The organism is Variovorax sp. GW821-FHT10C12 (assembly GCF_059415405.1).
The window spans coordinates 56,044-164,902 of sequence record NZ_JBWKNE010000007.1 but is presented as its reverse complement, the minus strand read 5'-3'; the positions used below and the strand labels follow the sequence as shown (position 1 = coordinate 164,902).

Genomic DNA, 108,859 nt, shown 5'->3' with positions numbered 1-108,859 from the left:
GACACCGGCGATGAAACCGACGACCGGCTTCTTCATGTTGTCCTTGCACCAGCGGGCTGCGTCGGCTTCGTCCGGGCCGCCGATTTCACCGATCATGATGACGGCGTCGGTTTCGGGATCGTCGTTGAAGGCTTGCATCACGTCGATGTGCTTCAGGCCGTTGATCGGGTCGCCGCCGATGCCGACTGCCGACGATTGGCCCAGGCCGATTTCCGTCAGTTGAGCCACGGCTTCGTACGTCAGCGTGCCCGAACGCGAGACCACGCCGATGCGGCCCTTGCGGTGGATGTGGCCGGGCATGATGCCGATCTTGATTTCGTCGGGCGTGATCAGGCCAGGGCAGTTCGGGCCCAGCAGCAGGGTCTTCTTGCCGCCGGCCGCTTCCTTGGCCTTCATCTTGTTGCGCACTTCGAGCATGTCCCGAACCGGGATGCCTTCGGTGATGCAGATCGCCATGTCCAGGTCGGCCTCAACGGCTTCCCAGATGGCGGCCGCGGCGCCTGCCGGCGGCACGTAGATCACCGACACGGTGGCGCCGGTCTGCGTGGCGGCTTCCTTCACCGAACCGAAGATCGGGATGTTGAAGATCGACTCGCCGGCCTTCTTCGGGTTCACGCCGGCCACGAAGGCGTTCTTGCCGTTCGCGTATTCCTGGCACTTCTCGGTGTGGAACTGACCGGTCTTGCCGGTGATGCCTTGCGTGATGACTTTGGTGTCTTTGTTGATGTAGATCGACATGACTTGTTCCTTAGGCCTTCTTGACTGCTGCCACGACCTTCTGGGCCGCGTCCGCCATGGTGTCGGCGCTGATGATCGGCAGGCCCGACTCGGCCAGCAGCTTCTTGCCTTCGACTTCGTTGGTGCCCTTCATGCGCACGACCAGCGGCACTTGCAGGTTCACGGCCTTGCAGGCTGCGATCACGCCGGTGGCGATGGTGTCGCACTTCATGATGCCGCCGAAGATGTTCACGAGGATGGCTTCCACGTTCTTGTTCTTCAGCATGATCTTGAAGGCTTCCGTGACCTTCTCGGGGGTGGCACCGCCGCCCACGTCCAGGAAGTTGGCCGGCTCGCCGCCGAACAGCTTGATGGTGTCCATGGTGGCCATGGCCAGGCCGGCACCGTTCACCAGGCAGCCGATGTTGCCGTCCAGGGAGATGTAGGCGAGGTCGAACTTCGAGGCTTCGACTTCGGCCGCATCTTCTTCGTCCAGGTCGCGCAGGGCCACGATTTCGGGGTGGCGGAACAGCGCGTTGCTGTCGAAGTTGAACTTGGCGTCCAGCGCCATGACGTTGCCCTTGCTGTCACGGTTGAGCGGGTTGATCTCGACCAGCGAGGCGTCCGTCTCCATGTAGCAGGTGTAGAGCTTCTTCAGGATGTCGACCGTCTGTGCGGTCGAATCGGCCGGCATGCCGATGCCGTCGGCGATTTCCTTGGCTTGCGCGTCGGTCAGGCCGTCCTTGGGGTCGGCGTAGACCGTGATGATCTTCTCGGGGGTGGAATGGGCCACTTCCTCGATGTCCATGCCGCCTTCGCTCGAAGCGATGAACGCGATCTTCTGCGTCGCGCGGTCGGTCACGGCCGAAATGTAGTATTCCTTGTTGATGTCGGCGCCGTCTTCGATGTAGAGGCGACGCACCTTCTGGCCTTCAGGGCCGGTCTGGTGGGTCTTGAGCTGCATGCCGAGGATCTCGCCAGCCAGCTTCTTGACGTCTTCGATCGACTTGGCGACCTTGACGCCGCCGCCCTTGCCGCGGCCACCCGCGTGAATCTGGGCCTTGACGACCCAGACCGGGCCTCCAAGCTTCTGGGCGGCCTCGACCGCCTCCTGAACCGTATAGGCCGGAATGCCGCGCGGCACCGGCACGCCGAACTTGGCAAGGATTTCCTTGCCTTGGTACTCGTGAATCTTCATGAGGGATGTCTCTCGGAAGGAGGAGGTTGAGAACGGGAGATCGGGAGTGAGACTGTTGTTTCTGCTCTGTTGTTCGCGGGCGACGGCAGCCTGACGGCTGGGGGCGGCGAACAACCGCGGACTGTATCATGGTGCGCCGCACCAATACTTGATGCGCGGTTGCGGTCAATACGTACTTTCTTCTAGCCACCCTACGCATACTCCGATATGGCCAAGGTTTTCATCGACGGCGAAGCCGGCACCACCGGCCTGCAAATTCGCGAGCGGCTGCAAACGATGCCGCAAATCGAGCTCGTGAGCATCGCGCCCGAGCTGCGCAAGGACGTGGCCGCCAAGCGCGAGCTGATGGCCGGCGTCGACCTCGTGGTGCTGTGCCTGCACGACGACGCGGCGCGCGAATCGGTCGCGCTGATCGACCAGCTCCCGGGTAAAAAGCCCAAGATCATCGACGCCTCGACCGCCCACCGCATCGCGCCGGGCTGGGTCTTCGGCTTCCCCGAACTCGTCGAAGGCCACTGGCAGGCCGTGGCCCAGGCCGACCGCGTCGGCAACCCCGGCTGCTACGCCACCGGCGCGATCGCCATGGTGCGCCCGCTGGTCGATGCGGGCCTGCTGCCGGCCGATTTCCCGGTGTCGCTGCCTTCGGTGAGCGGCTATTCGGGCGGCGGCCGGACCATGATCGAGGACTACGAGGCCGGCAAGGCGCCGCTGTTCGAGACCTACGCGCTGGGCCTGAAGCACAAGCACATCCCCGAAATCATGACCTACACCGGCCTCACCCGCCGCCCGGTCTTCATTCCGTCGGTGGGCAACTTCAAGCAGGGCATGCTGGTGCAGCTGCCGCTGCACCTCGACCTGCTGCCCGGCAAGCCGAAGGCCGGCGACCTGCAGGACGCCCTGACCGCCCACTACGCCAGGAGCAACACGCCCGAGCAGTTCGTGAAGGTGCTGCCGCCGACCGACGACGGCAAGCTCGACGCGCTGGCGCTCAACGACACCAACCAGCTGGAGATCCGCGTGTTCCCGAACGAGGACCACCGCCACGCCGTGGTGATCGCACGCCTGGACAACCTGGGCAAGGGCGCCAGCGGCGCCGCGGTGCAGAACCTCAAGCTGATGCTGGCGCTCTGAGCCACTTCCAGCGCTGACAGACAAGAAAGGCCGGCCCGCAAGGACCGGCCTTTTTGCTTTCAGTCGACCCGCATCGTGCCCGTATCGCGGTAGCGCACGTGCCACGAAAACGCCTCTTCGAGCCGGTGCGGCGTGTGGCCGCCGCAGGTCGCCACGGCGCGCGCGTGGTAGTCCTGCAGCATCGCGCGGTACGGCTCGGCCGCGCAGTTCGCGATGATCGCCGCCGCCCGTTCACGCGGCGCCAGCCCGCGCAGGTCGGCCAGCCCCACCTCGGTGACCAGGATGTCGACGTCCTGCGGCGCATGGTCCACGTGCGACACCATTGGCACGATGCTCGACACCGCGCCCTGCTTGGCGACCGACTTGGTCGCGAAGATCGACAGGTAGGCGTTGCGCGCGAAGTCGCCCGAGCCGCCGATGCCGTTCATCATGTGCGTGCCCAGCACGTGGGTCGAGTTGACGTTGCCGTAGATGTCGGCCTCCAGCGCCGTGTTCAGCGCGATGATGCCCAGCCGCCGGATGATCTCCGGGTGGTTGCTCACCTCCTGCGGTCGCAGCACCAGCCGGTCCTTGTAGCGCGCCAGGTCGCCGAACACCTGCCGCGCCTTCGCGGGCGACAGCGTGATCGACGAACCCGAGGCGAAGTCCAGCTTGCCGGCGTCGAACAGGTCGAAGGTCGAGTCCTGCAGCACCTCCGAGTACATCGTGAGGTGCTCGAACGGCCCCGCGCCCAGCCCCGACATCACTGCGTTGGCGACCGTGCCGATGCCCGCCTGCAGCGGCAGCAGCCGCTCGGTGAGCCGGCCCTGCGCCACCTCGCGCTCGAAGAAGGCCACCAGGTGCGCCGCGATGGCCGCGGTTTCGGCGTCCGCCGGCAATACCGTGGAGGTGCTGTCGGCCTTGTCGGTGATGACGATGCCCAGGATCTTCTCGGGCGGGATCTCGATGGCGCTGGTGCCGATGCGGTCGTGCGGCGCCACCAGCGGCATCGGCTCGCGCTGCGGGCGGTGCTTGGGAATGAAGATGTCGTGCAGCCCTTCGAGCGCGGTCGACTGCGAGGTGTTGATCTCGACGATCACCTTGTCGGCCAGGATCGCGAAGCTCGCGCTGTTGCCGATCGAGGTGCTCGGCACCAGCGCGCCGGTCTCGGTGATGGCCACGGCCTCGATGATCGCGATGTCGATCGGCGGAATCTGCCGCGTGCGCAGCATCTCGACCGTTTCCGACAGGTGGTGGTCGATGAACATCACCTCGCCGCGGTTGATCGCCTGGCGCAGCACGGTGTCGACCTGGAACGGCATGCGCCGGCTGATGGCGCCAGCCTCGGTGAGCTGGCGGTCCACGTCACCGCCGAGCGAGGCGCCCGTCATCAGCGTGATCTTCATCGGCTCGCGGCGCGCGCGGGCCGCGAGCGCCAGCGGCACGGCCTTGGCGTCGCCGGCGCGCGTGAACCCGCTCATGCCGACCACCATGCCGTCGCGAATCCATTCGGCAGCGGCCTCGGCGGTGGTGATCCTGCTGCGCAGGGCGGGCAGGCGGATGCGGTCTTCGTGCGGCATGGGGGACAAAACGTCTTTCTTTCGTCAGGCAGGGAAAAGAAAAGCCGGCACCGCGCGCGCGGCGGGTGTCAGCGCAGGAAGTAGTCGACCGGCACCAGCGGCGCCGGCGCCGGGGCGCCCACCGACTGGCACAGGTCGATCTCGAGCGTGCGGCACAGGGCCTCGAGCGGCAGGTCGTTCGACTCGGTGCCGAAGGGCTCCTCGATCTCGTCGCCGAGCGCGTCCAGGCCGAAGAAGGTGTAGGCCACGATCAGCACCACCACCGGCGTCATGAATCCGACCGAGTCCACCAGCCCGAAGGGCAGCAGGTAGCAGTAGAGGTACGCCGTGCGGTGCAGCAGCAGCGTGTACGAAAAGGGAATGGGCGTGCTGAGGATGCGCTCGCACGACGCAGCCGCCGCGCTCAGCGCCGACAGCGTGCCGTCGACGCCCGCCGCCAGCGCCGGGTCGATGCGCCGCGCGCGCAGCGCTTCGCGCAGGTCGGCACCCATGTGCATCAGCAGCGCATGCGGCCGGTTGGCGACCTGGGTCAGGCCCTGCCATTCCGCTTCGCGCAGGAAGGGTTTGGTGTCAGTTGCCGGGTCGGTGCCGCGCAGCTGGTGGCGCAGCGCATGGGCGAAGGCTGCGGCGCGCAGGGTCATGCGCACGCGCAGGTCGTCCAGGCGGCGGACGGTGTCGGCGCCGGCGTTCACCGGCGCGTCGCCGTCGATGAGGCTCTGGCACTGGCGCGCCAGGTTGCGCGAACGCAGGATCACCTCGCCCCAGAGCTTGCGCGCCTCCCAGAAGCGGTCGTAGGCCGCGGTGTTGCGAAAGCCCAGGAAGATCGCCAGCGGCAAACCGAGCAGCGCGAAGGGCACGGTGCCCAGCGGAATCTTGATGGAGCCGAAGCGCCCGTGCAGCACCGTGACGACGATGGCCACGATCACGTTGAGCGTGAGCGCCGCGGCGATGCGCGGCAGGACGGAGCCCCGCCAGGACAGAAACAGCTTGAGCCCGGACGGGCGTTTCCGGACGATCATGAAAGCGGGGGGCAGGGGAGACAGGCAGGCATGGAGGCCGCGCACACCGCAAGGCCCGCGCGGGCGCTGATTGTCGCCGAGGCGTCAGCGCAAGGGCGGCCGGGCGCCCCAAGACCAACGAAGACAGTCGGGCTCAGCGCACGAGCCACAGCCCTATGCCCAGGAGGACCGCCTGCGCGGCCAGCGCGATGTAGAAGAGCTTGCGCGAGGGCGTCGCCATCTCCTGCAGCACCTCGTGGATGCGGCGCGTGAGCAGGGCGCGCAGGGCAGGGTCTTCGCCCGTCGCCGGCGTCGTCGCACCGTGCGCGGCACGCTCCTGCTGCCACTCGGCCAGCATGTCGCTCAGGGGCAGGCGGCCCAGCACGAAGCCGACCACCGCGCGCACGGCCCGGCCTTCGCCGAGCACCGGCGCGAGTTGCTGGCACAGGGCGTCGGGCGAGAGCCAGTCGGCCACGCGCTGCAGGCCGCCGTGGGTGCGCGGCATGGCTTCGATGCGGCCCGCGATGGCGTCGCCCAGCCGCTGCGACACGGCCTCGCCGCGCGCCGCGACCAGGTGCTGCATCGCGCGGGCGCGGCCCCGCTGCACGCCGAGCAGGAAGTACACGCCAACGAACAGCGACAGCAGCACGGCCACCAGCAACGGTGGCGACATGATCAGCGCCAGGATGGCGCCCGCGCCACCGGCGCGCGCCGCCGGGTTGCCCGAGCCCTGCAGCTGGCTCAGGTAGTAGAAGAACACGCCGCCGCCGAGGAACAGGCCGATCAGCGCGCCCTTGATGGCCGAGCCGGCGAAGGCGAAGCCGGCCTTGGCGCCGGTGCGAACGAGAGACTGCGGTTGGGCGGGTGGTGACGACATGAACGGTTCCTCCGGTTTTTTTGGAAAGCCGCCTCCTGGGAGGCCGGTCGCTGGCGATCATGCCACCGCCTTCCCGCACCATAATCGCGCCACACAACAACGAGGAGGATCGCCATGGGAACCGTCAGATTTCAGAAACCGACCGCTGCATTCGTCGCCGCCTCCTGGGCCGCGCTGATCATCGGCGCCATCGTGTACCTGCTCGGGCTGTGGAATGCCGCGATGCAGCTCAACGAGAAGGGCTACTACTTCACCATCCTCATGTACGGCCTGTTCTCCGCCGTGTCGCTGCAAAAGACAGTGCGCGACCGGCTCGAGGGCATCTCGGTCACCGGCATCTACTTCGGCCTGTGCTGGGTCTCGCTGCTGCTGTCGGTGGGCCTGCTGGCCGTGGGCCTGTTCAACGCCTCGCTGGCCGCGAGCGAGAAGGGCTTCTACGCCATGGCCTTCCTGCTGAGCCTGTTCGGCGCGGTGGCGGTGCAGAAGAACGTGCGCGACATCGCCGCGTACAAGGCCGAGAACCCGCTGGCCGACGACGTCACGGCCACCGAGTAAGCCAGCCCAGGCTCAGCCCGCCTCGAGCAGGCGGCGCAGGGCCTGCAGGTCGCGCGCGATCCAGTCGGCATCGCGCGCAAAGGCCGCATCGTCCATGTGCGGCTGGCGCAGCAGCGTGAACTGCAGCTCGCACACACCCGGCGCCACGCCGATCACGCGAAACGGCAGGTAGACCTCGGGCACGCCTTCGGGCGCCACCCAGTGGTCGAGCACACCCAGGTCGTTGGGCGGCGCAAAGCGCATGCGGGCCTCGCCGCTTTCGGGCGTGCGCACGATCCAGTGGTCGCCGTGCGGCACCAGCGCACTTTTCGCAAGGCCGCTGGCCCAGTCGGGCAACCGCTTCGGGTCGGACGCGAGTGCGTAGGCGTCGCGCCATTCGCAGTGCACGCGCTGCGTGATGACGCGGGACAGGGCCGCGTCGCCTTCATTCGCCGTTGGGGTCGTCGCTGGGGTCATCGAAGTCGCTCCTGAGCACCTTGGACACGACGGCGCCCGAGAAACCGCGCGCCATCAGGAATCGCATCTGTTTCGCGCGCTCCTTCGCATCGGCGGGCGGCGCGTCGAAGCGGCGGCGCCACAGGGCCGTGGCGCGCTCGACTTCGGTCTCCTGCAAGCCGGCCACCGCCTGCGCGATGGCTTCGGGCGCGATGCCCTTGGCCTGCAGTTCCTGCTTCACGCGCAGCGCGCCCGAACGGGCGGCACGCTGGTGCAGCACCGAGGCGACGACGCGCGGCTCGCTGATGAAGTCCTTGGCGGCCAGCTCGTCGAGCGCCTTGGCCAGCGTGCCGGGCTCTTCCTCGTGCTTGGCCAGCTTGCGCTCCAGCTCCGCGCGCGAATGCTCGCGCTGGCTCAGGAGCCGCAGGGCGCGGCCTTTGAGGGAGGGGGCACTGAAGGCCATTCGGGGGTGGTGGGTCGCTCACGCGGCCCACGCACTGCGCGAAGGCCGCTTATCTCGAACTTACTCCGCTGCCTTGTCGGCCTTCGATGCCTTGGCGGGCTTCTCGGCCTTCTCGGGTTCGGAGCCTGCATCGGCCGCGAGCAGCGGAATGCCCAGCGACTCGCGCACCTTGTTCTCGATCTCGCGCGACAGGTCGGGGTTCTCGCGCAGGAACTCGCGGGCGTTGTCGCGGCCCTGGCCGATCTTCTCGCCGTTGTAGGCGTACCAGGCGCCCGACTTGTCGATGATCTTGGCGTTCACGCCCATGTCGATGATCTCGCCCTCGCGGCTGATGCCTTCGCCGAACAGGATGTCGAACTCGGCCGTCTTGAACGGCGGGCTCACCTTGTTCTTCACCACCTTCACCTTGGTTTCGTTGCCGATGGCTTCGTCGCCCTTCTTGATGGTGCCGATGCGGCGGATGTCCAGGCGCACCGAGGCGTAGAACTTCAGCGCGTTGCCGCCGGTGGTGGTTTCGGGCGAGCCGAACATCACGCCGATCTTCATGCGGATCTGGTTGATGAAGATGACCATGCAGTTGGTCTTCTTGATCGTAGCCGTGAGCTTGCGCAGCGCCTGGCTCATCAGGCGGGCCTGCAGGCCGGGCAGCGAGTCGCCCATTTCGCCTTCGATTTCGGCCTTGGGCGTGAGCGCGGCGACCGAGTCGACCACGATCAGGTCGACGGCACCCGAGCGCACCAGCGAATCGACGATTTCGAGCGCCTGCTCGCCGGTGTCCGGCTGGCTGATCAGCAGGTCGGACAGGTTCACGCCGAGCTTCTGGGCGTACTGCACGTCGAGCGCGTGCTCGGCGTCGACGAAGGCGCAGGTGCCGGCCTGCTTCTGCATGGAGGCGATCACCTGCAGCGTGAGCGTGGTCTTGCCCGAGGATTCCGGGCCGTAGATTTCAACGACGCGGCCGCGCGGCAGGCCGCCGACGCCCAGGGCGATGTCCAGGCCCAGCGAGCCGGTGGACACCACCTGGATGTCTTCCAGCGCCTCGCCTTCGCCCAGGCGCATGATCGTGCCCTTGCCGAACTGCTTTTCGATCTGGGCCAGCGCGGCCTGCAGGGCCTTGGCCTTTTCACTGTTGGCGACCGAGATGCTTGCGCCCTTGACGACTGCGTCCATGTGGAAATCTCCTTGAATATCAACGGTTTGTGTCGGGGTTCATCCATCTGCTTTTAACCACAGGCTGGATGCTTGAACAGTAGTGTAGGGGCTCATGGCGTTTCGCAAACCCACTTTAAAGTCAGTTTGCCTTACCATCTGAGGCCATGGCCGACCCCGCCTTTCCCACCGATCCCGACGCCTGGCGCCAGACCCACCTGGGCCGCCTGCTGGGCCATGCGATGCGCCGCTTCGACGAGCGCGTGCTGGCGCTGATGGCGCACGACATCGACGTGCCGCTGGCGCTGTCGAACCTCGCGGCGCGCGCGCAGGTGAGCGCGGCGCACATCCACATCACACGGCACCTGGCGCGCGAGGGCTCGCGCCTGACCGAGCTGGCCGAGCGCGCCGGCATGACCAAGCAGGCCATGGGCACGCTGGTCGACCAGTGCGAGGCCTGGGGGCTGGTCACGCGCGGGCCCGACCCGCTCGATGCGCGCGCGCGGCGCGTGCTGTTCACCGCCGACGGGCTGGCCTGGCTGGACGCCTTCCGCCGCGCCGTGACGCAGACCGAGCGCGAGTTCCGCGCCAGCGTGGGCGACGAGATCGCCACCGTGGTAACCATCGGACTCGAAGCCTATACAGCGGGCTAGACTCGCGTTGAGACAAATGTGAACAGCGCCGGCATGGCGCCTGAATCCGCCGGAGGTGGCTCATGCGAATACTGATTGCCGAAGACGACCAGGTGCTGGCCGATGCCCTGCTGCGCAGCCTGCGCACCTCGGGCGCGGCGGTCGATCACGTGGCCAACGGCTCGCAGGCCGACACCGCGCTCATGACCCACAGCGAGTTCGACCTGCTGATCCTCGACCTCGGGCTGCCCAGCCTGCACGGCATTGAGATCCTCAAGCGCCTGCGCGCACGCGGCTCGCAGCTGCCGGTGCTGGTGCTCACGGCGGCCGACAGCGTGGAAGAGCGCGTCAAGGGCCTGGACCACGGCGCCGACGACTACATGGCCAAGCCCTTCAGCCTGCAGGAGCTCGAGGCGCGCGTGCGCGCCCTCACGCGGCGCGGCATGGGTGCCACCAGCAACGCGATCCGCCACGGCCCGCTGGTCTACGACCAGGCCGGCCGCGTGGCGACCATCGACGGCAAGATGATCGAGCTGTCGGCGCGCGAACTGGGCCTGCTCGAGGTGCTGCTGCAGCGCGCCGGCCGGCTGGTCAGCAAGGACCAGCTGGTGGACCGGCTGTGCGAATGGGGCGAAGAGGTGAGCATCAACGCCATCGAGGTCTACATCCACCGCCTGCGCAAGAAGATCGAAAAAGGACCGGTGCGCATCGCGACGGTGCGCGGGCTGGGCTACTGCCTCGAGAAGATTCCCGGTTGAGCCTGCCCCGCCCGCGCAGAACGCCGTCAGGGCTGCTTGCGCAGGCCGACCAGCAGCGTGGCGCCGGTGTTCGAACGGATCAGGAACATGAGGCTGCGCAAGTAGCCGTTGCTCTCGTACACGCCCGCCGGCACCAGCCCGATGGCCGCCGGCCCGGCATAGGAACCGGTGGCGGCCAGGGTGAGCTTGCAGTCGTCCTTGCTGGCCGTCGCGGCATTCACCGCCTTCAGCGTGAGGTCGTACATGTTCTTGGCCGTGCCGGGCTGCGCCAGGGCGACGGTGCCCGAGAGCGTGCACTGGCCGATCTGCACGCCGCTCGTGCTGCCGGTGAACGCGCCCTTGTCGTCGACCTGGACCGTCACGCCGAGGCTGCTGTCGTTGTTGGACCAGCTGCCCACCACGCTCGCCTGCGACACCGCCAGCGCGTTCTCGACGGTGTAGGTCAGGGGACCGAAATCGGCCGGGGCGCGCGTGCCGTAGGCATAGGTGCCGTTCATCGTCTTCTTCGGCGCGAAGGTGCCCGAGCCGGTGACCTGCGAGGCGTCGATGAAATAGAACTCGGTGTCGGGGTTGAACGACCAGTCGAGCCCCGTGACCTTCAGCGAGCCCCACAGCGTGCCGACAGTGAAGCTGCGCGCGATCGAGCCGTTGGCGCCGACGAAGGCGAGCCCGCGCACGCCCGCGGCATAGATGCCTTCGCTGTCGTTGCCCACCGCGGCGGTGGAGCCGGGCTGCGGCGCGCTCAGCGAGGGCAGCGGCTCGGAGCCCGGCACGGCGGCGCGGTTCTCGGCGGGTGCGGGCGCGGGGGCCGGGGAGGGCGCGGGTGCGGGCGCAGGAACCGGTGCGATCGGCAGCATCGGCATGCCACCGCCGCCTCCACCACCTCCACCGCCGCATGCGGTGACACCCACGCTGGCGGCCAACACGGTCGCGGCCATCCAGAGCGGCTTGGGGCAGCCGCCCACTGTCTTTTGCTTCATGATTTCTTCCCTGATGTTTTTGAATTGCAGAAACTGCACCTCAAGGCTACAACCAGTCACACCTTGTCAATGAAACGTCACACCTGCGAATCGCAGTACTAGTTCACGCTCGCCCGCGTTCTTTCGCCTTGCCAGGAACTCCCTTGAAGCTCTTCCAGCGCGCCCAGCGCTCCCTGTTCGGCGAGATCCTCGACTGGATGCTCACGCCGCTGCTGCTGCTCGTGCCGGTGAGCATCGGCGTGACGTGGCTGGTGGCGCAGGGCATCGCCAACGCGCCCTTCGACCGCGCGCTGGAGCACAACGTGAAGGTGCTGGCCGAGCTGGTCACGGTGAAGGAAGGGCAGACGCACTTCGTGCTGTCGCAATCGGCGCGCGAGATCCTGCGCGCCGACGACGCCGGCCACATCTACTACCAGCTGCTCGACGGCCACGGCACGCTGCTGCACGGCGAGCGCGACCTGCCGCAGCCCAACGTGGACGACCCGCCCGGCACCAACGTGGTCCTGCTGCACAACAGCACGGTGCACGGCCAGCCGGTGCGCGTGGCCTCGCTGTGGATTCCCAGCGGCAGCGAAGAGGTGCCGCCGTCGCTGCTGCAGCTGGCCGAGACGCGCGAGAAGCAGGCGGTGCTCGCCACCGAGATCATCAAGGGCGTGCTGCTGCCGCAGTTCGCGATCCTGCCGCTGGCGGTGCTGCTGATCTGGCTGGCGCTGGTGCGCGGCATCAAGCCGCTGTCGGTGGTCGAGGCGCGCATTCGCGAGCGCCGCCCGGGCGACCTGAGCCCGCTCGACGAGTCCTCGGTGCCGCTCGAGGTGGTGCCGCTGGTGTCGTCGGTGAACGAGCTGCTCGACAAGCTCAACGACTCCATCTTCACGCAGAAGCGCTTCCTGGCCGACGCCGCCCACCAGCTGAAGACCCCGCTCGCGGGCCTGCGCATGCAGGCCGACCTGGCGCAGCGCGAGGGCGCCAACGCCGACGAGCTCAAGCAGTCGCTCAAGCAGATCGGCCGCGCCAGCGTGCGCGCCACCCACACCGTGAACCAGTTGCTGTCGCTGGCGCGCGCCGAGGGCACCAGCGCCATGACGCACTGCCAGCCCTGCGACCTCGCGCGGCTGACCATCGAGGTGGTGCGCGAGGCCGTGCCGCGCGCGATCGAAAAGCGCATCGACCTGGGCTACGACGGCGTCCAGGCTGGCGCGCCCGGCGTGATGGTCGACGGCAACCCGACGCTGCTCAAGGAGCTGGTGCGCAACCTGGTCGACAACGCGCTCAACTACACGCCCTCGACGCCCGAGCGCCCCGGCGTGATCACCGCGCGCGTGCTGGCCGACCCCTTCGGCCACGTGCAGCTGGTGCAGGTGGAGGACAACGGCCCCGGCATCGCCGAGGCCGACCGCGAGCTGGTGTTCGAGCCCTTCTACCGCGTGCTCGGCAACGAGGCCGACGGCTCCGGGCTGGGCCTGCCGATCGTGCGCGAGATCGCCAACCAGCACCGCGCACGGGTCAAGCTCGAAGACGCGCACCCCGGCAAGCACCCGCCGGGCGCGCTCTTCACCGTGCGCTTCGAGGAGGCCCCGTCGGAATGAATCCGCTCGACACGCTGCGCCAACGCTTCCTGGAAATCCGCCTCGACACCGACGTGTCGGACATGTTCGACTTCGGCGCCGATCTGCTGGAACAGGATTCAGCCGAGGCGCTCGCCTTCCACTACACGCTGCTGCACGACACCGGCATGGACAGCGAACTCTACGACTGGCTGTGCCGCAAGTTCGGCGAGCGCGGCGACGAAGCCGAAGACCACCTGCTCGCGCAGTTCGACCGCGAGCCCGATCCGGCCATGCAGGCCACGGTGCTGCAGATGCTCGGCGGCTTCAAGTACCGCAAGGGCCGCCGGCTGAAAGAGACCGCGGCCCTCGCGCGTGCCGCGCTCACGTCACCGCACGACGACCTGCGCTGCAAGGGCCTGTGGGTGACCGGCTGGCTCGGCGGCACGACGGACATCGCCAAGGTGGTGCCGCTGCTCGCGCACGATGCCGTCGCCGCGAACCGCCGATGGGCCGCGAGTGCGCTGATGCAGATCGTGTTCAACCGCCGCAGCGCCGCACCCAAGGCGCTCGAGCCCTTGCGCCAGGCGCTCGACACCGAGACCGATCCGGCCGTGCTGGGCGGCATCCTGGTCGCGGTGCAGGAAATCGCGGGCAAGAAGTTCGGCCTGAGTTCCAGCTCACACGAGCCACCGTCCGAAGAAAAACTGCAGACCGCGCTGGCCAAGGCGCGGCGCATGTTCGCGCGCGCTGCAGCCGCCTGATCCGCTCAGGGCGCGGGCGTGCCCGAAGGCTTGGCTTCCTTGCGGATCTGCAACCACTCGGGATGGATCTGCCGCGCCATGCGCTGCGGCTCGCGCTCGTCGAGCGCCGCGGGCGCAAGCCCGAAGCCGGCCAGATCGCCGCGCGTCCATAGCCAGTAGCCCGCGTTGGCGGCGAGCAGGGCGATGAGGACCAGGCGCAACTTCATGCCCTCGCTCAGAAAGACATGCCGCGCGGACGCACGCTCACTTCGTCGCTCGAGATCAGTTGCAACCCGGCGTCGGTGCGCACCTGCAGCTCGCCGCCCCAGGCCACGCCTTCGCACAGGCCGGCGGTGCCGTCGCTGAGCGTCACCTCGCGCCCGCGCAGCACGTCGCGCGCCGCGAAGCGCTCGGCAAAAGGTGCGAAGCCGTTCGCCTCGAAGGCGAGCACGCTGCGCACCAGCGGCTCGGCCAGCGACAGCAGCACCTCGGGCGCGGACGCGTCGGGCTGCCACTGGCGCAGCCAGGCCGGCGGCGTGCGCATGCCGTCGCCCTCGCGCGGGCCGATGTTGATGCCGATGCCGACCACGAGGTAGCGCGCGGCATCGGGCCGGGCCGTCTGCGGCATCGCGGTTTCGATGAGGATGCCGACCAGCTTGCGGTCGCTCACCCAGATGTCGTTGGGCCACTTGAGGCCGACCTGGTGCGCGCCCGTCGGGTCGAGGCTTTCGGCCACGCTCACGCCCACGGCCAGCGACAGGCCCGACCAGTCGGCCGGCGCCAGCGGCATGCCGAGCGAAAAGGTGAGCGAGGCGGGCGCCTCGGGTTGTTGCGCGCTCTGCCACGGGCGGCCGAGGCGACCGCGCCCCGCCGTCTGGCGCTCGGCCACGAGCAGCACGGGGTCGGTGCGGCCGGCGCGCGCGCGGCGCATCAGCTCGGTGTTGGTGGAATCGATTTCGGCCACGGCCTCGACCGCGAAGCCGGGCAGCAGCGGCGCAACCGTCGCGGCGATCCGGTCTTCGAACCAGGCGCTGGCCGGCGTCGTGCCCATCGTCAGTCTCCGGCGGCGGCCGGGGCGTCGCCCTTGGACTTCTTCTTGCCGTCGGCCTTTTTCTTGTCGGCCTTCTTGTCCGCTTTTTTCTTCTCGGCTTTCTTTTCAGCCTTCTTCGCTTCCTTGGCCTCGGCCTTCTTCTTCTCGGCCTTTTTCTTGGCCTTCTTCTTTTTCTTCTTGTCTTTTTCCTCGTCCTCGTCCTTGGGCGTCAGCAGCGTGCCGCGGCACATCTCGGAGCCGCACCAGCACGGGAACTCGGACAACAGCTTCTCGGTGTACGGCTCGTCGATGATCAGGCCGTAGTCGTAGTTCAGTTCCTCGCCGGCGGCGATGTTTCTCAGGGCCTTGATATAAACGCGCCCATCGACTTCGTCGGCCTCGCAGTTCGGCTCGCACGAGTGATTGATCCAGCGCGCGTCGTTGCCCTTCACATTGCCGTCGATCACGCGGCCGTCGTCGATGTGGAAGTAGAAGGTGTGGTTCGGCTGGGTCGGGTCGTGCGGATGGCGGCGCAGCGCCTCTTTCCAGCTGATGACCTCGCCCTTGTATTCGATCAGCGTTTCACCTTCGGCCAGGTCCTGCAGGGCGAACACGCCGTTGCCGTGGACGTCCGAGCGGCGCATCTGGATGCGCCGGCCACCGGAGCGCGTGGCGGCGGACCGCGCCTCGGGCTCGGTCACGGGGGCGGCTTCCTTGTCGCGGCCGGCGGAAGGTGGGGATTTGGAAGGCATCGCCGAAGTCTGTTAGGTTGAATATGCACACATGCGTGTGCGCGCGTGCGCACGCGGAAGCCGCAGAGTATAGAGAGCCCTCAGATGACAAAGACTTTGGTAATCGCAGAAAAGCCGTCGGTGGCCCAGGACATCGTCCGGGCCCTCACGCCGGTGGCCGGCAAGTTCGACAAACATGACGAGCATTTCGAGAACGACACCTATGTCGTGACCAGCGCCGTGGGCCACCTGGTCGAGATCCAGGCCCCGGAGGAATTCGACGTCAAGCGCGGCAAGTGGAGCTTCGCCAACCTGCCGGTGATTCCGCCGCACTTCGACCTCAAGCCGGTCGACAAGACCAAGACGCGCCTGAACGCCGTGGTCAAGCAGGCCAAGCGCAAGGACGTGACGCAGCTCATCAACGCCTGTGACGCGGGCCGCGAGGGCGAACTGATCTTCCGCCTCATCGAGCAGTACGCCGGCGGCAAGAGCCCGCTGGGCAAGCCGGTGAAGCGCCTGTGGCTGCAGTCGATGACGCCGCAGGCGATCCGCGACGGCTTCGATGCGCTGCGCACCGAAAAGCAGATGCAGGGCCTGGCCGACGCCGCGCGCTCGCGCTCCGAGGCCGACTGGCTCGTGGGCATCAACGGCACGCGCGCCATGACCGCATTCAATTCGCGCGACGGCGGCTTCTTCCTCACGACCGTGGGTCGCGTGCAGACGCCCACGCTGTCGGTGGTGGTGGAGCGCGAGGAGCAGATCCGCAAGTTCGTCTCGCGCGAGTACTGGGAAATCCACGGCAGCTTCGCGGCCGAGGCCGGTCAGTACCCCGGCAAGTGGTTCAACCCCGACTGGAAGAAAGCCAACGCGCCGCTGTTGGCCAACGGCGAGCCCGATGCCGAGCAGCGCGCCGACCGCGTGTGGTCCGAGCAGGAAGCCCGCGCCATCGCCGACGCCTCGCGCGGCAAGCCCGCCACCGTCACCGAAGAGAGCAAGCCCACCACGCAGGCCTCGCCGGCGCTGTTCGACCTGACCTCGCTGCAGCGCGAGGCCAACGGCCGCTTCGGCTTCAGCGCCAAGACCACGCTCGCGCTCGCGCAGAGCCTGTACGAACGCCACAAGGCGCTGACCTACCCGCGTACCGATTCGCGCGCGCTGCCCGAAGACTATCTGCCCGTCGTCAAGCAGACCATGGAGATGCTGGCCCACAGCGGCATGAAGCACCTGGCGCCGTTCGCGCAGCAGGCGGTCGACGGCAACTACGTCAAGCCCAACAAGCGCATCTTCGACAACGCCAAGGTGTCGGATCACTTCGCCATCATCCCGACGCTGCAGGCCCCGAGCGGCCTGAGCGAGGCCGAGCAGAAGCTGTACGACTTCGTGGTGCGCCGCTTCCTGTCGGTGTTCTTCCCGAGCGCCGAGCACCAGGTGACCACCCGCATCAGCACGGTGGAGCAGGGCGGCAAGAAGTACCCCTTCCGCACCGACGGCAAGGTGCTGGTGAAGCCGGGCTGGCTCGCCATCTACGGCAAGGAAGCCCAGGACGACGAGAAGGAAGACGACAAGGACGGCAAGCGCCTCGTGCCGGTGAAGCCGGGCGAGATCGTCAACACCGAGTCGGCCGACCTCAAGGGCCTGAAGACGCGCCCGCCCGCGCGCTACTCGGAAGCCACGCTGCTGGGCGCCATGGAAGGCGCCGGCAAGACCATCGACGACGACGAGCTGCGCGAGGCCATGCAGGAAAAGGGCCTGGGCACGCCAGCCACGCGCGCGGCCACCATCGAAGGGCTGATCGCCGAGAAGTACATGCTGCGCGAAGGCCGCGAGCTCATCCCGACCGCCAAGGCCTTCCAGCTCATGACGCTGCTGCGCGGCCTGGGCGTGGAAGAACTCTCGAAGGCCGAGCTCACGGGCGAGTGGGAGTACAAGCTCGCGCAGATGGAGAAGGGCGCGCTGAGCCGCGACGCCTTCATGCGCGAGATCGCCGAGATGACGGAGCACATCGTCAAGAAGGCCAAGGAGTACGACCGCGACACCGTGCCGGGCGACTACGCCACGCTCGCCACGCCCTGCCCGAACTGCGGTGGCGTGGTGAAGGAAAACTACCGCCGCTACGGCTGCACCGGCAAGAGCGGCACGGGCGAAGATGCCTGCGGCTTCTCGTTCGGCAAGTCGCCGGCCGGGCGCACCTTCGAGGTGGTCGAGGCCGAGGCGTTGGTGCGCGACAAGCACATCGGCCCGCTCGACGGCTTCCGCTCCAAGGCGGGCTGGCCCTTCACCGCCGAGATCATCCTCAAGTACGACGAGGAAGAAGCGAAGAACTGGAAGCTCGAATTCGACTTCGGCGACGACAAGAACGCCGAGAGCGGCGAGATCGTCGACTTCAGCCAGCAGGACACCGTGGGCCCGTGCCCGGTGTGCGGCGCGCCGGTGTTCGATCACGGCAGCAATTACGTCTGCGAGAAGTCGGTGCCGACGAACGACCAGCCGACCCCGAGCTGCACCTTCAAGACCGGCAAGATCATCCTGCAGCAACCGGTGGAGCGCGACCAGATGGAAAAGCTGCTCGCCACCGGCAAGACCGACCTGCTCGACAAGTTCGTGTCGATGCGCACGCGCCGCGCCTTCAAGGCCTTCCTCACGTGGAACGCCGAAGAAGGCAAGGTGACCTTCGAATTCGCGCCGCGCGAAGGCGGCAGCAAGTTCCCGCCGCGCAAGACCTTCGGCAAGCCGGCCGCGAAGACCGCGGCGGCCAAGAAGGTCGCGGCGAAGAAGACGCCCGCCGCCAAGAAGGCTCCGGCCGAGAAGAAGGCGGCCAAGCCGCGCAAGCCGGGCGCGGGCCTCAAGCCCAGCGACTCGCTGGCCGCGGTGATCGGCGCCGAACCGGTGGCGCGCACCGAGGTCATCAAGAAGCTGTGGGACTACATCAAGGCCAACGGCCTGCAGGACGCGACCAACAAGCGCGCGATCAACGCCGACGCCAAGCTCAAACCCGTGTTCGGCAAGGACCAGGTGACGATGTTCGAACTCGCGGGCATCGTGGGCAAGCACCTCTCGGCGCCCGACGCGGCCTGACGACGCATGCAGCGCAGACACCTCGCCGCCCTGTGCGCCGCCGCGCTGCTGGGCGGTGCGGGCCTGGCCCAGGCCGCCGCGTGGCCTGACAAGCCCGTCAAGCTGGTCGTGCCTTTCCCACCCGGACAGGCCACCGACATCTTTGCCCGCGCGCTCGCCGAACAGCTCGGCAAGCGGCTGGGCCAGCCCGTGATCGTCGACAACAAGGCGGGCGCGGGCAGCAACATCGGCACCGAGTTCGTGGTGCGCGCGCCGCCCGACGGCTACACGCTCGTGGTGGCGGGCAGCGCGATGGCGGTGAACCAGACGCTCTACGCCAAGCCGGGCTTCGACCCGCGCCGCGACCTGGTCGGCATCTCGCTGATCGCGAAGGTGCCGCTGGTGTTCCTGGCCACGCCCGAGAGCGGCATCCGCACGCTGGCCGAGCTCACGGCGCGCGCCAAGGCCGAGCCCGGCAAGCTGAGCTACGCGAGCGCCGGCATCGGCGGCACGCAGCACCTGTCGGGCGAGATGTACAAGTCGGCGGCGCATGTGTTCATCACGCACATTCCGTACCGGGGCAGCGGGCCGGCGCAGGCGGATTTCCTGGGCAACCAGGTGCCGCTGATGGTCGACTCGGTGACGGCCGCGCTGCCGCACATCAAGGCGGGCAAGGCGGTGGCGCTGGCGGTGACCTCGGCCACGCGCTCGTCGCAACTGCCCGAGGTGCCTGCCGTGCGCGAGACCGGCGTGGCCGGCACGAAGAACTTCGAGGCCGTCGGCTGGCTCGGCCTGATGGCCCCGCGCGGCACGCCGCCCGAGATCGTGGCGCGGCTGAACCACGAAGTGACCGACATCCTCAAGAGCGAGCAGATGGCGCGCTTCATCCGCGACCGGGGCTCCGAGCCGGCGCCGACGAGCGGCGCCGAGTTCGACCGCTTCGTGGCGAGCGAGATCGGGCTCTGGGGTGCGGCGGTGAAGGCGTCGGGCGCGAAGCCCGAGTAACTTCTCAGGCCGGCGCAGCCAGCGGCAGCGCCGTCGCTTCCCCGCTGCGGTCGACCTCGGCCAGCAGCCAGTGGCGGAAATGGTCCAGCGTGGCCAGCTGGCCGCGCCCTTCGGGGTAGCAGAACCAGTAGCCCTCGCTGCCCCGGTAACCGCCGTCGGGCAGCGGCTCTTCCACCAGCCCCGACGTGATTTCGTCCTGCACCAAGCAGCGCGGCACCAGCGCCACGCCCATGCCGGCCATGACGGCGCGGATCATGGTCTGGAACTGGTCGAACTGCAGCCCGGCCAGCGGGTCGAGCCCGCGCACGCCGTGCGCCTCGCTCCAGTGCAGCCACGACTGCGGCACGCTCACATGGCGCAGCAGGGTGCAGCGCGCCACGTCCTGCGGCGTGCGGATGGCGGCCTCGGCCTGCGCGGCGCGCGGGGCGATGAGCGCCACGTCCTGCCCCGCGAGGTAGTGCGAGCGCGCACCGGGCCAGTGGCCGTCGCCGAACAGGATGGCGCAGTCGAGCTCGGGCCGCTCGAAGTCGTAGCCGTGCACGAAGGGCACGAAATGCAGCGTGATCTGCGGGTGGCGCTGCTGGAAGTCGGGCAGGCGCGGAATCAGCCACTTGGCGCCGAAGGTGGGCAGGGTCGACAGGTGCAGCGCACCGCCGCCGTCGCCGCTGGTGATGAGCTCCAGCGTGGCCGCCTCCAGCTGCGCCAGCAGGGCGCGCACCGCCTTCTCGTAGCGCTCGCCGGCCGGCGTGAGCGCCAGGCGCTTGCGGCTGCGCTCGAACAGCGGTGCGCCGATCCAGCGCTCGAGCTCCTGCACCTGCTTGCTCACCGCGCCCTGCGTGAGGTGCAGCGCCTCGGCCGCGCGCGACACGCCGCCGAAGCGCACCACGGTGGAGAAGGCGCGCAGCAGGTTCAGGGGCGGGTTGAGGCGTCGCAGCGGCATGGGGGAGCCCATCAAGTCATTCCAGATTGGAATGATATCGGGTATATCCTTTGCTTCAGGTGAGCTGCAGCTTTGCACATTCACTCATCGTTCCATTGGAAGAACCCTCATGCAACGTCGTCATTTCCTCTCCACCCTGGCTGCTGTTTCTTTCGCCCCAGGAATATCCTTTGCCCAAGGCAAGCCCATCCGCCTGGTCGTGCCTTTCCCGCCCGGCGGCGCCACCGACATCACGGCCCGCGTGCTCTCCGAGCCCCTGGCCAAGATCCTCCAGCAGCCCGTGGTGATCGACAACCGCGCCGGCGCGGGCGGCTCCATCGGCATGGCCGAGCTGGCGCGCGCCACGCCCGACGGCCTGAGCTTCGGCGTGGCCACGCTGTCCACGCACGGCGTGAACCCGGCCGTGTACCAGAAGCTGCCCTACGACCCGATCAAGGGCTTCACCGCCGTGACCGAGCTGGTGAAGGCGCCGGGCGTGATCGTCATCAACCCGGCCGTGCTGCCGGTCGGCAGCTTCGCGGAACTCGTGAAGTACCTGAAGGCCAACCCGGGCAAGGTGTCGTACGCCTCGCCGGGCAACGGCACCATCGGCCACATGTGGGGCGAGCTGTTCAAGAGCAGCACCGGAACCTCGATGGTGCACATCCCCTACCGCGGTGCGGGCCCGGCCATCAACGACGTGCTCGCGGGCCAGGTGCCGGTGTACTTCGACCAGGTGGCCTCGTCGCTGCCGCACGTGAAGGCCGGCAAGCTGAAGGCGCTGGCCGTGTCCTGGAGCGGCCGCCTCGACGTGCTGCCCGAAGTGCCGACCTACGGCGAACTGGGCTACGCGGCCAGCAACGACCCCTCGTGGTTCGGCATGATCGCGCCCGCCGGCACGCCGCCCGAGCTGGTGCTGCGCATGCAGCAGGCCGTGGCCACGGCGCTGAAGGACCCCGCGGTGCGCGAGCGCCTCGCGCTGCAGGGGCTGTACGCCTCGGGCACCACGCCGGCCGAGTTCACGAAGCAGATCGCGAGCGAGATCGAGAAGATGAAGAAGGTGGCCGCCTTCGCGCGCATCCGATTGGACTGACCGACACCGCCTATGCATCCAGTCCTGAAACTGATTCAAACCCGCGCCCAGGTGACCAGCGTCGCCGGGCACACCCCGCTGGTGCTGGACTCGCCGCACAGCGGCACCGTCTACCCCGAGGACTTCCGGCCCGTGTGCGAGCTCGCCACGCTGCGCCGGGCCGAGGACACCCACGTCGAGAAGCTCTACGCCTTCGCGAGCGACATGGGCGCCGCCTGGATCGAGGCGCACTTTCCGCGCAGCTACCTCGACGCCAACCGCGACATGACCGAGGTCGACACCACGATGCTCGACGGCCCGTGGACCGACCCGGTGTCGACCGACCCGCGCGTGCTGTCGAAAGTGCGCCTGGGCAAGGGCCTGATCTGGAAGCTCACCGACGAGGGCCTGCCGATCTACGACCGGCCGCTCACGGTGGCCGAGGTGCGCCAGCGCATCGACCAGTGCTGGCGCCCGTACCACGCGGCGGTGGCGCAGGCCATCGACGACGCCCATGCGCGGCACGGCTACAGCATCCACATCAACTGCCACTCGATGCCGGCCATTGCGGGCAGCCACGCGACCGACTTCCCGGGGCTGGCGCACGCCGACTTCGTGATCGGCGACCGCGACGGCAGCACGGCCGACCCGGCGCTATCGCACAAGTTGTGCGAACACCTGCGCGCGCGCGGCTACAGCGTGGACTACAACCACCCGTACAAGGGCGTGGAGCTGGTGCGCCGCCACGGCGACCCGGCAGCGAACCGGCACAGCATCCAGGTCGAGATCAACCGCAAGCTCTACATGGACGAGGCCACGCTGGCGCTCGACGAAGCCGGCGCGGCGCGGCTGCAGGCCGACCTGCGCACGATGGTCGAGATGCTGCTAGCGACCGACCCGCGCGTTGCAGGCTGAACACCGCAGCCCCTGCGGGGGCTGGTGTCTTTGTTACAGGGCGGCCGGGGGCCCCGGCCTATAGTGGGACGTCCTTAGTTTTCTGGAGTCCTGCCGTGAAGTCGATCCTTGCCGCCCTCGCCGTCCTTGCGACCGGTCTGCTGGTCTCGGGCTGCGCCGGCACCGCGCCGTCGCCGTCTTCGTCCTCCTCCACGTCTTCATCGGGCAGCGGCGTGACGGTGTTCGGCACCATCGACGCCGGCGTCAGCGGCACGACGAACAAGTCGTCGCGCTGAGCCAGAGCCTCAGGCGACCGTCGCCAGGTAGCCCCGCAGCGCATCGCGCAACTGGCGTGACAGCGTCTGCAGGTCGGGCCGCCCGCCCGTGCCGATGTGGGTGTGCGCGACCAGGCCGTAGATGATGGTCTGGCACACGCGCGCCGCTTCCTTCTTCTGCGGACCGTCGGCCCCCACGTCGCCCGCCGCGTCGAGCACGCCCACCCATTCGGCCACGAAGCGGTCGTACATCTTGCGGTAGGCCTCGGGGCTGGAGAGGTGGCGCTCCAGCAGGTAGTGCGCGCCCCAGGCCACGGGCTGCGCGCGGTGTGCGTCGAGCTGCGCATCGATCACCCCATCGACGATCTCGCGCCACGGCCGGCCTTCGTTCGCGGCCACGACCGCACGCATGTCCAGCAGCAGCGCCTTGGAGCGCAGGTGCAGGCACACGCGCGCCAGGTCTTCCTTGTTCTCGAAGTATTCGTAGAAGCTGCCCAGGCCCGTGCCCGCCACGGCCACGATCTCGCGGATCGTGATGGCGGCGTAGCCCTTCTCGACCAAAAGCCGAACAAAGGCTTCCTGCAAGGCCTGCGAGGTGTGGCGCGCGCGGGACTGGCGCGGCTTCCTCCTCGGGGCGGCGGCGGGTGCACGGGCGCCGGTCATGGCCGCCGAACCCGAACACCTCGCGGGCGGGTTGTTCCTAGAATTTTTGATCCCATCGAAAGGCATTCTGCAATGACCCCGCCCGACCGCGCCCCCGAGACAACGCCCCCCGCCGTCTACACCGGCGAGGGCGACACGTGGCAGCCCGACGCGCTCTCGCGCGGCCCCTGGGACCCGCGCGCGCAGCACGGCGGCGCGCCTGCCGCCTTGCTCGCCCACATCGCCGAACGCGCGGCGCCCGGCCCCGGCTGGCAGCTGGCGCGGCTCACGCTCGAGCTGGTGAAGCCGGTGCCGGTGGCGCCGCTGGTCACGCGCACGCAGTCGCAGGCCTCGCGCGCCACGGTGCGCGTGGGCATCGACCTGCTCGCGGGCGACACGGTGGTGGCCCGCGCGCACGCGCTGCTGCTGAAGACATCGCCGCTGACCTTGCCGGCGAACCTGCCCGCGGGCGACGCGCCGCGCGAACTGCGCCCGCTGCCCGAAGACTGCACCGAGCGCCTGCGCATTCCCGGCCTGCCCGACGGCCTCTCGTTCCACCAGACCGCAGTCGAATCGCGCCTGGCCCAAGGCGACATCGCGCAACCCGGCGCGGGCGCCGCGTGGTTCCGGCTGGCGGTGCCGCTGGTGCATGGCGTGACCACCTCGCCCGCGATGCGCGCGGCGGCGGCGGCCGACTTCGGCAACGGGCTGAGCTGGGTGCTGTCGCCCGCCGACTTCCTGTTCTCGAACGCCGACCTGAGCCTGAACCTGTTTCGCGTGCCCGAGGGCGAGTGGATCGGCCTGCGCGCCAGCACCGAGATGCACGCCGGCGGCGCGGGCCTCACGGTGTCCCACCTGTACGACACGCGCGGCCTCATCGGCCTTGCGACCCAGACGCTGGTGGTGCGCGAACGCGCCGCCGCAGCCTGAACACGCCCCTCTTTCACCGATTCACGGAGACAACGCCATGACCATTCCCGGCATCCACCCCGACAACCAGGTCCCCGAGCTCAAGGACTACAACGTCTACACCAGCGACCCCGCCCTGCGCGGCGCGGTGGGGCGCGGCGGCGCCGCCTGGCGCGACGACGAGCTGGTGCGCCAGGGCGCCGAGTACGGCGCCGAGGCCACGCTGCGCGCCGCCGAGGACGCCAACCGCCACGAACCCGAGCTGCACACCCACTCGCGCACCGGCACGCGCATCGACAGCGTGCAGTTCCACCCCGCGTGGCACACCATGATGTCGATCGCGCGGCGCAACGGCATCGCCAACCTGCCGTTCTTCGACGAGCGGCCCTCGGCCTGGGTGGGCTACGGCGCCTCGCTGTACATGCACAGCCAGATCGAGTCGGGCTCGACCTGCCCGACCACCATGACCAAGGCCTGCATCCCCGTGATGCGCCGCAACGCCGCGCTGTACGCCGACCTGCGCGACAAGCTCGCCTCCCACGTGCACGATGCGCGCGACATCCCGCTCGAAGGCAAGACCTCGATGACCGTCGGCATGGGCATGACCGAGAAGCAGGGCGGCAGCGACGTGCGCACCAACACCACGCGCGCCGTGCCGGCCGGCAGCGGACCGTGGGGCGAAGAGTTCCTCATCACCGGCCACAAGTGGTTCTTCTCGGCGCCGATGTGCGACGGCCACCTGGTGCTGGCCAAGACCGACGAGCACGGCTCGTCGTGCTTCTTCGTGCCGCGCTGGCGGCCCGACGGCAGCAAGAACGCGATCCACATCCAGCGCCTGAAGGACAAGGTCGGCAACCGCTCCAACTCCAGCAGCGAGGTCGAGTTCAAGGAGGCCTGGGGCGTGCTCGTGGGCGACGAGGGCCGCGGCATCCCGACCATCATCGAGATGGCCACCGTGACGCGGCTGGACTGCGCGCTCGCCAGCGCCGGCTTCATGCGCCAGGGCTTCGCGCAGGCGCTGCACTACACGCGCAACCGCTTCGCCTTCGGCAAGGCGCTGGTCGACCAGCCGGTGATGACCGAGCTGCTGGCCGACATGGCGCTGGAAACCGAAAGCGCCACGCTGCTGGCGATGGAGCTGGCCTCGCGCTTCGGCTCGCCCGCGCCGCTGGACACGGCCTGGCGCCGGCTGCTCACGCCCGCCGCCAAGTTCTGGAACTGCAAGCGCGCGGTGGCGCTCACCGGCGAGGCGATGGAGGTGTTCGGCGGCAACGGCTACGTGGAAGACGGCCCGATGGGCCGGCTGTTCCGCGAGGCGCCCGTCAACTCGATCTGGGAAGGCTCGGGCAACGTGATGTGCCTCGATGTGCTGCGCGCCGTGTCGCGCAACCCCGACGACGCGCACCTCGTGCTCGACCACCTGCAGGAAGTGACCGCCGGCGAAACCCGCCTGCAGGCCGAGGTGCTGGCCCTGCGCCAGATGGTGCAGCTGGCGCCGCAGGACCTGGAACGCCAGGCGCGCCGCTTCACGCAGCGGCTGGTGCGCGCGGCGCAGGCCGGCCTGATGCTGCAGCACGCGAGCCCGCTCGCGGCGGCGGCCTTCGTGTCGAGCCGCTTCGATCCCGACTGGGGCCCGGTGACCGGCATCAGCGCCGGCACCAGCGACCCTGCGGCGCTGGTGCGCGCTGCCTGGCACTGAGCACGGAGCCGACACGGATGGATTTCGTTTCCCTGCTCGACCAGCACGCCCGCACCCAGCCTGACCACGAATGCCTGCGCGCCGCAGGCCGTGCCTGGACTTACGCCGAGTTCGCCGACCTCTCGCGCCGCGCCGCCACCGTGCTGCGCGACCAGGGCGTGGGCCCCGGCGACAAGGTGGCGCTGCTGTGCTTCAACACGGTCGGCTTCGTCGCCGCGATGTTCGGCGCCTGGCGCCTCGGCGCGGCCGTGGTGCCGGTCAACCACAAGCTGCAGGCGCCGGAGATCGACTACGTGCTGGCCCATGCCGGCGTGCGCCTGTGCGTGGCCGACGGCACGCTCGCCACGCAGGTCGCCGCGCGCATCGCGCACCGCTGCGACTGGCTCGCGACCGACAGCGCCGCCGACGGCCTGCCGATGTTCGACGACCTGATGGCGCAGGCCGCGCCGCTGGGCGACGACGCCCCGGCGCCCGGCACCGACACGCTGGCCCAGGTGCTCTACACCTCGGGCACCACGGGCAAGCCCAAGGGCTGCCTGCACAGCCACCGCAACGTCTTCATGGCGGCGGTGTGCACGGCGGCGGGCATGTCGCTCACGCGCAATGAGCGCACGCTGGTCGCGATGCCGGTGTGGCATTCGTCGCCGCTCAACAACTGGCTGCTGGGCACGCTGCTCATGGGCGGCACCGTGGTGCTGCTGCGCGAGTACGCGCCCAAGGCCTTTCTCGACACGCTGGCCGAAGAACGCATCACCTTCACCTTCGGCGCGCCCATCGCCTTTTTGGCGCCGCTGTCGGTGGTGCCCGATGTGCAACGCTACGACTTCAGCGCGATGCGCCTGTGGGCCTACGGCGGCGGCCCGCTCGGTGCCGACATGGCGCGCAAGCTGGCCGACAGCTACCGCAGCGACCGCTTCGTGCAGGTCTACGGCATGACCGAATCGGGCCCGCTGGGCACCGTGCTCTACCCGGAAGACGCGATCGCCAAGGCCGGCTCGATCGGCCGCGCGGGCGTGCCCGGCGTGGCCATCGAGGTGCGCCACCCCGACGGCCGGCGCTGCGGCGCGGGCGAGGTCGGCGAGATCCACCTGCGTTCGCCGGCCGCGATGCAGGGCTACCTCGACAACCCGCAGGCGAGCGCCGAGGCCTTCGACGCGCAAGGCTGGTACCGCACGGGCGACCTCGCGCGGGTGGACGAGGACGGCTTCCTGTTCATCGTCGACCGGTTGCGCGACATGATCATCACGGGCGGCGAGAACGTCTATTCGAAGGAAGTGGAAGACGCGCTGGGCGCCCACCCCGACGTGCAAGACGTGGCCGTCATCGGCCGTCCGCACCCCGAGTGGGGCGAGACCGTGACGGCGGTGCTGGTGGCGCGCGGCGGGCGCGCGCTCGAGGCGCGCGAGCTGGTGCGTTTTCTCGAAGATCGGCTGGCGCGCTACAAGATTCCGCGCATCTTCGAAGTGCGCGAGAGCCTGCCGCGCACGGCGACGGGCAAGCTGCTCAAGCACCTGTTGCGCGACGCGGCCTGACGCGCAGCGGCGCTTCGCTCAGCGCCGCAATAACGCCTGCCGCAGCAACCGGGACGCCCGGTTGCGAATGCGCCCCTGCATCTCGCGCATGCTCGTGCGCGGCGCCACGCGGGCGGTGGCGCAGGCCCATAAGAAGTCGTGCAGGATCGGCGTGTCGTCCACCGTTTCGGTGCTGCCGTACTTGTGGAACTCCGGGTGCCACTGGGTCGCCGCGATGTAGCCGCGCCCCTTCTCGGGCCGGCGGCGGATGGCCTCGGGCACGCGGTCGGGCAAGCTCCAGGCCTCGACCTCGAAGCCCGGCGCGAGCCCCTTGATGCCCTGGTGGTGGATGCTGTTGACGCGCGCCGTGCGCACCTCGGGGAACAGCTTCGACAGGCGCGTGCCTTCGACGATCTCGATCTGGTGGAAGTTCTGGTCGTAGGTCACCGGGTCGCGGTGGCGCACCGTCTCGGGGTGGCCGTGCTGCTCCTCGATGTCCTGGTAGAGCGTGCCGCCGAAGGCCACGTTGATCAGCTGCAGGCCGCGGCACACGCCGAAGATCGGCTTGCCGGCCTGCTCGAAGGCTTCCACCAGCGCCAGGTCGTACAGGTCGCGGATCTGGTCGCCGATCCAGGCGTCTTTGAGGGGCTCCTCGCCGTAGCTGCCGGGCCAGACGTCGGCGCCGCCGTGCATCACCACGCCGTCGAGCCACTCGGCGTAGTGCGAGAGCTTGGTGTCGCCGCGCGCCGTCGCGCCCGTGGGGCAGGGCACCATCACCACCATCGCGCCGGCCGACATGAGCCAGTGGGCGATCGATTGTTCGACGTACTGCAGCGTCTTGTTCGTGAAAAGCGAGCGGGCCGGGTCGGCGTGCGAGAAGCAGGCGGACAAGCCGATCTTGAGCCGGGCGGCGACAGGCTGAGACATGTCGATGGGTTCCCTGTGGACAAAGTTCATTGTGCGCCCATCGAACTTCGGTCGTGTGTCAGCCGAACCCCCGAAGTATGCTGTGCGGCGCATCAGGAGACACGCATGAAGACGATCAAGGGGCCGGGCATTTTCCTGGCCCAGTTCGCGGGCGACACGGCCCCGTTCCACTCGCTCGACGCCATCGCCGGATGGGCCGCGGGCCTCGGCTACCAGGGCGTGCAGATCCCCAGCTGGGACACGCGCCTCATCGACCTGAAGCGCGCCGCCGAGAGCAAGACCTACTGCGACGAGATCAAGGGCCTGCTCGCGGGCCACGGCCTGGAGATCACCGAGCTCTCGACCCACCTGCAGGGCCAGCTGGTCGCGGTGCACCCGGCCTACGACGCGGGCTTCGACGGCTTTGCGGCGCCCGAGGTGCGCGGCAACCCCGTCGCGCGCCAGCAGTGGGCGGTGCAGCAGCTGCACCACGCGGCCAAGGCCTCGGCCAACCTCGGGCTCACGGCGCACGCGACCTTCTCCGGCGCGCTGGCCTGGCCGTACCTGTATTCGTGGCCGCCGCGCCCGGCCGGCCTCATCGAGGAGGCCTTCGACGAGCTGGCGCGCCGCTGGCGCCCGATCCTCGATGCCTTCGATGCCGTGGGCGTCGACGTGGGCTACGAAATCCATCCCGGCGAAGACCTGCACGACGGCGTGAGCTACGAGATGTTCCTGGAGCGCGTGGGCAACCACCCGCGCGCCTGCCTGCTGTACGACCCGAGCCACTTCGTGCTGCAGCAGCTCGATTACCTGGCCTACATCGACCATTACCACGAGCGCATCAAGCTCTTCCACGTGAAGGACGCCGAGTTCAACCCGACCGGCAAGCAGGGCGTGTACGGCGGCTTCCAGAGCTGGATCAACCGCGCGGGGCGCTTTCGTTCGCTGGGCGACGGGCAGGTCGACTTCAAGGCCATCTTCTCGAAGATGGCGCAGTACGACTTCCCGGGCTGGGCGGTGCTCGAATGGGAGTGCTGCATCAAGCACCCGGAAGACGGCGCGCGCGAAGGCGCCACCTTCATCCGCGACCACATCATCCGCGTGGCCGACCGCGCCTTCGACGACTTCGCGGCCGGCGGGGCGGACGTGGCGGCGAACCGGCGGATGCTCGGGATCTAACTCACCGCCCGGATCGCGTCGTCGAGGATTTCGAGGCCGCGATCGATTTCCTCCGGCTTCACGTTCAGCGGCGGCGCGATGCGCCACACGGCCGCCATGCCGCCGACGGCCACGATGTTCATGCTCAGGCCGCGCGCCATGCAGGCGTCGGTGATGGCCCGGCCGCGCTCGGCGTCGGGTTCGCGGGTCTCGCGGTCTTTCACCAGTTCCACGCCCTGCAGCAGGCCGTGGCCGCGCACGTCGCCGATCACCTCGTGTCGCGCCTTCAGCGTGGCCAGGCCCCGGCTCAGCCGTTCGCCCATGGCGGCGGCGCGCCGGTTGAGCCCTTCTTCCTCGAGCACGTCGAGCACCGCCAGACCGACCTCGGCCGGCAGTGGGTCGGACACGTGCGAGGTGACGTGCACGAAGCCCTTCTCATGGCAATCCTGTTCGATCGCTTCGCTCGTGACCGTGGCGCCGATCGCCAGGCCGCCGCCCAGCGTCTTCGAGACGGTGAGGAAGTCGGGCACCACGCCCGCCTGCTCGAACGCGAAGTTGCTGCCCAGGCGGCCGAAGGCGGTCTGCGCTTCGTCGAGGATCAGCAGCATGCCGCGCTCGCGGCACTTGGCCTGCAGCTTCGGGAAGTAGCCGGCGGGCGGCACGATCACGCCGCCCGAGCTCAGCACCGGCTCGGCGATGAAGGCCGCGAGCGAGCCGTTGGACTGCGCGTCGACCATGTCGAAGCCGACATCGAGGCAGGTGGTGTCGCAGGCGTCGCGGCAATGGCGGATGGGGCAGCGGTAGCAGTTCGGCGCGGGGATCGACATGGTGCCGGGCTTGCGCGGCCCGTAGTCCACGTGGTGCCGGCCGGCGAAGGTGAGCGCGGCCATGCCGCCGTTCACGCCGTGCCAGCCGCCGTTCAGGCCCACGATCTCGTAACGGCCGGTGGCCACGCGGGCCATGCGCGCGGCGGCCTCGTTGGCCTCGCCGCCGGTCGACAGGAACAGCGATTTCGACAGCGACGGCGGCAGCATCGCCGCCAGCCGCCCGGCCAGCGCCGGCACGGCCGGCCCGACGAAGCCGCTGTACAGGTGCAGCGCGCCCTCGCAGGCCTTCTCGATGGCCGCGACGATGCGCGGGTGGTTGTGGCCGATGGTGGCGCACATCTGGCCCGAGGTGAAGTCGAGGATCTCGCGCCCGCTTGCGTCCCACAGCGTGGCGCCGCGCGCCTTGACGATGACATGCGGGCTCAGCCCCATGCCGTAGCGCACGAGGTGCTTGCTGACCACGGGGTCGTAGGTTGCGCCTTCGGCCATCGGATGCTCCTTGTTCGTCGGGGGAGCCCCAGCGTAGCCATCGGCCGCGAAATCCGGTGTCGTTGTGCGGACCCGAAAACGAAGCCGATTGCGCGCACCTTGCGCCACACTGGCGGCACCATGAAAACCGGCACCCTCGATCGCATCGACCAGTGCATCCTGGCCGAACTGCAGGCCGACGCGGGCCTGCAGAACCAGACGCTGGCCGAGCGCGTGAACCTCTCGCCCTCGGCCTGCCTCAAGCGCGTGCAGCGGCTGCGGCGCGCGGGCGTGATCCGCGAGGAGGTGGCCATCCTCGATGCCGCGCGCGTGGGCTTTCCGGTGCTGGTGATCTCGCGCGTGTCGCTGCGCAGCACCACGCGCGAGGCGATCGGAGCCTTCGAGCGCAAGGTGCATGCGCTGCCGCAGGTGCTGCAGTGCCACTGCGTGGCCGGCGAGACCGACTTCGTGCTCGTGATCTGCGCGCGCTCGCTGCCCGACTACCAGGCCTTCGCGCAGGAGCAGCTGGGCGACGCGCTGGCGCTGGAGAACTACTCGAGCGACATCGTGCTGTCGACCACCAAGTTCACGACGCGGCTGCCGCTGGACAGCGCCTGAGGGCGCCGCCGCTACAGCAGGCGCACCAGCCGCCGGATCGCGCCGTCGATCTGCGACTCGGCGATCAGGCCGAAGCCGAAGGCCAGCCCGTTGGGCGCATCGGGCGCCTGCGGGTCGAGTGCGAAGCGCGACAGCGGCGGCAAGGTGATGCCGGCCGCCGCGGCGCGTTCGACCACCACATGGTCGCGCGCGCCGCCGTGCAGCCAGGCCGACAGGTGCAGGCCGGCATCGGACGGAATCGCCTCCAGCCGGCCCGCGCCGTGGCGCGCCAGCGCGTCGAGCAGCGCGCTGCGGCGCGCACCGTACAACTTGCGCATGCGGCGGATGTGGCGCGCCAGGTGCCCTTCGGCAATGAAGGCCGCGAGCGCCTCCTGCCCGAGCACCGGGCCGTGCCAGTCGGCCAGTTCGCGCGCCCGCACCAGCGCCGCGCGGGCCCAGGGCGGCGCCACCACGAAGCCCAGGCGCAGCGCGGGAAACAGACTCTTGGAAAAGGTGCCGACGTAGAACACCGAGCCGGCGCGGTCGAGCGTCTGCAGCGCATCGAGCGGACGGCCGGCAAAGCGGAACTCGCTGTCGTAGTCGTCCTCGATGAGCACGGCGTTGCGCGCCCGCGCAAAGGCCAGCAGGGCGGCCCGGCGCGGTGGCGACATCGCCACGCCGGTGGGGAACTGGTGCGAGGGCGTCACGCAGACCACGCGCGCCTCGGGCGGGATGCGGTCCACGCACAGGCCTTCGTTGTCGGTCGGCACCGTGACCACCTTCGCGCCGGCGGCCAGCATGGCCTCGCGCAGCGAGGGATAGAACAGCTGCTCGACCGCCACCACCGTGCGCCCCGGCACCACCAGGATGCGCGCCAGCAGCCCGAAGGCCTGCTGCGCGCCGGCCGTGACCACGATGTCGTCGGCCGTGCAGCCGACCGCGCGCGTGAACGACACGTGCGCCGCGATCGCCTCGCGCAGCGCGCCCTGGCCCTGCGGGTCGGCGTAGTCGGCGGTCTGGCGCGCGACGCGGCGCAGCGCGCGGTCGGACAGGCGGCGCCAGATGTCGAACGGAAAGGCGCCGACGTCGGGCAGGCCGACGCGGAAGTCGTCGCGCGCGGCCCGCGGCTGCAGCGTGGGGGCGAGGTCGGCGCCGGGCACGTTCAGCGGCACCAGCCGCGGATCGCGCCGGGGCGCGGCGCCCGCCTCCTTGGGCGCGGCGCGGCCGCGCCGCAATGCCGGCAGCGTGTCGGCCACGTAGGTGCCGGAGCCCGGGCGCGCCAGCAGGTAGCCCTCGCTCAGCAGCAGGTCGTAGGCCGCCAGCATGGTGTTGCGCGACACGCCCAGCCGCTGCGCCAGCGCGCGCGTGGCGGGCAGGCGGGCGCCGGGCTGCAGCCGGCCGTCGAGGATGGCGTCGCGCAGCTGGCGGTGCAGCGCGCGCAGCAGGTCGCGCGAACCGGCGACCGGCAGGCGCAGGGCAAGCTCGAAAAGTGGCTCCATGATCTTTGCCGATTGTGGTTCTTTTGAAGAGCCGCCTGCAATCCTATTCTGGAGGCCTTGGAACACCCACCCATGGAGTCCTTCACCATGCACACCGCTCCTGAAACCTCACCGCAACTGGCCGCCGAACGCCTGCCCCTGGGCCTGGCCTGGCTCGCGCTGGGCGCCTTCGCCATCGGCACCGAGAGCTTCATGGTCGCCGGCCTGCTGCCGGTGCTGGCGGCCGACCTGCACGTCAGCGCCGCGCGGGCCGGCCAGCTGGTGCTGCTGTTCGCGCTGAGCTATGCGATCGGCTCGCCGCTGATGGCCGCGCTGCTCGCGCGCTTCGGGCGCCGCCCGCTGCTCATCGCCAGCCTGGCGACGTTCGCGGGCCTCACGGCGGCGGCCTCGATGGCGCACGGCATCGCACAGCTGGCCCTGGCGCGCGTCGCACTCGGGCTGGTGGCGGGCGTGTTCCTGCCGACGGCCAGCGCGGTGGCGGCGGCGATGGTGTCGCCCGCGCTGCGCGGCCGGGCGCTGGCCATCGTGACCGGCGGCGGCACCGTGGCGGTAGCGCTCGGCGTGCCGCTGGGCGCCTGGATCGCGGGCTGGGGCGGCTGGCGCACGGCCTACCTGCTGATCGCCGCGGTGGCGGCGCTGGCCACCTGGGGCCTGTTCGTGGGGCTGCCGCGCACGCTGGTGCAGGCACCCGCTGACGCAGCCCCGCGCACCTCGGCCTTCGCCGTGGCGCGCGAGCCCGGCGTGGCGCCGGCGCTGCTGGCCACCGTGCTGTGGGCTACGGGCGGCTTCAGCTTCTACACCTACATCGCGCTGTTCCTCGTGCACACGCTGGGCTTCGGGGCCGAGGGCGTGGGCGCGGTGTTCTTCGCGATCGGCGTGGCCGCCGCGCTGGGCACCGCGACCGGCGGCTGGGCCACCGACCGTTTCGGCGCCGACCGCATGGCGCGGGGCTTCGCGCTCGCGCTGGTGGTGATCATGGGCGGGCTCTCGTTCGCCGCGCAGATGCTGCCGCGCGGGCTGGCGCTGCCGCTGATCGTGGGCCTCTCGGCGCTGTGGGGCTTCGCCGGCTGGGGCTTCGGGCCGGCGCAGGCGGTGCGGCTGATCCGGCTGGCGCCCGATCGTGCGCCGATGACGCTGTCGCTCAACGCCTCGGCGGTCTACCTGGGCATCGCGGCGGGCTCGGGGCTGGGCGGCGCGACGATCGCATGGGTCGGCGTGAGCGCGGTGGGGTGGGTGGGCGCCGCCGCCCAACTGGCGGGGCTGGTGCTGCTGTGGCGCGCGGCGCGGCGGACCCGGTCGGCGGCGCTGCCGGCCTCGGTGGCATCGGCCTGCGCCTGACCTTGCGATGCATTGCTATATTTTTAATAGCTACCATCGCAAGATGGACGGCCCTTCAGGGCCTTTTTCATGCGGGCGTTGTTTTTAAGATAAGCAACTGTCATGCCCTGCAAGCTATAATGTCGGGTTCGTTTCGATACCACGACGAAGAATTTCGTCACTCCCGCCGGCTGACCTGCACTGTCCTTGGATTCTTCAGGCCTTTCATTTTCAAGCCGGCTTCACAGTGTGTTGGAGCGCCAGACCGGGCGCCCATGATTGCCACCACTGCCTTCGTTCCTGTTGAAGCGAATTGCGCATCCCCCGCGCCGTTGCGGCCGGTCCGCGTCCGTTTTCAATTATTTTTCAGGCTCTTCGCGCGCTGTCTCTGCGCGTGGCGCCAAGGCTTCATGGACATCATTCAACACAGTATCGCGGTGGGCAAGTACCTTGTTTCCCCGCTCATTCGACACCAGGACGACGGCGGCTATGCCGCTTCCGTCTCGATCCGCTCCGGCCACGGCAGCGGCATGCACGACCGCGTGATGCGCTTCACGCCGCGCTTTGCCAGCCACGCCGCGGCGCTCGGCTACGCCATCGAACAGGGCCTGGGCTGGGTGCGCGAACGCGCACCCGTGGCCCCTCTCGCACTTCCGTGCGCGGCCTGAAACAATTGCACCCAATTCCATCTCCAACACACATCGAACGATTCAGAGGTAATCACTTATGCCCAAGGAAGAACTGATCGAAATGAACGGCGCAGTGACCGAAGTCCTGCCCGACTCGCGCTACCGCGTCACGCTCGACAACGGTCACCAGCTGATCGCCTACAGCGGCGGCAAGATGCGCAAGCACCACATCCGCATCCTGGCCGGCGACAAGGTCTCGCTCGAGCTCTCGCCCTACGACCTGACCAAGGGCCGCATCACGTTCCGTCACCTGGAACGCCGCGGTCCCCCGCCGACCAACTCGGGCAACAACTCGCCCCGCCGCTGAGCGACGCCCGGCCGGCCTTGCAGAGCGCCCTCCCGGAGGGGGCCCTGCAAGGCCTTTGTCTTTTCCGGGCCGTCACTTTTTTTGCTCCTCCGTCTTCCTGTCTGTCTCCGGCTGCCGAACGATGAACACCACCACCTCCCCAGCCGGCGGCCTCCCCGCCGAACCCCACGGCTTTGCCACGCTGGCGCTGTCGCCCCAGATGCTGGCCAACCTCACCCAGCTCGGCTACACGCAGATGACGGCCATCCAGGCCGCCGCACTGCCGCCCGCCCTGCTCGGCAAGGACCTGATCGCCCAGGCCAAGACCGGCAGCGGCAAGACCGCCGCCTTCGCGCTGGCGCTGCTGTCCAACCTGAACCCGCGCCGCTTCGCCATCCAGGCGATGGTGCTGTGCCCGACGCGCGAGCTGGCCGACCAGGTCACGACCGAAATCCGCCGCCTGGCGCGCGCCGAAGAGAACATCAAGGTGGTCACGCTCTGCGGCGGCGTCGCGCTGCGCGGGCAGATCGCCAGCCTGGAGCACGGCGCGCACATCGTCGTGGGCACGCCGGGCCGCATCATGGACCACCTGGAGCGCGGCAACCTCGACCTCTCGGCGCTCAACACGCTGGTGCTCGACGAGGCCGACCGCATGCTCGACATGGGCTTCTTCGACGACATCGTGACGGTGGCGCGCCAGTGCCCCAAGGAACGCCAGACGCTGCTGTTCTCGGCCACGTACCCCGAAGGCATCGCCAAGCTCGCGCAGCAGTTCATGAAGAACCCCGAGCAGATCGCGGTGCAGGCCCAGCATGAAGGCAGCAAGATCCGCCAGCGCTGGTACCAGGTGAAGGACAGCGAGCGGCTGCACACCGTGAGCCTGCTGCTCGACCATTTCCGTCCCGTGAGCACGCTGGCCTTCTGCAACACCAAGCAGCAGTGCCGCGACCTCGTCGAGGTGCTGCAGGCGCAGGGCTTCAGCGCGATGGCGCTGTTCGGCGAGCTGGAGCAGCGCGAGCGCGACCAGGTGCTGGTGCAGTTCGCCAACCGCAGCTGCTCGGTGCTCGTGGCCACCGACGTGGCGGCGCGCGGCCTGGACATCTCGCACCTCGAAGCCGTGATCAACGTCGACGTGACGCCCGACTCCGAGATCCACATCCACCGCGTGGGCCGCACCGGCCGCGTGGGCCAGCAGGGCGGCTCGGAAGGGCTGGCGCTCAACCTGGCCAGCATGAACGAGATGGGCTTCGTCGGGAAGATCGAGCAGCTGCAGGGCCGCGAATCCGAATGGCACAACCTGGCCGAGCTCACGCCCGCGAAGGGCGCACCGCTCACGCCGCCGATGGCCACGCTGCAGATCGTCGGCGGGCGCAAGGAAAAGATCCGCGCCGGCGACGTGCTGGGCGCACTGACGGGCGACTGCGGCTATGCCAAGGAGCAGGTCGGCAAGATCAACGTCAACGAGTACTCGACCTATGTTGCGGTGGACCGCAGCATTGCCGAAGAAGCCGCACGCAAGCTCGACAACGGGCGTGTGAAAGGCAAGAGCGTCAGGGTCCGCCTGCTGACACCGCAGTCGACCTGACACCCCTCCCATGGCCCGCCGTTTCGCCTCTTGGCATGTGAAATCTGCCGATGTGGCCTAATTGAGGGTCGAACATCTTTTTTATCCGAGCTTTCCATGCCCAAGAAAATCCGTACCGAAGCCGACCGTCTTGCCAGCCCGAAGCCGACCCCCATGCCCGGCTACACCGCGCCTCGCACCGGTGGTGGCCAGAAGGTCAGCCTGGAACGCGGCACCGCCACGCGCAGCAAGAAGAACCCGGGCAAGCGCCCCACCAAGGGCGGCTGATCCAGCCCCCACGGCTCTTTCTTCGGAGCCACGACGAACGCGCCCCCGGGCGCGTTTTGTCATTGGGCCCGCTTAAAACAAGGCCGCCATGTCGGACGACAACCAGATCTACATTCCGCCCTCGTTCTTCGCGGTCTACAGCGACACGCGCCAGCGCCTGAGCGAGCCGATCGACGTGGTGCGCGCGCGCTACGAGATCTGCGAAGACCTCGCCGGCCACCTCGTGGGCCATGCGCAGATCCAGCACCACACCGAGGTGCCGGTCGAAAGCGAGATCCTGCGGCGCATCCACGCGGGGCTGGCCACGCCGGAATCGGGCGTGTCGCCCGCCGAGGCCGAATGGATCGTGCAGCGGCTGGCCGAACTGCTGGGCTGGCCCGGCCCCGAGCCCGTCGCAGCTGACGATTAAGAAAGCAGGGGCGCACGGTGCGGCTCAAGGTCGGAGAACTCGCCAGGCGCACCGGCCTCACGGTGCGCACGCTGCACCACTACGACGCCATCGGCCTGCTCGTGCCCTCGGCGCGCTCCGAGGCCGGCTACCGGCTCTACGACGCCACCGACATCGGCCGCCTGCACGCGATCCAGGCCCTGCGGCTGCTGGGCCTGCCGCTGGCCGACATCGGCGACCTGCTGGCGGCGCAGGGCGGGGCGCTGCCGGACATTCTCCGGCGCCAGATCGTCTCGCTCGACGAGCAGATCGCCCAGGCCACGGCGCTGCGCGAACGGCTCGACCTGCTCGAACAGCGCCTGAGCGACGGCGACCCGCCCGGCCCGCAGGACTGGCTGGCCACGCTGGAGCAGATGAGCGCCTACGCGCGCTATTTCAGCCCGGCCGAAGTCCAGTCGCTGATGACCAACGGGAAGGCCGTGGCCGCGCTGTGGCCACCGCTGATCGCCGAGGTGACGGCCTGCATGGCCGGCGGCGTGCCGGCCGACGCCCCGCAGCTGCAGCCGCTGGCCGCCCGCTGGATGACGCTGATGGGCCTCTGGATGGACAGCAACTTCGACCGTGTCGCGCGCTGGGGCGAGATGTACCGGCGCGAGCCGGTGGTGCGGCTCGACAACGGGCCGTCGGCCGAACTCATCGCCTACATCGAACAGGCCATCGGCCTGCGCATGGCCGCGCTGCTGCGTCACCTGAGCACCGACGACCTGGCGCGGCTCGGCCCGCCGCCTGACGACGAATGGCGCCGGCTGGCGCATGAACTCGCCGACCTGCAGGCGCGCGGCGTTGCGCCCGGCGACGCCGCCGTGCAGGCCATCGCGCGCGCCTGGGCGCAGCTTTTCGAGGCCTTCACCGACCACGACCCGGCCCTGGCGGCCCGGCTGATGCAGGCGATGGCCGCGGAGCCGGTGCTGCAGGCCGGCGCGGTCGCCACGCCCGCCGTGCGCGAGTACCTGCTGCGCGCCTTGGCCCTGGCCCGGCCCGACGCCACCACAGCCCCTTGACCCTGACGTTGCGTGAGGCTCGAGAGTGGGCCGCATGAACAACGCACACACGCCTCAACGGCTCCACGCGCTCGACAACCTGCGCGCCCTCATGATGTGGCTCGGCATCGTGCTGCACGTGGCGATCAACCACCTCACGGTCGATTCGCCGCTGCCCTGGCGCGACCCGAAAACCTCGCCGGTCGCCGACCTGCTGCTGCTCTTCATCCACAGCTTTCGCATGCCGGTGTTCTTCGTGCTGGCCGGCTTCTTCGTCGCGTTGCTGGTCGAGCGGCGCGGCGCCCACGGCATGCTGAAGAACCGCAGCCTGCGGCTGGCGCTGCCCTTCGCGATCTTCTGGCCGCCGCTGTTCGTGGGGACCACGGTGCTGGCGATGGTCTTCATCCACCTGAGCGTGCGCGGCGTGCCGGGCATCGACACCGCGCTCACGCCCGCGCGGCAGCCCGGCGGTTCGCCCTTCAACACGATGCACCTGTGGTTCCTCTACCAGCTGTTCTGGTTCAGCGTGCTGGCCTGGGCCGGCGTGCGGCTGCAGCGTTTCGTGCCGGTACAACTGCGCGATGCCATCGCCCGCGGCTTCGTGGTGCTCGCGGAACGCCGCTGGGGCTTCGCGGTGCTGGCGCTGCCGCTGGCGGTGACGGGCGCCTTCCATCCGTCCGGCTTCGTGATGGAGAGCGGCGCGTTCCTGCCGCCGTTCGCCGAGTGGGTGCAGAGCGGCCTGTTCTTCGTGTTCGGCTGGTACGTGCACCGCGACCAGGAGCGCCTGCTCGCGCGCTTCGCTGCGCGATGCAAGGGCCATGCGCTGGCCGGGTTGGCCTTCTTCCTTGTGACGCTCGCGCTGCTGGGCGCCATGCGCGGGCCCGGTGCGCACCGCCTGCCGCACCCCGAGTTCTGGATCGCCTTCGCCTACAACGCGACCTCGTGGCTCTGGAGCCTGGCGCTGATCGGCGGCTTCGTGCGCTACCTGCCGCGCCAGAACGCGGTGCTCGCATACCTCTCGGAAAGCTCGTACTGGGTGTATCTCGTGCACATGCTCGGCACCATCGGCTTCGGCATCCTGCTGTTCCACGCGCCGCTGGGAGCACTCGCGAAGATGGGGCTCAACATCGCGGCCACCTCGCTGGTGGCGCTGGCGAGCTACCAGCTGCTGGTGCGCCACACTTTCATCGGCCGGCTGCTGAACGGTCAGCGCGCCGCGAAGCGCTCGACCAGGAAGTCGACGAAGGCGCGCGTCTTCGCCGCCAAGTGACGCGAGGGGTACACGGCGTACACCGGCGTGCGGTCGGCCTCCCAGTCCTCGAGCGCCGCCTGCAGGCGTCCCGCTGCCAGCTCGTGCTCGACATAGATGCGTGGCACCAGGCTCAGGCCGAAGCCCGCGAGCAGGGCGTCGCGCACGGCGATGCTGGAGCTGACCTTGTAGCGCCCGTCGATGGGCACCGCCACGCTGCGCCCGGCGCGGCGGAAGGTCCATTTGTTCGCGTGGCCCGACAGGGTGAACTGCACGCACTCGTGGGCCTTCAGGTCTTCGGGCGCGGCCGGCCGGCCGTGGGCCGCGAAGTAGCCGGGCGCGCCGCACAGCACGTGGGTCATGGTCATGAGCTCGCGCGCGACCAGGCTCGAGTCTTCCAGCCGGTCGCTGCCGCGGATCGCGAGGTCGTAGCCTTCGCCGATCAGGTCGATGCGGGTGTCCTGCAGGTTCAGCTCCAGCCGCAGGTTGGGGTGGCGCGCCATGAAGGCGGGGATGTGCGGCGAGATGCAGGTCAGCGCGAAGGTCAGCGGCGCGCTCACGCGCAGCACGCCGCCCGGGCTCGCGCCCACGGACGCCAGCGCGGCGTCGGCCTCGTCCAGGTCGTCGAGGATGCGCGCGAGCCGCTCCACGTAGGCCGCGCCGGCCTCGGTGAGGCTCATGCTGCGCGTGGTGCGGTTGATCAGCCGCACCTTCAGGTGCGCCTCCAGCTCGGCGATGTTCTTGCTGACGGCCGCGGCCGACAGCCCCAGCTGCCGCGCGGCGCCGGCAAAGCTGCCCGCCGCGGCGGTGGTGCGAAAGACCTTGAGGGCGGTGAGATGGTCCATGGGCCGGCGCTCGATTGACGACTGTCAGTAAAGAATCAATTCATTATTCGAGCATTCACAACCACAGGTCAACGGCCTAGATTCGAGCCATGACCTCCAACAACCGCACCACCGACGTCCTGCTCACCGCGATCGCGCCTGCGGTCTGGGGCAGCACCTACATCGTGACCACCGAGCTGCTGCCGGCGAACTACCCGCTGACGGTGGCGCTGCTGCGCGCGCTGCCGGCGGGCCTGCTGCTGATGCTCATCGTGCGCCAGCTGCCGCCCCGGGCGTGGTGGGGGCGCATCCTGCTGCTGGGCGCGCTGAACTTCTCGGTGCTGTGGGCGATGCTGTTCCTGGCCGCCTACCGGCTGCCGGGCGGCGTGGCGGCCACCATCACCTCGGTGCAGCCGCTGTTCGTGGTGTTCCTGGCTGGCCTGCTGCTGGGCGCGCCGGTGCGCGCGCTGTCGGTGGCGGCGGCCGTCATCGGCATGGGCGGGGTGGCGCTGCTGGTGCTCACGCCGAACGCCGCGCTCGACGCGCTGGGCATCGCCGCGGCGCTCACGGCGGCGGTGTCGATGGCCTTCGGCACGGTGCTGAGCCGCCGCTGGCAGCCGCCGGTGTCGGCGCTGACCTTCACGGCCTGGCAGCTGACCGCCGGCGGCCTGCTGCTGTTGCCGGTGGCGCTGTGGCTGGAACCGCCGCTGCCCGCGCTCACGGCGATGAACTGGGTCGGCTTCGCCTGGCTCGGCCTGGTCGGCGCCGCGCTCACCTACATCGTGTGGTTCCGCGGCGTGGCGCGGCTGGAGCCCTCGGCGATCGCGCCGCTGGCCTTCCTGAGCCCGGTGACGGCGGTGATCCTGGGCTGGGCCTTGCTGGGCCAGAGCCTCTCGGGCTGGCAGATGGCGGGCATCGGCATCGTGATCGCGAGCATCTGGCTGAGCCAGCAGGCGCAGCGCGTTGCGCAGCCGGTGCCGGCGGTGCAGCCCGCACCCAGCCGCTGAGATTTCAGCCCACAGGGGCGGCGCGGCGCAGCAGCTGCAGGTAGCCCGGCTGCACTTCCATACGCGCCGTCGCGCCCTGGCGCTGCAGCAGGCGGTGCGCCTTCGGCAGCGCCCAGCAGGGCAGGTTGGTGAACATGTGGTGCTCGCAGTGGTAGTTGACCCAGTAGGGCGCCACGAAGATGCGTTCGAGCCAGCCGGCATGCGTGGTGCGCGCCTGGCGCAGCGGGTCGGCCTCGTTCTGCGCCACCAGCGCATGCTCGGCGATGTTGCGCACGCGGCTCACGAGCGGCAGCCAGGTCGCCATCGGCAGCAGCCACATCAGCACCCAGGCCCACCAGAAGCCCGCCACGGCGAAGGCCAGCAGGCCCAGGCCGTTGCCGATGAGGAAACGCCTGTCCTTCGCCAGCTCGCGCCCGAACACGCGCAGCGCCGATTCGCCCGGTGCACGTTGACGAATGCCGTCGGCGATGTGGCCGAAGCGCTGCTTGTAGAAGGTCTGGCCGCTGAGGTCGCGCGCGACCTTGCGCCACATCGAGTCGCGCGAGATCGGGAAGGGCGCCGACAGCACCAGGTCCGGGTCTTCGGTCTGCTGCACGAAGCGGTGGTGTTGCAGGTGGTAGGGCCGGTAGTCGCGCAGCGTGGGCGAGCACAGCCAGTAGCCGACCCAGTCGTTCACCTTGCGGTTGCGGTGCAGCCCCGCGTGCGCGGCGTCGTGCATGAGGATGAACAGGCCCAGCTGGCGCGTGCCGACGATCGGCACCATGAGCGGAATCGTCCACGGCCAGACGATGCCCACGAGCATCGCGGCGCCGATCACGCCCCAGCAGTGCGCCACCAGCCACAGGCCCCGCCAGGACGAACGCGTGGTGAGCGATTGCCACTCGTCGGGGGTGAAGAAGTCGTCGGGTCGAGCGCGGGGTGCAGCGGCCATCGGGCCAGTATGCGGCGAAGGCGCCGGCAGATCACGCGTAGTTCCCCGGTGTGGGCGGGGGAAGGCGAGGCCCTTCGGCCTACTTGTCGATGATTTTCCGGGCGAAGACTTCGAGGTAGTCCATGAGCCGCTCGGCGCCCGCGATGGCCGCGGCCTCGTCGCCGGTGGCGATGCCCTGCGCCAGTTCGAGGTGCGCGTTGGCGCCCTCGACGATCTCGCCCTCGTGCTGGTAGGCGTACCAGAAGCGCCGGCACTGCACGATCAGCGGCACCACCGCCTTCACCGCCGAGTCGTTGTGGCTCGCCTGGTGCGTGACGAGGTCGAGCGCGCGGTCGGCCTGCATGTAGTCGTTCAGGTCGCCGCGGCCCGCGGCCTCGACCATGGCCTCGGCGCAGCGCACGATGGCCTGGCGCTGAGGCGCGGTGGCGCGGCGCGCGGCGCAGGCGGCAATCAGCCGCTCGAGCACGCGCCGGGTCTGGATCACATCGAGGTGATCGGCCAGGTCGATGGTCGACACCAGCAGGCCGCGGCGCGGCTGCTGCACGATGAGGCCGATCGACACCATGCGCATCAGCGCCTCGCGCACCGGCGTGCGGCCCAGGCCCGTGCGCTCGGCCAGCTCGGCCTCGACGATCTGGCTGCCGGGCTCCAGCTGCATGGTGGACAGCAGCGCCTCGATGGCGTCGTAGGCCAGGTCGGCCGCGCGGCGCTTGGGCGGGGGTCGGGGAGCGGTCTTCGGGGCGGCCATGGTGGGGATGTGGATGTGCTCGTGCGTGTACAGATGCGGGGCCGTCATTGTCGGGCGTCGCCGGGCGCTGCGAGCCCGGCCAGTGTCTCGATGCGGACCGGCACCAGCGGCGGGCGCGGCGCGGACGGCGTCCAGCCGAACAGGAACTGCGCCGCGTCGCCGCAGACGCGCCCCTGGCAAGCGCCCATGCCGCAGCGGCGGTGCAGCTTGGCATCGGTCCAGCCGGTGCAGGTCGCGAGCGCGGAAAAGGGCACGTCTTCGCAACGGCACACGAGCGTGTCGGGGCGGGGCAGGGCCTTGAGGTCGTCGGTCAGCGCGAAGCGGCGATGCAGTTGCGCCGCGAAAGCGTCCCAGCGGGCGCGTTCGCGGTCGTGCGCGCGGGCCTGGGCGGCCTCGCCGACGGCGGCGTGACCGGCGATGGTGCCCTGCACCAGCGCGCGCTCGCTGCCGCCGAAGCCGGTGCATTCGCCGGCCGCGTAGATGCCCGCGACGCTCGTGGCCTGCAACGCATCGACTGTGATGGCTTGCCCCGCCAGCGCGCAGCCGAGCAACTGGCCGAGCTGCGCGTTGGGCGTGAGGCCGAAGCCGCAGGCGATGCGGTCGCAGGCCATCTCGACCTCACGATCACCTTGGCGCAGCCGCACCGATTCGACCTGCGTCGTGCCCTGCGCCGAGACCACGCGCGACGCGGTGCGGTAGTTCGCATCGGCCAGCGTGAGCGCCTGCACGGCCTTGCCGGGCCAGCGCACGAGGCTGGCACCGAAGGCCGCGACCGAGGCGAACGACGCCTGCTCGGCGATGCGCAGCACCTGCGCGCCCGCTGCCTTGGCCGTGGCAGCAGCGGCCAGCAGCAAGGGCCCACTGCCCGCGATGACGATGCGCTCGCCCTCGACCGGCAGGCCGGCCTTGATCAGCGCCTGCAGCCCGCCCGCGCCCGTCACGCCGGGCAAGGTCCAGCCGGGGAAGGGCAGCAGCAGTTCGCGGGCGCCGGTGCACAGGATGAGCTTTGTCCACCGCATGCGCGTGGCGCCCTCGGCGTCTTCAATCAGCAGTTCATGCGAAGCAGGCGCGGCGACCACCCGCGTGCCGCTGCGCACGCGGATGTTCGCGTGGCGTGCGAGCGCCTCGCGCCACTGGCGTGCCGCCGGCGGCAGCGAAGCGCCGGGACCGTCGCGCCAGATCTGTCCGCCGGGCACGGGGTTGTCGTCGATCACCACGACCGACGCACCGCTGGCCGCCGCCGCCACGGCCGCGGCCATGCCCGCCGGGCCCGCGCCGACGACCAGCACATCGCACGCGTCGAGCGCCACGCCGCTCATGCCGTCGTCTCCACGCGCATGCCTTCAGTGCACACGGTCTGGCAGGCGAGGCGTCGCCGCCCGTCGATCTGCACGCGGCATTCCTGGCACACGCCCATGCCGCAGAACGGCGCGCGCGGCTGGCCCGTGACCGAGGTGCGCGCCGCGCCCATGCCGCCGGCGATGCGCAAGGCGGCGGCGACCGAACTGCCCGCTTTCACGCGCACGAGCTGGCCATCGATGTGCAGTTGCGTCCGATCGCTCATGCCCGCTCCCGCAGGCCGCGCGGCGCATACGGCGCGGCGTCGAAATCGGGCGCCCTGCCGGTCATCAGCGCCGCGAGCACATGCGCGCTGCCAGGCGCCGTGGTCACGCCCAACCCCTCGTGGCCGACGGCGAGCCAGAGCTTCTCGCGCCACGGGTGCCTGCCCAGCAGCGGCAGGCCGTCGGGCGAGGCGGCGCGCAGGCCGGTCCACGCGCGCACGGCGTTCAGGTCGGCGAGCCCCGGCAGGTAGTCGAGCGTGCGCTGCAGCATGCGCGCGAGCATCGGCGCCTCCACGGCCAGGTCGGTCGTGTCGAACTGGCGCGACGAGCCCACCAGCAGCTGCCCCGTGGGCCGCGGCTGCACGTTGAAAGCGACCGAGTCGCCGTCGCTGTGGTGCGCGCTGGTCACGTAGCCGAGCTCGACGAGCTGGTGGTGCACCGTGCCCGGGTAGCGGTCGGTGATGAGCAGGTGGCCCTTCTTGGGGCGGATCGGCAGCTCGGGACACAGCGTCGTCGCCTCGATGCCGTTGGCGAGCACGACCTGCGGCGCGGTGCGGCGGCTGCCGTCGGCCAGGCGCAGCGTGCCGTCGTCTTCGATGGCCTCGACCTTCGCGTGTTCGACCTGCACCAAGGCCGCGTGCTGCGCGAGCAGCCAGCGCGCCGCGTTCGGCGCATAGAGGATGCCGTCGCCCGGCACTTCGAGCGCGCCCGACAGGCCCGCGCGCAGGGCGGGCTCGGCGCGCGCGAGTTCGGCCGCAGTCAGCAGCCGGCTCTCGATGCCGAGCGCGCCCAGCCGCTGCTGCTTGCGTTCGGCCTCGGCCATTTCCTCGTCGTTCGCCGCGATCCAGAGCGTGCCGCAGGGGCTGTAGGCGCAGTCGGCGCCCAGGCGCGGCGCGAGCGCGCGCCATTGCGCGACCGAATGGCGGCTGAGTTCGAGCTCGGCCGCGTTGTCGTCCATCACCACGAGGTGGCCCATGCCCGCGCCGGTGGCACCGCCCAGGCGCGCGTCGAGCACGCACACGCGGCGCCTGGCCTGCGCCAGCGCATGGGCGCACGCCGCGCCGACGATGCCGGCGCCGATGACGATGACGTCCGCGTCCATGCGCCCCGGTGTCAGAGGCAGATGCCCCAGCCGAAGGGGTCTGTGTCGTCGATGAGCAGCGTGGCCTCGGCACTGATGTGCGCGCGGCCGCGCAGCGTGGGAATGACCTGGTCGCCGTCCATCGCGTAGCTCGCCTCGAAGACGCTGCCGATCACGCTGGCCTGCCGCCACACCGCGCCCGGCGCGAGCTTGCCGTCGGCCGCGAGGCAGGCGATCTTGGCGCTGGTGCCGGTGCCGCAGGGCGAGCGGTCGTAGGCGTTGCCGGGGCACAGCACGAAGTTGCGGCTGTCGGCGCCTTCGTCATCGTTCGCGAAGAGTTCGATGTGGTCGATCTCCGCGCCGTTCGCGCCCGTGATGCCCTGCGCCGCCAGCGCCTTGCGCAAGGCGGCGGTGTAGTCGGTCAGCGCCGCGAGGTTGTCGCTCGCCACGCGCTGGCCGTGGTCGCTCACGAGGAAGAACCAGTTGCCGCCCCACGCCACGTCGCCGCGCACGGTGCCGTGTCCGGGCAGCTCGACCGCCACCTGGTGCAGGTGACGGTACGCGGGCACGTTGCGCACGCTCACCGAGCCGTCCTCGTGCAGCGTGGTCGTGACCGTGCCCACGGGCGTCTCGATGCGGTGCTCGCCCACGCCGATGCGCCCCATGTGCGCCAGGCTCGCGACCAGCCCGATGGTGCCGTGGCCGCACATGCCCAGGTAGCCGGCGTTGTTGAAGAAGACCACGCCGGCCGCCGCATCGGGCGACACCGGCTCGCACAGCAGCGCGCCGACCACGACGTCGCTGCCGCGCGGCTCGAGCACGGCGGCTGCGCGCCACTTGTCGTGCTGATCTGCGAGCAACGCGCGGCGCTCGGCCATGGAGCCCTTTCCCAGATCGGGAAAGCCGCCGATCACAAGGCGCGTGGGCTCGCCGCCCGTGTGTGAGTCGATGACCTGGATGCGTTGCATGGGTGTGGGGCTCACTCAGTAGCTGGCAATGGGCACGGGGGCCGCGTTCTTGAAGGTGAAGACGGTGATGGGCGCCTGCTTCATGTTGCCCTTGTCGTCGTACGCGTAGGTGGCGGCCACGCCCTTGTAGGTGGCCTTGTAGAGCTCGGCGCCGACCTTGTCGGGGTCGATGGCGTTGGCCTTCTTCATCGACTCGCCGATGAACAGCACCTGGTCGTAGTACGAGGCGGCGTACGCGTCCGGGTCGACGTTGAAGCGCTTCTTGAACTTCTCCTTGAAGGCCGGGCCGCTTTGCGCCTTCTCGAGCATGGAGCCGCCCTGCGCGCAGAACACCAGGTCGTTCACCGCGTCGCCGCCGATCTTGCCGGTGGCCGGGCTGCACACGGTGTCGCCGCCCAGCAGCTTGCCGGGCACGGCCAGCTGCTTCATCTGGCGCGCCATGGGCGCGGCCTGCGGCGCGTAGCCGCCGAAGAAGATCGCCTCGGGCGCCTTGCCCTTCATGTTGGTCAGGATGGCGGTGAAATCGACGGCCTTGTCGGTGGTGAACTCCTGGCCGACGATGGTGAGGCCCTGCTTCTTGGCCTCCTTGGTGAACTCTTCGGCGAGGCCCTGGCCGAAGGCGGTGCGGTCGTCGATCACGCCGACCTTCTTCACCTTGAGTTCCTTGGCCGCGTACACGGCCATGGCGCCACCGATCTGGTTGTCGCTGGCGATGATGCGGTACAGGTTCTTGTAGCCGCCCTGCGTGACCTTCGGGTTGGTGCCCACGGTGGACACCAGCGTGCCGCCGTCGCTGTAGATGCGCGAGGCCGGAATGGCCACGCCCGAGCAGTACGGGCCCATGACGAACTTGACGCCGTCGTCGACGAACTTCTGCGCCACGCTCACGCCGGTCTTGGCGTCGCACTGGTCGTCTTCGGAGACCAGCTCGAACTTCAGCGTCTTGCCGCCGACGCTGAGCTTCTTCGCGTTGAGCTCCTCGATGGCCAGGCGGATGCCGTTTTCATTGTCCTTGCCCGCGAAGGCGTTGGGACCCGACAGCGGACCGCTGTGGCCGATCTTGACCACCTGCTCCTGCGCATGCGCGGGGCTTGCCACCGCCAAGGCAACAAGGCCCGCGAGACTGAGTGAGGAAACCATGCCTGCTTGTGACTTCATGCTTCTTCCTAGGGTTGGGAACAATGAAAAACGACAGGGCCCTCGTGCATGGAGCACCTGCCTCAGTTTAAATATATTAAGTACATATCTTGCAGATATCTGTGGGGCAAGCGCTCTTTCGGTCGCTGGGGTTCTGTGATATCTGTGAACGAACGGGCTGTTCGGGGCGCGATCCCGCCGACGGGGCACCTTGCTCCGCGAATGTCCCCCGGCCTGCGGCCTCCTCCTTGATTTCGCTGCGCAAGGCACCCCATCGACGTGATCGTTGGGCAGTGCGGTGATTTGATCGGGCAGCACAACGACAGCGCCCAGCGTGCCCGGGACACTGGGTGCTTCCCGCAGCGAAATCAAGGAGGAGGGGCGAAGCCCCGGGGGACATTCGCGGAGGGAAGTACCCGGTGGCCCGGGCACGCGCCCCGGACAGGAGCACCCACCCGGACGACAACAAGAAGGTCAGTCGACCTTCGCCCCCGAAGCCTTCACCACCACCCCCATCGCATCCCAATCCGCGCGCAGCAGCTTCTGGAAGGCTTCGACGCTCTGGCTGCGCGGCTCCACGCCCAGGCGCTTGAAGCGTTCCTGGATCGCCGGATCGGCCAGCACCTTGTTGGCCGCCGCGTTGATGCGCTCGACCTCGGCCTTCGGCGTGCCCGCCGGTGCCAAGAGGCCAATCCACGAATCGAAGGCGTAGCCCGGCAGGCCGCTCTCGCCCACCGTCGGCAGCTTCGGCAGGAAGGGACTGCGCGATTGGCCCGTGGAGGCCAGCAGCTTCATGCGCGCGTCGTCCTGGAAACCCATCACGCCGATGCTCGACGAGATCACCGCCTGCACGCGGCCCGCGAGCACCTCGTTCACGGCCTCGCCGGTCGACTTGGTCGGGATGTGCGTCATCTGCAGCCCCGCCTTCGCGAGGAACGACGCCATCGCCAGGTGCGTGGCGCTGCCGTTGCCGGCCGAGGCGTAGTTGTACTTGCCGGGGTTGGCCTTGACCTCCTTGATGAAGTCGGCCGTGGTCGCCACGTTCATGCCGCTGGCCACCGCCAGCACGTAGCCCGCGTTGCCCACGTTGGCCACGCCGACGAAGTCCTTCAGCGGGTCGTAGGGCAGCTTGCTGTACAGGAAGCCTGCGATGTTGTGGCTGGCCGCCGCCAGCACCAGCGTGTTGCCGTCGGCCGGCGCCTTGGCCGCCACCGCCGCGCCCACCGTGCCGCCCGCGCCGGCGCGGTTCTCGACGATGGCGCTGCCGCCGAGCGCAACGCCCAGCTCGTTGTTGAAGGCGCGCGCCACCGTGTCCTGCACGGCGCCCGTGCCGAAGGGCACGATGATGTGGATCACGCGCTGCTGCGCGTGCGCGGCACCAAGGCCGCCCAAGGCCACGGCGGCTGCAAGCGCAGCCAGCGAACGTCGGGTGAACAGGGGAAAAGTCATCGAGGTGGCCGCTTTCATCGTCAACAAAAAAGTCGTGTTTCAGGTGCCCGACGGCAGCCAGCGCTGCACCAACTTCACGAAATAGCTGGCACCGATCGGGATGATCTCGTCGTTGAAGTCGAACGAGGTGTTGTGGATGATGCAAGGGCCGGGCCCGTGGCCATCGAGCCGGTGGTCGCCGTCGCCATTGCCCAGGAACGCATAGCAGCCGGGCCGTGCGAGCAGCATGTGGGCAAAGTCTTCGGCGCCCATCACGGCGGGGAAGTTGTCGGTGACCATGTCGTCGCCCACCACCTCGCGCATCACGCCCGCGGCAAAGCGCGCCTCGGCCGGATGGTTCACGGTCGGCGGCGAGGAGCGGTTGAAGTACACCTCGGCGGTGCAGCCATGTGCCGCCGCCACGCCGGCCGCCACTTCGCGCAGCCGCGCCTCCAGCTTGTCGATGGCCTCGATGGAGAAGGTGCGGATCGTGCCGCCCACCGTCGCCACGTCGGGAATCACATTGGGCGCATCCGAGCCCTGCAGCTGCGTGACCGCCAGCAGTGCGCGCTCGGTGCTGGGAATGGTGCGCGCCACGATGGTCTGCAGCTGCTGCGCCAGCGTGACCACCGCGGCCACCGGGTCGATGCCGGTGTGCGGCATCGAGGCGTGCGTGCCGCGCCCGCGCACGGTGATCTTGTACGTGTTGCTCGATGCCATCAGCGCGCCTTCGTTGAGCGCGAAGCGGCCGACGTCGCCGACAGGAAAGTTGTGCAGCCCGAAGACCGCGTCGCACGGAAAGCGCTCGAACAGGCCCTCGTCGATCATCTTCTTGGCGCCGGCCTTGCCCATCTCCTCGGCGGGCTGGAAGATGAAGTGCACGGTGCCGTCGAAATCATCCGGCCCTTGCTGCGACAGGTGCCAGGCGGCGGCCAGCAGCATCGTCGTGTGGCCGTCGTGGCCGCAGGCGTGCATGCGGCCGGGGTGGGTGGACTTGTGAGCGAAGTCGTTGGCTTCGTGCAGCGGCAGCGCGTCCATGTCGGCGCGCAGGCCGATGGAGCGCGTGCCCGTGCCCTTGCGCAGCACGCCGACCAGGCCCGTGCCCGCGATGCCGCGGTGCACCTCGATGCCCCATTCGGTCAGCAGGCTCGCGACCTTCTCGGAGGTGCGGTGCTCCTCGAAACCGAGTTCGGGATGGGCGTGGATGTCGCGCCGGATGTCGATGAAACGGGTGGCGTGGGCGGCGAAGGCGTCGACGAGATTCATGGCGGGCGGCTGCGGGATCGTTCGCGAAAAACAGAAGCGAACGATTCTGGCGCAGCCGCCCGCGCGGCGCATGCTGGCTTACGCGTGGTTCAGGCTAGCCGAGTCGGCCTTCCTCGCGCAGCTTCGCGCCGATGCGGCGGATCTCGGCCTCGCCCCGGTCGAGCGTCGCGCGGCTCGTGTGCACCGAGTAATGGCCCATCACCAGCTCGTGCGGATGCGGCACCGCCGAGCCGAGCACGAAGGCTGTGTCGCCCTGCGCCACGACGTCGATGGCCGCGTCGGACTCCTCGAACACCGCGAGCTCGCCCGTGCTGATGGGGCCGCCGGTGCCGTCGCCCGCGTCGAGCCGGCCCACGTTCACCGCGACCCAGCCCACCGTGTGGCCGGCAGGCGGCGTGTAGCGCCAGCGTTCGCCGTCCTTCAGCTGCACGGCCAGGTAATTCATCGGCGAGGGCGCCGGAATGGGGCTCTGCACCGCGCCATGGCGCCCGAGCAGCACGCGCGCCGGGCCTTCCTGCGGCACCTGCGAAGGCGCGAGGTAGATGCTCTGCGCGGGCGCGTTTTCTTCAGCGGCCGGCAGCGCCACCCAGAGCTGGAAGCCCTGCACGCGCGTCACGCCCGGCGCCGGTGCGCCCGTGTGCCACACGCCGTTGCCGGCGCGCATCCACTCGACGCCGCCGCCGCGCAGCACGCCCTGTTCGCCGGTCGTGTCCTCGTACAGCGTGTCGCCTTCGATGAGCCACGTCAGCGTGGCGATGCCCGAGTGCGGGTGCAGGCCGAAGCCCTTGTGGCCGCCGTCGACATCGAAGCCGAACAGGTCGAGGAACACGAAGGGCTTGAGGTATTCGCCCAGGTCGCCCGGGCTCATGAGCCGCGTGATCGGCCCGTGCCTGGCGCCGCGCGTCCGATAGACGATGGCGCGGGTGTCGGTGGCAACAACTGCGGTGGTCATGCGGCCTCCCTGGCGGTCTTCAGTGCGCGGGTCCACCACGCCATGTCGTCGAGCAGGCCCGTGGCCGACTGCGCCAGGTGCGGGAAGTCGTCGAAGGACTTGCCCTGCTGCCAGATGCCCAGGAACTCGACCATGCCGATGTGCACCGCATGGCGCACCGGCGCCATCTGCATCTCGACCGCGACCAGCCGCAGCTGCTCCACAGCCCGCGCCGCGCCCACGCCGCCGTAGCCCACGAAGCCGATCGGCTTGCGGATGAACTCCTTGTAGGCCCAGTCGATCGCGTTCTTCAGCACCGCGCTCGGGCCGTGGTTGTACTCGGGCGTGACGATGATCAGCCCGTCGAAGGTCGCCAGCTTGGCCTGCCAGCGCTGCGCGGCCTCGTTCTTCACCGGGCCCCAGGCGGGCGCGCCGGCTTCGTTGAAAAAGGGCAGCGGGTGGTCGCGCAGATCGACCAGCTCGAAGGCCAGGTCGGTGCGCTGCTTCGCGATCTCGTGGATCCAGTGCGCGGGCTTTTCGCCGAAGCGGCCTTCGCGGGTCGAGCCGATGACGATGCCGATGAGAGGTTTTTGCTGTGAGGTCATAGGTACTTGCTCCTGAATGGGGTGGGGACGAAAGAGGGATCAGGCCGCGATGGCAGCCGGCCGCGACAGGGGTCGCAGCCGCCACGCCACGAAGGCAGAAAGCAGCGTGAGGACGATGGCCGGCGCGGGGTTGCCGCCGATCAGCACGAGGTGCGTGGCCACGGCGCAGGCCATGGTCGCGGCCAGCAGCAGGCTGCCGAGGAAGCCGGTCGCAGGCACGAGCAGCAGCAACGCGCCGCCGACCTCGACCACGCCCGTCACGTAGCGGAACCACTGGCCGAAGCCGATGGCCTCGAACACCTGGACCATCTGCGGCACGCCGGCCAGCTTGGCGGCGCCGGCCGCGCCGAAAGCCAGCGCCAGGACGATGCGAACGCCCCAGACGATGCGGCGCTGGAGGGGAGAAAGCGAGGATGAGGAAGTCATGGGTACAAGGTTAGGGTCGCACCCATTGATCGACTAGACGGTAGAGTCGTATTGCACTCATCCATCTATCGAAGGAATCGCCCCCCATGCTCGACCTCAACGACATCGCCATGTTCGTGCAGGTGGTGCGCCACGGCAGCTTTGCCGAAGCCGCCCGCCGCCTGGGCTTGCCGCCCAACACCGTGAGCCGGCGCATCCAGCAACTCGAGGCGCAGCTGGGCACGCGGCTGATGCAGCGCTCGACCCGCAAGCTGACGCTCACGAGCGCGGGCCAGGCGTTTCACGAGCGCTGCGCGGGGCGGTCGACGGGCTGGTCGAGGCCGGGCAGGCCCTGATCACCGGCAACCAGGCGCCGAGCGGGCTCGTGCGCGTGGCGGCGACGGCGGATTTCTTCGATTTCTTCCCGATGGAGTGGGTGGCGGACTTCCTGGCGGCGAATCCGCTGGTGCGCCTCGATTTCGTGCTGAGCGATGCGAAAGCCGACCTGATCGCAGCGCAGATCGACGTGGCGTTCCGCGGCGGCGCGCTGCCCGATTCAGGCTATGTCGGCCGCAAGCTGCTGGGGCCGCGCACGGACGGCTTGGTCGCGAGCCCCGCGTACATCGCCGCGCACGGGGCGCCTGCCACGCTGCAGGATCTGGTGGATCACGACTGCGTGACAGCGGCGCATCCGAGCGGGCGAGCGACCTGGCGGCTGGTCGGGCCGGACGGAACGGAGGAAGAAGTGCAGGTCACCGGGCGCTTCAGCGGGAACACGGCGCAGGCGTTGCGCAAGGCCGCGGTGGCGGGCCTGGGCATCGCGCTGCTGCCGCCGTCGATGGGGCGGGTGGATGTGGAAGGGGGGCGGCTGGTGCCGGTGCTGCCGCAATACCAGCGCACGGGGCAAGGGCTGACCGTGCTGTATCCGAGCCGCAAGCACCTGCCGTTGGCGGTGTCGGCGTTCATCCAGATGGTGTTCGAGAAGCTCTCAAGCCGCGAGGGAGAGTTGCCTGATATCCCTGCGTGGCGAGTTCAATCAGCACACGAGGAAGTGATTCGACACGCATGATTGTCTTGGCACCTTCAGGGTAGATACGTGGTTCAGCAATACGAAATTTGCCCTACAAAGAGAAGCCAAAACAAAATCCATCAATAAGCAGCACGCTCTCCTCGACCAGCAAAGCACAAGGCACCGACCACTATGAAATTTAGAAATTTAAAAAAATGGGATGCCCCAGAGCAATGCACAGGGTTTGTTTATTTTTCCCAGTTGCTGGAAGAGATGCTTTTTGATTTCTCCTTAGACACTTACAAACCGTCAGTAATGCATACCGGCCTTCTTTGCATAGAAGCTCTAGAGGTAGCAAGGGAAATTGATCAGGGAAATATTAAAGGGCCAAACATCTTTCATGTAAACGCAGAATTTTGCGCAAATTTTGAAAAAGATCGGGTTGCACAAGCCTTAGTCCCTTTATCCGCCTCATCTTTCTTTCCAACACTAAAAAATCCAAAGAGCAGCCTAAAATCGATTGAGACCGTTCTGAGTTTTTTGGCCGTACACCTATCAATATTGAAGTACAAAGAAAAAAACGAAGAGCTTCTGCAAGAAGAAATAATGGGCAGGCAGTCCTTTTCCGAAATTCGTCGACTCACTCGAAGCTATATCACATCTTTGATCGCGGCGGGGTTCGATCAGAGACACATTCGAGACGTCTGCACTTCGTTTTTTTGCACTGGGAAAAATAGAATTCCCGACTCATCTGCGATTGAATCATTTTTATCGCTTTTCCCCGCCAAAAATCTCGAATTTAATGTTATTTTTAGGGTCGCCCCGATATTTGAGCATTTAGCAGATGCATTGAGTCCTCTTGGCCTGGTAATTTCACGCACGCCACCCAACGGAATTGATCTTGCTCGGTACCCGAAATTTGGCTCAACCTCCGACCAGCAAGTATTTGCCTCAATTAATAAAATAGAAGCAAAAGATATGCATAGTGCGAGAAACGCAGCCGAATACAGACTAAAGCTCAGCGCGACCTTACTAACAATATTTCATCACAAAGAGAATCCAGACTGGCGTCTTGACTGCATCGTTCAAAGCGTCGCGTCAAACGAGAGCTTTCAAATCTCGAGCCCCATCAATGCCATGCATAAATGCGCCGACTTACTGAAATCAGTTGCTGGCACGAGGCTCAAGGCGTTATTAAGTGACTTTTCACTTGAAAAGAACTCCTTCGCAAAATTCATGAGAAGCACTCAGCTTCACTCTATGGCGCTGTCTAGCAATGCATACGAAAATCAGATACTTAATCTTTGGATTTCTCTCGAATCCTTAATTCCCTCAGAAACCAAGAATGAAGATATTTCCAATATTGAACACATCATTGACTCGGTGCTGCCGTTCCTGAATCTTAACTATATCGAGCGATTGATCAACAATTTGGTCAAAGATCTACTTCGGTGGAATAGAGATATTGCAAAGGAAATTCTCAAAGAAGTGGAGGGCAAGAAACTCACGCATAAGCTGATGCGATTGATGATCTCGGATTTGCATGCAGAGCGCCGCGCAAAACTAGTTACCGAATTTGGTAACTTTCACTTGCTTCGCGATCGTTTTGAGTACTTATCGAAAGTCCTGACTGAACCTTCAAATGTTGTTTCTGCACTAGACGCGCACAGCATTCGTTTAGGGTGGCAAATTCGTCGAATTTATCGAACCAGAAACATTATTGTTCATAGCGGTCGGACCCCTGCATACACAAAATCGCTAATCGAACACGCCCACGACTATTTGGATGCAATTTTGATGTTGTTTGTAAAATTAGCATCAAACCCTCGATCGATTAGTTCTGTATCGCAGGGATTCAAGTATATGGAATTGAGATATGACTCATATTATAAAAATCTCAAACAAAAAAACATCAAATTCAACGAAGAAAATATTGAATCACTCTTGATTACCAAATGATTTTCCCATCCATATAGCCACAGATGGGTTTAGCCATCTTGGGTTATTATCTTTTCACCCCTTATCCGTCGTTTATATTTAAGTCACGCAAAAAACCTATCTCAAGCGAAATGAAAATCGAAAAAGACACCGTCGTCACCCTCAAGTACAAAGTCGCCGACGCCCAGGGCAAGCTCATCGAAGCCAGCCCCGAGCCGATGGCCTACCTGCATGGCGGTTACGAGAACACCCTGCCCAAGATCGAGCAGGCGCTCGACGGCCAGGAAAAGGGCTACCAGACCACGCTGAACCTCGCCCCCGAAGACGCCTTCGGCCTGCGCGACGAGGCGCTGGTGCGCACCATCCCCAAGACCGAGTTCCCGCCCGGCGTGAAGGTCGGCGGCCAGCTGCAGGGCCGGCTCGACGACGGCACCGAGCACGTCTTCACCGTGACCAAGATCAAGGGCCCGGTCGTGCTGCTCGACGGCAACCACCCCTGGGCCGGCAAGGCGCTGAAGTTCAGCCTGCAGGTGACGGACGTGCGCGCGGCGCTACCGGTGGAGATCGAGCACCGGCATGTGCATGGGGCGCACGGGCACCATCACTAAGAAGCAGCCGCGCACCCGATGGAGTTCTCCAGCGTTTCCGGGTTTCTGGGCCTCCTGCCGCCAGCGTTGATCGCATTTGCGTTCGTCTGGGCCATCCTGCGCGCAGGATCACGGCAGGTCGTCGTCCATCGCCTCTGGCAATTTGTTCGTGGGCAGCAAGAAATTGCCGACCCCGAAATCCGGGCGTTCGCCGAGGAAGAGGCGAGCTTCATCTCGTTCCGCATCCTGGCAGGCGTTCCCGTTTCGTCGCTCGAGAAGGCACATGAACTCATTCGCTGGACGAAGCTGAATGATGTGCAGATGTACCGCCTGCGCCTGTGCGGTGATTTCTTCGATCCGGATGCCCGGCAGGTCAGAGTGGACAAGCTGCCATCAGGGTTCACTCAAAAGCTGAGGGCGGCAGGGCTGTTCTGGTGGCTGCTTGTCGCCGCACTGAGTTTCGGCAGCTTGTTTCTTGACCGAACTCTCATGACCCTCAACGCGACACAACGGTACTTTTTCGCGACACCCACACAGGTCGGTAGTCTCGGTTCGATCATTCCGTTCGGCTCCAGATCGTTGAAGGCCGCGGATTGCACACGCCCTGCCAGCGCCAACGCACAGCGCAGCGGATTCACCGAGCAGGAGGTGGGCATCCTCTGTTCGATCCTCACGGACAGCGGCGCCAATGCCTTTCTCAAGCGCACGCTTGCCGAACAGTTCTGGTCGTCCGTCAAACTGTTCGGCGTGAGCGCCGTGCTGTTCTGGATGAGCTTCTTTTCCTGGGTCGCAGGGGTTTCTGCCAAGAAGCTCGCAGGGAGGCAGATCGACCCGGCCGTGCCGGGCACCCAGCTGAGCCTGGGCCTCTCGACCTGATGTCAGCGCTGACGGTGCCGCAACAGCACCGTCACTTCTTCCAGAACCTCGGCGCCTCGCCGATCGTCTCCAGCGCCTTGCGGCACGCCTTCGCACCCGCCGCGCGTCGCGCGCTGAACCAGCCCACGGCAAACCACGCACGCGGGTCGCGCGATGCGACCTCGCGGTACAGCGCGAGCGCGACCGCCTCGTCGTTGAACTCGCCCAGCGCGTCCTGCGCGGGGCGCAGGGCTTTCAGGTAGCGCCCGGCTGCGTCCTTCTTCTTTTTGCTGCCGTCCGCTTCGGCGAACAACGGCGCGACGAACTCCGCCAGGTAGCGCAGGCGCTTGAGCCGCTTGCGCGCGCGATGCTGGTGCTCGGTGGCGAGCGATTCGAAGCGCTCGCCATCGCGCACGGCCTGCTTGTGCAGGCGCTGGAGCCGTTCGCGCAACTGCTGGCGGGCCTCGTCGGCGGCGAGCGGTGCGGACCCCGTGGACGGCGGCGTGGCGGCGGTGAAGCCGATCAGCGACACCAGCACGTCCTGGAACGCGGCGGCGCGCACGATGTCGCCGGGTGTCAGTGCCGGCGCGGCAGCAGCACCGTCGGCATCGCCCGCCAGCGGATCGACCTCCGGCGCGCCCGCTTCACGCAGCCGCGGCTGCGCGAGCTTCACGACCTGTTCGCGGTCGCGCAGTTCGCCGAGCGCGCGGAAGGCGTCGACCAGCGGCGGCTCCCACGCGGCGGCGTCGAAGCGGCTGGTGTCGGCATCGAGCCCCGCCAGTTCGCGCAGCGCGGTGCGCAGGCGGCGGATGCCGATGCGCAGCTGGTGGATCTGTTCTTCGTCGGTGCTGCCCGCGGCGATCTCGCTGGCGTTGGGCAGCATCTGGTCCAGGCACGACGCGACCACGGCCTGCTGGAGGGTGCGGCCGTCGAGGCCGTGGGCCGGGAAGCGCGGCGCTTCGGCCTTGATAGCGGGCACGGTCTCTTGCTCGGCCAGCAGGCGCATGCCGCGCTCGGCCTTCGAGACGGTGCTGAACCACAGGCCGTGCTGCTGCGACCAGCGCCGTGCGAGCGCCACGAGCCCCTGCACGTCGCCGCTCTTGAGTTCGAGCTCCAGCTCGCACACGGGCGAGGTGCGCTGCGCAGGCGTGCCCGCGTGCACGACGACCTTGCCGACGTCGAGCGCCATCTCGACGACGGCGCCGCCCGGGCCGCTCACGCGCAGGTCGCGCGTGAGCCGCACGATGTCGGTCGACTGGCGCTCGACCAGCGGCACCGCAGTGCCATCGGCCGGCTGCAGCAGGCGGGCCAGCCGCTCGCCGACGGGCGTGCCGGCGTGGCGCGCGGGGTCGATGGCGGGCGCGGCGGCGCCGGTGCCCAGGTCGACGTTGTGCTCGAGCCGGTGCAGCGCGTTGTCGCCGGCGGCCTTGACGGTCTGCACCCAGCGCCGGCCCTCCTTGCGCAGCCGCAGCACCATGCCGTCGGCCACGAGGCGCTGGTCGGCAGTGTCGAAATAGCGGGCCTGAAGGCGCGTGCGCACGACGGCGCCGCGCCGCAACGCGGCTTCGACGGCCTTCAGGCGGTGGGGGGGAATGCAGAACTTGAACTCGATTTCCATGGTGTTCATGATGCCCGCTCTTTTTCCCCCAAAGCGACGTGGTGCCGGCCGATTCCGGTGGATCGAAAAATAATGTGGACACCGTCCATTTTCTTTGTTATCTTTTGTGGACGGCGTACACAAGACGTCGGCAAACACCCCCTTCAACCTTCATCGACACAGGAAAGACACCATGGCCACCAAGCAGATCTTCGTGAACCTCCCCGTCCGGAACCTCGACAAGAGCAAGGCCTTCTTCGGCGCGCTGGGCTACACCTTCAACGCGCAGTTCACCGACGCCAACGCCGCCTGCATGGTCATCCACGAGGGCAGCATCCACGCGATGCTGCTGATGGAGGACTACTTCAAGACCTTCACGAGCCAGGGCATCACGGACACCCGCAAGGAGAACGAGGTGCTGGTGTGCCTGTCGTGCGAGAGCCGCGCCGAGGTCGACGAACTGGTCGCCAAGGCCGTGGCCGCCGGCGGCACGACGCCGCGCGAGCCGAAGGACTACGGCTTCATGTACGGCCACGGCTTCCTGGACCTGGACGGCCACATCTGGGAACTGGTCTACATGGACCCGAACGCCGTGATGCCGGGGCAGTGATACCGGGCCGGACGATGCCCATCGTTCCATATGCGCTCTTGATCGTTGCGCGGAAGGCACCTACCGAAAGGCGGCGGCGCCCCGATATTCCTGGTTCAGGCACGGCCCGCATGGCGGCCGTGCCCACCCCACCCAGGAGTCCCGACATGTCCGACAGCAACGACAACAGCAAGAGCAGCAGCCCGTCTCCCATCGTCCAGGTCCAGCCACTCGGCTTCCCGTGGCAGACCCTCGACCCGTTCCTGTTCTGCGTCTACCACGACGACGCGTACCCGAAGGGCAACGGCCGCATGGGCCCCGAGGCCTCGCTGGCCGGCCGCCAGATCGGCCAGGACTTCAGCCGCAAGGACGGCTGGAGCATGTACCACGGCGAGACGGTGCCGGGCTTTCCCTCGCACCCGCACCGCGGCTTCGAGACGGTGACCATCGTGCGCAAGGGCCTGGTCGACCACTCCGACTCGCTGGGCGCCACGGCGCGCTTCGGCGGCGGCGACGTGCAGTGGCTCACGGCCGGCAAGGGCATCGTGCATTCGGAGATGTTCCCGCTGCTGGACGCCGGTGCGCCGAACCCGCTGGAGCTGTTCCAGATCTGGCTCAACCTGCCGGCGAAGAACAAGATGGCCGAGCCGCACTTCACGATGTTCTGGTCGGAGGCGATTCCGCGCTTCGCCTCGGACGACGCGCAGGGCGGCCGCACCGAAGTGGCGGTGATCGCCGGGCGCTTCGGCGCCGACGACGCACAGGCCCAGGCGGCCATCGACCCGCTCGCACCGCCGCCCGATTCGTGGGCCGCGCAGGCCGGCGCCGACCTCGCGATCTGGACGCTGCGCATGACGCCCGGCGCGCGCTGGACGCTGCCGCCCGCCACGGGCGAGGGCACGCGACGCATGCTGTACTTCTTCAAGGGCGCCACCGCGCAGGTGGCGGGCCGGCGCGTGGACGGGCCGGCAGCCATCGAGTTGCGTGCCGACGCGGCCGTGGAGTTGTGCAACGGCCCCGAGGGCGACGGCGAGTTCCTGCTGCTGCAGGGCCGCCCGATCGGCGAGCCGGTGGCGCAGTACGGCCCGTTCGTGATGAACACGCAGGCCGAGATCGCCCAGACGATGGCCGACTACCGTCGCACGCAGTTCGGTGGCTGGCCCTGGGCCGACCCGGCGCCGGTGCATGGCGCCGAGGCTGCGCGCTTTGCGCGGCACCCGGACGGGCGCGAGGAAGTGCCGGGGGCCTGATCGGCGGGCCCGGCCGCGCGGGCCTCAGTAGCCGCGCAGCACCTCGACGCTCAGCGCGGTCATGCTGGGGATGAACTCGATCACGTCGGTGCGCGCGACGCCGCCCTGCACGAAGGGGTCGCGCGCCAGCACCGCCTCGAGCCCCTCGCGGTCGCCCGAGCGCGCGAGGATCACGCCGCCCTTGCGCGGCACCTGGCGCCCCGAAGCCACGAACAGGCCGCTGGCGTAGTGCTTCTTGAGCCAGGTGACATGCGCATCCATCAGAGCGTCGAGTTCCTCGAGCGGACGGATGTAGGTCAGGGTGACGATGAACATGGCAAAGGCAGGTCGATGCGGAAGATGACCCGATCCTATGACCTCGGCGCGACAGCGGCGGGGCGAGTGTGTGTCTCGCCGGTAACTCTCGCATGCGGCGTGTGCATGCGCCGGCCGGCTGGCGCCTTGTCGCCCACCGGACCTGCGCGACCGTGCGCGATCTCGTAGATTCGGTCGTTCCCTTCACCGCATCACCTCACTTCAACGGAGACCCTGTTCCATGATCCAAGTCGTTGCCGTCATCACCGCCAAGCCCGGCCAGCGCGCCCTCCTGCTCGAAGCCTTCAAGGCCAACCGCGCCGCCGTGCTCGCCGAAGAGGGCTGCATCGAGTACGGGGCCACGATCGACGCGCAGGGCATTCCGCCGTCGAAGGCCAGCTTCGGGCCCGACACCTTCGTGGTCATCGAGAAGTGGGCCTCGCTCCCGGCCCTGCAGGCGCACGGGGTCGCGCCGCACATGGCGGCCTTCAGCGCCCAGACCCGGGAGTTCACCGAGAGCAAGCGCATCCACGTGCTCGAGCCGATCTGAGCCGGCCGCGCCGCCGCTGTCTTCGCGCGCGGCGCGATGCCTGCTACCCTCGCGCCGGGGAGAAGAAGACATCTCGGACGAGGGGGTTCAAGACATGGCGATCGTCTCCAGGCCGCAGGGTCTGCGCTGGCGCACTGGCGCGCTCCTGCTGGCTGCACTGGCCACCGGCTGCGCACAGCTCGGCGCACCGCCCTATGCCGCCGACTACGAGGCGCTCGACCGGCTCGAGGCGCACAACCCCGGCAAGGTCGCGGTGGGCAAGGTGCAGCCCACGGACCCCAATGACGCCCTCAACACCCTGCGGCTGCGCCGCGCCAGGCTGGTGTCGCCCAGCGGCACTTTCGCCCAGTACCTCGAAGACGCGCTGATGCGTGACCTGGGCGAGATCTCGGTCTACGACCCCAAGGCGCCGACCCGCATCGCGGCGCGCATCCTCGTCAACGAGCTCGACCTGGGCGTGGTCAACGGCTCGGGCCGCATGGACGTCGAAGTCACCGTCACGCGCAACGCCGCGCAGACGCTGCGCAAGACCTACCGCGGCGAGATCGCCTTCGATTCGAGCTACGCCAACATCGTGGCCGTGCCCGCCGGACAGGCCGCGTACCCGCGGCTGGTGCGGGCGCTGCTGCGGCAGGTGTATGCCGATCCGCAATTCGTCGCGGCCATCGCGCCGTCTGCGCAGTAAGGCCAGAGAAGCACCATGACGTTTCTTCTTACTTCTCCGATGCCCCGACTGGCCGCAGCACTGGCAACCGCCGTGCTGCTGGCCGGCTGCGCCCACCCGATCACGATGATCACCGAGACTGCACCGCCCCGGTCGGCCGCCCACCTCATCCCCAAGAAGGTGGCCTACGTGATGACCGACGCGCAACGCGACCTGCAGGTGACCACCGCTGGCGGCAGCGGCGACCGCGTGAGCTACTACCCGTACCGCGACCTCGAGAAATCGATCCGCGACGCGCTGCGCGCGGTCTACCGCAACGTGGTCGTGCTGCGCACTGCGGGCGATGTCAAGGCGAACGAAGCGGCGGGCGTGTCGCTGGTGTTCACGCCGCAGATCAAGACCGATTCGAGCTCGTCCTCGTGGATCACCTGGCCGCCCACTTCGTTCACGGCCGAGGTGGCCTGCGTGGTGACGGACACCGCGGGCGCCGAAGTCACGCGCGTGCGCGCGGTCGGCAACGGCACGGCGGAGTTCGGCGAGTTCAACGGCGACTACGGCCTGGCCGCACGGCGCGCCGCCACGCGGATGACGGCGCAGCTCAGCAGCGAGATTCGGCGCAACGAGAAGCTGCGCTGAGGCTTTCGCAGACGGACGTCAGTCCAGACGCTGATTGATCACACGCGCCACGAAGTTTTCCAGCGAGACCCGGATTGCCTTTTCGGTGGCTTTCCCAAGGGCTTCCGCACCCACGGGGCATTGGCCATCGAGCGACTCCTGGCCAAAGCCGCGCACCGTGGTCGTCGCGAGTTCCCGTCCATCGGCGGAAACTGCCGTGGTCTTGATGGAGATCTCGACGCTCGCATCCGCGGTGGGAACGAAGAAGCCCGGCTGGAACCGCAGGCGCGGGTTGAAGTCATCGAGGGCAAAGGTGTAGAGCACGCCATCGCGGCCCGCTTCCGAGGCTGTCGAAATTGGCACCACCGATGAGTGCGCCCCCGAGACCGTGCGCACGATGGACGTCTTGATGGCTGGGCCCAGTGCCACCGGGAAGTTGTGCGGACCGCAGATGTGGCCCGGCTTGACGGTTTTCTCGAGCGTCGCCAGATCACTCGACACAGCGACATACGCCTTGCTCGACTGGACCCGGTCGCGGCGGACCTCGTAAGCCGCCGACGTGCTCCCGACTTCCGCCCGGTGAGCGCAGCCCACGATCAACAGGGCACCTGCGCAGATGCCAGCCAGTCTTGCAATCACGTGCTTCTCCTCGTAATGAATTGTTATTTGATTCTAGGAGGCGCAGGAGCACACTTCGCGCAGCCAATAAAAAACGCGCCCGAGGGCGCGTTTCTTTTGGCGTCTGTCGTCTTACTTCGACACGACCTTCACCATCTCGAGGCACTTGTTCGAGTAGCCCCATTCGTTGTCGTACCAGCTCACGAGCTTCACGAAGGTGCCGTCCAGCGCAATGCCGGCTTCGGCGTCGAAGATCGAGGTGCGCGGGTCGCCGCGGAAGTCGGTGGCGACGACCTTGTCTTCCGTGTAGCCCAGCACGCCCTTCAGCGCGCCTTCGCTCTGTGCCTTCATCTCGGCGCAGATCTCGGCGTAGGTGGCGTCCTTGACGAGTTCGACGGTCAGGTCGACCACCGACACGTCGGAGGTCGGCACGCGGAAGCTCATGCCCGTGAGCTTCTTGTTCAGCTCGGGGATCACCACGCCCACGGCCTTGGCTGCGCCAGTGCTCGAAGGAATGATGTTTTCCAGGATGCCGCGGCCGCCGCGCCAGTCCTTGTTGCTCGGGCCGTCCACGGTCTTCTGCGTGGCGGTGGCGGCGTGCACGGTGGTCATCAGGCCGCGCTTGATGCCCCACTTGTCGTTCAGCACCTTGGCCAGCGGGGCCAGGCAGTTGGTGGTGCAGCTGGCGTTGCTGATGATGGCTTCGCCAGCGTACTTCTTGTCGTTCACGCCGTAGACGAACATGGGGGTGTCGTCCTTCGAGGGAGCCGACAGGATCACCTTCTTGGCGCCTGCGTCGATGTGCTTCTGCGCGGTTTCCTTGGTGAGGAAGAGGCCGGTCGACTCGAGCACGATGTCGGCGCCGACTTCGTTCCACTTGAGCTGCGACGGGTCGCGCTCTTGCGTCAGGCGGATCTTCTTGCCGTTGACGATCAGCGTGTTGCCTTCGACCGTGACTTCACCCTTGAAGCGGCCATGCACCGAGTCGTACTGGAGCATGTAAGCCAGGTATTCCGGCTCGAGCAAGTCGTTGATGGCAACGATTTCGATGTCGTTCTTGAAGTTCTGCACGGCTGCGCGCAGCACGTTGCGACCGATGCGGCCGAAGCCGTTGATACCGAGTTTGATAGCCATCTGACTTGCTCCTAAGGTTGAAAAACTTTTGATCGGACGGGAAGAGGACGAACCGCGCGACGCTCAGTCGCGCAGGGCCGCTTCCACGGTGGCGGCCACGTTCTCCGCCGTGAAACCGAAGTGCTTGAACAGCACGGGCGCGGGGGCCGACTCGCCGTAGCTGTCGATGCCGACCACGGCCGCGCAGCCGTACTTCCACCAGCCGTCGGTGCAGCCCATTTCGACCGCGACGCGCGGGATCTTCTTGGGCAGCACGGCCTTCTTGTAGGCCAGGTCCTGGCGGTCGAAGGTGGTGGTCGAAGGCATCGACACCACGCGCACGGCGATCTTCTTGTCGGCCAGCAGCTTCTGGGCGGCCAGCGCGAGCTGCACCTCGGAGCCGGTGGCGATGATGACGGCGGCCGTCTTCTTGTTCTTGAGGCCGACGTTCTCGGGCTCGGACAGCACGTAGGCGCCGCGGCTGATGTCGCCCAGGTCGCTCTTGGCGGCGTAGGCGATGTTCTGGCGGCTCAGCAGCAGCGCGGTCGGGCGCGACTGGTTCTGCAGCGCCACGGCCCAGGCCACGGCGGTTTCGGCCGTGTCGCCCGGACGCCAGACGTCCAGGTTGGGAATGAGGCGCAGCGAGGCGGCGTGCTCGATCGACTGGTGCGTCGGGCCGTCTTCACCCAGGCCGATGGAGTCGTGCGTGAACACGTGCACCACGCGGCGCTTCATGAGCGCGGCCATGCGGATGGCGTTGCGGCTGTAGTCGCTGAAGGTGAGGAAGGTGCCGCCGTAGGGGATGTAGCCGCCGTGCAGCGCCACGCCGTTCATGATGGCGGCCATGCCGAATTCGCGCACGCCGTAGTTGATGTGACGGCCGATCTCGCCGTGCGGCGGCTCGACGGCATCGCCCTGTGCCGCTTCGTCCTCGCCGCCCTGGGGCACCACCGGTGCGGCGGGCGCGTTCAGCACGACGGCGCCGGTCTTGGCGTCGAAGCGCAGCGCGGCGGTGCTCTTGGTGTTGGTGAGGTTGGAGCCCGTGAGGTCGGCGCTGCCGCCGAGCATTTCGGGCAGCGCGGCCGTGAAGGCTTCCAGCGCGAGCTGGCTGGCCTTGCGGCTGGCCACGGTTTCGCCCTTGGTGTGGGCGGCGACCACGGTGTCGAACGCGACCTGGTGGAAGTTCTTGGGCAGCTCGCCCTTCATGCGGCGCGTGAACTCGGCGGCGAGTTCGGGGTACGCGGCCGTGTAGTCGGCGAAGGTGTCGTTCCAGGCGGCTTCGGTCTTGGCGCCTTCGGCCTTGTGGTCCCAGTCGGCGTACACCTCGGCCGGGATTTCGAAAGCGGGGTAGGGCCAGCCGATGGCTTCGCGCGTGAGCTTGATTTCTTCGGCGCCCAGCGCCTCGCCGTGCGCCTTGGCGGTGCCGGCGCGGTTCGGGCTGCCCTTGCCGATGGTGGTCTTGCAGACGATCAGCGTGGGCTTGGTGGCTTCCTTCTTGGCCTTGGCGATGGCCTTGGCCACTTCCTTGGCGTCGTTGCCGTCGATCGGGCCGACGACGTTCCAGCCGTAGCCCTTGAAGCGCTCTTCGGTGTTGTCGATGAACCAGGGCTTGACCTGGCCGTCGATGCTGATGCCGTTGTCGTCGTACAGGGCGATCAGCTTGTTCAGGTGCCAGGCGCCAGCGAGGGCGCAGGCTTCGTGGCTGATGCCTTCCATCATGCAACCGTCGCCCAGGAAGGCGTAGGTGTGGTGGTCGACGATGGACAGGTCCTTGCGGTTGAACTCGGCGGCCAGCAGCTTCTCGGCCAGCGCGAAGCCCACGGCGTTGGTGATGCCCTGGCCCAGCGGGCCGGTGGTGGTCTCGACGCCGGGGGTGACGTCGACTTCCGGGTGGCCGGCGGTCTTGCTGTGCAGCTGGCGGAAGTTCTTGATCTCGGCCAGGGGCAGGTCGTAGCCCGTGAGGTGCAGCACCGCGTAGATCAGCATCGAGGCGTGGCCGTTGGACAGCACGAAGCGGTCGCGGTCGAACCAGTGCGGGTTGGCGGGGTTGTAGCGCAGGTGCTCGCCCCACAGGGCGACGGCCATGTCGGCCATGCCCATCGGTGCGCCCGGATGTCCGGAATTGGCTTGTTGAACGGCATCCATTGCCAGCGCGCGGATCGCGTTGGCCATCAGGGCTTGGTTTGCCATGGGCAGTGGGCTTTCGGGGGAAAAGGGTGGGTGGGGGATACGGGAGAACCCGAGATTTTACCGGGCGAGCCGCGCCCGGCCTCGATACAGGGCCAACACCCCGCTGATGCTCTCTTGTGTCGCAGGCCCGGCTGCTAGAGTTGCCCCCATGCAAGGGCTGCACCTCACCGCCGATCTCCACGACTGCCAATGCGGCCTCCAATGGCTCACCGACGGGCGCGCGCTCGGCGAGGTCTGCACCAAAGCCGTGACGGCCGCCGGGCTGCAGGCCGTGGGCAAATTGGTCCACAGTTTTCCGGCCACGCCGCAGGGGCCGGGCGGCGTGACGGCCACGCTGCTGCTGGCCGAATCGCACCTGTGCATCCACACCTGGCCCGAGCAGCGCGGCGTGACGCTCGACGTGTACGTCTGCAACTTCGGCGCCGACCACTCGGCGAAGGCGCATGCGCTGATGGCCTGCCTGGTGGCGCTGTTCCAGCCCCGCCACAGCGAGCGCAACGAACTGCAACGCGGCCGTGTGGCCGGGTCGGTGCGGTGATGGCGGTGCGCGCGATGATCCTGGCCGCCGGCCGCGGCGAACGCATGCGGCCGCTGACCGACGCCACGCCCAAGCCCCTGCTCGAAGTGCGCGGCAAGCCGCTGATGCAGTGGCCGATGGAAGCACTGGCCGAGGGCGGCTTCACCGAGCTGGTGGTCAACACCGACTGGCTGGGCACGCAGGTCGCCGCCCGGTTCGGCGCGAGCCCCGTGCTGGACGGGCGTGGTGCGCTGTCTGTCTCCTATTCCGACGAGGGCCGCGACTTCGGCGGTGCGCTCGAAACGGCCGGCGGCATCGTGCGCGCGCTGCCGCTGCTGGGCGAGGTGTTCTGGGTCGCTGCCGGCGACGTCTTCGCGCCCGGCTTTCGCTTCACCCAGGCCGCCGTCGACCGCTTCCTGGCCAGCGGCAAGCTCGCCCACCTGTGGCTGGTGCCGAACCCGGCGCACAACCTCAAGGGCGACTTCGGCCTCTCGGCCGACGGGCTCGCGCTGAACCAGGCGGCCGAGAAGTACACCTTCTCGACCATCGGCCTGTACCGCGCCGCGCTGTTCGCGCCGCCGTACTGCGACATCCCGGCTGGCAATCCGGGCGGCATCAAGGCCCCGCTGGCACCGATCCTGCGCGCTGCCATGGACAACCAGCAGGTGAGCGCCGAGCTCTACACCGGCGACTGGACCGACGTGGGCACGCCGCAGCGCCTGCAGCAACTCAACGCCGGGGTCGCGCCGGCAGCGGGCGCATGACGCTCGCGCCGCTGCCCGACGCCCTGCGCCTGCTGCCGCAGCGCCTGCAGGACCTGGCCCTGGCCACCGCCGCCGAACGCAACGACGGTGCGCCCGAAGACCCGCTGACCGTGCCGCTCTACGTGAGCGACTTCACGCGCCTGAGCCTCGCGCCCATGCGCCAGGGCTGGCACGTCGACTACTTCGGCGACACCTGGGGCGACGCCTTCGACGAAACCCTGGCCTGCCTGAGCCGGCAGGACGTGGCCGACTGCATCATCTCGCTGTCGTTCAGCGGCCCCGACAGCGGCCCCGACAGCGGCGCCAACGGCTCGCGCGAATGGATGTTCACGCCGCTGCTCGAGAGCCCGGTGATGTTCCCCCGCCTGCGCTCGCTGTTCATCAAGCCGACGCAGCCCGAGGACCACAACCAGTCGCTCGTCTGCACCAGCGACGGCATCCTCGAGGAAGGCGGCGACATCGCGCGCTGGGTGCGCAAGACGCCGCACCTGAGCGAGCTGACGGTGCCGAACCCACCGAACGCCGACTTCTTCGCCGTGCCGCTGCCGCAACTGACCAGCCTGTGCGTCGGCGCGCATTTCGACACGCAGAACTTCATTCGCCACCTGGCCGCCGCAACGCAGCTGCCGGGCCTCAGGCTGCTGGATTTTTCCGAATCCACCGAGCAGCAGATGGCGTGGCCGGCCGACCGGACGCCCGGCGGCATCACGGCCTTCGAAGACTACGAGGCCTTGCTGCACAGCCCCGTGGGCGCGCAGCTGCGCGTGCTGAGGCTGCGCAACACCTGCCTCGACCTGGCCCAGCTGCAGCAGTTGCAGGGCGCGCGGCAGGGGCTGCAATTCATGGTCATCCAGTCAACGATCGACGGCTACGTCAGCCACTTTGCGCAGGATGTGTTCCCATGGCGGCATCTGGTACCCGCGGACCCCGGACTTGCACCGTATCGAAAGTGAAATCCCATGCTCAATGACACCACGATCTACGCCGAGCGCCGCGCGCGCCTCGCTTCGCAACTGGGCAAGGACGGCATCGCCATCGTTCCCACCGCGCCCGAGCGCCAGCGCAACCGCGACAGCGACTTCCTGTTCCGCCACGACAGCTACTTCTACTACCTGACCGGCTTCACCGAGCCCAACGCGTGGCTGGTGCTGGCGGGCGATGGCCGCGCCACGCTGTTCTGCGCGCCGAAAGACCTGGAGCGCGAGATCTGGGACGGCTACCGCCTCGGCCCCGACGCAGCCCCCGCCGCGCTGGGCGTGGACGAGGCCTTCTCGGTGAACGACCTCGACGCCAAGCTGCCGAAGCTGCTCGAGAACCGCTCCACCGTGTGGTTCCCCTTCGCCACCCACAAGGGCCTGGAAACCCGCATCGACGGCTGGCTGCAGTCGGTGCGCGCACGCGTGCGCTACGGCGCGCTGTGCCCCGAGGAGCAGCGCGACCTGTGCGGCCCGCTCGACGAGATGCGCCTCGTGAAGGACGCGCACGAGCAGGACATCATGCGCCGCGCCGCGCAGATCAGCGCCCGCGCCCACGTGCGCGCGATGCAGCTGTCGGCGCGCATGCTGCGCGAGGGCAAGGACGTGCGCGAGTACCACCTCGACGCCGAGCTGCTGCACGAGTTCCGCCTGGGCGGCTCACAGTACCCGGCCTACGGCTCCATCGTCGCGGCCGGCGCCAACGCCTGCGTGCTGCACTACCGCGCCGACGCCGCGCCCGTGCGCAAGGGCGAGCTGGTGCTGATCGACGCCGGCTGCGAACTCGACGGCTACGCCAGCGACATCACCCGCACCTTCCCGGCCGACGGCAAGTTCAGCGGCCCGCAGCGCGCGCTGTACGACCTGGTGCTCGCCAGCCAGGACGCCTCGGCCGCCGCCACCAAGGCCGGCAACCGCTTCAACGACCCGCACGACGCGGCCGTGAAGGTGCTGGCGCAGGGCATGCTCGATCTGGGCCTGCTCGACGGCAACAAGGTCGGCAGCGTCGACGACGTGATCGACTCGCGCGCCTACTTCCAGTTCTACATGCACCGCACCGGCCACTGGCTGGGCATGGACGTGCACGACTGCGGCAGCTATGTCGAACCCACGCAGGTGGGCGAGGTGAGCGAGCGCAAGGACCCGCTGTCCAACGAACTCATCAAGAACCGCCCGAGCCGCATCCTGCATCCGGGCATGGTGCTGACGCTGGAGCCCGGCATCTACGTGCGGCCCGGCGAGGGCGTGCCCGAAAAATTCCACAACATCGGCATCCGCATCGAGGACGACGCGATCGTCACGGCCACGGGCTGCGAACTGATTTCGCGAGGGGTGCCAGTGAAGGCGGATGAGATCGAGGCATTGATGCGCGCCTGAGCGCGAATCAGGCGGGCAGCGCGCAGAACAGCGCCTGCCCGATCGCGAGCACCGCGGCGCCCATGGCAATGCGCGGAAAACGGTGCGGCAACCCACTCAACAGCCCGACCGTTGCCAGCGCCGCCGCAGTCAACGCCCCGAGCCACAACACCCACCCCACCGACCCGCCCGCCGTCTCCAGGCTGGCCCACAGCGACAGGCACAGCAGCGCCGCGCCCCCAAGCTGCAGCCATCGGCGCCAGGCGCCGGGCGTGTGGCCGCGGCCGAAGACGTCTTCGCTGTGGCGGTCCATCGCAAGGCTCAGCGCGCAGAAGCCGGCCAGCGAGGCGGCGAACACCAACCCGAGCAGCGGCATCACGACCCCTGGCCCGACGCAGCGAGTTCGGTCGGCGGCGGTGGCTTGACGGCCTTCTTGGGCGCCGCCAGCGCCTTGCGGCGCTTGCGCTCCACCAACCAGGTCGCACCCGCGAGCCCGAGGCCGAGCGCAATCGCCACGAGGTCGAAGCCCGCCACCGAACTCGGGCCGCTGCGCAGGCTCACGGTGAGCGGCGCGGGGCCGGTGAAGGCATTGAGCACCGGCAGCAATGCGAACAGCAGCGCGCCGAGCGCAAGCTGCGCCTGCCACATGCGCAGGGTCGGGCGCAGCAGGCCCAGCACGGCGGTGGCGCCCCAGACGATGAAGAACCAGCGGATCTCGGCCTCGTTGCGGCCGGCCACGTCGACCGGCAGCAGGCGGTTGGCCCAGAAGAAGGCAGCCATCGCCACGGGCAGGCCCGCGATGGCGCCGAGGTTCAGTCCGTCAACGAGCCGCAGGCCGAAGCCGATGCGACCGCCCTGCTTGACGGTCTTGGCGTACTTCTGGCGCTCCTTCACGGCCCACAGCAAGAGGCCCGTGGCCACCATCAGGCAGCCCGCAAGGCCCGAGACGAAGAACAACGCACGCAGCAGCGGATCGGCGAAGCGGCCGATGTGCAGGCCGTAGAGCACGCCGCGCGTTTCGGCCGCGGCCTTGGGCACGTCGCCGAAGGTGCCGATGAGCGCGCCGGTCGTGCCGTTGAACTGCATGGAGGGCTGTTCGTACGATAGGTGCCGGCCCTCGGCCCGCGCGAGCGAGACCACGGCGTTGGCGTCGTTGGGCTGGTGCACCAGGATGCGGCCCACGGGCGCGCCGCCCCAGTGGGCCGTGGCCTGCGTCACCATGGGCCCGAGGGGTGCCAGCGCCGCCTTCGTGCCCGAGGGCTTGATCTGCGTGCGCAAGCCGCCCGGAATGGCTTCGGCGAAAAAGGTGTCGGTGCCGCCGTGCGCCTTGTAGGCCACCTGCGGGCCCCACGGCATGTACATGAACATCAGCGTGACCAGCCCGGTGTAGGTGATCATGGCGTGGTACGGCAGCGCAAGCACGGCGGTGACGTTGTGCGCGTCGAGCCAGCTGCGCTGGCCCTTCTTCGGACGGAAGGTGAAGAAGTCCTTGAAGATGCGCTTGTGTGTGACGATGCCGCTGACGATCGCCACCAGCATGAACATCGCGCAGAAGCCGACGATCCAGCGCGCCCAGATCGCGGGCATGTAGTGCAGGTCGAAGTGCAGGCGGTAGAAGAACTCGCCGCCGCGCGTCTCGCGCGGCGCGGTGATCGCCTGCCCCGTGGCCGGGTCGAGCGCGGCGCGGTCGAAGCCGCGGCGCCGCTCCACCGGCGGCGAACCGGCCGGCGGCGGCGGCTTGATCCACAGCAGGCTGACCGACGGCTCGCGCGCGGTCGGCAGGGTGATGAACCAGCGCGCCGCATGGCCCGCGTTGCGCTCCAGGTACGCCACCGCGTTCTCGGCCGCGACCGGCTGGGTCACGGTGCCGTGCGAGATGGCGTGCAGCTCCGGCTTCATCCAGAAGGTGATCTCGTCCTTGAAGTACGAGGCCGTGCCGGCCGCGAACACCATGAAGAGCACCCAGCCGACCAGCAGGCCCGACCAGGTGTGCAGCCAGGCCATCGACTGACGGAATCCTTCCTTCATGCGGCACCTCCGCCGCCCTGGGTCCACAGCAGCAACAGCAGGCCCTGCAGCGCCGCCGCGATGGCAAGGCCGGTCCAGGCGCGCCACGCCGAGCGGGCCGCGAAGACCCACATCACGGCCACGGCGTAGACGAGGAAGGAGGCCAGCGTGCCGGTCAGCGCGGCTTCGCTGCGCGCCATGCCGAAGAGGGCGGGCAGGCCCAGCGCGAGCACGGCAGCCGACAGCGCGGCGACGCCGTAACCGCCCGCGATGGCGGCGACGGCCCGCGACGCCACGCTCATCCGGTAGCGAACGCCGGCGCTCACGACGGGCGCCGGACGACGTGCAAGGTCGTTCGGAAATTCATGGGACAGAGGGAGAGGAGAAACCTAGAGAATGAGAATCATACTCATCTTCTCGGTTTTCTCGCCCCCGGCCATCCCGCGAGCGGGGCCTTGCCTTGAAAGGCGGGCGGCGCCTTACTTCGCCTGCAGCAGCGCGCCAGCTTCGAGCAGCACCAGCTCGTTGTCGTCCGCCTTGTTCGGCTCGCGGCTGCTGGAGAACGGCAGATTGTTGTCGTTGCCGACCACGATGTGCGTGGCATCGACCACATCGACGTTCTCGATGGTGAAGAACGGGAACTTGAGCACGCCGTCGTTCAGCGGCTTGCGCGCGAGCTTGTTCGGGTCGGCGATGTTCAGCAGGTCGATGTAGCCGATCTTGCGCACCGCGCCGCCCACGTTCGCGTCGCTCAGCTCGACCTTGTAGACGCGCTTGAACTTCGCGATGTCGTGGAAGCAGTCGGTGCGCTTCTGGCCTTCGGGGCAGGCCTTGTCGCTCGTGCCTTCGCCGTTGTCGCGCTCGATGATGAGGCCGGTGGTGCTGTCGATCATGTTGAAGTCGCCGATGGCGTGGCCGTTGGCTTCGAGCACGTACTTCCAATGGCGACCTGTCCATTTTTCCGACGCCACGTCGAACTCCAGCACGCGCAGCGCTTCCTTGCCGTCGACCTTCTCGTAGTCCTTGGCCTCGGCGTTCCACACCGGGCCTTCGAGCAGCGCATAGAGCTTGCTGCCGTCCTTGGACGACGCCATGCCTTCGAAGCCCTTGGAGCGCTTGATCTGGAAATCGACCGCACCACCCGGCGCGCCCGGCGTGGTGACTGCGGGGTGATCGGGCGAGCGCACGGCCTTGCCGTCGACCTGCGTGTCGAACACCGCGAGCACCTTGCCCTTCAGGTCGGCCTTGATCAGGAAGGGCCCGAACTCCTCGCCGATCCACAGCGCGCCGCCGGCGAACTGGAAGCTCTCGGGATCGAAGTCCGAACCGGTCAGGTAGCGCTGCTTGGTACCTTCGTGAACGATGCGAAACGGCACCTTCTTGTCGGGGTCGTGCAGGAAGATGGTGTTCAGGCGGTTGAACTTGCCGCTCTTGAAGTCCACCTTGTAGTGGTTCAGGTAGAGCATGAAATCGGGCGAGTTGGCCTTCGCGCCGGCGCCGTTGTCGGTGAGGATCCAGAACGAGCCGTCGTCCATCTTCTTGATGCCCGAGTGCCCCTGCAGCGGCTGGCCCTTGAAGGGCACCGACACGCCGGTGCCACGACCGGCCGAGAGGCCTTCGACGGTGCCCAGCGCCTCGACGCGCTTGCCCGAGGTGAACTTGCCGCTGACCTGCAGGTCGGCCGGCGCGTCTTTCGGCGCAGCGACAAAGCTCTGCGCGGGCAGCACGGCGTGGCCGGCGAGCGTGGCGGGGAAGGCGGTCTGGGCCACAGCGCCGCCGCAGGCGAAGGCAGCGGCCAGGGCGACCAGGGAGAGGGAAGCGAAGCGCGTCATGAACGAAAAAGCTTTCAGTCGAAAACGCGTGACCTTGCCGGGCAGGCGTGACGCCGCCGTGACATCCGCTCAGACGAACGACAACTGCGGCTTGTTCACCATCAACCAGAACACGATGGCCATGGCCACGAAGGCCGGATAGCCCAGAAGTTCCCAGTAGCGCTGATAGCGCAGATACAGCGACGGCAGCGGCGTGGCTTCGTGGTGCGCCTGCGCCGCCAGGGCCGCCATGCGGATCTGCAGCCACACCACCGGCAGCCAGCACGCCCCCGCGAACGCGAACAGCCCCAGCGACAGCGCCAGCCACGGCGTCGACAGCGGCCAGCCCGCCATGTGCGCCAGCGCGAAGCCGGTGACCGGCTGCAAGATGACGGTGGGCGTGGTGAACCACCAGTCGGCCCGCACCACCAGCCGGCTCACCACCGCCTGCGCCGGCACGCTGCCGCTGCGGTTGGCAAAGAACATGTAGAAGGCCGACCCCAACCCCGTGCCGACCATCAGCACGCTGGAGACGATGTGCAGCCACTTGAGGACGAGGTAGGTGTTCATGGCGTGGCGCGTCGGTACAGATGCCAGAGCAGCGCGGCGATGGGCAGGTTCTTGAGCAGCGGGCCCAGCGGGTGCAGCCACAGGTTCGGTTGCAGCGCGGTCGCCACGAGCGTCATGGCGAGCATCAACGCGAAGGCTGCCAGGTAGACGGTGCGGCCAGGCCGCAGCCACAGCGCCAGGCCGACCGCAAGATCGGCCGCCGCGCCGCCGACGATCAACGCCTGCACCAGCCATGGCGGCGAGGCGATGCCTGCATCGGCCAGCACGCGCCGGCTCTGGCCGTCGAGTTCGACGATGCTGGCGACGGCGGTGAAGAGCCAGACGGCGACGAGGCTCAGGCGCAGCAGTCGATCGTCATCGTTGGCAGGGCGTGTCATGGCGCGGGCGGTGCCTCGTCGATCACGTCCGTCACCATGCCCCAGCGCGCGAACTCGGGGTCGAACTCGGGCAGCGCGAGCAGGCCGGCGCAGGCGTGCGCGCCCACCGGCAACGCCTCGCCGTGCGCGAGCCGGCGGGCCAGCAGGATGGCGGCCATGCAGGGGATCTCGGGGCCGTGGTTGTCGTCGGCCGCGATGTTCCAGGCGCGGCGTGCGGTGGCGCCGTGCGCGTCGGTGCCTTCGACGCGCACCACCATGCCGCCCAACGCGGTGCCGAACGCATCGAACACGCCGCCCGTCGCATGCAGCAGCGGCGCCAGCTTTTGCGGTGCGCGCAGCAGGCCCGTGCGGCGCAGGAAAGCCAGGAAGGCGAAGGCGTGCTGGGTCAGGCCGACTTCGAGTGCGGCGCGGAACATGACCGACTGCACGCCGCCGTAGCGCGCAGGAAAGAGTTCGAGGTCGGGGATGTCGCACAAGGCGCCGCGACGCGGCTTCATGCGCGCGAACTGCACCTTCGCGGGATGCGCCCAGCCGGGCTGCTCGGTCCAGCGGCCGCCCTGCCAGACGCGGATCGGCGCGCCGCAGTAGGCGAGCACGCCCGCGAGCGTGGCTTCGCCGCGCGGTGCGCCCTGTGCCGGCGCGATGCAGATGTCGATGCTGCGCAGGCTCTGCCAGCCGGCGGCGAGATGATCGACCACCGCCGACGACAGCGCGGGCACGGTGCTGGCGCCGGCCACGGCGGTGCGGCCCGCGCTGCGGAAGGCGGCGTCCATCGCGGCGGGAAAGTCGCAGACGAAGCGCCGGCCGTCGGCCAGGTCGATGTAGTGCGCGCCGGCGGCTGCCACGGCCTGCGGCACGCGGTAGTCCTGGCCCTGGAACGGGCCGGCGGTGTGGATGACGAGGTCGACGCCCAGAAAGCCCAGGCCCTGCGCGAGGTCGGGCGACTGCGCATCGACGCGCACACCGCGTGCGTTTCCGCCCAGCGATTGCGCAAAGGCCGTGGCCCGCTCGAGGTCGCGCCCGCCGACCCACAGCTCGATGCCCGGGTCCTGCGCCAGTGCGCGGCTGATGCGTGCGCCGAAGTTGCCATAGCCGCCGAGCACCAGCGTCTTCATGCGAGGCGGGCTCCGGCGATGTGGCCGCGCGTGAAGGCTTCTTCGAAGATCGAATAGCCCGACCAGTCCGCGTGCGCGAACGACAGCCGGCCCGCGGCCACGCGGTCGCCGTGTGCGCCGATCTGCGCGAGCAGGCCCGGCCGCGGGATCGACATGGCGTGGCCGTAGCGCGTGATCTCGACGCGCGTGGCGAGTGCCGGCAGGTCGGGGTGTGGCACCGACAGCTCGGCCAGCAGCTCGTCGCGCCATGCGGTCCACGGGCGCTCGAGCAGCAGCTGACGGCCGTCGCCGGTGTCGTAGCCGCTCGGGCCCAGCGGGCGGTACCAGCTGAGCACGGTGCCGCGCGGCGTGGGGTCGAGCGTCTGGTGGCGCGCATCGACATACCCGAGGCCGCGCGTGCCGTAGATCACGTTGTCCCAGCTCGGCGCGGCGCCGACGCGATCGGCCAGCGGCCCGCGCAGGTGCACGTTGGCGACCAGCCAGGGGGCGTAGCGCACGTGCGCGGCGGCGCTGGTCAGCAGCGAGGGCGGGTTCTCGACCACGCGCGCGGCGATGAAGACAGGCAGCGCGACGATGCAGCGCTCAGCCTGCCAGCGCACCATGGATTTCGACGCGGCATCCCATGCGTCGACCTCGACGCCCGCGCGCCCTTCGGCGATGCGCGTGACGACCTGGCCCGTGTGCAGGCGCGCGCCCAGCGGCGCGGCCAGCTGCTTGGTGAGCCAGCCGTTGCCTTCGGGCCAGGTGAGTACGCCGTCGCGATCGGGGTTGGTGTCGTTGACGCTGCCGCTCGCGTCGCCGGGCGCATGGAAGCCGTGGCGGCTCGCGAAGTAGTGGATGCCGGCCCAGGCCGACACCTGCGCGATGCCGGCGCCGTAGTCGTCGCGGCAGCAGTAGTCGAGGTACCAGCGCAGGTGGGCGTCGTCGAAGCCTTCGCGGTCGAGCCAGCCCGCGAAGGGCACGGCGTCGAGCGCGAGCAGTTCGGGCGTGACGACGAAGCGCAGCGTGGGAATGGCGAAGTGGGCGGCGTGCTGCAGCGCGTCGATGCGCTGCGCGAAACGGCGGTACTGCGCCTGCGTGCCAGCGCCCACGTCGTGCACGGGCAGCAGCCCGTCCTGCCATTCGCCGCGAAAAAACAGGCGCTCCTGCGGGCTGTGGCAGAGGTGGCGCTCGTCGTAGGTCCAGCGGCCGGCCACGCGACGGCGCAGGCCGAGTTCTTCGAGCAGGTCCTGCACCTCGTGCGCATCGTCGCCGGGCGTGGGCAGGTAGTGCGCGCCGAGCGGGCAGGCGATGCCGCCGACCGAGCCGCCGCGCGCGTTGCCGCCGGCGGTGTCTTCGAGTTCGAGCAGCGCGAAGTCGTCGATGCCCGCGAGGCGCAGCGCACGCGCCGCCGCCAGGCCAGCGACGCCACCACCCGCGATGACGACGCGGGTGCGTTTGACGGTGGCCGGGGCCTGCGACTTGAGCGTGGCGTCGCGCATGGCGTGGCCGCGCGCGACATCGATGCCGGTGAAGCCGCCTTCGATGGGCGGCGGTGGCGCCTCGCAGCCGGCCAGCGCCAGGGCGCCTGCACCGGCAGCGACGCCAAGAAAGCCACGGCGCCTCATGGCACACGGTTCCTTCGTGGAACACCGCGGAACCGGCTTTGCCGGGCCGCAGGTGTTGCCCCCGGCAGGGGGTTGGCGAAGCGACACGAAGTGCGCGCAGCCTGGGGGCGAGCCATATCAGTGAGCCATGACCTTGCCCCACTCCTGCTCATAAGTGGTGACCAAGGTCTGGTTCGACAGGCGATTCACTTCGGTCGGCACGCGCGCCATGTCGAGCGGAAAGTCGAACATCAGGGGCAGCGTCGCCGGCGTGAGAAAGCGCATGCCGCCCGGCAGCGCATCGGGCAACCGGTAGGGCCGGTGGCTGGCAATGATGTAGCCCCACTCGCCGAAGCTCGGCACGTGCGCGTGGTACGGCGTGGCCTTCAGGCCGACCGACTCGATGGTGGTCGCCACGGTCCAGTAGCTCTTGCGCGCCACCAGCGGCGAGGTGGTCTGAATCACGGCATAGCCGCTGGCCGACAGGCGCCGATCGAGCAGCGCGTAGAAGCTGTTGGTGTAGAGCTTGCCGATGGCGAAGTTGGTGGGATCGGGAAAGTCGACCACGATCACATCGAAGGTGTCGCCCTCCTGCTGCAGCCACTGGAACGCGTCGGTGTTGACGATCTTCACCTTCGGCGACGAGAGCGCGTGCCCGTTGAGCGCGGCCAGCGTCTCGTGCGTGGTGAAGAGCTGCGTCATGTTCGGATCGAGCTCCACCAGCGTGACCGACTCGACCGAGGGGTACTTGAGGATCTCGCGCACCGCCATGCCGTCGCCGCCGCCGAGCACGGCGACCTTCTTGGGCGCGCCGTGCGCGGCCATCGCGGGGTGCACCAGCGCCTCGTGGTAGCGGTACTCGTCGCGCTCCGCGAACTGCAGGTTGCCGTTCAGGAACAGCCGGTGGCCCAGCGCGCCGCGCGTGACCACGATGCGCTGGTAGGGCGAGCTGGCGCTGAAGACGATGCGGTCCTGGTAGAACTTGTCTTCCGCCAGCGTGGTGATGTGGTCGGCGCCCCAGAAGGCGCCGATGAGCGCAGCCAGCGTGAGAAAGCAGGCCACCGCGTGCGCGCCGGCGCGACGCAGTTCATGGCGGAACAGCCACAGCGCCCACACGGCCACCGCGGCGTTCATCACGCCGAACAGCAGGCCGGTGCGGATCATGCCCAGCTGCGGCACGAGGATGAGCGGGAACGCGACCGACACGGCGAGCGCGCCCAGGTAGTCGAAGGTCAGCACCTGCGACACGAGGTCCTTGAGCACGATGTTGCGCTTGAGGATGCGCATCACCAGCGGAATCTCGAGCCCCACCAGCGTGCCCACCACCACCACGAGGCCGTACAGCAGCAGCCGGAACGCGCCCGGCACGTAGGCATTGGCCAGGAACAGGATCGCCGGCAGCGCGCCGCCGATCAGCGCCACGAGCAGCTCGATGCGAAGGAAGTGCGCCGGCAGCTGCCGGTCGAAGTAGCGCGAGAGCCACGAGCCGACGCCCATGGCGAACAGGTAGGTGCCGATGATGGTGCTGAACTGCAGCACCGAGTCGCCAAGCAGGTAGGAGCTCAGCGCGGCCGCGCTCAGTTCGTAGACGAGGCCGCAGGCCGCGACGACGAACACGCTGGCGAGCAGCGCGATCTCCACGGGTTGCGGCCCCCGCGCATCCGGGGTGCGCGCGGGCAAGGCCGCGTCGCTCAATGGATGGCTGCGGCGACGATGACGCTGATGCCGAGGCACATGGCGGCCACGACGAGCGCCAGCGCCATGTTCTGCTTCTCGACGATCTCGCCCCACAGGTCATAGGGGGTGATCTTGTCGATGATCAGGAAGCAGACCCAGAAGACCACCACGCCGATCAGCGCATACACGAGCGATCCGAGGACCACGCCCGGTTTCAGCCATTCAATTCCCATGGGGACCTCCAGTCGTAGCAATAAAGAGAGATGTGAGAGAGCCGCAGCGCCTGCGCGCGATCTTCGTCATTTGTGGCCGCCGCCGCTCGAGTAGCCGCCGTACGAACCGCCCGAGCTGCGGTACCCGCTCGAGGAGCCGCCGCTGCAGTTGCTCATCAGGATCAGCACGAAGAGGATGACCACGATGACGAGGATGATCGTGCCGCAGCCCATGCCCGACGCGGCGCTCACGGGCAGCGCGTCACCGCGCGAGAACAGGTCTTTCTTGGCGTCGAGCTTGAAGGCCGTGGCCACCGCGCCGCTGTCGATCTTGCTGCCCGAGGACCAGGTCAGCTCGTTGGCCGAGCGCTCCATCGAGAGCAGCGCGCCGCCGCTGGCGAAGTCGCGGTTGAAGGTCTTCTGCCCGCGCTCGACCTGCCAGTAGAACTCGCCGGCCACGTAGGTGGTCTCGGCGTTGTAGGCGTACTGCTGCTGGTAGCGCTTGTTGAGGTAGGTGGCGGTGTTGCCGTTCTCGGCCATCACGGGCGCGCCGGTGGTCGGCTTGACCATGCTCCAGCCGTCTTCGGCATCGACCAGGAAACTGAAGCCGCGCTTCTTGTTGTAGAGCAGGTACTCGTCCCAGCCGAACTGCTCGTCGTCGCCGGGCTCCTGGCCCATGCGGTGCTGGAAGCCCACCACCTGCCACGGCGCGCCCTGCAGCTGGCCCACGCTGCCCAGCGCGATGAGCGGGCGCACCGGCTCGTTCTGTTCGGCGTGCTTGAGCTCGCCGCCGATGCCTTGCGACAGGTCGATGATGCTGTGGCAGTTGCCGCAGGTGATGCTCTTGCTGTCGGCCAGGTTGACGGTGACGGGCGAGCCGCAATTGGGGCAGTTGAAGCTGCGGCCCCTCTCGTCCTTCGCGGATTCGTCGCGCAGGCCGGTGAGCTGCAGGTCGTCGAGTTGCACCGAGCGGCCGAGGTACGCGGTGGGCGGGGCGGTGCCGTAGTCGATGCTGAGCACCAGCCCCTTGTCGTTGCGCAGCTCGACCATCGCGAACGGTTGGCCGAGCGCGGGCAGGTGCGGCAGTTCGCCCTGCGCGGAGGTCAGCGCCACCTGCTCGTTGGAGGCGACGGTGTAGCTTTGGCCGGCGAAGGCGGTGGTGGCGCCCACGCGCAGGTCGGCGGGCGGCGGCGCGGCACGCTGCAGGTCGAAGGGCAGTGCAAAAACGTAGGCGCCGTTGTCCTCGCTGAGCACGCCGGTGCGGTCGCCGTCGAGCGACGCGATCCATTCGGTCCAGCGCCCGCCGGGGTAGGTGTACTGCAGCCGGCCGATCAGCGTGAAGGGCTTGTCCTGGATGCGGCCGGCGGCGAACAGCTGCAGCGGGCTGAAGTCGTGGAACAGCTCGGCCATCTTGCCGGTGCGCGCGAGCGTCTCGCCCTGGCGCACGACGGTGCTCTGGCAGTACGGGCAGACCGCGTGCGTCGATTGGGCCGAGCGGAATTCGACCGGCGCGCCGCAGCCGGGGCAGGGCGCGCGGTAGTAGCGTTGGGAGCCGGTTTCCTCAGCCATGGCAGCCTGGAAAAGCGACGGATGCAACTGCGGGAAACACCACGGAGCCGGCTTCGCCGGGCCGTGGGTGTTGCCCCCTGCAAGGGGGAAGGAGAAGCGACACGAAGTGCGCGAAGCCTGGGGGTTAGACCAACTTCTTCAACAGTTCGGCCTTCTTGGCGTCGAACTCTTCCTGCGTGAGGATGCCCTTGGTCTTGAGTTCGCCGAGCTTCTCGAGCGTGGTCATCACGTCGGCGGCGCTCACCACGGCCACGGCCGGCTGCTGCGTCGTGGCCGCAGCCTGGGCCGCCGCGTTCGGGCTCAGGCCCTGTGCGAGGTTCTGCGCCAGCACCTGGCCGAGCGCCACGCCGGCACCCAGGCCCATTGCGTCGCCCGCGATGCCGCCGCCACCGGCCGCGCCTTCGGCGAACTTGGGAATGGCCTGCGCCGTCTGGTATTGCATGAACTTGCCCATGTCGTTGCCGACCATGCCCATGCCGATCTTCTGGTCGAGGATCTTCTGCAGCTCTTCAGGCAGCGAGACGTTCTGGACCGTGATGTTCTCGAGCTTGATGCCGATCTTTTCGAACTCGGGAACCAGCTGGGCGGCGAGCGCCTGCGCGAACTGAATCTGGTTGGCCGCCAGGTCGAGGAAGGGCAGGCCGCTGGAGGCGATGGCGTTGCTGATGTTCTGCAGCACCAGCCCGCGCAGCTGGCCGTCGAGGTCGGCCACGGAGTAGATGTCGCGCGTGCCGGAGATTTCGGTGTGGAACAGCTTCGGGTCGCCGATGCGGAAGCTGTAGTTGCCAAAGGCGCGCAGGCGCACGGCGCCGAAGTCCTTGTCGCGGATCGTGATCGGCTGGGGCGTGCCCCACTTCTGGTCGACCTGCTGGCGGGTGCTGAAGAAATAGACGTCGCTCTTGAAGGGAGATTCGAAGAGCTTGTCCCAGTTCTTCAGGTACGTGAGCACGGGCAGCGTCTGCGTCGTGAGCTTGTACATGCCGGGGCCGAACACGTCGGCCACCTGGCCTTCGTTGACGAACACGGCCATCTGCGACTCGCGCACGGTGAGCGAGGCGCCGTTCTGGATTTCCATCTCGGCCATCGGGAAACGCCAGGCCAGCGTGCCATCGCCGGACTCGGTCCACTGGATGATGTCGATGAACTGTTTCTTGATGAAATCCATCAGGGCCATGGTCGTTCCTCTCGAGATGTTGTCGGGTTTTGTCCCAGCCGCACATATTGCCACAGGGCTTTGACGGCGCCCCGTGCTTTTGGTCATGCCTGCCACCGGCCATGCGGCGTAGGGCGGAATGGACCGAGGTCTACAATCGGCGCCCCCAGAAGAAGCGCCACCAGGAGCAACGGCACATGTCCGATTCGACCGCATCGTCCCCTTCGACCCCCACCCCGGAAGACAAGCGCGCCCTGCTGCGCCGTGCCGCCCTCGAGTACCACGAGTTTCCCGTTCCCGGCAAGATCGCCATCGCGGCGACCAAGCAGATGGTCAACCAGCGCGACCTGTCGCTGGCCTACTCGCCCGGCGTGGCCGCGCCCTGCGAGGAAATCGTCAAGGACCCGGCCAACGCCTTCAAGTACACCTCGCGCGGCAACCTCGTGGGTGTCATCAGCAACGGCACCGCCGTGCTGGGCCTGGGCGACATCGGTCCGCTGGCCTCCAAGCCGGTGATGGAAGGCAAGGGCGTTCTCTTCAAGAAATTCGCCGGCGTCGACGTGTTCGACATCGAGATCGACGAGAAGGACCCGGTCAAGCTGGTCGAGATCATTGCCTCGCTGGAGCCCACCTTCGGCGCGATCAACCTGGAAGACATCAAGGCCCCGGACTGCTTCTACGTCGAGCGCGAGCTGCGCAAGCGCATGAAGATTCCGGTGTTCCACGACGACCAGCACGGCACGGCCATCACCGTGGCAGCCGCCATGCTGAACGGCCTGAAGGTGGCCGGCAAGAACATCGCCGAAGTGAAGCTGGTCACCTCGGGCGCGGGCGCCGCGGCGCTGGCCTGCCTGAACCTTCTGCTCAAGGTGGGCCTGAAGCGCGAAAACGTGTTCGTCACCGACCTGGCCGGCGTGGTCTACGAAGGCCGCGAAGAGCTGATGGACGACGACAAGCGCCAGTACATGCAAAAGACCGACATGCGCAAGTTGTCGGAAGTGATCGCCGGCGCCGACGTGTTCCTCGGCCTGTCGGCCGGCGGCGTGCTCAAGCCTGACATGGTCGCGAAGATGGCGCCCAAGCCGGTGATCTTCGCGCTGGCCAACCCGAATCCCGAGATCGCGCCCGAAGACGCCCATGCGGTGCGCAACGACGTGATCATGGCCACGGGCCGCACCGATTACCCGAACCAGGTCAACAACGTCCTGTGCTTCCCGTACATCTTCCGCGGCGCGCTCGACTCGGGCGCCACCACGATCACCGACGAGATGGAAATTGCCGCGGTGCACGCCATCGCCGAACTGGCCCAGGCCGAGCAGAGCGAACGCGTGGCCGCCGCCTACGCCGGTGAAAAGCTGAGCTTCGGCCCCGAATACCTGATTCCGAAGCCCTTCGACCCGCGCCTGATGATGAAGATCGCGCCGGCCGTGGCCAAGGCGGCCGAGGAAAGCGGCGTGGCGCTGCGCCCCATCAAGGACATGGACGCCTACCGCGACAAGCTGCAGAGCTTCGTCTACGCCTCGGGCACCACCATGAAGCCGATCTTCGACGCCGCCAAGCGCGCACCGAAGAAGCGCGTGGCCTACTGCGAAGGTGAAGAAGAGCGCGTGCTGCGCGCCGCGCAGATCGTGGTGGACGAAGGCCTGGCGCGCCCGACGCTCATCGGCCGTCCGGCCATCATCGCCCAGCGCATCGAGAAGTTCGGCCTGCGCCTGAAGGAAGAGCTCGACTACGACGTGGTCAACGTCGAGCAGGACCACCGCTACCGCGACTTCTGGCAGACCTACCACCGCATGACCGAGCGCAAGGGTCAGACGGTGCAGACCGCCAAGATCGAGATGCGCCGCCGCCTCACGCTGATCGGCGCCATGCTGCTGCACAAGGGCGAGGTCGACGGCATGATCTGCGGCACCTGGGGCACCACGCTGATCCACCTGCACTACATCGACCAGGTGATCGGCAAGCGCCCCGGCGGCTGCGCCAGCACCCCGCAGGACGTGCCGGTGTACGCCTGCATGAACGGCCTGCTGCTGCCCGACCGCCAGGTGTTCCTGGTCGACACGCACGTCAACTACGACCCGACGCCAGAAGAGCTGGCCGAGATCACGACCATGGCGGCCGAGGAAATGATGCGTTTCGGCCTCAAGCCGAAGGCCGCGCTGCTGTCGCACTCCAACTTCGGCACCAGCAACGAGCCCAGCGCCGTCAAGATGCGCAAGACGCTCGACCTGCTGCGCGTGCAGGCACCCTGGCTCGAAGTCGATGGCGAAATGCACGGCGACGTGGCCCTGGACAGCAAGCAGCGCGCGGTCGTCATGCCGCACAGCGCGCTCGCGGGCGATGCCAACCTGCTGGTGTTCCCCAACATCGACGCCGCCAACATTTCTTACAACCTGCTCAAGACCGCAGCCGGCGGCAACATTGCCATCGGCCCGGTTCTGCTCGGCGCGGCCAAACCTGTGCACATTCTCACGGCGAGCGCGACTGTTCGCCGCATCGTGAACATGACGGCCTTGACAGTGGCCGACGCAAACGCCGAGAGATAGGCCATTTGACGAGAGTGGACGCCAACTTAAGGCGTCGCTTTCCGTCCCCGCGACTGCTCAAACTTTGGGCAGTCGCTTGCTATTTTCGCCAGCGTGGTGCACACTCGCGGGCTTGAATTTGCGGGTTAACCCCGAGGTTGAGCGCAATTCGAACCCCCCGCTCTTTTCTTGTGGTGCCCCATGGCGGCTTACGCCTCGATCACGTCCTCTGTCACTAAGTTTGCGCTCACCAGCTTGATGCTGGTGGCTCTGACGACGGGGGCCGAGGCCCGCGGATGGTTCGGGGCCGACAAAACGTCCTCCGAGGCCTCGATTGCCCTGACCGATCTCCCGGTCCAGGGCCAGCGAACCTACCAGGCCATCCTTGACGGTGGCCCCTTCCGGTACGACAAAGACGGCACGGTATTCGGCAATCGCGAACGCATCCTGCCAGCGGCACGCCGCGGGCATTACCGCGAATACACGGTGCCAACGCCCGGCGCGCGCAACCGCGGTGCCCGGCGGATCGTTTGCGGTGGCGAGCAGCGCACAGCGCCCGAGGCCTGCTGGTACACGGCAGACCACTATGCGAGTTTCAGACGGATTGCGCCATGAGCGATGACAACGACCTGAGCGGCGCCCCGAAGCGCCCCGACGAGATGATGATGACTATGGAAAGACCAGCGGATATGACCTTATCCCTTCGAGCCGTACGCCCGAACATCGTGCAATCGATCCGCGCGTTCCGCGTGAACGACCTGCAGGATGCCGCCAACGCGGCCGGCCAGCACTTCCTGTACGCCAACCTGGGCAACGCCCAGACCAAGCAGGACGTGCTCGACCTGATTGCCCAGCAGTTCACCTTCCCGGCGCACTTCGGCAAGAACTTCGACGCGCTGTACGACTGCATGACCGACCCGTTGCATAAATCGGGCCCGCAGCCTGGTTTCGTCATCGTGCTCGAACAGATCCCGGCCAATGCCAAGTTCGACAAGGAAGCGCGCGAGCAACTGCTCGACATCTTCCGCGACGCTTCGGACTACTGGGGCGATCGCAAGGTCCCGTTCCGCTGCTTCTATTCTTTTCTGTAGCCCGTTCTGCATCTACCAGCCAAGCAGAACGGGCGAACGAGGCTCAGCCGACCGCTGAAACCCTCGATGGCATCGAAGTCAACACCACCGCCACGGCAGCCGCTGCGGCCACGCCCGCCGCCAGCACCGAGCCGGCCGGCGAGAAAATGCCGACCGACAAGCTCGTCGACGTGTCGCCCCTGGCGCTGCGCATGAGCAGCCCCTTCAACGCGGGCTACTGGCTGGCCGCCGCGTAAACAGGCTCGCCCCCAGGCTGCGCGCACTTCGTGTCGCTTCGCCAACCCCCTTCCGGGGGCGGCGCCTACCGACCGGCAAAGCCGGATCGGTGGCACCCTGGAAAAGAAAAAAGCCCGTCATCGACGGGCTTTTTTCATGGAGGAACAGCTTGGGCCAGTGCGACGTATTCGGCCACCGGCACCTCTTCGGCGCGGCGCTGCGGGTCGAACTCTCCTTCGAAGCCGTGCGTCTCCAGCCACTTGCCCAGTGTGTGCCGCAGGATCTTGCGGCGCTGGCTGAAGGCCACCTGCACGATCTCGCCGAGCCGCGCAGCATCGACCGCCGGCGGCTGCGCGAGCGGCACCATGCGCACCACGGCGCTGTCGACGCGCGGCGGCGGATCGAAGCTCTCGGGCGGCACGAACAGCACGTTCTCCATGTCGTAGCGCCACTGCAGCATCACGCTCAGGCGGCTGTAGTCCGACGTAGCGGGCCGGGCCACCATGCGGTCGATCACTTCCTTTTGCAGCATGAAGTGCTGGTCGGCGATCAGGTGGGCGTAGCCCAGCAAATGGAACAGGATCGGCGTCGAGATGTTGTAGGGCAGGTTGCCGACCACGCGCAGCGGCTTCGGCGCGGCCTTGGCCGCAAGTTCGGCGAAGTCCACCTTGAGCACGTCGGACTCGATGACGTCGAGCTGCGGATGATCGCGCAGCCGCTTGGCCAGATCGCGGTCGAGCTCGATGACCGTCAGGCGGCCGAGCCGCTCGACCAGCGGCTGCGTGAGCGCCGCCAGCCCCGGCCCGATCTCGACCATCGCATCGCCGGGTTGCGGCGCGATCGCCTGCACGATCCCGTCGATGATCCCGCCGTCGGACAGGAAGTGCTGTCCGAACCGCTTTCTTGCAATGTGTTGTGCCATCGCGGCCTAAAGCGCTGCCGCGGCCATCAGGACTGCGGCGGCTCGCGGAATTCGACGTAGGCGCGCGCGCGCACTTCCTGCACCCAGGTGGTGAAGGCTTCTTCGACGCGCTGTTCGCGCAGCGCGGCACGCGCGGCTTCGCGCTGCTCCGACTGGCTCAGCTTGGCTTCGCGGCGGCCGACCACCTGGATCAGGTGGACGCCGAAGCGCGACACCACGGGGTCGCTGATCTGGCCCGGCGTGAGCCGGTCCATGGCTTCCTCGAACTCGGGCACGAACTGGCCGGGGCGCGACCAGCCGAGGTCGCCGCCTTCCTTGGCGCTCGCGTCCTGCGAGTTGTCGCGCGCCAGGCCGGCGAAGTCGGCGGTGCCCGACTGCACGCGGCGCTTGAATTCCTGCAGCTGTGCCACCGCCTGCGCGGTCGTGCGCTTGGGGTCGTTCATCAGCAGGATGTGGCGCACCTGGGTCTGGGTGATGGATGCATCCGACGCGCCCACCTGCGCCTTGGTCAGCACCTTGAGCACGTGGAAGCCGGCGCCCGAGCGCACGGGCCCGGCGATGCCGTTCACCGCGGTCGATTGCGTGGCCTCGACGAACACGGGCGGGTAGCGATCGGCGCTGCGCAGGCCGAGCGCGCCACCGTTGGCGCGGTCGGGCGAGTCGGAGTTCTCGCGCACCAGCTTGGCGAAGTCTTCGCCGCTGCGCGCGCGCTGCGCGAGGTCGGTGGCCTTCTTCTGTGCGGCAGCGAGCTGCGCGTCGGTGGCGTTCTCGGGCACGGCCACCAGCAGCTGGGCGATGTTGAGGTTGAGCAGGGCGTTGTTCTTGACGGCGCTTTCACGCTGTTCGCGCAGGTACTCGTCGGCCTCGGTGTCGCTGACCTTGACCTTCGATTCGACCTCGCGGTCGCGCAGGCGCGTGAGCAGCAGCTGGTCGCGCAGGTCGTTGCGGAATTCGCGCGGCGAGATGCCCTCGGCGGCGACGCGGCTACGCAGCTCGGTGAGGCTGATCTCGTTCTGGCGCGCCACGGTCTGCTCGGCCTGGTCGATCGCCACGTCGTCGACCTTGATGCCGTTTTCCTTCGCCAGCTGCAGCTGCGCGCGCTCGGTGATCAGGCGCTCCAGCACGAGGCGCGTGAGTTCGGCGCGCGGCACGCGCTCGGCGTCCGGGTTCTCGCGGATCAGGCGCGTGACACGCGATTGCACCTCGGTGTTGGTGATGGGCTCGGAGTTGACCAGCGCCACGATGTATTCGGCCGAGCGCTGCACCGGCGCCGCCGCGGGGCCGGTGGCAGGGCGGGCCGCCGGCGGAATGATCCGGGGACCGGCGCGCATGATGTCCGTGATGCCGCTGCCGGAACGAAAGCCCTGTGCGCCCGCCGTCGCGGCGATGGCCGCAAGGCAACCCAGGGTGATGAGGGAACGGATGTGTTTCATGGCGTGAACGGTCGTCGTTTCAGTCGTAATTGGTGAAGCGGCTCGGGGCTTCGGTCGGTTGACGCAGCGGCTGGTAGCGCTGGATGTTCTGTCGCAGCGCCTGCATCGGGCTCGATCCGATGCTGGAGAAACCGACGAATTCGAGCTGGAACATGATGCGGGTGTTGGCCGTCACCTGGCCGGTGGTGATGCGCTGCAGCACCACGCGGCTGATCCAGCAGCAGCCGTCGTACTCGACCCCGAGCACGCCGTCCGTGAGCTTCTTGTCCTGCAGGCTGTAGTTCAGGCGGCCCACGGCGTACCAGCGTCCGCCGCCTTCGCCCTTGCCCGGCCCGAGGTCCTTGCCCTTGTCGCCCCACAGGTCGTTGAGCGGCCATTGCCAGCCGAAGTCGATCGACTTGTTACCGTCGGTGGCCGTGGGCGTGCTCGGCGCCTGGTAGCGGAAGGCGGCGCTGAGGTTGCGGTACGGGCCCGGGTTGTAGCGCGCGCTGATCGCGCTGCGCGTGGAGCGGCGCGAATCGGGGTTGTACTGGAGCAGCGTGTCCAGGCTCCACTTGGGCGTCCAGTTGATCTGGGCGCCCAGCAGCAGGTCGCTGGTGCGGTCGGTGACCGGCGCGACGCCCGGCAGCGTGACCTTCTGGTCGGCAAAGCGGAAGCGCTGCGCGATGCCGAAGCGCACGGCTTCCACGCCGGTGCCCGGATCGATCAGGCGGGACGTGACGCCCAGCGTGAGCGCGTTGGTGTCCGAGATGCGGTCCGCGCCCGAGAACGCGTTCTCGGTGTAGATGGTCGCGAAGCTGAAGTCGTTGGCGGCCGAATCGTAGTTCGGCAGCATGCTCTGGTTGCGGTACGGCGTGTACACGTAGTACGCGCGCGGCTCCAGTGTCTGGCGGAAGGCGCGGCCGAAGTAATTGGCGTCGCGCTCGAAGACCAGGCCGCTGTCCAGGCTGAAGGTCGGCACGACGCGGTTCGACGAGGTCGGGAAGAAGTACAGCTGGCTCGGGTTGTACGGCATCCCGTTCACGTAGTCGACGCCGTTGACCGACACCTTCGGAATGGACGACTGCGGCAGGTAGTAGTTGTACGAGGTCGCGTGCAGCTGCAGCTTGGGGATGACGAAGGAGCTCGGCGTGAGGAACGGCCGGCTGATCGCCGCCTGCGCGAACACGCGGTCGCCATCGGGCTGCGACTGCTGATTGAGGTCGAAGCCGGGCTGGCCGGCCATGATGCTGTTGACGCGAAAGCGCGAGTAGTCGGTGTTCAGCGAGACGTCGAAACCGTGCCAGTCGTACTTGGCGTAGTTGGCCGTGATCTGCGGCACGCGGTCGTACGAGGGCACGACCGGCGACAGGTTGTACTGCAGCGTCTGGTAGCGCAGGGCGCGCACGGCGCCGCTCCAGTCGCCCTTGGTCCAGTTCAGCGAGGCGTCGTTCGGCAGCTGGCGCTGCGCCAGCGTCGGCGTGCGCGTGAAGTCGCGCCAGTAGTCGTTGTCGCTGACGCGGTTGATGTTGAGGTTGGCGGACAGCGAATCCAGGCCCAGCGCCTTGGCGTCGAAGTCGTGGTGGTGGTTGAGCCACAGGCCCCAGCGCTTGCTGCTGCTGGGCGGCCTGCCGAAGTTCAGGTCCTTGAGCGCGATCTCGCCGTTGTTCAGCTTCTGCAACTGCTCGGCACGCGCCTCGTTGTAGCGCTGGCCCACGAGGCGGTCGCTGCCCATCAGGTCCAGGCGGATGCTGCCGCTGTAGTCCTTCTCGAGGTAGCGGAATTCGTTGGCCAGGTTGAGCCCGCGCTTGCTCATCAGCGTGGGCGTGAAGGTGGCGTCGCGGTTGGGCGCGATGTTCCAGTAGTAGGGCTGCGCGACCTCGAAGCCGTTGGTGTTGTCCAGCCCGATGGTGGGCGGCAGCAGGCCGCTTTTGCGCTCGTTGGACAGCGGGAAGGTCACGCGCGGGATCGGCGGCGTCGTGATGCCCATGAAGCTCATGCGCGCATCGATGGCGACACCCTCGTTTTCCTCGGTGTCGGTGGTCAGCGTGGCGGCGGTCAGCAGCCAGGCCGGCATCCAGCCGGGGAAGTCTTCGCGGCGGCAGGTGGTGTAGCTGGCGCGCCGCGCGATCGAGACGTTGGAGTCGACGAAGTCGATGCGCTCGGCCTCGCCGTGGCCGCCGGTCGCGAGGAAGCGGTAGCGCACGTTGTTGAAGAAGCCCTCGAAGGTCTCGAGCTTGAGTTCCAGCTCGGGGCCTTCGTACACGTTGCCGGCCTGGTTGACCCGCACATTGCCGGTGGCCTTGGCACGGTCGTCGGGCTGGTAGTACTCGAGGCGGTCGGCCGTGATGGCGACCGGGCCGCGGCGCAGCGTGGCGTTGCCCTCGATCACGGTCTCCAGGTCGGGGCGACCGGAAATGCGGTCGCCGGTGACAAGGCTGGGCAGCTGGCTGCGTTGAACGGGCGAGAGCGTCTCGGTGAGCAGCGGCGTGCGTTTGAGCGTGAGCGGTCCGTCGAGGACACCGGGCTGCTGGGCGAAGGCGCCATGCGCGTGCAACAACGCCAGCGACAGCACGGCCAGTGGCAGCGGCGGGCTCAAACGTCGCAAGGCGGCGCGTGGGGTCGTAGGCATCGATTCGGAACGAAAGATCGTCGGGGACGGCGCGGCAGGCCGGCGGGTTGCGGGGACCGGCAGCCACCCCGCCCGGCCGGATCGGCCTTGGGAAGGGGTGCCGCGCCAGGCGGATTTGTAGAATTGATTATCCATGACAGCACCTTCGACCCCGGCGTCCACGACCCCACACCCCGACCAGGCCATTCTCTGGACAGATCCGCAGCGGGCCGAAGCGTTCCTGGGCTGGCTGGCCGGCATCGCCGACACCCGTCAACTGCGCCCGGACACCGTCCGGCTGGCCTCCGCCGACGCGAGCTTTCGCCGCTACTTCCGCCTGGACACCACCGACGGCGGCACGCGCATCGTGATGGATGCGCCGCCCGACAAGGAAAACAGCGCCCCCTTCGTGCAGGTGGCACAGCTGATGGCCGAGGCCGGCGTGACGGCGCCGCAGGTGCTCGAATGGGACCGCGACCACGGCTTCCTGCTGCTCGACGACCTGGGCCGCCAGACCATGCTCGACGTGATCGACCCGGCCCATCCCGACGCCAACCGGCCGCTCTACGACCAGGCCATCGACGCTTTGATCCGCTGGCAGCTGGCCTCCAAGCCCGGCGTGCTGCCGCCCTATGACCGGGCCCTGCTCGAGCGCGAACTGGCGCTCTTTCCCGAGTGGTACATCGGCAAGCACCGCGGCGTGGCCGTCGAGGGCCAGCTGAAGGAGCGCCTGGACCGCGCCTTCGCGCTGATCGTCGAGAACAACCTCGCGTCGCCGAGCGTCTACGTGCACCGCGACTTCATGCCGCGCAACCTCATGGTGGGCGCCGATGCCGGCCAACCACTGGGCGTGCTCGACTTCCAGGACGCCGTCTACGGCCCGATCACCTACGACATCGCCAGCCTGATGCGCGATGCCTTCCTCAGTTGGGACGAGGAGTTCGTGCTCGACATCACCATCCGTTACTGGACGGCGGCACGCAAGGCCGGCCTGCCGGTCGATGAAGACTTCGGCGCCTTCTACCGCGCGGTCGAATGGATGGGCCTGCAGCGCCACCTCAAGGTGGCCGGCATCTTCGCGCGCCTGACGCTGCGCGACGGCAAGCCGCGCTACCTGGCCGACACACCTCGCTTCATCGCTTACATCCGCGCCACCGCCAGCCGCTACATCGAGCTGAAGCCGCTGCTGCGCGTGATCGACGAGGTCGAGGGCACCACGGCCGTCACGGGCTTCGCCTACGGCCGAGTCTGAAGAGAAACTGAAAAAAGCCGAAAAAGAAAACCGCTGTAGCGCCCGCACCACGGGCGTCGTGAGCTCCTGATTTCATAGCATGCCCCGTTTTCACTGCTCCGTGCCGCTGACCGCCGGCGCCAGCCTGGCGCTGCCGCCGGGCGCCGCGCGCCATGTGCAGGTGCTGCGCATGCAGCCCGGCGACAGCCTCACCCTGTTCGACGGCGCAGGCGGCGAGTACAGCGCGACGGTCGAGCGCATGGGCCGCAGCGAGGTCGCCGTGGCGGTCGGTGCCCACACGCCGGTGGAGCGCGAAGCGGCCCGCGCCGTGCATCTGGCTGTCGGCATGCCGGCCAACGAGCGCATGGACTGGCTGGTCGAAAAGGCCACCGAACTCGGCGTGACCAGCATCCAGCCGCTGGCCACGGCGCACGGCGTGTTGCGCCTGTCGGGCGAGCGCGCCGAGAAGAAACGGGCGCACTGGGAAGCCATCGCCGTCGCGGCCTGTGAGCAGTGCGGTCGCAACCGCGTGCCGGTGGTCCATCCGGTGCAGTCCTTCGCGGGCTGGCTCGGCGCTGCTGCCGCCTCCGACGCTTCAGCGACGCGTCTGGTGCTGAGCCTGGCCGACGGCACGCGCGCCGTCGCCGCCGTGGCTGCGAACACCCCGACCACACAATCCGCGCTCGTGCTGAGCGGCCCCGAAGGCGGCCTCAGCGCCACCGAGGAGCAGGACGCCATCGCGCGCGGCTTTGCACCGGCCACGCTCGGCGCGCGGGTGCTGCGCGCAGAAACAGCAGCGCTCGCGGCGCTGGTGTCGCTCATCGGCGCCTGAGCCGTTGCGGGGGGTTTTCCGCGAGGCGCGAACCAAGCGCCTGCGGAACAATGGCCGCTTCCTTTTCCTTGTTCAATCCGCCTCCCGGAAGGACCGCTCCCTCATGCCTCGTTCATCCCGCGCGTTTCGTCTCGCCCCCCTCGTTCTGGCCGCGCTGTGCGCAATGCCCGTCGTCCACGCCCAGAGCCAGGCCGTCGCGCCCACGCCGGCGCAGGTCAGCCCCGCGGTCGACCAGGCCTACACCCAGCTTATGGCGTCGCCCGCGATCCGCAAGCTGCTGGAATCGGTCAAGGCCGACCACGAACGCACGGTCGAAGAACTGAAGACGCTGACCGAGATCGAGGCGCCGCCCTTCAAGGAACAGAAGCGTGCCGAAGCCTTCCTGGCACGGCTGAAGGCGCTCGGCCTGCCCGACGCGAAGATCGACGCCGAAGGCAACGTGATCGGCCTGCGCAAGGGCACGGGCCACGGCCCCAAGCTGCTGATCTCGGCGCACCTCGATACGGTCTTTCCCGCCGGCACCGACGTCAAGGTGAAGGAGCGCGACGGCAAGCTCTTCGCGCCCGGCATCGGCGACGACACGCGCGGCCTGTCGGTGCTGCTGTCGTGGCTCAAGGTGCTCAACGACAACAAGATCCAGACCGTGGGCGACCTGATGATCGTCGCCAACGTCGGCGAAGAAGAGCTGGGCAACCTGCGCGGCATGAAGGCCATCTTCCGCGACCACCTCGACATCGACGGCATGGTCGGCCTCGAGCCCTCGCCCGACGGCCACGTGCTGGTGCTCGGCACCGCGAGCCACCGCTACGAAGTGACGTTCAAGGGCCCGGGCGGCCACAGCTTCGGCGCTTTCGGCCAGGTGCCCAGCGCGATCCACGGCATGGGCCGCGCCATCGCCAAGATCGCCGAGGTGCGCACGCCCAGCTTCCCCAAGACCACCTTCACGGTCGGCACCGTGGGCGGCGGCACCTCGGTGAACACCATCGCGCCCGACGCGCGCATGGCCATCGACATCCGCTCGGACGACATGGCCTCGCTGCTCGAGACCGAGAAGAAGATCCTCGCGACCCTCGACGAGGCCGTGGCGGAAGAGAACAAGCGCTGGAACGTGAGCAGCCTGAGCGTGAGCACCAAGCTCATCGGCGACCGCCCGGGTGGCCGCACGCCGCCCGACTCGGTGATCGTCGAAGCCGCCACGCGCGCCAACAGTGCTTTTGGCCACAAGACGCTGCTGCGCGGCGGCAGCACGGATGCGAACGTTCCCATTTCGCTGGGCATCCCGGCCATCATCATCGGTGGCGGCGGCAAGTCGGGCGGATTTCACTCGCTGGCCGAGTCGATTGACGTGACAGATGCATGGAAAGGCGCGCAGAATTCGCTCGTCACCGTGCTCGGCCTGGTCGGTGTGCAGGGCGTCAGCCCCGCGCTCCTGCCGAAACGCGCAGCACGCAGCAAGTAATTTGTCACGTTGCCAGTTCGAAAGTGGCCGCGCCACTTCCGGCGAGCGGGTCGCCACATTGGAAAATGTGAGCGTTTCTGTCACACAACAAGGAATGGTCATGGGTTTGCTCGATTCGGTACTCGGTCAGGTGCTTGGAGGCGCTGCACAACAGCAGCAACCGCAAGGCGGTGGCCTCGGGGGATTGGGAGATCTCGGAAGCCTCGCCGGCGCCCTGGGCGGCCTGCTTGCCAATAACGGCGGGCAAGGCGGCCTCGGCGGCATGGTCTCGAAATTCGAGCAGGCAGGCATGGGCGACGTGATCGGCTCGTGGATCGGCAACGGTGAAAACAAGCCGGTGTCGGGCGATCAGCTGCAGAACGCGCTGGGCGGCGACACGATCGCTGCCATCGCTTCCAAACTCGGCATCAACGCACAAATGCTGCTGCCGATGCTGGCCACCATGCTGCCGGCCCTCATCAACCAGCTCACGCCGCAGGGCAAGGTGCCCGAGCAAGGCCTCGGCAACCATGAAGACCTGCTGGGCTCGCTCAGCGGCCTGCTGCAAGGCAACAAGCCGACCTGACCTGCCACCCGGCGAATTTCATTCTCAGAATTCCGGCGCCCGCGAGGGCGCTTTTTTTTGGCCGGCGCCTTGCCTTCGTCGCCCAATCGCGTAGAACCGCGCCCCATGAATCGCAATCTGTGGCTCCTGGCCATCTGCCAGGGCCTGCTCCTGACCAACAACGTCACCTTCATCGCCATCAACGGTCTCGTCGGCCTGGGCATCGCGCCGCAGGGCTGGATGGCCACGCTGCCCGTGATGGGCTATGTGGTGGGCGGCGCGTTGAGCACCGGGCTGGTGGCGCGCACGCAGCAGCGCTTCGGGCGCCGCGGTTCGTTCCAGATCGGGCTGGCGGTGGCGGTCGGCTCGGCGCTGCTGTGCGCCTACGCGGCGTCCTCGAAGAACTTCTGGCTGCTGTGCTTCGCGACCGTGGTCGCGGGCTACTACAACGCCAACGCCGGGCTCTACCGTTTCGCGGCAGCCGAACTGGCACTGCCGGCCTGGCGCGAGAAGGCCGTGTCGATGGTGATGGCCGGCGGCCTGATCGGCGCGGTGGCGGGGCCGAACCTGGCGACCTTCACGCGCGACGCCCTCTCTGTGCCGTTCGCCGGCGCCTACATCGCGCTGGCGGCGGTGGCGCTGCTCTCGATGGCGGTGATGCGCTTCATCGAATTCCCGCCGTCACCGACCCGCAAGGAAGCGGCCGGCGGCCGGTCGCTGGGCGAGATCATGCGCCAGCCCGTGTTCATCGTGTCCGCCGCCGCGGGCGCCCTGAGCTACGGCGTGATGAACCTGCTGATGGCTGCCACGCCCATCGCGATGCAGATCTGCAGCCTGCCGTTTTCCGATGCGGCGCTGGTGCTCGAATGGCACGTGATCGGCATGTTCGCGCCGGGCTTCTTCACCGGCCACCTGATCCGCCGCTTCGGCACGCTGCCGGTGATGGGGGCGGGGCTGGCGCTGAACCTCGGCTGCATCGTGGTGGCACTGTCGGGCGTGGCGCTGCACCACTTCCTGGTGGCGCTGTTCCTGCTGGGCGTGGGCTGGAATTTCCTGTTCACCGGCAGCACGACGCTCTCGCTCACGGCCTACACGGCCGAGGAGCGCGACCGCGCCCAGGGCGCGCTCAACTTCTGCGTGTTCGCGACGCTGGCGCTGACCTCGTTCGCCTCGGGCGTGCTGGTGACCACACAGGGCTGGCAGCTGTTGAACTACGGCTCGCTGGTGCCGGTGGCGCTGACCGGCGCCGCGCTGCTTTGGCTCGCGCAGACGCAACGCCGGCGCGCGCCGGTGGCCAAGGCCTGAGCCTCAGGCCACGCGCGCGGGGACAGCTGTCGCCGGAAAGCGCCGGTCGAGCCAGCGCTGCAGCGTGTCGAACACGGGCTCCGCATCGAGCTCGTTGAAGAGCTCGTGGTACAGCGCGTCGAAGCACTTCGCCTCGACGTTGCCGCTGGGCGCCGCGGCGGCCGCGAAGGCACGGCTGGCCGCCGGCCGCACGAGCCGGTCGTCGCCTGCGTAGATCAACAGCGTGGGCACCGGCCAGTGCGCCGCGTGCTGCTGCACCGTGGCGCCTTCGTAGGCGAGAAAGCGCGCCAGCCGGCTGCCGACGCGGTCGTGCGTGAGCGGATCGTCGCGGTAGGCCTGCACCACCACCGGGTCGTGCGAGAGGTACTTGTCGTCGAGCCCGTTGCCCACGCGCAGGTTGGGCGCGATGCGCGGCAGCACGGCCAGCAGCATCTTCTGGAACCCGTTCAGCCCCGGGTCGAGCCCCGGCGACGACAGCACCAGCGCATCGACCGGCCGCACGCCGCGCGCCACCAGGCTCGCGGCGACCAGGCCGCCCAGGCTGTGGCCGAGCAGCACCAGCGGCACGCCGGGGTTCTCGCGGCGCGCGTCGTCGATCACCAGGGCCAGGTCGTCGACCAGCCGCAGCTCGCTGGGCAGGCCGCCGCGCGCACCGGTGGACTCGCCGTGCCCGTGGTGGTCGTGCGCCCAGACCGCGAAGCCCCAGGCATGCAGCTGCTTGGCGAGGCCGTGATAGCGCCCCGCGTGCTCGCCCAGCCCGTGCACCACGACCACGACGGCGCGGGGCGTGCCCGCGGCGGGCAGCCGCCGCAGCGCCAGCGTCTCGCCATCCGGCGTGGACAGCGACACCCGATGCGGCAGGGGCAGCGCGTCGCTCAAGCGGCCGCCGGCTCCGTGGCCGCAGCGCGGTGCGCGGCGGGCAGGGCGGCGATGACCTCGGCCACGGCGGCCGTCAGCTTCTTGGCGTAGGGCACGTGCAGGAACTCGTTGGGGCCGTGCGCGTTGCTCTTCGGGCCCAGCACGCCGCAGACCATCATCTGCGCCGTCGGGAAGCCGGCGCTCAGCATGTTCATCAGCGGGATCGTGCCGCCCTGGCCGATGTAGCCGCACGACGCGCCGAAGTGCGCACGCGAAGCCTTGTTGAGCGCGTCCTCGAACCACGGCGTGATGGTGGGGGCGTTCCAGCCGGTGGCGCCGCCGCCGCTTTCGAAGGTGACGCGCGCCTGGTAGGGCGCGTTGTCTTCGAGCAGGGCCTTGAGCTTTTGCACCGTCTCCGCCGCGTCGACGAGCGGCGGCAGGCGCAGCGAGAGCTTGAAGGCGGTGTAGGGGCGCAGCACGTTGCCCGCGTCCTTCAGGGCCGGAAAGCCTTCGGCGCCGGTGACCGACAGCGTGGGCTTCCAGGTGCGGTTGAGCAGCGCCTCGACCGGGTCGGTGGTGGTCGGCAGCGCGAACATGGTCGAGCCGCCGCAGTCGTAGTGCGCCCACGGGAAGCGCTTGTAGACCTCGTCGCCGAGGATGGCCGCGGTGGCCTTGGCCTGCGCCAGCCGGTCGGCCGGCACTTCGCAATGGAAGCTCGCGGGCAGCAGGCGACCGGTGGCGCTGTCTTCGAGGCGGTCGAGCACCTGCCGCATGATGCGGAAGCTCGAGGGCACCAGGCCCGAGGCGTCGCCCGAGTGGATGCCTTCGGTCAGCACCTCGACCTTGAGCGTGCCGCTGGCCATGCCGCGCAGCGAGGTCGTGAGCCACAGCTGGTCGTAGTTGCCGGCACCCGAATCCAGGCAGATCACCAGCTCGACCTCGCCCAGGCGCGGACGCAGCGCGTCGACGTAGGGCAGCAGGTCGTAGGAGCCGCTTTCCTCGCAGGTCTCGATGAGGCCGACGATGCGCGGGTGCGCCACGCCCTGGGCCTTGAGCGCCTGCAGCGCGGCCACGCTGGCGTACACGGCGTAGCCGTCGTCAGCGCCGCCGCGGCCGTAGAGCAGGCCGTTCTCGTACTTGGGCGTCCACGGGCCGAGGTCGTTGCGCCAGCCGGTGAATTCGGGTTGCTTGTCGAGGTGGCCGTACATCAGCACGGTCTCGGCCATGTTGGTGCCGGTGGCCGGCACTTCGAAGAACAGCACCGGCGTGCGGCCCTCGAGGCGCACGATTTCCAGCTTCAGGCCCTCGACCTTCTGCGCCTCGACCCAGGCCGCGGCATTGCGCAGCACGGTCTCCAGGTAGCCGTTGGCCGACCAGTCCTTGTCGAAGCCGGGCGACTTGGCGGGGATGGCGATGTAGTCGGTGAGTTGCTTGACGATGTCGCCGTCCCATTGGGCGGTGACGTCAGAGAGGGCGCGCGTCGCGTCGAGCGTGCCGGCGGGCATTTCACGGTGCAGGGGGGCGTTCATCGGGGGGTTCTCCGCGGGGACGAAAAAACGCATTTTGCGCCTCGCGGCGAGCGCGCGTAGAGTGCGGGCGATCTCAAAACCCGGAGCGCAATGTGAGCAAGGCAACATCGACGCGGATCAAGGCAGGGATAGGCGGCTGGACCTTCGAGCCCTGGCGCGACAACTTCTACCCCAAGGGCCTCGCTCACGCGAAGGAGTTGAACTACGCCAGCCGGCAGGTCAGCGCCATCGAGATCAACGGCACCTACTACAGCACCTTCAAGCCCGAGACCTTCCGCAAGTGGCACGACGACGCGCCGGACGACTTCGTGTTCTCGATGAAGGCCTCGCGCTTCACCACCAACCGCAAGGTGCTGGCGACTGCGGGCGAGTCGATCCAGCGCTTCATCGACAGCGGCGTGGCCGAGCTGGGCGACAAGCTCGGGCCGATCGTCTGGCAGTTCATGCCGACCAAGCAGTTCGATGCGGACGACTTCGAGGCATTTCTGGAATTGCTGCCCAAGAAGGAGGGCAGCCGCGTGCTGCGCCACGTGATGGACGTGCGCCACGAGAGCTTCATCACGCCCGCCTACAAGGCGCTCGCGAAGAAGCACAAGGTGTCGACCGTGTTCACCGACGCCGACAAGTTTCCGTCCTTCGAGGAGCCCGAAGGCGACGTCGCCTATGCGCGGCTCATGATGGCCGACGCCAAGCTCAAGACCGGCTACGGGCCGAAGGCGCTCGACACCTGGGCCGAGCGCGCGCAGGGCTGGGCCGCTGCACCGAAGGCGCGCGACGTGTTCGTGTACTTCATCAACGGCGCCAAAGAAAAGGCACCGGCCGCGGCCGGTGCCTTGCTGGAGCGCCTGGGATGGAAGCCGCCAGCCGCCTGAGGGCGGCCGGCATGGGCTGGCTTACGACGCCTTGGCGCCGAAGCTGATTTCGCCCGACAGCTGGCCGCCTTCTTCGATCACGATCTTGCCGTAGCGGATCTTGCCGGTCACCTTGCCGGTCGAGTGGATGACGAGCTTTTCGCGCACGGTGAGGTTGCCGTCGAACACGCCGCGGATCTCGGCGATGTCGATTTCGGCCGAGCCCTTGAACTCGCCCTGTTCGGCGATCTGCATCAGGCGCGAGTCCATGGTCGCTTCGACCAGACCTTCGACCACGAGCGTGTCGCAATCGGTGATCTCGACGCCCTTGAGCTTGATGTTCGGGCCGACGGTGAGCTTGCTGCCGCCTTCCTTGACGGCGGGAGCGGCGGCCACCGGGGCCAGGCCGGCCTGCGCGGTCAACGAGGAGGGATTGACGGGAGTGCCCGAGAGATTGGTGCCCGAACCAACCAGCGGTGCGGGACGGGACGTCAGCGAGTCGGTGTCACGATCGCGCTTGCCGAAAAAGGGGGACTGTGTGGCCAAAGGGGAGCTCCTCAAGAAAGGGGACTATCGTAAGAAGACGCCCGCGGCATGCGGCACTTCATTGCGCAAGAAGCGTAACTGAATAAGTCGCCTGGCCCCCTGACAATGCCCGCATGACCCGCCTGATCCGCCCGAACATCGAAGCCCTGTCCACGCCCGCTGCCACCGACTCGCGGTTCGACAAGCCGGCGAGTGGTTGGCGCCGCAAGCTGTTCACCGTGATCTTCGAGGCCGACACGCCGGCCGGCCTGTGGTTCGACCTGACGCTGATCGCGGTGATCGTGATGAGCGTGCTGGTCGTCATCCTGGACAGCGTGCAGTCGATCCGCGACCAGTGGCGCCCACTGTTCAATGCCCTCGAATGGGTGTTCACGATTCTCTTCACGCTGGAGTACATCGCGCGGCTGTGCTGCGTGAACAAGCCGCTGCGCTACGCATTGAGCTTCTACGGCGTGATCGACCTGCTCGCGCTGCTGCCGACCTTTCTCGTGGCCTTCGCGCCCGAGCTGGCCTACCTGATCGACGTGCGCATCCTGCGGTTGTTGCGCGTGTTCCGCATCTTCAAGCTCTCGCGCTATTCGGTGGAGTACCGCGCGCTGGTGCAGGCGGTGGCGTCCAGCCGTCGCAAGATCACGGTGTTCGTGGGCTTCGTGATGCTCGTGGTGCTGGTGATGGGCACGCTGATGTACGTGGTCGAGGGCCCGACGCACGGCTTCACCAGCATTCCGGTGGCGATCTACTGGGCGATCTCGACCATGGCCACGGTCGGCTTCGGCGACCTCGTGCCCAAGACCGACCTGGGCCGCGCGATCGCCTCGGTGATGATGCTGCTGGGCTGGGGCGTGCTGGCCGTGCCCACCGGCATCGTGACGGCCGAGATGACGCGGCGCGGTGTCGACGACGACCTGGCGGAGCCGATCGCGCTCGCATCGCGCGGCGTGCTTGCCCTGGCAACAGAGCCGACGCCAGGCAAGGCGCCGGCGAAGCGGCTCACGCCGTCGGCCAGACGACGCGCCCTTGCGCAGCATCGTCGAGGCGCGCGATGAAGGCATCGGCCTCGGGCGCGGGCAGCGCGAAGGCAAAGCGCACATCGTCGCCGTGCTGCACGTCTTCGAGCACCGCGCCGATGGCGGCCAGCTCGCGCCGCACCAGCCCCTCGAGCGCATAGGGCACGGCGCACTGCAGCTGGCGCTGTCGCACGAGCGGCACCAGCGTGGCGCCGAGCAGGGCCTGCGCGACGGCGTCGGTGTAGGCGCGCACGAGGCCGCCAGCGCCGAGCTTCACGCCGCCGAAGTAGCGCACCACCGTGGCGAGCGCGCCTTCCACCTGCTGGTGGCGCAGCACCTCCAACATCGGGCGTCCGGCCGTGCCGCCGGGCTCGCCGTCGTCGTTCGCCGCCGACTGGCCGCCGGCCATCAAGGCCCAGCACACGTGTGCGGCGCCAGGGTGTTCGGCGCGCAGCGAGGCCACCACCGCCAGCGCGGCCGCGCGGTCGGGCACCGGTTGCACGCAGCCGATGAAGCGGCTTTTCTTGATGAGCAGTTCGCTGTGAACCGGCTGCGCGAGCGTGAAGCTCATTCCGACCCGATGTCCGTGCGGTGCGAGGGCGGCGTGCTCAGCCGCCCCGCTCGAACTTGAACACCGCCGTGCTGGCGCGCGCGTTGGGCAGCCAGCGCACGTCGCGGCCGTTCTGCAGGCCGAAGGCGTCGAGCACGCGCAGGTTGTTCTTGCCGGCCAGCACCTCGAAGTCCTTGTAGGTACCGACGCGGATGTTGGGCGTGTCGTACCACTGGTAGGGCAGGCGACGCGTCACGGGCATGCGCCCGCGCGCCACGCTCAGGCGGTTGGGCCAGTGCGCGAAATTGGGAAAGGCCACGATGCCGAAGCGGCCCACGCGCGCGGTCTCGCGCAGCATGACCTCGGCATTGCGCAGATGCTGCAGCGTGTCGATCTGCAGCACGACGTCGAAGGTGGCGTCGTCGAACATCGCCAGGCCTTCGTCGAGGTTGAGCTGGATCACGTCGACGCCGCGGCGGATGCACTGCAGCACGTTGCCGTCGGCGATCTCCACGCCGTAGCCGGTGCAGCCGCGCTCGCGCTGCAGCAGGTCGAGCAGGGCGCCGTCGCCGCAGCCCAGGTCGAGCACGCGCGAGCCCTTCGGCACGAGCTCGGCGATCAGTCGTTGGTGTGCAAGGTCGCTCATTGGAATTCCTTGGCGACGCGTTCGAAGTACGAGCGCACCACGCCCATGTAGCGCACGTCGTCGAGCAGGAAGGCGTCGTGGCCGTGCGGCGCGTCGATCTCGGCGTAGCTCACGTTGCGGCGGTTGTCGAGCAGCGCCTTCACGATCTCGCGGCTGCGCGCGGGCGAGAAGCGCCAGTCGGTCTTGAAGCTCACGAGCAGGAACTTGGCCGTGGCCTGCGCGAGCGCCGTGCTGAGCTGGCCGCCGTGGTGGCGCGCGGGGTCGAAGTAGTCGAGCGCGCGGGTGATCAGCAGGTAGGTGTTGGCGTCGAAGTACTCGCTGAACTTGTCGCCCTGGTAGCGCAGGTAGCTTTCGATCTGGAATTCGACGTCCTGCGTGGAATAGCGGTAGTCGAGCCCCGCCACCTCGCCTTCGACAGCACTGCGCAGGATGCGCCCGAACTTGGCGTTCATCACGTCGTCGCTCAGGTAGGTGATGTGGCCGATCATGCGGGCGATGCGCAGGCCGCGCTTGGGGATCACGCCGTATTCGTAGAAGTGGCCACCGTGGAAGTCGGGGTCGGTCACGATGGCGCGGCGCGCCACCTCGTTGAAGGCGATGTTCTCGGCCGTGAGGTTGGGCGCGCTGGCCACCACCACGGCGTGCCGCACGCGATCGGGGTACTGCAGCGTCCACGACAGCGCCTGCATGCCGCCGAGGCTGCCGCCCATCACGGCCGCGAGCGTCTGGATGCCGAGCGCATCGAGCAGCGCGGCCTGGGCGTCGACCCAGTCTTCGACCGTGACCACCGGAAAGTCGGCGCCGTAGACACGGCCGTTGGCGGGGTTCACGTGCATCGGACCGGTCGAGCCGAAGCAGGAGCCGAGGTTGTTGACGCCGATCACGAAGAAACGGTCGGTGTCCAGCGGCTTGCCCGGGCCCACCATGTTGTCCCACCAGCCCTCGGAGCGGGCCTGGCCCTCGTACACGCCCGCGACGTGGTGCGAGGCGTTGAGCGCATGGCACACCAGCACCGCATTGCTGCGCTCGGCGTTGAGGGTGCCGTAGGTTTCGTAGGCGAGCGTGTAGCCGCTGATCGAAGCGCCGCTGCGCAGGGCCAGCGGGCCTGCGAACTGCATCGACTGCGGGGTGACGACCAAAGGTGACGACGACGACATGAATGAAAAAACCCGGCCTCGCCAAAAACGAGCCGGGTTCGGCAGCCGTCTTTAGCAGAATTTATAAAGCGCCCGCAAGCTGAAGCAAATCGGCGCAGTTCTAGTATATCCCCCAGGCTGCGCGCACTTCGTGTCGCTTCGCCAACCCCCTTCGGGGGCAACACCTGCGGCCCGGCAAAGCCGGTTCCGCGGTGTTTCTGGAAGGGATTCTTCCTTCTTTTCTTACCAGCCAATGATCATGATGACGCCCAGCACCAGGAAGATCGCCGCCGAGATGCCGTGCACCAGCTTGATCGGCACGCGCCGCACGATCTTGTCGCCCAGCCACACGACCGGTGCATTGGCCAGCATCATGCCCAGCGTGGTGCCGACGACGACCCAGGCGTAGTCCTGCGTGAAGCGGGCGGCCAGCATGACGGTGGCGATCTGGGTCTTGTCGCCCATCTCGGCCAGGAAGAAGGCGATCACGGTGGTGCCGAAGACGCCGAACTTCGAGACGCCGGGGGCGTCGTCTTCATCGAGCTTGTCAGGAATCAGCATCCAGACGGCCATGGCGATGAACGAGCCGCCCAGGATCCAGCGCAGCACCTCGGGGCCGAGCCAGCGCGTGATGTAGTTGCCGACTGCGCCGGCCAGCGCGTGGTTGATGACCGTGGCGACGAAGATGCCGAACACGATCGGCCAGGGTTTCCTGAAGCGCGCGGCCAGCAAAAGGGCCAGGAGTTGGGTCTTGTCGCCCATTTCGGCGAGCGCAACCACGCCCGTTGCAACGAGAAAAGCTTCCATGATGGATGTGGGGTTCCTTGGGCCGAAGGACGCAATTGACCGCACAACACCTTCGGCCATATTCCCGAAGTTGTGCGGTCAAAGGTCTCGCCAGGTGTGTTCACTGCACGCGCCATGTCCTCGTGGGGCAAGGACAAGTCTGTTGACGCGGGCCCTTCTCGTATGCGGAAGGCGGCTACTCCCCAATGACCCGCCAATTGTAGCCGCATCGTCAATTCCCTCGGCTCAAATAGGTAGGCGTGCGCTAACTTCTATTGCTTTCAAAAGGTGCTACCTCAAGACGCAAATTCCTGCTTGCTTTTTTGATATTTCACCCATAATGCACGAGCCTCCCTCTTGATTTTGGGCGGGAGCAATTCGGTGATCGGTCAGTTTCGCGCGGCTCGGCGGCTCTCGTTTGAGTGATGCTTTCGGGACTCCATCGCTTTTCTTGATGTGTTTATAGGAGTCCCTTGATGGGCAACAAACTCTACGTCGGCAACCTGCCTTACTCGGTGCGCGACGGTGATCTCGAACAGGCCTTTGGCCAGTTCGGCGCAGTGACCAGCGCCAAGGTCATGATGGAGCGCGACACGGGTCGCTCGAAGGGCTTCGGCTTCGTCGAGATGGGCAGTGACGCGGAAGCACAGGCCGCCATCAACGGCATGAACGGCCAGCCCCTGGGTGGTCGCAGCGTGGTCGTCAACGAGGCACGTCCCATGGAAGCACGTCCCCCCCGCAGTGGCGGCGGTGGCGGCTACGGCGGCGGTGGTTATGGCGGCGGTGGTGGCGGTGGCTACGGCGGCGGTGGTGGCGGCTACGGTGGTGGCGGCGGTGGCCGTTCCGGCGGTGGCGGCGGCTACGGCGGCGGTGGTGGTCGTTCGGGTGGCGGCGGCGGTGGTGGCGATGGCGGTTTCCGCAGCCCCTACGGCGCAGGTCCCCGTGGCGGTGGCGGCGGTGGTCGCAGCGGCGGTGGCGGCGGCTACGGCGGCGGCGGCAACGGTGGTTACTGAACCCTGTTCACCTCTTCGCGTGCCCCCGCGGCACACACACAGAAAAGGCTCCCTCGGGAGCCTTTTTCTTTGCCTGCGTACGTGCCGTGGCGTTCAGGCTTCGCCGCTGCGCTTCTTGCGCGCCCGCCCCTGCACCGCGCGGTCGAGCACGGCATTGGGCAGCAGGCGCATGACCTTGGCGACCACGCCCATCTGCCACGGAATCACGCGGTAGCTCGTGCCGGCCTCGATGGCGCGCAGCGCCTGGGCCGCAAAGTCTTCGGGCTGCATGAGAAAGGGCATGCCGTAGCGGTTGCCCTGGGTCAGCGGCGTGTCGATGTAGCCCGGGCAGAGCGTGACGACCTTCACCCCGCTGGTGCGCAGCTCCCCGCGCAGGCTCTCGCAGTACGCCACCACGCCGGCCTTGCTCGCGCAGTAGGCGCCGTGCCCCGGCAGCCCGCGGATGGCGGCCACGCTGCCGATGCCCACGAGCCGCCCGCTGCCGCGCTTCACCATGGCCTGCACGAAGGGATGGAAGGTGGCGGCCAGCCCGACGTTGTTGACGGCGAAGGTGCGCGCCAGCACGTCGAGGTCCGAACGCTCGGCCGTGTCGATGCCGATGCTGATGCCGGCGTTGGCGATCACCACGTCGGGCACGCCCTGACGCGCCACGCAGTCGGCGCCGGCGGCCACGATGCTGTCGGTGTCGGCCACGTCGGCGCCGTAGACCTGGTAGCGGCCCGCGTCCAGCTGACGGCCCGTCGCCCAGGTGTCGATCTCGCCCGTGCGCCGCGCAACCAGTGCCAGCCGGTAGCCTGCGTCGTAGAAAGACGCAGCCAGGGCCTGGCCGATGCCGCTGGAAGCGCCGGTGATGAAGACGAGCGGTGCGGCGGTGGTCATGTGTCGGTCGTCTCCCGGGAACTGTTTTCTTATTGTGTGGCCGCTCAGCGCGGCTTGCCCGCCGCGGCCGACGGCACCAGCACACCGCGCACGCGGCCCGTGAGGTTGGCCACGCCGCTCAGGTTGTCGTAGTCGAGCGTATCGCCCGTGAACTGGTCGCTGCCGCGGATGAGCGTGACCGGCTTGTTCGACTGCACCTTCTCGGTGTCGAGGAACGCGTGCAGGAACTCGCCGCGGAACTCCAGCCGCGGCGTGGCCTTGCCACTCGCGCTGACCGTGGGTTCGCGGATCACGATCGCATTGCCGAACAACTGGATCTCGCTGCCGTCGGAATTCGACAGGCCCCGGTTCGCCGACGAGCGCGTGACCAGCCCCTCGGGCGACACGGAGCGCATGCGCACCTGGTCGACCTCGATGGTGTCGGTGTCCGGGTAGTGCCGTCCCTCGGTGCCGTGCAGCTCGCTGCGCAGGTCGCCGTTGGGCAGGAAGTTCTTGATGACGAAGTCCCGCATGAAGTAGTCGGGCTCGTGCGTGGGCGCCGCCTTGGCGGTGGGCTCCAGCAGCTTGGGCGCATTGCGCACCAGCCAGTAGGTGCCCAGCGCCACGCCCGCCATCAGGATGATCGGCAGGTAGATGGTGGTGCGGTCGAGCACATCGCGCGTGAGGTTCCAGGCGCGTCGCAGCTGCGGGCTCATGGTCGGGGGCCCAAGGCAGCGTCGAGCAGCGGGCGGTACTGGCCGCAGGCCGTCAACAGCAGGTCGCAGAATTCGCGCGCCGCGCCTTCGCCGCCACGCGCGGTGGTGACGTAGCGCGCCACGGCGCGCACCTCGGCGTGCGCGTTGGCAGGCGCCGCGGCGAAGCCGACGCGGGTCAGCACCGGCAGGTCGGGCCAGTCGTCGCCGATGGCGGCGGCCTGCGCCCAGGTGAAGCCGAGCTGCTTCAGCATGGCCTCGGCGGCGGGCAGCTTGTCCTCGGTGCCGTAGCGCACGTGCTCGATGCCCAGCGCCTCGAGCCGCACGCGCAGCGGCTTGGAGTCGCGCCCGGTGATCACGGCCGGCGTGATGCCGGCCTTGCGCAGCAGCTTGAGGCCGTAGCCGTCGAGGATGCTGAAGCGCTTGAGCGTCTCGCCGTGCTCGGTGAAGTACACGCCGCCGTCGGTCAGCACGCCGTCGATATCGAAGAAGACGATGCGCACATCTTGCGCGGCCAGCAGGGTCTCGGCCTGGAAATCAAGCGGCATCAGATGACCTTCGCGCGCATCAGGTCGTTGGTGTTCACCGCGCCGACGATCACCCCCGCGCCGTCGATCACGAACAGGCGGGTGATGCCGCATTGCTCCATGAGTTCGGCCGCCTCTACCGCCAGCGCGTCGACGCGGATGGTGCGCGGGTCGCGGTGCATGATGTCGGCCGCCTTGGGCGTGCGCAGGTCGGCGCCGGCCTCGATCAGGCGGCGCAGGTCGCCGTCGGTGAAGATGCCCAGCGCCCGGCCGTCGGGCTCGACCACCGCGGCGGCGCCGAAGCCCTTGATGCTCATCGCGCGCATCAGCTCGCTGACGGTGGCCGTCGGCGGCACGCACGGCACTTCGTCGCCCGAGCGCATGACGTCGCTCACGTGCGTGAGCAGCTTGCGGCCCAGCGCGCCGCCGGGGTGCGAGCGCGCGAAATCCTCGGAGCCGAAGCCGCGCGCGTCGAGCAGGGCCACGGCCAGCGCGTCGCCCATGGCGATCTGGGCGGTGGTGCTCGCGGTGGGCGCGAGGTTCAGCGGGCAGGCTTCCTTGGCGACGCCGGCATCGATCACGATGTCGGCATGGCGCGCCAGCGTGGAGTCGGGGCGGCCGGTCATGGCGATCAGGGGCACGCCCTGGCGCTTGACCACCGGCAGCAGCACGGTGAGTTCGTCGACCTCGCCGCTGTTGGAGATGGCCAGCACGAGGTCGACCGACTTGATCATGCCCAGGTCGCCGTGGCTGGCCTCGGCCGGGTGCACGAACATCGCGGGCGTGCCGGTGGAGGCGAGGGTGGCGGCGATCTTGCGGCCGACATGGCCGCTCTTGCCCATGCCCATCACGACCACGCGGCCACGCACTTCAAGGATCTTGCGCACGGCCTCGACGAAACTCGGACCGACGCGGGCCTTCAGGCCGAGGACGGCTTCGGCTTCGATGTCGAATGTGACGCGTGCCCGGGCCAGGATGGCGTCGGGGTCGACCACGTGGGTCGGGGCGGGGCGGGAGCTCATCGCCGGATTTTACGAGGCGGGCGCGGTCGGCGATCACATGGCCCGGGGAAGCCCGGGGCACGGACATTGCTCTAGCATCGGCGCCTATGTCTTCGTTCGATCTCACGCTGTTGTATCTGTTGGCCGCGGTGATCGGCGTGGTGGCCTGCCGGTCGCTGAAGCTGCCGCCGATGCTCGGCTACCTGACGGCCGGCGTGCTCATCGGCCCGCATGCGCTGGCACTGGCGCAGAACTCCGAAGGCATCCGCCACCTGGGCGAATTCGGCGTGGTGTTCCTGATGTTCGTGATCGGGCTCGAGTTCAGCCTGCCCAAGCTGCGCGCCATGCGCAAGCACGTGTTCGGGCTGGGCATGGCGCAGGTGCTGCTGACCATGGCGCTGGCCACCGCCGGCGCGCTGCTGATCGCCACGCAGCTGCCGCCGGCCTGGCAGCTGGGGTGGCAGACCACGCTGGCGCTGTCGAG

The 108,859-nt window shown here is 68.3% G+C and carries 110 protein-coding genes, 1 pseudogene and 1 riboswitch (2 of these 112 running past the window's edge); of the genes and pseudogenes, 50 read left to right on the top strand and 61 right to left on the bottom strand.

What is annotated here, in order from left to right; genetic code table 11:
- Positions 1-738: the 5' portion of a succinate--CoA ligase subunit alpha gene (gene sucD, locus AC07OH_RS25460; protein WP_495302569.1), read on the bottom strand. It extends 156 nt beyond the left edge of the window; 738 of the gene's 894 nt are visible here — the first part of the coding sequence; its start codon is at positions 736-738; its stop codon lies beyond the left edge, outside the window.
- A 10-nt stretch (positions 739-748) separates the two neighbouring features.
- A complete protein-coding gene (gene sucC, locus AC07OH_RS25455) occupies positions 749-1,915 on the bottom strand; it encodes an ADP-forming succinate--CoA ligase subunit beta (protein WP_489060597.1) in 1,167 nt (388 codons plus the stop codon).
- A 207-nt stretch (positions 1,916-2,122) separates the two neighbouring features.
- Here sucC and argC point away from each other — a divergent pair, with 207 nt between their 5' ends.
- Positions 2,123-3,046, top strand: a complete 924-nt coding sequence (gene argC / locus AC07OH_RS25450; protein WP_495302568.1) for an N-acetyl-gamma-glutamyl-phosphate reductase — start codon at positions 2,123-2,125, stop codon at positions 3,044-3,046.
- 59 nt (positions 3,047-3,105) lie between these two features.
- On the opposite strand, the gene scpC is transcribed toward argC, so the two are convergent.
- The 3 genes from scpC to AC07OH_RS25435 all read right to left on the bottom strand — a co-directional run bounded on the left by scpC (position 3,106) and on the right by AC07OH_RS25435 (position 6,480).
- The gene (gene scpC / locus AC07OH_RS25445) at positions 3,106-4,605 is read right to left on the bottom strand and encodes a succinyl-CoA:acetate CoA-transferase ScpC (protein WP_495302567.1); all 1,500 of its coding nucleotides are present in this window, start codon (positions 4,603-4,605) and stop codon (positions 3,106-3,108) included.
- A gap of 68 nt (positions 4,606-4,673) precedes the next feature.
- Positions 4,674-5,624, bottom strand: coding sequence for a bestrophin family protein (locus AC07OH_RS25440; RefSeq protein WP_495302566.1), 951 nt, complete (start codon positions 5,622-5,624; stop codon positions 4,674-4,676).
- A 133-nt stretch (positions 5,625-5,757) separates the two neighbouring features.
- Complete coding sequence (locus AC07OH_RS25435) at positions 5,758-6,480, bottom strand: hypothetical protein (RefSeq protein ID WP_489060591.1); 723 nt, start codon at positions 6,478-6,480, stop codon at positions 5,758-5,760.
- A gap of 114 nt (positions 6,481-6,594) precedes the next feature.
- On the opposite strand from AC07OH_RS25435, the gene yiaA reads away from it, so the two are divergent.
- Entirely contained in the window at positions 6,595-7,035 is a 441-nt protein-coding gene (gene yiaA / locus AC07OH_RS25430; RefSeq protein ID WP_095747315.1) for an inner membrane protein YiaA, read from the top strand.
- Between the two features lie 12 nt (positions 7,036-7,047).
- Here yiaA and AC07OH_RS25425 read toward each other — a convergent pair whose 3' ends face one another.
- From AC07OH_RS25425 to recA, 3 genes are read right to left on the bottom strand one after another with little or no spacing between them, the layout of a single operon-like run.
- Positions 7,048-7,491, bottom strand: a complete 444-nt coding sequence (locus AC07OH_RS25425) for an SRPBCC family protein (protein WP_495302565.1) — start codon at positions 7,489-7,491, stop codon at positions 7,048-7,050.
- Positions 7,460-7,933, bottom strand: a complete 474-nt coding sequence (gene recX, locus AC07OH_RS25420) for a recombination regulator RecX (RefSeq protein WP_095747317.1) — start codon at positions 7,931-7,933, stop codon at positions 7,460-7,462. Before recX ends, AC07OH_RS25425 begins: the two co-directional genes overlap by 32 nt.
- A 60-nt stretch (positions 7,934-7,993) precedes the next feature.
- On the bottom strand, positions 7,994-9,103 hold the full coding sequence (gene recA / locus AC07OH_RS25415; protein ID WP_062482792.1) for a recombinase RecA: 1,110 nt from the start codon (positions 9,101-9,103) through the stop codon (positions 7,994-7,996).
- Between the two features lie 146 nt (positions 9,104-9,249).
- Here recA and AC07OH_RS25410 point away from each other — a divergent pair, with 146 nt between their 5' ends.
- On the top strand, positions 9,250-9,735 hold the full coding sequence (locus AC07OH_RS25410; RefSeq protein ID WP_062482795.1) for a MarR family winged helix-turn-helix transcriptional regulator: 486 nt from the start codon (positions 9,250-9,252) through the stop codon (positions 9,733-9,735).
- 62 nt (positions 9,736-9,797) lie between these two features.
- Entirely contained in the window at positions 9,798-10,472 is a 675-nt protein-coding gene (locus tag AC07OH_RS25405; RefSeq protein WP_056575150.1) for a response regulator transcription factor, read from the top strand.
- A gap of 26 nt (positions 10,473-10,498) precedes the next feature.
- On the opposite strand, the gene AC07OH_RS25400 is transcribed toward AC07OH_RS25405, so the two are convergent.
- Positions 10,499-11,452, bottom strand: a complete 954-nt coding sequence (locus AC07OH_RS25400; protein WP_495302564.1) for a hypothetical protein — start codon at positions 11,450-11,452, stop codon at positions 10,499-10,501.
- Positions 11,453-11,595: 143 nt separating this feature from the next.
- Between AC07OH_RS25400 and AC07OH_RS25395 the strand changes: the two genes are divergently transcribed.
- On the top strand, positions 11,596-13,038 hold the full coding sequence (locus AC07OH_RS25395) for a sensor histidine kinase (protein WP_489060584.1): 1,443 nt from the start codon (positions 11,596-11,598) through the stop codon (positions 13,036-13,038).
- Positions 13,035-13,760 (top strand): HEAT repeat domain-containing protein, encoded by a 726-nt coding sequence (locus AC07OH_RS25390; protein WP_495302563.1) that lies wholly within the window; start codon positions 13,035-13,037, stop codon positions 13,758-13,760. Before AC07OH_RS25395 ends, AC07OH_RS25390 begins: the two co-directional genes overlap by 4 nt.
- Positions 13,761-13,765: 5 nt before the next feature.
- Here AC07OH_RS25390 and AC07OH_RS25385 read toward each other — a convergent pair whose 3' ends face one another.
- The 3 genes from AC07OH_RS25385 to AC07OH_RS25375 are packed head-to-tail and all read right to left on the bottom strand — an operon-like array spanning position 13,766 to position 15,413.
- Complete coding sequence (locus tag AC07OH_RS25385) at positions 13,766-13,966, bottom strand: hypothetical protein (protein ID WP_062480380.1); 201 nt, start codon at positions 13,964-13,966, stop codon at positions 13,766-13,768.
- Between the two features lie 8 nt (positions 13,967-13,974).
- Positions 13,975-14,790, bottom strand: coding sequence for a biotin--[acetyl-CoA-carboxylase] ligase (locus tag AC07OH_RS25380; protein WP_495302562.1), 816 nt, complete (start codon positions 14,788-14,790; stop codon positions 13,975-13,977).
- A gap of 2 nt (positions 14,791-14,792) precedes the next feature.
- On the bottom strand, positions 14,793-15,413 hold the full coding sequence (locus tag AC07OH_RS25375) for an SET domain-containing protein (protein ID WP_095747777.1): 621 nt from the start codon (positions 15,411-15,413) through the stop codon (positions 14,793-14,795).
- A 192-nt stretch (positions 15,414-15,605) separates the two neighbouring features.
- Here AC07OH_RS25375 and AC07OH_RS25370 point away from each other — a divergent pair, with 192 nt between their 5' ends.
- Positions 15,606-18,575, top strand: a complete 2,970-nt coding sequence (locus AC07OH_RS25370; RefSeq protein WP_495302561.1) for a DNA topoisomerase III — start codon at positions 15,606-15,608, stop codon at positions 18,573-18,575.
- A 6-nt stretch (positions 18,576-18,581) separates the two neighbouring features.
- The gene (locus AC07OH_RS25365) at positions 18,582-19,559 is read left to right on the top strand and encodes a tripartite tricarboxylate transporter substrate binding protein (protein ID WP_495302560.1); all 978 of its coding nucleotides are present in this window, start codon (positions 18,582-18,584) and stop codon (positions 19,557-19,559) included.
- Between the two features lie 4 nt (positions 19,560-19,563).
- On the opposite strand, the gene AC07OH_RS25360 is transcribed toward AC07OH_RS25365, so the two are convergent.
- On the bottom strand, positions 19,564-20,499 hold the full coding sequence (locus AC07OH_RS25360) for a LysR substrate-binding domain-containing protein (RefSeq protein ID WP_495302656.1): 936 nt from the start codon (positions 20,497-20,499) through the stop codon (positions 19,564-19,566).
- 109 nt (positions 20,500-20,608) lie between these two features.
- On the opposite strand from AC07OH_RS25360, the gene AC07OH_RS25355 reads away from it, so the two are divergent.
- From AC07OH_RS25355 to AC07OH_RS25345, 3 genes are all read left to right on the top strand, one after another.
- A complete protein-coding gene (locus AC07OH_RS25355; RefSeq protein WP_495302559.1) occupies positions 20,609-21,571 on the top strand; it encodes a tripartite tricarboxylate transporter substrate binding protein BugE in 963 nt (320 codons plus the stop codon).
- Positions 21,572-21,583: 12 nt separating this feature from the next.
- Complete coding sequence (locus AC07OH_RS25350) at positions 21,584-22,465, top strand: N-formylglutamate amidohydrolase (protein ID WP_495302558.1); 882 nt, start codon at positions 21,584-21,586, stop codon at positions 22,463-22,465.
- Between the two features lie 95 nt (positions 22,466-22,560).
- Positions 22,561-22,740 carry a hypothetical protein gene (locus tag AC07OH_RS25345; protein WP_062480395.1) on the top strand — a complete coding sequence of 60 codons (180 nt, stop codon included), beginning with the start codon at positions 22,561-22,563 and terminating at the stop codon, positions 22,738-22,740.
- A 9-nt stretch (positions 22,741-22,749) separates the two neighbouring features.
- Here the strand turns inward: AC07OH_RS25345 and AC07OH_RS25340 are convergent, their stop codons facing one another.
- A complete protein-coding gene (locus tag AC07OH_RS25340; protein ID WP_070063304.1) occupies positions 22,750-23,382 on the bottom strand; it encodes a TetR/AcrR family transcriptional regulator in 633 nt (210 codons plus the stop codon).
- Positions 23,383-23,454: 72 nt separating this feature from the next.
- On the opposite strand from AC07OH_RS25340, the gene AC07OH_RS25335 reads away from it, so the two are divergent.
- From AC07OH_RS25335 to AC07OH_RS25325, 3 genes are read left to right on the top strand one after another with little or no spacing between them, the layout of a single operon-like run.
- Positions 23,455-24,291, top strand: coding sequence for a thioesterase family protein (locus AC07OH_RS25335; protein WP_495302557.1), 837 nt, complete (start codon positions 23,455-23,457; stop codon positions 24,289-24,291).
- A 37-nt stretch (positions 24,292-24,328) separates the two neighbouring features.
- Positions 24,329-25,969, top strand: coding sequence for an acyl-CoA dehydrogenase family protein (locus tag AC07OH_RS25330; protein WP_495302556.1), 1,641 nt, complete (start codon positions 24,329-24,331; stop codon positions 25,967-25,969).
- 17 nt (positions 25,970-25,986) lie between these two features.
- Positions 25,987-27,501 carry a class I adenylate-forming enzyme family protein gene (locus AC07OH_RS25325; protein ID WP_495302555.1) on the top strand — a complete coding sequence of 505 codons (1,515 nt, stop codon included), beginning with the start codon at positions 25,987-25,989 and terminating at the stop codon, positions 27,499-27,501.
- 18 nt (positions 27,502-27,519) lie between these two features.
- Here the strand turns inward: AC07OH_RS25325 and AC07OH_RS25320 are convergent, their stop codons facing one another.
- A complete protein-coding gene (locus tag AC07OH_RS25320) occupies positions 27,520-28,407 on the bottom strand; it encodes a gamma-glutamyl-gamma-aminobutyrate hydrolase family protein (protein ID WP_495302554.1) in 888 nt (295 codons plus the stop codon).
- 105 nt (positions 28,408-28,512) lie between these two features.
- On the opposite strand from AC07OH_RS25320, the gene AC07OH_RS25315 reads away from it, so the two are divergent.
- Positions 28,513-29,565 (top strand): sugar phosphate isomerase/epimerase family protein, encoded by a 1,053-nt coding sequence (locus AC07OH_RS25315; RefSeq protein WP_495302553.1) that lies wholly within the window; start codon positions 28,513-28,515, stop codon positions 29,563-29,565.
- Here AC07OH_RS25315 and AC07OH_RS25310 read toward each other — a convergent pair.
- Positions 29,562-30,860 (bottom strand): aspartate aminotransferase family protein, encoded by a 1,299-nt coding sequence (locus AC07OH_RS25310; RefSeq protein ID WP_495302552.1) that lies wholly within the window; start codon positions 30,858-30,860, stop codon positions 29,562-29,564. The genes AC07OH_RS25315 and AC07OH_RS25310 overlap by 4 nt on opposite strands.
- A gap of 120 nt (positions 30,861-30,980) precedes the next feature.
- On the opposite strand from AC07OH_RS25310, the gene AC07OH_RS25305 reads away from it, so the two are divergent.
- Positions 30,981-31,457 carry an Lrp/AsnC family transcriptional regulator gene (locus AC07OH_RS25305; RefSeq protein ID WP_492682083.1) on the top strand — a complete coding sequence of 159 codons (477 nt, stop codon included), beginning with the start codon at positions 30,981-30,983 and terminating at the stop codon, positions 31,455-31,457.
- Between the two features lie 11 nt (positions 31,458-31,468).
- Here the strand turns inward: AC07OH_RS25305 and pdxR are convergent, their stop codons facing one another.
- Positions 31,469-32,935 carry a MocR-like pyridoxine biosynthesis transcription factor PdxR gene (gene pdxR / locus AC07OH_RS25300; protein WP_495302551.1) on the bottom strand — a complete coding sequence of 489 codons (1,467 nt, stop codon included), beginning with the start codon at positions 32,933-32,935 and terminating at the stop codon, positions 31,469-31,471.
- An 87-nt stretch (positions 32,936-33,022) separates the two neighbouring features.
- On the opposite strand from pdxR, the gene AC07OH_RS25295 reads away from it, so the two are divergent.
- The 8 genes from AC07OH_RS25295 (at position 33,023) to AC07OH_RS25260 (ending at position 39,777) form a co-directional block, all read left to right on the top strand.
- Positions 33,023-34,273 (top strand): MFS transporter, encoded by a 1,251-nt coding sequence (locus tag AC07OH_RS25295; RefSeq protein WP_495302550.1) that lies wholly within the window; start codon positions 33,023-33,025, stop codon positions 34,271-34,273.
- Between the two features lie 389 nt (positions 34,274-34,662).
- Positions 34,663-34,920 (top strand): hypothetical protein, encoded by a 258-nt coding sequence (locus tag AC07OH_RS25290; RefSeq protein WP_099794174.1) that lies wholly within the window; start codon positions 34,663-34,665, stop codon positions 34,918-34,920.
- Between the two features lie 58 nt (positions 34,921-34,978).
- Positions 34,979-35,248, top strand: a complete 270-nt coding sequence (gene infA, locus AC07OH_RS25285; RefSeq protein WP_099794175.1) for a translation initiation factor IF-1 — start codon at positions 34,979-34,981, stop codon at positions 35,246-35,248.
- A 121-nt stretch (positions 35,249-35,369) separates the two neighbouring features.
- Positions 35,370-36,812: an ATP-dependent RNA helicase DbpA gene (gene dbpA / locus AC07OH_RS25280; RefSeq protein ID WP_495302549.1), complete on the top strand. Its 1,443-nt coding sequence runs from the start codon at positions 35,370-35,372 to the stop codon at positions 36,810-36,812.
- A 96-nt stretch (positions 36,813-36,908) separates the two neighbouring features.
- Entirely contained in the window at positions 36,909-37,079 is a 171-nt protein-coding gene (locus tag AC07OH_RS25275; RefSeq protein ID WP_180288607.1) for a hypothetical protein, read from the top strand.
- Positions 37,080-37,167: 88 nt separating this feature from the next.
- Entirely contained in the window at positions 37,168-37,488 is a 321-nt protein-coding gene (locus AC07OH_RS25270) for a hypothetical protein (RefSeq protein ID WP_495302548.1), read from the top strand.
- Between the two features lie 17 nt (positions 37,489-37,505).
- On the top strand, positions 37,506-38,528 hold the full coding sequence (locus tag AC07OH_RS25265; RefSeq protein WP_495302547.1) for a MerR family transcriptional regulator: 1,023 nt from the start codon (positions 37,506-37,508) through the stop codon (positions 38,526-38,528).
- Positions 38,529-38,562: 34 nt separating this feature from the next.
- Positions 38,563-39,777: an acyltransferase family protein gene (locus AC07OH_RS25260; protein WP_495302546.1), complete on the top strand. Its 1,215-nt coding sequence runs from the start codon at positions 38,563-38,565 to the stop codon at positions 39,775-39,777.
- On the opposite strand, the gene AC07OH_RS25255 is transcribed toward AC07OH_RS25260, so the two are convergent.
- Entirely contained in the window at positions 39,714-40,601 is an 888-nt protein-coding gene (locus AC07OH_RS25255) for a LysR family transcriptional regulator (protein ID WP_495302545.1), read from the bottom strand. The genes AC07OH_RS25260 and AC07OH_RS25255 overlap by 64 nt on opposite strands.
- A gap of 89 nt (positions 40,602-40,690) precedes the next feature.
- On the opposite strand from AC07OH_RS25255, the gene AC07OH_RS25250 reads away from it, so the two are divergent.
- Complete coding sequence (locus tag AC07OH_RS25250) at positions 40,691-41,587, top strand: EamA family transporter (protein ID WP_495302544.1); 897 nt, start codon at positions 40,691-40,693, stop codon at positions 41,585-41,587.
- 4 nt (positions 41,588-41,591) lie between these two features.
- Here AC07OH_RS25250 and AC07OH_RS25245 read toward each other — a convergent pair whose 3' ends face one another.
- The 12 genes from AC07OH_RS25245 to AC07OH_RS25190 form a co-directional block, all read right to left on the bottom strand.
- Positions 41,592-42,518, bottom strand: coding sequence for a fatty acid desaturase family protein (locus AC07OH_RS25245; protein WP_495302543.1), 927 nt, complete (start codon positions 42,516-42,518; stop codon positions 41,592-41,594).
- 79 nt (positions 42,519-42,597) lie between these two features.
- The gene (locus AC07OH_RS25240) at positions 42,598-43,314 is read right to left on the bottom strand and encodes a GntR family transcriptional regulator (protein WP_495302542.1); all 717 of its coding nucleotides are present in this window, start codon (positions 43,312-43,314) and stop codon (positions 42,598-42,600) included.
- The gene (locus tag AC07OH_RS25235) at positions 43,311-44,585 is read right to left on the bottom strand and encodes an FAD-dependent oxidoreductase (RefSeq protein ID WP_495302541.1); all 1,275 of its coding nucleotides are present in this window, start codon (positions 44,583-44,585) and stop codon (positions 43,311-43,313) included. Before AC07OH_RS25235 ends, AC07OH_RS25240 begins: the two co-directional genes overlap by 4 nt.
- The gene (locus tag AC07OH_RS25230) at positions 44,582-44,830 is read right to left on the bottom strand and encodes a (2Fe-2S)-binding protein (protein ID WP_495302540.1); all 249 of its coding nucleotides are present in this window, start codon (positions 44,828-44,830) and stop codon (positions 44,582-44,584) included. The genes AC07OH_RS25235 and AC07OH_RS25230 overlap by 4 nt, the downstream gene beginning before the upstream one ends.
- Positions 44,827-45,930 carry an NAD(P)/FAD-dependent oxidoreductase gene (locus AC07OH_RS25225; RefSeq protein WP_495302539.1) on the bottom strand — a complete coding sequence of 368 codons (1,104 nt, stop codon included), beginning with the start codon at positions 45,928-45,930 and terminating at the stop codon, positions 44,827-44,829. Before AC07OH_RS25225 ends, AC07OH_RS25230 begins: the two co-directional genes overlap by 4 nt.
- Before the next feature lie 11 nt (positions 45,931-45,941).
- Complete coding sequence (locus AC07OH_RS25220; RefSeq protein ID WP_495302538.1) at positions 45,942-46,877, bottom strand: 4-hydroxyproline epimerase; 936 nt, start codon at positions 46,875-46,877, stop codon at positions 45,942-45,944.
- Positions 46,878-46,892: 15 nt separating this feature from the next.
- A complete protein-coding gene (locus AC07OH_RS25215) occupies positions 46,893-48,035 on the bottom strand; it encodes a branched-chain amino acid ABC transporter substrate-binding protein (RefSeq protein ID WP_495302537.1) in 1,143 nt (380 codons plus the stop codon).
- Between the two features lie 453 nt (positions 48,036-48,488).
- Positions 48,489-49,463, bottom strand: coding sequence for a tripartite tricarboxylate transporter substrate-binding protein (locus AC07OH_RS25210; protein ID WP_495302536.1), 975 nt, complete (start codon positions 49,461-49,463; stop codon positions 48,489-48,491).
- A 39-nt stretch (positions 49,464-49,502) separates the two neighbouring features.
- Positions 49,503-50,708, bottom strand: a complete 1,206-nt coding sequence (locus AC07OH_RS25205; RefSeq protein ID WP_495302535.1) for a M20 aminoacylase family protein — start codon at positions 50,706-50,708, stop codon at positions 49,503-49,505.
- A 94-nt stretch (positions 50,709-50,802) separates the two neighbouring features.
- On the bottom strand, positions 50,803-51,660 hold the full coding sequence (locus AC07OH_RS25200; RefSeq protein WP_495302534.1) for a pirin family protein: 858 nt from the start codon (positions 51,658-51,660) through the stop codon (positions 50,803-50,805).
- Positions 51,657-52,244, bottom strand: a complete 588-nt coding sequence (locus AC07OH_RS25195; RefSeq protein WP_495302533.1) for an NADPH-dependent FMN reductase — start codon at positions 52,242-52,244, stop codon at positions 51,657-51,659. The genes AC07OH_RS25200 and AC07OH_RS25195 overlap by 4 nt, the downstream gene beginning before the upstream one ends.
- Before the next feature lie 39 nt (positions 52,245-52,283).
- The gene (locus AC07OH_RS25190) at positions 52,284-52,670 is read right to left on the bottom strand and encodes a DoxX family protein (RefSeq protein WP_495302532.1); all 387 of its coding nucleotides are present in this window, start codon (positions 52,668-52,670) and stop codon (positions 52,284-52,286) included.
- An 86-nt stretch (positions 52,671-52,756) separates the two neighbouring features.
- Between AC07OH_RS25190 and AC07OH_RS25185 the strand changes: the two are divergent.
- From AC07OH_RS25185 to AC07OH_RS25170, 4 genes and pseudogenes are all read left to right on the top strand, one after another.
- Positions 52,757-53,718 (top strand): annotated as a pseudogene (locus tag AC07OH_RS25185) (LysR family transcriptional regulator).
- 132 nt (positions 53,719-53,850) lie between these two features.
- Positions 53,851-55,617, top strand: a complete 1,767-nt coding sequence (locus AC07OH_RS25180) for a hypothetical protein (protein WP_495302531.1) — start codon at positions 53,851-53,853, stop codon at positions 55,615-55,617.
- A gap of 110 nt (positions 55,618-55,727) precedes the next feature.
- Positions 55,728-56,204, top strand: a complete 477-nt coding sequence (locus AC07OH_RS25175) for an FKBP-type peptidyl-prolyl cis-trans isomerase (protein ID WP_062473516.1) — start codon at positions 55,728-55,730, stop codon at positions 56,202-56,204.
- Positions 56,205-56,222: 18 nt separating this feature from the next.
- Entirely contained in the window at positions 56,223-57,059 is an 837-nt protein-coding gene (locus AC07OH_RS25170; protein ID WP_495302530.1) for a DUF6216 family protein, read from the top strand.
- Between the two features lie 31 nt (positions 57,060-57,090).
- On the opposite strand, the gene AC07OH_RS25165 is transcribed toward AC07OH_RS25170, so the two are convergent.
- The gene (locus AC07OH_RS25165) at positions 57,091-58,665 is read right to left on the bottom strand and encodes a CYTH and CHAD domain-containing protein (RefSeq protein ID WP_495302529.1); all 1,575 of its coding nucleotides are present in this window, start codon (positions 58,663-58,665) and stop codon (positions 57,091-57,093) included.
- A 163-nt stretch (positions 58,666-58,828) separates the two neighbouring features.
- Here AC07OH_RS25165 and AC07OH_RS25160 point away from each other — a divergent pair, with 163 nt between their 5' ends.
- A complete protein-coding gene (locus tag AC07OH_RS25160) occupies positions 58,829-59,245 on the top strand; it encodes a VOC family protein (protein ID WP_489060522.1) in 417 nt (138 codons plus the stop codon).
- Between the two features lie 146 nt (positions 59,246-59,391).
- Positions 59,392-60,474 carry a pirin family protein gene (locus AC07OH_RS25155; protein ID WP_495302528.1) on the top strand — a complete coding sequence of 361 codons (1,083 nt, stop codon included), beginning with the start codon at positions 59,392-59,394 and terminating at the stop codon, positions 60,472-60,474.
- A 24-nt stretch (positions 60,475-60,498) separates the two neighbouring features.
- On the opposite strand, the gene AC07OH_RS25150 is transcribed toward AC07OH_RS25155, so the two are convergent.
- Positions 60,499-60,789, bottom strand: coding sequence for a YciI family protein (locus AC07OH_RS25150; RefSeq protein ID WP_062473524.1), 291 nt, complete (start codon positions 60,787-60,789; stop codon positions 60,499-60,501).
- A gap of 220 nt (positions 60,790-61,009) precedes the next feature.
- On the opposite strand from AC07OH_RS25150, the gene AC07OH_RS25145 reads away from it, so the two are divergent.
- The 3 genes from AC07OH_RS25145 (at position 61,010) to AC07OH_RS25135 (ending at position 62,618) form a co-directional block, all read left to right on the top strand.
- Complete coding sequence (locus AC07OH_RS25145) at positions 61,010-61,318, top strand: putative quinol monooxygenase (RefSeq protein WP_489060518.1); 309 nt, start codon at positions 61,010-61,012, stop codon at positions 61,316-61,318.
- 94 nt (positions 61,319-61,412) lie between these two features.
- Positions 61,413-62,003: a hypothetical protein gene (locus tag AC07OH_RS25140; RefSeq protein WP_495302527.1), complete on the top strand. Its 591-nt coding sequence runs from the start codon at positions 61,413-61,415 to the stop codon at positions 62,001-62,003.
- Between the two features lie 15 nt (positions 62,004-62,018).
- A complete protein-coding gene (locus AC07OH_RS25135; protein WP_495302526.1) occupies positions 62,019-62,618 on the top strand; it encodes a hypothetical protein in 600 nt (199 codons plus the stop codon).
- Positions 62,619-62,636: 18 nt separating this feature from the next.
- Here AC07OH_RS25135 and AC07OH_RS25130 read toward each other — a convergent pair whose 3' ends face one another.
- From AC07OH_RS25130 to AC07OH_RS25120, 3 genes are all read right to left on the bottom strand, one after another.
- Positions 62,637-63,236, bottom strand: coding sequence for a hypothetical protein (locus AC07OH_RS25130; protein ID WP_083259363.1), 600 nt, complete (start codon positions 63,234-63,236; stop codon positions 62,637-62,639).
- A 111-nt stretch (positions 63,237-63,347) separates the two neighbouring features.
- A complete protein-coding gene (gap, locus tag AC07OH_RS25125; protein WP_056575024.1) occupies positions 63,348-64,349 on the bottom strand; it encodes a type I glyceraldehyde-3-phosphate dehydrogenase in 1,002 nt (333 codons plus the stop codon).
- Positions 64,350-64,412: 63 nt separating this feature from the next.
- A complete protein-coding gene (locus AC07OH_RS25120) occupies positions 64,413-66,518 on the bottom strand; it encodes a transketolase family protein (RefSeq protein ID WP_495302525.1) in 2,106 nt (701 codons plus the stop codon).
- Positions 66,519-66,666: 148 nt separating this feature from the next.
- Between AC07OH_RS25120 and speD the strand changes: the two genes are divergently transcribed.
- Genes speD through AC07OH_RS25100 form a run of 4 tightly spaced genes read left to right on the top strand, consistent with a single transcriptional unit; the run spans position 66,667 to position 70,150 of the window.
- Positions 66,667-67,056: an adenosylmethionine decarboxylase gene (gene speD, locus AC07OH_RS25115; protein WP_489060511.1), complete on the top strand. Its 390-nt coding sequence runs from the start codon at positions 66,667-66,669 to the stop codon at positions 67,054-67,056.
- A gap of 14 nt (positions 67,057-67,070) precedes the next feature.
- Complete coding sequence (locus AC07OH_RS25110; RefSeq protein ID WP_495302524.1) at positions 67,071-67,799, top strand: nucleotidyltransferase family protein; 729 nt, start codon at positions 67,071-67,073, stop codon at positions 67,797-67,799.
- Positions 67,796-68,752: a hypothetical protein gene (locus AC07OH_RS25105; protein ID WP_495302523.1), complete on the top strand. Its 957-nt coding sequence runs from the start codon at positions 67,796-67,798 to the stop codon at positions 68,750-68,752. The genes AC07OH_RS25110 and AC07OH_RS25105 overlap by 4 nt, the downstream gene beginning before the upstream one ends.
- Before the next feature lie 6 nt (positions 68,753-68,758).
- A complete protein-coding gene (locus AC07OH_RS25100) occupies positions 68,759-70,150 on the top strand; it encodes an aminopeptidase P N-terminal domain-containing protein (protein WP_495302522.1) in 1,392 nt (463 codons plus the stop codon).
- Between the two features lie 7 nt (positions 70,151-70,157).
- On the opposite strand, the gene AC07OH_RS25095 is transcribed toward AC07OH_RS25100, so the two are convergent.
- From AC07OH_RS25095 to AC07OH_RS25040, 12 genes are all read right to left on the bottom strand, one after another.
- Complete coding sequence (locus AC07OH_RS25095) at positions 70,158-70,505, bottom strand: DUF3325 domain-containing protein (RefSeq protein ID WP_495302521.1); 348 nt, start codon at positions 70,503-70,505, stop codon at positions 70,158-70,160.
- Complete coding sequence (locus AC07OH_RS25090; RefSeq protein ID WP_495302520.1) at positions 70,505-72,157, bottom strand: PepSY-associated TM helix domain-containing protein; 1,653 nt, start codon at positions 72,155-72,157, stop codon at positions 70,505-70,507. Before AC07OH_RS25090 ends, AC07OH_RS25095 begins: the two co-directional genes overlap by 1 nt.
- The gene (locus tag AC07OH_RS25085) at positions 72,154-72,462 is read right to left on the bottom strand and encodes a DUF3649 domain-containing protein (protein ID WP_495302519.1); all 309 of its coding nucleotides are present in this window, start codon (positions 72,460-72,462) and stop codon (positions 72,154-72,156) included. The genes AC07OH_RS25090 and AC07OH_RS25085 overlap by 4 nt, the downstream gene beginning before the upstream one ends.
- A 153-nt stretch (positions 72,463-72,615) precedes the next feature.
- Positions 72,616-73,968, bottom strand: a complete 1,353-nt coding sequence (locus AC07OH_RS25080; RefSeq protein WP_495302518.1) for an esterase-like activity of phytase family protein — start codon at positions 73,966-73,968, stop codon at positions 72,616-72,618.
- Between the two features lie 69 nt (positions 73,969-74,037).
- The gene (locus AC07OH_RS25075; protein ID WP_495302517.1) at positions 74,038-74,517 is read right to left on the bottom strand and encodes a DUF2269 family protein; all 480 of its coding nucleotides are present in this window, start codon (positions 74,515-74,517) and stop codon (positions 74,038-74,040) included.
- Complete coding sequence (locus AC07OH_RS25070) at positions 74,514-74,894, bottom strand: DoxX-like family protein (protein WP_495302516.1); 381 nt, start codon at positions 74,892-74,894, stop codon at positions 74,514-74,516. Before AC07OH_RS25070 ends, AC07OH_RS25075 begins: the two co-directional genes overlap by 4 nt.
- A complete protein-coding gene (locus tag AC07OH_RS25065; RefSeq protein ID WP_495302515.1) occupies positions 74,891-76,009 on the bottom strand; it encodes a saccharopine dehydrogenase family protein in 1,119 nt (372 codons plus the stop codon). Before AC07OH_RS25065 ends, AC07OH_RS25070 begins: the two co-directional genes overlap by 4 nt.
- Complete coding sequence (locus AC07OH_RS25060; RefSeq protein WP_495302514.1) at positions 76,006-77,616, bottom strand: FAD-dependent oxidoreductase; 1,611 nt, start codon at positions 77,614-77,616, stop codon at positions 76,006-76,008. The genes AC07OH_RS25065 and AC07OH_RS25060 overlap by 4 nt, the downstream gene beginning before the upstream one ends.
- A gap of 117 nt (positions 77,617-77,733) precedes the next feature.
- Positions 77,734-79,275, bottom strand: coding sequence for a polyamine aminopropyltransferase (locus tag AC07OH_RS25055; protein WP_495302513.1), 1,542 nt, complete (start codon positions 79,273-79,275; stop codon positions 77,734-77,736).
- 11 nt (positions 79,276-79,286) lie between these two features.
- Complete coding sequence (locus tag AC07OH_RS25050) at positions 79,287-79,505, bottom strand: DUF350 domain-containing protein (RefSeq protein ID WP_489060488.1); 219 nt, start codon at positions 79,503-79,505, stop codon at positions 79,287-79,289.
- Positions 79,506-79,571: 66 nt separating this feature from the next.
- Positions 79,572-81,053 (bottom strand): DUF4178 domain-containing protein, encoded by a 1,482-nt coding sequence (locus AC07OH_RS25045; RefSeq protein WP_495302512.1) that lies wholly within the window; start codon positions 81,051-81,053, stop codon positions 79,572-79,574.
- Between the two features lie 124 nt (positions 81,054-81,177).
- Positions 81,178-82,227, bottom strand: coding sequence for an SPFH domain-containing protein (locus AC07OH_RS25040; RefSeq protein ID WP_489060484.1), 1,050 nt, complete (start codon positions 82,225-82,227; stop codon positions 81,178-81,180).
- A gap of 176 nt (positions 82,228-82,403) precedes the next feature.
- Here AC07OH_RS25040 and AC07OH_RS25035 point away from each other — a divergent pair, with 176 nt between their 5' ends.
- The 3 genes from AC07OH_RS25035 to AC07OH_RS25025 all read left to right on the top strand — a co-directional run bounded on the left by AC07OH_RS25035 (position 82,404) and on the right by AC07OH_RS25025 (position 85,822).
- Positions 82,404-84,752 (top strand): NADP-dependent malic enzyme, encoded by a 2,349-nt coding sequence (locus AC07OH_RS25035; protein WP_495302511.1) that lies wholly within the window; start codon positions 82,404-82,406, stop codon positions 84,750-84,752.
- Between the two features lie 180 nt (positions 84,753-84,932).
- Positions 84,933-85,346: a guanyl-specific ribonuclease gene (locus AC07OH_RS25030; RefSeq protein WP_056574987.1), complete on the top strand. Its 414-nt coding sequence runs from the start codon at positions 84,933-84,935 to the stop codon at positions 85,344-85,346.
- A 50-nt stretch (positions 85,347-85,396) separates the two neighbouring features.
- Positions 85,397-85,822 (top strand): barstar family protein, encoded by a 426-nt coding sequence (locus AC07OH_RS25025; RefSeq protein ID WP_095747788.1) that lies wholly within the window; start codon positions 85,397-85,399, stop codon positions 85,820-85,822.
- Positions 85,823-86,192: 370 nt separating this feature from the next.
- On the opposite strand, the gene rsmA is transcribed toward AC07OH_RS25025, so the two are convergent.
- Genes rsmA through AC07OH_RS25010 form a run of 3 tightly spaced genes read right to left on the bottom strand, consistent with a single transcriptional unit; the run spans position 86,193 to position 91,004 of the window.
- Positions 86,193-86,960 carry a 16S rRNA (adenine(1518)-N(6)/adenine(1519)-N(6))-dimethyltransferase RsmA gene (gene rsmA / locus AC07OH_RS25020; protein WP_495302510.1) on the bottom strand — a complete coding sequence of 256 codons (768 nt, stop codon included), beginning with the start codon at positions 86,958-86,960 and terminating at the stop codon, positions 86,193-86,195.
- A gap of 26 nt (positions 86,961-86,986) precedes the next feature.
- Positions 86,987-88,393 (bottom strand): peptidylprolyl isomerase, encoded by a 1,407-nt coding sequence (locus AC07OH_RS25015; protein WP_495302509.1) that lies wholly within the window; start codon positions 88,391-88,393, stop codon positions 86,987-86,989.
- 19 nt (positions 88,394-88,412) lie between these two features.
- Positions 88,413-91,004 carry an LPS-assembly protein LptD gene (locus AC07OH_RS25010; protein ID WP_495302508.1) on the bottom strand — a complete coding sequence of 864 codons (2,592 nt, stop codon included), beginning with the start codon at positions 91,002-91,004 and terminating at the stop codon, positions 88,413-88,415.
- 133 nt (positions 91,005-91,137) lie between these two features.
- Here AC07OH_RS25010 and AC07OH_RS25005 point away from each other — a divergent pair, with 133 nt between their 5' ends.
- From AC07OH_RS25005 to AC07OH_RS24985, 5 genes are all read left to right on the top strand, one after another.
- Positions 91,138-92,235, top strand: coding sequence for an aminoglycoside phosphotransferase family protein (locus AC07OH_RS25005; protein ID WP_495302507.1), 1,098 nt, complete (start codon positions 91,138-91,140; stop codon positions 92,233-92,235).
- A 79-nt stretch (positions 92,236-92,314) separates the two neighbouring features.
- Positions 92,315-93,046 carry a 16S rRNA (uracil(1498)-N(3))-methyltransferase gene (locus AC07OH_RS25000; RefSeq protein ID WP_495302506.1) on the top strand — a complete coding sequence of 244 codons (732 nt, stop codon included), beginning with the start codon at positions 92,315-92,317 and terminating at the stop codon, positions 93,044-93,046.
- A 103-nt stretch (positions 93,047-93,149) separates the two neighbouring features.
- Positions 93,150-94,505 (top strand): M20/M25/M40 family metallo-hydrolase, encoded by a 1,356-nt coding sequence (locus AC07OH_RS24995; protein WP_495302505.1) that lies wholly within the window; start codon positions 93,150-93,152, stop codon positions 94,503-94,505.
- A gap of 100 nt (positions 94,506-94,605) precedes the next feature.
- Positions 94,606-95,070: a YidB family protein gene (locus AC07OH_RS24990; protein ID WP_070063350.1), complete on the top strand. Its 465-nt coding sequence runs from the start codon at positions 94,606-94,608 to the stop codon at positions 95,068-95,070.
- A gap of 105 nt (positions 95,071-95,175) precedes the next feature.
- Positions 95,176-96,354 carry an MFS transporter gene (locus AC07OH_RS24985; protein ID WP_495302504.1) on the top strand — a complete coding sequence of 393 codons (1,179 nt, stop codon included), beginning with the start codon at positions 95,176-95,178 and terminating at the stop codon, positions 96,352-96,354.
- Between the two features lie 3 nt (positions 96,355-96,357).
- Here the strand turns inward: AC07OH_RS24985 and AC07OH_RS24980 are convergent, their stop codons facing one another.
- Entirely contained in the window at positions 96,358-97,233 is an 876-nt protein-coding gene (locus AC07OH_RS24980) for an alpha/beta hydrolase (protein WP_495302503.1), read from the bottom strand.
- A complete protein-coding gene (locus AC07OH_RS24975) occupies positions 97,230-98,741 on the bottom strand; it encodes a M20 family metallopeptidase (RefSeq protein ID WP_495302502.1) in 1,512 nt (503 codons plus the stop codon). Before AC07OH_RS24975 ends, AC07OH_RS24980 begins: the two co-directional genes overlap by 4 nt.
- 92 nt (positions 98,742-98,833) lie before the next feature.
- Between AC07OH_RS24975 and AC07OH_RS24970 the strand changes: the two genes are divergently transcribed.
- A complete protein-coding gene (locus AC07OH_RS24970; protein WP_495302501.1) occupies positions 98,834-99,613 on the top strand; it encodes a DUF72 domain-containing protein in 780 nt (259 codons plus the stop codon).
- Positions 99,614-99,634: 21 nt separating this feature from the next.
- Here AC07OH_RS24970 and AC07OH_RS24965 read toward each other — a convergent pair whose 3' ends face one another.
- Positions 99,635-100,138 carry a bactofilin family protein gene (locus AC07OH_RS24965; protein WP_099794230.1) on the bottom strand — a complete coding sequence of 168 codons (504 nt, stop codon included), beginning with the start codon at positions 100,136-100,138 and terminating at the stop codon, positions 99,635-99,637.
- Between the two features lie 113 nt (positions 100,139-100,251).
- Between AC07OH_RS24965 and AC07OH_RS24960 the strand changes: the two genes are divergently transcribed.
- Complete coding sequence (locus AC07OH_RS24960) at positions 100,252-101,184, top strand: ion transporter (protein ID WP_495302500.1); 933 nt, start codon at positions 100,252-100,254, stop codon at positions 101,182-101,184.
- On the opposite strand, the gene AC07OH_RS24955 is transcribed toward AC07OH_RS24960, so the two are convergent.
- The 4 genes from AC07OH_RS24955 to AC07OH_RS24940 form a co-directional block, all read right to left on the bottom strand.
- On the bottom strand, positions 101,129-101,716 hold the full coding sequence (locus AC07OH_RS24955; protein ID WP_099794232.1) for an IMPACT family protein: 588 nt from the start codon (positions 101,714-101,716) through the stop codon (positions 101,129-101,131). The genes AC07OH_RS24960 and AC07OH_RS24955 overlap by 56 nt on opposite strands.
- A gap of 37 nt (positions 101,717-101,753) precedes the next feature.
- On the bottom strand, positions 101,754-102,341 hold the full coding sequence (gene metW / locus AC07OH_RS24950) for a methionine biosynthesis protein MetW (protein ID WP_062473606.1): 588 nt from the start codon (positions 102,339-102,341) through the stop codon (positions 101,754-101,756).
- Complete coding sequence (metX, locus tag AC07OH_RS24945) at positions 102,338-103,498, bottom strand: homoserine O-succinyltransferase MetX (protein ID WP_489060463.1); 1,161 nt, start codon at positions 103,496-103,498, stop codon at positions 102,338-102,340. Before metX ends, metW begins: the two co-directional genes overlap by 4 nt.
- A gap of 222 nt (positions 103,499-103,720) precedes the next feature.
- Entirely contained in the window at positions 103,721-104,284 is a 564-nt protein-coding gene (locus AC07OH_RS24940) for a TMEM165/GDT1 family protein (RefSeq protein ID WP_495302499.1), read from the bottom strand.
- Positions 104,285-104,293: 9 nt separating this feature from the next.
- Positions 104,294-104,485: riboswitch (yybP-ykoY riboswitch) on the bottom strand.
- A gap of 254 nt (positions 104,486-104,739) precedes the next feature.
- Here AC07OH_RS24940 and rbp point away from each other — a divergent pair.
- Positions 104,740-105,276 (top strand): RNA-binding regulator, encoded by a 537-nt coding sequence (gene rbp, locus AC07OH_RS24935; RefSeq protein ID WP_495302498.1) that lies wholly within the window; start codon positions 104,740-104,742, stop codon positions 105,274-105,276.
- A 93-nt stretch (positions 105,277-105,369) separates the two neighbouring features.
- Here rbp and AC07OH_RS24930 read toward each other — a convergent pair whose 3' ends face one another.
- The 4 genes from AC07OH_RS24930 to AC07OH_RS24915 are packed head-to-tail and all read right to left on the bottom strand — an operon-like array spanning position 105,370 to position 108,396.
- Positions 105,370-106,155, bottom strand: a complete 786-nt coding sequence (locus AC07OH_RS24930) for an SDR family oxidoreductase (protein ID WP_495302497.1) — start codon at positions 106,153-106,155, stop codon at positions 105,370-105,372.
- Positions 106,156-106,199: 44 nt separating this feature from the next.
- Positions 106,200-106,850: an LPS export ABC transporter periplasmic protein LptC gene (gene lptC / locus AC07OH_RS24925; protein WP_180288610.1), complete on the bottom strand. Its 651-nt coding sequence runs from the start codon at positions 106,848-106,850 to the stop codon at positions 106,200-106,202.
- The gene (locus AC07OH_RS24920; RefSeq protein WP_062473615.1) at positions 106,847-107,395 is read right to left on the bottom strand and encodes a KdsC family phosphatase; all 549 of its coding nucleotides are present in this window, start codon (positions 107,393-107,395) and stop codon (positions 106,847-106,849) included. The genes lptC and AC07OH_RS24920 overlap by 4 nt, the downstream gene beginning before the upstream one ends.
- Positions 107,395-108,396 carry a KpsF/GutQ family sugar-phosphate isomerase gene (locus tag AC07OH_RS24915; RefSeq protein ID WP_495302496.1) on the bottom strand — a complete coding sequence of 334 codons (1,002 nt, stop codon included), beginning with the start codon at positions 108,394-108,396 and terminating at the stop codon, positions 107,395-107,397. Before AC07OH_RS24915 ends, AC07OH_RS24920 begins: the two co-directional genes overlap by 1 nt.
- Positions 108,397-108,482: 86 nt before the next feature.
- Here AC07OH_RS24915 and AC07OH_RS24910 point away from each other — a divergent pair, with 86 nt between their 5' ends.
- On the top strand, positions 108,483-108,859 hold the start of the coding sequence (locus AC07OH_RS24910; protein ID WP_495302495.1) for a monovalent cation:proton antiporter family protein. The gene runs 1,609 nt beyond the window's last position; the window shows 377 of its 1,986 coding nt (coding positions 1-377); its start codon is at positions 108,483-108,485; the stop codon falls past the right edge of the window.

Bases quoted from the DNA above. Each gene is read 5' to 3' on its own strand.
- sucC (WP_489060597.1), bottom strand. From the start codon at position 1,915: ATGAAGATTCACGAGTACCAAGGCAAGGAAATCCTTGCCAAGTTCGGC.
- argC (WP_495302568.1), top strand. From the start codon at position 2,123: ATGGCCAAGGTTTTCATCGACGGCGAAGCCGGCACCACCGGCCTGCAA.
- scpC (WP_495302567.1), bottom strand. From the start codon at position 4,605: ATGCCGCACGAAGACCGCATCCGCCTGCCCGCCCTGCGCAGCAGGATC.
- AC07OH_RS25440 (WP_495302566.1), bottom strand. From the start codon at position 5,624: ATGATCGTCCGGAAACGCCCGTCCGGGCTCAAGCTGTTTCTGTCCTGG.
- AC07OH_RS25435 (WP_489060591.1), bottom strand. From the start codon at position 6,480: ATGTCGTCACCACCCGCCCAACCGCAGTCTCTCGTTCGCACCGGCGCC.
- yiaA (WP_095747315.1), top strand. From the start codon at position 6,595: ATGGGAACCGTCAGATTTCAGAAACCGACCGCTGCATTCGTCGCCGCC.
- AC07OH_RS25425 (WP_495302565.1), bottom strand. From the start codon at position 7,491: ATGACCCCAGCGACGACCCCAACGGCGAATGAAGGCGACGCGGCCCTG.
- recX (WP_095747317.1), bottom strand. From the start codon at position 7,933: ATGGCCTTCAGTGCCCCCTCCCTCAAAGGCCGCGCCCTGCGGCTCCTG.
- recA (WP_062482792.1), bottom strand. From the start codon at position 9,103: ATGGACGCAGTCGTCAAGGGCGCAAGCATCTCGGTCGCCAACAGTGAA.
- AC07OH_RS25410 (WP_062482795.1), top strand. From the start codon at position 9,250: ATGGCCGACCCCGCCTTTCCCACCGATCCCGACGCCTGGCGCCAGACC.
- AC07OH_RS25405 (WP_056575150.1), top strand. From the start codon at position 9,798: ATGCGAATACTGATTGCCGAAGACGACCAGGTGCTGGCCGATGCCCTG.
- AC07OH_RS25400 (WP_495302564.1), bottom strand. From the start codon at position 11,452: ATGAAGCAAAAGACAGTGGGCGGCTGCCCCAAGCCGCTCTGGATGGCC.
- AC07OH_RS25390 (WP_495302563.1), top strand. From the start codon at position 13,035: ATGAATCCGCTCGACACGCTGCGCCAACGCTTCCTGGAAATCCGCCTC.
- AC07OH_RS25385 (WP_062480380.1), bottom strand. From the start codon at position 13,966: ATGAAGTTGCGCCTGGTCCTCATCGCCCTGCTCGCCGCCAACGCGGGC.
- AC07OH_RS25380 (WP_495302562.1), bottom strand. From the start codon at position 14,790: ATGGGCACGACGCCGGCCAGCGCCTGGTTCGAAGACCGGATCGCCGCG.
- AC07OH_RS25375 (WP_095747777.1), bottom strand. From the start codon at position 15,413: ATGCGCCGCTCGGACGTCCACGGCAACGGCGTGTTCGCCCTGCAGGAC.
- AC07OH_RS25370 (WP_495302561.1), top strand. From the start codon at position 15,606: ATGACAAAGACTTTGGTAATCGCAGAAAAGCCGTCGGTGGCCCAGGAC.
- AC07OH_RS25365 (WP_495302560.1), top strand. From the start codon at position 18,582: ATGCAGCGCAGACACCTCGCCGCCCTGTGCGCCGCCGCGCTGCTGGGC.
- AC07OH_RS25360 (WP_495302656.1), bottom strand. From the start codon at position 20,499: ATGCCGCTGCGACGCCTCAACCCGCCCCTGAACCTGCTGCGCGCCTTC.
- AC07OH_RS25355 (WP_495302559.1), top strand. From the start codon at position 20,609: ATGCAACGTCGTCATTTCCTCTCCACCCTGGCTGCTGTTTCTTTCGCC.
- AC07OH_RS25350 (WP_495302558.1), top strand. From the start codon at position 21,584: ATGCATCCAGTCCTGAAACTGATTCAAACCCGCGCCCAGGTGACCAGC.
- AC07OH_RS25340 (WP_070063304.1), bottom strand. From the start codon at position 23,382: ATGACCGGCGCCCGTGCACCCGCCGCCGCCCCGAGGAGGAAGCCGCGC.
- AC07OH_RS25335 (WP_495302557.1), top strand. From the start codon at position 23,455: ATGACCCCGCCCGACCGCGCCCCCGAGACAACGCCCCCCGCCGTCTAC.
- AC07OH_RS25330 (WP_495302556.1), top strand. From the start codon at position 24,329: ATGACCATTCCCGGCATCCACCCCGACAACCAGGTCCCCGAGCTCAAG.
- AC07OH_RS25325 (WP_495302555.1), top strand. From the start codon at position 25,987: ATGGATTTCGTTTCCCTGCTCGACCAGCACGCCCGCACCCAGCCTGAC.
- AC07OH_RS25320 (WP_495302554.1), bottom strand. From the start codon at position 28,407: ATGTCTCAGCCTGTCGCCGCCCGGCTCAAGATCGGCTTGTCCGCCTGC.
- AC07OH_RS25315 (WP_495302553.1), top strand. From the start codon at position 28,513: ATGAAGACGATCAAGGGGCCGGGCATTTTCCTGGCCCAGTTCGCGGGC.
- AC07OH_RS25310 (WP_495302552.1), bottom strand. From the start codon at position 30,860: ATGGCCGAAGGCGCAACCTACGACCCCGTGGTCAGCAAGCACCTCGTG.
- AC07OH_RS25305 (WP_492682083.1), top strand. From the start codon at position 30,981: ATGAAAACCGGCACCCTCGATCGCATCGACCAGTGCATCCTGGCCGAA.
- pdxR (WP_495302551.1), bottom strand. From the start codon at position 32,935: ATGGAGCCACTTTTCGAGCTTGCCCTGCGCCTGCCGGTCGCCGGTTCG.
- AC07OH_RS25295 (WP_495302550.1), top strand. From the start codon at position 33,023: ATGCACACCGCTCCTGAAACCTCACCGCAACTGGCCGCCGAACGCCTG.
- AC07OH_RS25290 (WP_099794174.1), top strand. From the start codon at position 34,663: ATGGACATCATTCAACACAGTATCGCGGTGGGCAAGTACCTTGTTTCC.
- infA (WP_099794175.1), top strand. From the start codon at position 34,979: ATGCCCAAGGAAGAACTGATCGAAATGAACGGCGCAGTGACCGAAGTC.
- dbpA (WP_495302549.1), top strand. From the start codon at position 35,370: ATGAACACCACCACCTCCCCAGCCGGCGGCCTCCCCGCCGAACCCCAC.
- AC07OH_RS25275 (WP_180288607.1), top strand. From the start codon at position 36,909: ATGCCCAAGAAAATCCGTACCGAAGCCGACCGTCTTGCCAGCCCGAAG.
- AC07OH_RS25270 (WP_495302548.1), top strand. From the start codon at position 37,168: ATGTCGGACGACAACCAGATCTACATTCCGCCCTCGTTCTTCGCGGTC.
- AC07OH_RS25260 (WP_495302546.1), top strand. From the start codon at position 38,563: ATGAACAACGCACACACGCCTCAACGGCTCCACGCGCTCGACAACCTG.
- AC07OH_RS25255 (WP_495302545.1), bottom strand. From the start codon at position 40,601: ATGGACCATCTCACCGCCCTCAAGGTCTTTCGCACCACCGCCGCGGCG.
- AC07OH_RS25250 (WP_495302544.1), top strand. From the start codon at position 40,691: ATGACCTCCAACAACCGCACCACCGACGTCCTGCTCACCGCGATCGCG.
- AC07OH_RS25245 (WP_495302543.1), bottom strand. From the start codon at position 42,518: ATGGCCGCTGCACCCCGCGCTCGACCCGACGACTTCTTCACCCCCGAC.
- AC07OH_RS25240 (WP_495302542.1), bottom strand. From the start codon at position 43,314: ATGACGGCCCCGCATCTGTACACGCACGAGCACATCCACATCCCCACC.
- AC07OH_RS25235 (WP_495302541.1), bottom strand. From the start codon at position 44,585: ATGAGCGGCGTGGCGCTCGACGCGTGCGATGTGCTGGTCGTCGGCGCG.
- AC07OH_RS25230 (WP_495302540.1), bottom strand. From the start codon at position 44,830: ATGAGCGATCGGACGCAACTGCACATCGATGGCCAGCTCGTGCGCGTG.
- AC07OH_RS25225 (WP_495302539.1), bottom strand. From the start codon at position 45,930: ATGGACGCGGACGTCATCGTCATCGGCGCCGGCATCGTCGGCGCGGCG.
- AC07OH_RS25220 (WP_495302538.1), bottom strand. From the start codon at position 46,877: ATGCAACGCATCCAGGTCATCGACTCACACACGGGCGGCGAGCCCACG.
- AC07OH_RS25215 (WP_495302537.1), bottom strand. From the start codon at position 48,035: ATGAAGTCACAAGCAGGCATGGTTTCCTCACTCAGTCTCGCGGGCCTT.
- AC07OH_RS25210 (WP_495302536.1), bottom strand. From the start codon at position 49,463: ATGACTTTTCCCCTGTTCACCCGACGTTCGCTGGCTGCGCTTGCAGCC.
- AC07OH_RS25205 (WP_495302535.1), bottom strand. From the start codon at position 50,708: ATGAATCTCGTCGACGCCTTCGCCGCCCACGCCACCCGTTTCATCGAC.
- AC07OH_RS25200 (WP_495302534.1), bottom strand. From the start codon at position 51,660: ATGACCACCGCAGTTGTTGCCACCGACACCCGCGCCATCGTCTATCGG.
- AC07OH_RS25195 (WP_495302533.1), bottom strand. From the start codon at position 52,244: ATGACCTCACAGCAAAAACCTCTCATCGGCATCGTCATCGGCTCGACC.
- AC07OH_RS25190 (WP_495302532.1), bottom strand. From the start codon at position 52,670: ATGACTTCCTCATCCTCGCTTTCTCCCCTCCAGCGCCGCATCGTCTGG.
- AC07OH_RS25180 (WP_495302531.1), top strand. From the start codon at position 53,851: ATGAAATTTAGAAATTTAAAAAAATGGGATGCCCCAGAGCAATGCACA.
- AC07OH_RS25175 (WP_062473516.1), top strand. From the start codon at position 55,728: ATGAAAATCGAAAAAGACACCGTCGTCACCCTCAAGTACAAAGTCGCC.
- AC07OH_RS25170 (WP_495302530.1), top strand. From the start codon at position 56,223: ATGGAGTTCTCCAGCGTTTCCGGGTTTCTGGGCCTCCTGCCGCCAGCG.
- AC07OH_RS25165 (WP_495302529.1), bottom strand. From the start codon at position 58,665: ATGAACACCATGGAAATCGAGTTCAAGTTCTGCATTCCCCCCCACCGC.
- AC07OH_RS25160 (WP_489060522.1), top strand. From the start codon at position 58,829: ATGGCCACCAAGCAGATCTTCGTGAACCTCCCCGTCCGGAACCTCGAC.
- AC07OH_RS25155 (WP_495302528.1), top strand. From the start codon at position 59,392: ATGTCCGACAGCAACGACAACAGCAAGAGCAGCAGCCCGTCTCCCATC.
- AC07OH_RS25150 (WP_062473524.1), bottom strand. From the start codon at position 60,789: ATGTTCATCGTCACCCTGACCTACATCCGTCCGCTCGAGGAACTCGAC.
- AC07OH_RS25145 (WP_489060518.1), top strand. From the start codon at position 61,010: ATGATCCAAGTCGTTGCCGTCATCACCGCCAAGCCCGGCCAGCGCGCC.
- AC07OH_RS25140 (WP_495302527.1), top strand. From the start codon at position 61,413: ATGGCGATCGTCTCCAGGCCGCAGGGTCTGCGCTGGCGCACTGGCGCG.
- AC07OH_RS25135 (WP_495302526.1), top strand. From the start codon at position 62,019: ATGACGTTTCTTCTTACTTCTCCGATGCCCCGACTGGCCGCAGCACTG.
- gap (WP_056575024.1), bottom strand. From the start codon at position 64,349: ATGGCTATCAAACTCGGTATCAACGGCTTCGGCCGCATCGGTCGCAAC.
- AC07OH_RS25120 (WP_495302525.1), bottom strand. From the start codon at position 66,518: ATGGCAAACCAAGCCCTGATGGCCAACGCGATCCGCGCGCTGGCAATG.
- speD (WP_489060511.1), top strand. From the start codon at position 66,667: ATGCAAGGGCTGCACCTCACCGCCGATCTCCACGACTGCCAATGCGGC.
- AC07OH_RS25110 (WP_495302524.1), top strand. From the start codon at position 67,071: ATGATCCTGGCCGCCGGCCGCGGCGAACGCATGCGGCCGCTGACCGAC.
- AC07OH_RS25105 (WP_495302523.1), top strand. From the start codon at position 67,796: ATGACGCTCGCGCCGCTGCCCGACGCCCTGCGCCTGCTGCCGCAGCGC.
- AC07OH_RS25100 (WP_495302522.1), top strand. From the start codon at position 68,759: ATGCTCAATGACACCACGATCTACGCCGAGCGCCGCGCGCGCCTCGCT.
- AC07OH_RS25095 (WP_495302521.1), bottom strand. From the start codon at position 70,505: ATGCCGCTGCTCGGGTTGGTGTTCGCCGCCTCGCTGGCCGGCTTCTGC.
- AC07OH_RS25090 (WP_495302520.1), bottom strand. From the start codon at position 72,157: ATGAAGGAAGGATTCCGTCAGTCGATGGCCTGGCTGCACACCTGGTCG.
- AC07OH_RS25080 (WP_495302518.1), bottom strand. From the start codon at position 73,968: ATGACGCGCTTCGCTTCCCTCTCCCTGGTCGCCCTGGCCGCTGCCTTC.
- AC07OH_RS25075 (WP_495302517.1), bottom strand. From the start codon at position 74,517: ATGAACACCTACCTCGTCCTCAAGTGGCTGCACATCGTCTCCAGCGTG.
- AC07OH_RS25070 (WP_495302516.1), bottom strand. From the start codon at position 74,894: ATGACACGCCCTGCCAACGATGACGATCGACTGCTGCGCCTGAGCCTC.
- AC07OH_RS25065 (WP_495302515.1), bottom strand. From the start codon at position 76,009: ATGAAGACGCTGGTGCTCGGCGGCTATGGCAACTTCGGCGCACGCATC.
- AC07OH_RS25060 (WP_495302514.1), bottom strand. From the start codon at position 77,616: ATGAGGCGCCGTGGCTTTCTTGGCGTCGCTGCCGGTGCAGGCGCCCTG.
- AC07OH_RS25050 (WP_489060488.1), bottom strand. From the start codon at position 79,505: ATGGGAATTGAATGGCTGAAACCGGGCGTGGTCCTCGGATCGCTCGTG.
- AC07OH_RS25045 (WP_495302512.1), bottom strand. From the start codon at position 81,053: ATGGCTGAGGAAACCGGCTCCCAACGCTACTACCGCGCGCCCTGCCCC.
- AC07OH_RS25040 (WP_489060484.1), bottom strand. From the start codon at position 82,227: ATGGCCCTGATGGATTTCATCAAGAAACAGTTCATCGACATCATCCAG.
- AC07OH_RS25035 (WP_495302511.1), top strand. From the start codon at position 82,404: ATGTCCGATTCGACCGCATCGTCCCCTTCGACCCCCACCCCGGAAGAC.
- AC07OH_RS25030 (WP_056574987.1), top strand. From the start codon at position 84,933: ATGGCGGCTTACGCCTCGATCACGTCCTCTGTCACTAAGTTTGCGCTC.
- AC07OH_RS25025 (WP_095747788.1), top strand. From the start codon at position 85,397: ATGACTATGGAAAGACCAGCGGATATGACCTTATCCCTTCGAGCCGTA.
- rsmA (WP_495302510.1), bottom strand. From the start codon at position 86,960: ATGGCACAACACATTGCAAGAAAGCGGTTCGGACAGCACTTCCTGTCC.
- AC07OH_RS25015 (WP_495302509.1), bottom strand. From the start codon at position 88,393: ATGAAACACATCCGTTCCCTCATCACCCTGGGTTGCCTTGCGGCCATC.
- AC07OH_RS25010 (WP_495302508.1), bottom strand. From the start codon at position 91,004: ATGCCTACGACCCCACGCGCCGCCTTGCGACGTTTGAGCCCGCCGCTG.
- AC07OH_RS25005 (WP_495302507.1), top strand. From the start codon at position 91,138: ATGACAGCACCTTCGACCCCGGCGTCCACGACCCCACACCCCGACCAG.
- AC07OH_RS25000 (WP_495302506.1), top strand. From the start codon at position 92,315: ATGCCCCGTTTTCACTGCTCCGTGCCGCTGACCGCCGGCGCCAGCCTG.
- AC07OH_RS24995 (WP_495302505.1), top strand. From the start codon at position 93,150: ATGCCTCGTTCATCCCGCGCGTTTCGTCTCGCCCCCCTCGTTCTGGCC.
- AC07OH_RS24990 (WP_070063350.1), top strand. From the start codon at position 94,606: ATGGGTTTGCTCGATTCGGTACTCGGTCAGGTGCTTGGAGGCGCTGCA.
- AC07OH_RS24985 (WP_495302504.1), top strand. From the start codon at position 95,176: ATGAATCGCAATCTGTGGCTCCTGGCCATCTGCCAGGGCCTGCTCCTG.
- AC07OH_RS24975 (WP_495302502.1), bottom strand. From the start codon at position 98,741: ATGAACGCCCCCCTGCACCGTGAAATGCCCGCCGGCACGCTCGACGCG.
- AC07OH_RS24960 (WP_495302500.1), top strand. From the start codon at position 100,252: ATGACCCGCCTGATCCGCCCGAACATCGAAGCCCTGTCCACGCCCGCT.
- AC07OH_RS24955 (WP_099794232.1), bottom strand. From the start codon at position 101,716: ATGAGCTTCACGCTCGCGCAGCCGGTTCACAGCGAACTGCTCATCAAG.
- metW (WP_062473606.1), bottom strand. From the start codon at position 102,341: ATGAGCGACCTTGCACACCAACGACTGATCGCCGAGCTCGTGCCGAAG.
- metX (WP_489060463.1), bottom strand. From the start codon at position 103,498: ATGTCGTCGTCGTCACCTTTGGTCGTCACCCCGCAGTCGATGCAGTTC.
- AC07OH_RS24940 (WP_495302499.1), bottom strand. From the start codon at position 104,284: ATGGAAGCTTTTCTCGTTGCAACGGGCGTGGTTGCGCTCGCCGAAATG.
- rbp (WP_495302498.1), top strand. From the start codon at position 104,740: ATGGGCAACAAACTCTACGTCGGCAACCTGCCTTACTCGGTGCGCGAC.
- AC07OH_RS24930 (WP_495302497.1), bottom strand. From the start codon at position 106,155: ATGACCACCGCCGCACCGCTCGTCTTCATCACCGGCGCTTCCAGCGGC.
- lptC (WP_180288610.1), bottom strand. From the start codon at position 106,850: ATGAGCCCGCAGCTGCGACGCGCCTGGAACCTCACGCGCGATGTGCTC.
- AC07OH_RS24920 (WP_062473615.1), bottom strand. From the start codon at position 107,395: ATGCCGCTTGATTTCCAGGCCGAGACCCTGCTGGCCGCGCAAGATGTG.
- AC07OH_RS24915 (WP_495302496.1), bottom strand. From the start codon at position 108,396: ATGAGCTCCCGCCCCGCCCCGACCCACGTGGTCGACCCCGACGCCATC.